The sequence below is a fragment of the Nonomuraea terrae genome, assembly GCF_044465245.1.
In the GTDB taxonomy this organism is placed as follows: domain Bacteria; phylum Actinomycetota; class Actinomycetes; order Streptosporangiales; family Streptosporangiaceae; genus Nonomuraea; species Nonomuraea terrae.
This window is the reverse complement of record NZ_JBITLL010000001.1, coordinates 1,127,324-1,241,072: the sequence shown is the minus strand read 5'-3', so window position 1 is coordinate 1,241,072 and position 113,749 is coordinate 1,127,324. Positions and strand designations below refer to the sequence as shown.

103 protein-coding genes and 1 pseudogene (2 of these 104 cut by a window edge) are annotated in these 113,749 nt (G+C 70.1%); 52 read left to right on the top strand and 52 right to left on the bottom strand.

What is annotated here, in order from left to right:
• The 3 genes in view from ACIBP6_RS05805 to ACIBP6_RS05795 are tightly spaced (at most 22 nt apart) and all read right to left on the bottom strand, a layout consistent with a single transcriptional unit that may run on beyond the window.
• Positions 1 to 807 carry the 5' portion of an MFS transporter gene (locus ACIBP6_RS05805; protein WP_397049124.1) on the bottom strand. It extends 357 nt beyond the left edge of the window, so 807 of the gene's 1,164 nt are visible here — the first part of the coding sequence; its start codon is at positions 805 to 807; the stop codon falls past the left edge of the window.
• 6 nt (positions 808 to 813) lie between these two features.
• A complete protein-coding gene (locus ACIBP6_RS05800) occupies positions 814 to 1,233 on the bottom strand; it encodes an acyl-CoA thioesterase (RefSeq protein ID WP_397049122.1) in 420 nt (139 codons plus the stop codon).
• A gap of 22 nt (positions 1,234 to 1,255) precedes the next feature.
• Positions 1,256 to 2,692 (bottom strand): MFS transporter, encoded by a 1,437-nt coding sequence (locus ACIBP6_RS05795; protein WP_397049120.1) that lies wholly within the window; start codon positions 2,690 to 2,692, stop codon positions 1,256 to 1,258.
• A 74-nt stretch (positions 2,693 to 2,766) separates the two neighbouring features.
• On the opposite strand from ACIBP6_RS05795, the gene ACIBP6_RS05790 reads away from it, so the two are divergent.
• Positions 2,767 to 3,666, top strand: a complete 900-nt coding sequence (locus tag ACIBP6_RS05790) for an SDR family oxidoreductase (RefSeq protein WP_397049118.1) — start codon at positions 2,767 to 2,769, stop codon at positions 3,664 to 3,666.
• A gap of 1 nt (position 3,667) precedes the next feature.
• Positions 3,668 to 4,486 carry a MaoC/PaaZ C-terminal domain-containing protein gene (locus ACIBP6_RS05785; RefSeq protein WP_397049116.1) on the top strand — a complete coding sequence of 273 codons (819 nt, stop codon included), beginning with the start codon at positions 3,668 to 3,670 and terminating at the stop codon, positions 4,484 to 4,486.
• Between the two features lie 34 nt (positions 4,487 to 4,520).
• Here the strand turns inward: ACIBP6_RS05785 and ACIBP6_RS05780 are convergent, their stop codons facing one another.
• Entirely contained in the window at positions 4,521 to 5,132 is a 612-nt protein-coding gene (locus ACIBP6_RS05780; protein WP_132614656.1) for a TetR/AcrR family transcriptional regulator, read from the bottom strand.
• 107 nt (positions 5,133 to 5,239) lie between these two features.
• On the opposite strand from ACIBP6_RS05780, the gene ACIBP6_RS05775 reads away from it, so the two are divergent.
• Genes ACIBP6_RS05775 through ACIBP6_RS05765 form a run of 3 tightly spaced genes read left to right on the top strand, consistent with a single transcriptional unit; the run spans position 5,240 to position 9,594 of the window.
• The gene (locus tag ACIBP6_RS05775; RefSeq protein WP_397049113.1) at positions 5,240 to 6,394 is read left to right on the top strand and encodes an acyl-CoA dehydrogenase family protein; all 1,155 of its coding nucleotides are present in this window, start codon (positions 5,240 to 5,242) and stop codon (positions 6,392 to 6,394) included.
• Between the two features lie 8 nt (positions 6,395 to 6,402).
• Positions 6,403 to 8,514: an acetate--CoA ligase family protein gene (locus tag ACIBP6_RS05770; protein ID WP_397049320.1), complete on the top strand. Its 2,112-nt coding sequence runs from the start codon at positions 6,403 to 6,405 to the stop codon at positions 8,512 to 8,514.
• A 33-nt stretch (positions 8,515 to 8,547) separates the two neighbouring features.
• Positions 8,548 to 9,594, top strand: coding sequence for an enolase C-terminal domain-like protein (locus ACIBP6_RS05765; RefSeq protein WP_397049111.1), 1,047 nt, complete (start codon positions 8,548 to 8,550; stop codon positions 9,592 to 9,594).
• A 22-nt stretch (positions 9,595 to 9,616) separates the two neighbouring features.
• Here ACIBP6_RS05765 and ACIBP6_RS05760 read toward each other — a convergent pair whose 3' ends face one another.
• From ACIBP6_RS05760 to ACIBP6_RS05750, 3 genes are all read right to left on the bottom strand, one after another.
• Entirely contained in the window at positions 9,617 to 10,744 is a 1,128-nt protein-coding gene (locus ACIBP6_RS05760; protein ID WP_397049110.1) for a thiolase C-terminal domain-containing protein, read from the bottom strand.
• A complete protein-coding gene (locus ACIBP6_RS05755) occupies positions 10,741 to 11,148 on the bottom strand; it encodes a Zn-ribbon domain-containing OB-fold protein (RefSeq protein WP_397049109.1) in 408 nt (135 codons plus the stop codon). Before ACIBP6_RS05755 ends, ACIBP6_RS05760 begins: the two co-directional genes overlap by 4 nt.
• A 235-nt stretch (positions 11,149 to 11,383) precedes the next feature.
• Positions 11,384 to 11,896, bottom strand: a complete 513-nt coding sequence (locus ACIBP6_RS05750; protein ID WP_397049107.1) for a VOC family protein — start codon at positions 11,894 to 11,896, stop codon at positions 11,384 to 11,386.
• 158 nt (positions 11,897 to 12,054) lie between these two features.
• Here ACIBP6_RS05750 and ACIBP6_RS05745 point away from each other — a divergent pair, with 158 nt between their 5' ends.
• From ACIBP6_RS05745 to ACIBP6_RS05735, 3 genes are read left to right on the top strand one after another with little or no spacing between them, the layout of a single operon-like run.
• Positions 12,055 to 13,371: an MFS transporter gene (locus ACIBP6_RS05745; protein WP_397049105.1), complete on the top strand. Its 1,317-nt coding sequence runs from the start codon at positions 12,055 to 12,057 to the stop codon at positions 13,369 to 13,371.
• Positions 13,368 to 14,315: a ribonucleotide-diphosphate reductase subunit beta gene (locus ACIBP6_RS05740; protein WP_397049103.1), complete on the top strand. Its 948-nt coding sequence runs from the start codon at positions 13,368 to 13,370 to the stop codon at positions 14,313 to 14,315. Before ACIBP6_RS05745 ends, ACIBP6_RS05740 begins: the two co-directional genes overlap by 4 nt.
• Positions 14,316 to 14,318: 3 nt before the next feature.
• Positions 14,319 to 14,726 (top strand): hypothetical protein, encoded by a 408-nt coding sequence (locus ACIBP6_RS05735; protein ID WP_397049101.1) that lies wholly within the window; start codon positions 14,319 to 14,321, stop codon positions 14,724 to 14,726.
• A gap of 405 nt (positions 14,727 to 15,131) precedes the next feature.
• On the opposite strand, the gene ACIBP6_RS05730 is transcribed toward ACIBP6_RS05735, so the two are convergent.
• From ACIBP6_RS05730 to ACIBP6_RS05700, 7 genes are all read right to left on the bottom strand, one after another.
• Positions 15,132 to 15,620, bottom strand: coding sequence for a hypothetical protein (locus tag ACIBP6_RS05730; RefSeq protein WP_397049099.1), 489 nt, complete (start codon positions 15,618 to 15,620; stop codon positions 15,132 to 15,134).
• Positions 15,621 to 15,673: 53 nt separating this feature from the next.
• Positions 15,674 to 16,255 carry a mycothiol transferase gene (locus tag ACIBP6_RS05725; protein WP_397049098.1) on the bottom strand — a complete coding sequence of 194 codons (582 nt, stop codon included), beginning with the start codon at positions 16,253 to 16,255 and terminating at the stop codon, positions 15,674 to 15,676.
• Between the two features lie 201 nt (positions 16,256 to 16,456).
• Positions 16,457 to 18,121: an energy-dependent translational throttle protein EttA gene (ettA, locus tag ACIBP6_RS05720; protein WP_132622943.1), complete on the bottom strand. Its 1,665-nt coding sequence runs from the start codon at positions 18,119 to 18,121 to the stop codon at positions 16,457 to 16,459.
• Positions 18,122 to 18,199: 78 nt separating this feature from the next.
• On the bottom strand, positions 18,200 to 19,402 hold the full coding sequence (locus tag ACIBP6_RS05715; protein WP_246075679.1) for a sensor domain-containing diguanylate cyclase: 1,203 nt from the start codon (positions 19,400 to 19,402) through the stop codon (positions 18,200 to 18,202).
• Between the two features lie 954 nt (positions 19,403 to 20,356).
• The gene (locus tag ACIBP6_RS05710) at positions 20,357 to 20,953 is read right to left on the bottom strand and encodes a single-stranded DNA-binding protein (protein ID WP_397049096.1); all 597 of its coding nucleotides are present in this window, start codon (positions 20,951 to 20,953) and stop codon (positions 20,357 to 20,359) included.
• Positions 20,954 to 21,436: 483 nt separating this feature from the next.
• Positions 21,437 to 23,059: a GTP-binding protein gene (locus tag ACIBP6_RS05705; RefSeq protein ID WP_397049094.1), complete on the bottom strand. Its 1,623-nt coding sequence runs from the start codon at positions 23,057 to 23,059 to the stop codon at positions 21,437 to 21,439.
• A complete protein-coding gene (locus ACIBP6_RS05700; protein ID WP_397049092.1) occupies positions 23,056 to 25,302 on the bottom strand; it encodes a dynamin family protein in 2,247 nt (748 codons plus the stop codon). The genes ACIBP6_RS05705 and ACIBP6_RS05700 overlap by 4 nt, the downstream gene beginning before the upstream one ends.
• A 606-nt stretch (positions 25,303 to 25,908) precedes the next feature.
• Here ACIBP6_RS05700 and ACIBP6_RS05695 point away from each other — a divergent pair.
• Positions 25,909 to 26,427, top strand: coding sequence for a hypothetical protein (locus tag ACIBP6_RS05695; protein WP_397049091.1), 519 nt, complete (start codon positions 25,909 to 25,911; stop codon positions 26,425 to 26,427).
• Positions 26,428 to 26,456: 29 nt separating this feature from the next.
• Here ACIBP6_RS05695 and cobA read toward each other — a convergent pair whose 3' ends face one another.
• From cobA to ACIBP6_RS05665, 6 genes are all read right to left on the bottom strand, one after another.
• On the bottom strand, positions 26,457 to 27,689 hold the full coding sequence (cobA, locus tag ACIBP6_RS05690) for a uroporphyrinogen-III C-methyltransferase (RefSeq protein WP_132615644.1): 1,233 nt from the start codon (positions 27,687 to 27,689) through the stop codon (positions 26,457 to 26,459).
• Between the two features lie 79 nt (positions 27,690 to 27,768).
• Complete coding sequence (gene speB / locus ACIBP6_RS05685) at positions 27,769 to 28,782, bottom strand: agmatinase (protein ID WP_132615643.1); 1,014 nt, start codon at positions 28,780 to 28,782, stop codon at positions 27,769 to 27,771.
• 10 nt (positions 28,783 to 28,792) lie between these two features.
• Positions 28,793 to 29,860, bottom strand: coding sequence for a nicotinate-nucleotide--dimethylbenzimidazole phosphoribosyltransferase (gene cobT, locus ACIBP6_RS05680; protein ID WP_397049090.1), 1,068 nt, complete (start codon positions 29,858 to 29,860; stop codon positions 28,793 to 28,795).
• Complete coding sequence (locus ACIBP6_RS05675) at positions 29,850 to 30,719, bottom strand: sirohydrochlorin chelatase (protein ID WP_397049089.1); 870 nt, start codon at positions 30,717 to 30,719, stop codon at positions 29,850 to 29,852. Before ACIBP6_RS05675 ends, cobT begins: the two co-directional genes overlap by 11 nt.
• A 70-nt stretch (positions 30,720 to 30,789) precedes the next feature.
• Entirely contained in the window at positions 30,790 to 31,965 is a 1,176-nt protein-coding gene (gene cbiE / locus ACIBP6_RS05670; RefSeq protein ID WP_397049088.1) for a precorrin-6y C5,15-methyltransferase (decarboxylating) subunit CbiE, read from the bottom strand.
• A gap of 81 nt (positions 31,966 to 32,046) precedes the next feature.
• On the bottom strand, positions 32,047 to 33,126 hold the full coding sequence (locus ACIBP6_RS05665) for a GNAT family N-acetyltransferase (protein ID WP_397049087.1): 1,080 nt from the start codon (positions 33,124 to 33,126) through the stop codon (positions 32,047 to 32,049).
• Between the two features lie 76 nt (positions 33,127 to 33,202).
• Here ACIBP6_RS05665 and ACIBP6_RS05660 point away from each other — a divergent pair, with 76 nt between their 5' ends.
• Both ACIBP6_RS05660 and ACIBP6_RS05655 read left to right on the top strand, forming a co-directional pair.
• Positions 33,203 to 33,610 carry a DUF2795 domain-containing protein gene (locus ACIBP6_RS05660; RefSeq protein WP_132615638.1) on the top strand — a complete coding sequence of 136 codons (408 nt, stop codon included), beginning with the start codon at positions 33,203 to 33,205 and terminating at the stop codon, positions 33,608 to 33,610.
• A gap of 3 nt (positions 33,611 to 33,613) precedes the next feature.
• Positions 33,614 to 34,633, top strand: a complete 1,020-nt coding sequence (locus ACIBP6_RS05655; protein WP_397049086.1) for a baeRF2 domain-containing protein — start codon at positions 33,614 to 33,616, stop codon at positions 34,631 to 34,633.
• Here ACIBP6_RS05655 and ACIBP6_RS05650 read toward each other — a convergent pair.
• Genes ACIBP6_RS05650 through ACIBP6_RS05640 form a run of 3 tightly spaced genes read right to left on the bottom strand, consistent with a single transcriptional unit; the run spans position 34,623 to position 37,380 of the window.
• On the bottom strand, positions 34,623 to 35,180 hold the full coding sequence (locus ACIBP6_RS05650) for a lactate utilization protein C (protein ID WP_397049084.1): 558 nt from the start codon (positions 35,178 to 35,180) through the stop codon (positions 34,623 to 34,625). The genes ACIBP6_RS05655 and ACIBP6_RS05650 overlap by 11 nt on opposite strands.
• A 23-nt stretch (positions 35,181 to 35,203) precedes the next feature.
• On the bottom strand, positions 35,204 to 36,652 hold the full coding sequence (locus ACIBP6_RS05645; RefSeq protein WP_397049082.1) for a lactate utilization protein B: 1,449 nt from the start codon (positions 36,650 to 36,652) through the stop codon (positions 35,204 to 35,206).
• Positions 36,649 to 37,380, bottom strand: coding sequence for a (Fe-S)-binding protein (locus ACIBP6_RS05640; RefSeq protein WP_397049080.1), 732 nt, complete (start codon positions 37,378 to 37,380; stop codon positions 36,649 to 36,651). The genes ACIBP6_RS05645 and ACIBP6_RS05640 overlap by 4 nt, the downstream gene beginning before the upstream one ends.
• Positions 37,381 to 37,467: 87 nt before the next feature.
• On the opposite strand from ACIBP6_RS05640, the gene ACIBP6_RS05635 reads away from it, so the two are divergent.
• Entirely contained in the window at positions 37,468 to 38,169 is a 702-nt protein-coding gene (locus ACIBP6_RS05635; RefSeq protein ID WP_397049078.1) for a FadR/GntR family transcriptional regulator, read from the top strand.
• A 4-nt stretch (positions 38,170 to 38,173) separates the two neighbouring features.
• Here the strand turns inward: ACIBP6_RS05635 and ACIBP6_RS05630 are convergent, their stop codons facing one another.
• On the bottom strand, positions 38,174 to 39,604 hold the full coding sequence (locus tag ACIBP6_RS05630; RefSeq protein ID WP_397049076.1) for a sulfatase: 1,431 nt from the start codon (positions 39,602 to 39,604) through the stop codon (positions 38,174 to 38,176).
• Between the two features lie 80 nt (positions 39,605 to 39,684).
• On the opposite strand from ACIBP6_RS05630, the gene ACIBP6_RS05625 reads away from it, so the two are divergent.
• Positions 39,685 to 40,686, top strand: coding sequence for an LLM class F420-dependent oxidoreductase (locus ACIBP6_RS05625; RefSeq protein ID WP_397049074.1), 1,002 nt, complete (start codon positions 39,685 to 39,687; stop codon positions 40,684 to 40,686).
• A gap of 57 nt (positions 40,687 to 40,743) precedes the next feature.
• On the opposite strand, the gene ACIBP6_RS05620 is transcribed toward ACIBP6_RS05625, so the two are convergent.
• Both ACIBP6_RS05620 and ACIBP6_RS05615 read right to left on the bottom strand, forming a co-directional pair.
• A complete protein-coding gene (locus ACIBP6_RS05620) occupies positions 40,744 to 42,687 on the bottom strand; it encodes an FtsX-like permease family protein (RefSeq protein ID WP_397049072.1) in 1,944 nt (647 codons plus the stop codon).
• Entirely contained in the window at positions 42,684 to 43,355 is a 672-nt protein-coding gene (locus ACIBP6_RS05615; RefSeq protein ID WP_397049070.1) for an ABC transporter ATP-binding protein, read from the bottom strand. The genes ACIBP6_RS05620 and ACIBP6_RS05615 overlap by 4 nt, the downstream gene beginning before the upstream one ends.
• A gap of 96 nt (positions 43,356 to 43,451) precedes the next feature.
• Between ACIBP6_RS05615 and ACIBP6_RS05610 the strand changes: the two genes are divergently transcribed.
• Both ACIBP6_RS05610 and ACIBP6_RS05605 read left to right on the top strand, forming a co-directional pair.
• The gene (locus tag ACIBP6_RS05610; protein ID WP_397049068.1) at positions 43,452 to 44,099 is read left to right on the top strand and encodes a response regulator; all 648 of its coding nucleotides are present in this window, start codon (positions 43,452 to 43,454) and stop codon (positions 44,097 to 44,099) included.
• Positions 44,100 to 44,145: 46 nt separating this feature from the next.
• Entirely contained in the window at positions 44,146 to 44,877 is a 732-nt protein-coding gene (locus tag ACIBP6_RS05605) for a DUF4328 domain-containing protein (protein ID WP_397049066.1), read from the top strand.
• 72 nt (positions 44,878 to 44,949) lie between these two features.
• Here ACIBP6_RS05605 and ACIBP6_RS05600 read toward each other — a convergent pair whose 3' ends face one another.
• From ACIBP6_RS05600 to ACIBP6_RS05590, 3 genes are all read right to left on the bottom strand, one after another.
• Entirely contained in the window at positions 44,950 to 48,606 is a 3,657-nt protein-coding gene (locus tag ACIBP6_RS05600; protein WP_397049318.1) for a DNA polymerase III subunit alpha, read from the bottom strand.
• On the bottom strand, positions 48,606 to 48,872 hold the full coding sequence (locus ACIBP6_RS05595; protein ID WP_165969877.1) for a DUF6504 family protein: 267 nt from the start codon (positions 48,870 to 48,872) through the stop codon (positions 48,606 to 48,608). The genes ACIBP6_RS05600 and ACIBP6_RS05595 overlap by 1 nt, the downstream gene beginning before the upstream one ends.
• A gap of 79 nt (positions 48,873 to 48,951) precedes the next feature.
• A complete protein-coding gene (locus ACIBP6_RS05590; protein ID WP_397049064.1) occupies positions 48,952 to 49,713 on the bottom strand; it encodes a GntR family transcriptional regulator in 762 nt (253 codons plus the stop codon).
• Between the two features lie 96 nt (positions 49,714 to 49,809).
• On the opposite strand from ACIBP6_RS05590, the gene ACIBP6_RS05585 reads away from it, so the two are divergent.
• From ACIBP6_RS05585 to ACIBP6_RS05560, 6 genes are read left to right on the top strand one after another with little or no spacing between them, the layout of a single operon-like run.
• The gene (locus ACIBP6_RS05585) at positions 49,810 to 50,961 is read left to right on the top strand and encodes an ABC transporter substrate-binding protein (RefSeq protein ID WP_397049062.1); all 1,152 of its coding nucleotides are present in this window, start codon (positions 49,810 to 49,812) and stop codon (positions 50,959 to 50,961) included.
• The gene (locus ACIBP6_RS05580; protein WP_132615625.1) at positions 50,958 to 51,782 is read left to right on the top strand and encodes an ABC transporter permease; all 825 of its coding nucleotides are present in this window, start codon (positions 50,958 to 50,960) and stop codon (positions 51,780 to 51,782) included. The genes ACIBP6_RS05585 and ACIBP6_RS05580 overlap by 4 nt, the downstream gene beginning before the upstream one ends.
• The gene (locus ACIBP6_RS05575; protein ID WP_397049060.1) at positions 51,770 to 52,624 is read left to right on the top strand and encodes an ABC transporter permease; all 855 of its coding nucleotides are present in this window, start codon (positions 51,770 to 51,772) and stop codon (positions 52,622 to 52,624) included. The genes ACIBP6_RS05580 and ACIBP6_RS05575 overlap by 13 nt, the downstream gene beginning before the upstream one ends.
• Positions 52,621 to 53,694 carry an ABC transporter ATP-binding protein gene (locus ACIBP6_RS05570; RefSeq protein WP_397049058.1) on the top strand — a complete coding sequence of 358 codons (1,074 nt, stop codon included), beginning with the start codon at positions 52,621 to 52,623 and terminating at the stop codon, positions 53,692 to 53,694. Before ACIBP6_RS05575 ends, ACIBP6_RS05570 begins: the two co-directional genes overlap by 4 nt.
• Positions 53,684 to 54,337, top strand: coding sequence for an HAD family hydrolase (locus ACIBP6_RS05565; protein WP_397049056.1), 654 nt, complete (start codon positions 53,684 to 53,686; stop codon positions 54,335 to 54,337). Before ACIBP6_RS05570 ends, ACIBP6_RS05565 begins: the two co-directional genes overlap by 11 nt.
• Positions 54,338 to 54,384: 47 nt before the next feature.
• On the top strand, positions 54,385 to 56,025 hold the full coding sequence (locus ACIBP6_RS05560) for a serine/threonine-protein kinase (protein ID WP_397049054.1): 1,641 nt from the start codon (positions 54,385 to 54,387) through the stop codon (positions 56,023 to 56,025).
• A gap of 272 nt (positions 56,026 to 56,297) precedes the next feature.
• Here ACIBP6_RS05560 and ACIBP6_RS05555 read toward each other — a convergent pair whose 3' ends face one another.
• Positions 56,298 to 56,885: a TetR/AcrR family transcriptional regulator gene (locus ACIBP6_RS05555; RefSeq protein ID WP_397049052.1), complete on the bottom strand. Its 588-nt coding sequence runs from the start codon at positions 56,883 to 56,885 to the stop codon at positions 56,298 to 56,300.
• 130 nt (positions 56,886 to 57,015) lie between these two features.
• Here ACIBP6_RS05555 and ACIBP6_RS05550 point away from each other — a divergent pair, with 130 nt between their 5' ends.
• Both ACIBP6_RS05550 and ACIBP6_RS05545 read left to right on the top strand, forming a co-directional pair.
• Complete coding sequence (locus ACIBP6_RS05550; protein ID WP_397049050.1) at positions 57,016 to 58,434, top strand: ATP-binding cassette domain-containing protein; 1,419 nt, start codon at positions 57,016 to 57,018, stop codon at positions 58,432 to 58,434.
• Between the two features lie 12 nt (positions 58,435 to 58,446).
• Positions 58,447 to 59,907 (top strand): recombinase family protein, encoded by a 1,461-nt coding sequence (locus ACIBP6_RS05545; protein WP_397049049.1) that lies wholly within the window; start codon positions 58,447 to 58,449, stop codon positions 59,905 to 59,907.
• Positions 59,908 to 59,969: 62 nt separating this feature from the next.
• Here the strand turns inward: ACIBP6_RS05545 and ACIBP6_RS05540 are convergent, their stop codons facing one another.
• A complete protein-coding gene (locus ACIBP6_RS05540; RefSeq protein ID WP_397049047.1) occupies positions 59,970 to 60,191 on the bottom strand; it encodes a hypothetical protein in 222 nt (73 codons plus the stop codon).
• A gap of 872 nt (positions 60,192 to 61,063) precedes the next feature.
• On the opposite strand from ACIBP6_RS05540, the gene ACIBP6_RS05535 reads away from it, so the two are divergent.
• Positions 61,064 to 62,233, top strand: coding sequence for a winged helix-turn-helix domain-containing protein (locus ACIBP6_RS05535; protein ID WP_397049045.1), 1,170 nt, complete (start codon positions 61,064 to 61,066; stop codon positions 62,231 to 62,233).
• Between the two features lie 39 nt (positions 62,234 to 62,272).
• Entirely contained in the window at positions 62,273 to 62,740 is a 468-nt protein-coding gene (locus tag ACIBP6_RS05530; RefSeq protein ID WP_397049043.1) for a hypothetical protein, read from the top strand.
• A gap of 385 nt (positions 62,741 to 63,125) precedes the next feature.
• Here ACIBP6_RS05530 and ACIBP6_RS05525 read toward each other — a convergent pair whose 3' ends face one another.
• Entirely contained in the window at positions 63,126 to 63,647 is a 522-nt protein-coding gene (locus ACIBP6_RS05525) for a hypothetical protein (protein WP_397049041.1), read from the bottom strand.
• Positions 63,648 to 63,859: 212 nt separating this feature from the next.
• Positions 63,860 to 64,177 (bottom strand): hypothetical protein, encoded by a 318-nt coding sequence (locus ACIBP6_RS05520; RefSeq protein WP_397049039.1) that lies wholly within the window; start codon positions 64,175 to 64,177, stop codon positions 63,860 to 63,862.
• Between the two features lie 94 nt (positions 64,178 to 64,271).
• Here ACIBP6_RS05520 and ACIBP6_RS05515 point away from each other — a divergent pair, with 94 nt between their 5' ends.
• Positions 64,272 to 64,523, top strand: coding sequence for a GntR family transcriptional regulator (locus tag ACIBP6_RS05515; RefSeq protein WP_397049037.1), 252 nt, complete (start codon positions 64,272 to 64,274; stop codon positions 64,521 to 64,523).
• A 111-nt stretch (positions 64,524 to 64,634) separates the two neighbouring features.
• Here ACIBP6_RS05515 and ACIBP6_RS05510 read toward each other — a convergent pair whose 3' ends face one another.
• On the bottom strand, positions 64,635 to 64,847 hold the full coding sequence (locus tag ACIBP6_RS05510) for a hypothetical protein (protein WP_397049035.1): 213 nt from the start codon (positions 64,845 to 64,847) through the stop codon (positions 64,635 to 64,637).
• 966 nt (positions 64,848 to 65,813) lie between these two features.
• Here ACIBP6_RS05510 and cas7g point away from each other — a divergent pair.
• The 5 genes from cas7g (at position 65,814) to ACIBP6_RS05485 (ending at position 72,626) form a co-directional block, all read left to right on the top strand.
• A complete protein-coding gene (cas7g, locus tag ACIBP6_RS05505; protein WP_397049033.1) occupies positions 65,814 to 67,067 on the top strand; it encodes a type I-G CRISPR-associated RAMP protein Csb1/Cas7g in 1,254 nt (417 codons plus the stop codon).
• Between the two features lie 5 nt (positions 67,068 to 67,072).
• Complete coding sequence (csb2, locus tag ACIBP6_RS05500) at positions 67,073 to 68,458, top strand: type I-G CRISPR-associated protein Csb2 (RefSeq protein WP_397049031.1); 1,386 nt, start codon at positions 67,073 to 67,075, stop codon at positions 68,456 to 68,458.
• Positions 68,455 to 71,325, top strand: a complete 2,871-nt coding sequence (gene cas3g, locus ACIBP6_RS05495; protein ID WP_397049029.1) for a type I-G CRISPR-associated helicase/endonuclease Cas3g — start codon at positions 68,455 to 68,457, stop codon at positions 71,323 to 71,325. The genes csb2 and cas3g overlap by 4 nt, the downstream gene beginning before the upstream one ends.
• Positions 71,322 to 72,299: a type I-G CRISPR-associated protein, Cas3-extension family gene (locus ACIBP6_RS05490; RefSeq protein ID WP_397049027.1), complete on the top strand. Its 978-nt coding sequence runs from the start codon at positions 71,322 to 71,324 to the stop codon at positions 72,297 to 72,299. The genes cas3g and ACIBP6_RS05490 overlap by 4 nt, the downstream gene beginning before the upstream one ends.
• A gap of 141 nt (positions 72,300 to 72,440) precedes the next feature.
• A complete protein-coding gene (locus ACIBP6_RS05485) occupies positions 72,441 to 72,626 on the top strand; it encodes a hypothetical protein (protein WP_397049025.1) in 186 nt (61 codons plus the stop codon).
• A gap of 1,569 nt (positions 72,627 to 74,195) precedes the next feature.
• Here ACIBP6_RS05485 and ACIBP6_RS05480 read toward each other — a convergent pair.
• Positions 74,196 to 75,043: pseudogene (locus ACIBP6_RS05480) on the bottom strand (IS5 family transposase).
• A gap of 2,338 nt (positions 75,044 to 77,381) precedes the next feature.
• Between ACIBP6_RS05480 and ACIBP6_RS05475 the strand changes: the two are divergent.
• On the top strand, positions 77,382 to 78,437 hold the full coding sequence (locus tag ACIBP6_RS05475) for a tyrosine-type recombinase/integrase (RefSeq protein WP_397049023.1): 1,056 nt from the start codon (positions 77,382 to 77,384) through the stop codon (positions 78,435 to 78,437).
• A 287-nt stretch (positions 78,438 to 78,724) separates the two neighbouring features.
• On the top strand, positions 78,725 to 79,207 hold the full coding sequence (locus tag ACIBP6_RS05470; RefSeq protein WP_397049021.1) for an HNH endonuclease: 483 nt from the start codon (positions 78,725 to 78,727) through the stop codon (positions 79,205 to 79,207).
• Positions 79,208 to 79,698: 491 nt separating this feature from the next.
• Here ACIBP6_RS05470 and ACIBP6_RS05465 read toward each other — a convergent pair whose 3' ends face one another.
• Positions 79,699 to 81,078, bottom strand: a complete 1,380-nt coding sequence (locus ACIBP6_RS05465) for a pentapeptide repeat-containing protein (RefSeq protein ID WP_397049019.1) — start codon at positions 81,076 to 81,078, stop codon at positions 79,699 to 79,701.
• 827 nt (positions 81,079 to 81,905) lie between these two features.
• Between ACIBP6_RS05465 and ACIBP6_RS05460 the strand changes: the two genes are divergently transcribed.
• From ACIBP6_RS05460 to ACIBP6_RS05450, 3 genes are all read left to right on the top strand, one after another.
• Entirely contained in the window at positions 81,906 to 82,595 is a 690-nt protein-coding gene (locus tag ACIBP6_RS05460) for a hypothetical protein (RefSeq protein ID WP_397049017.1), read from the top strand.
• Between the two features lie 149 nt (positions 82,596 to 82,744).
• Positions 82,745 to 83,020, top strand: coding sequence for a hypothetical protein (locus ACIBP6_RS05455; RefSeq protein ID WP_397049015.1), 276 nt, complete (start codon positions 82,745 to 82,747; stop codon positions 83,018 to 83,020).
• Between the two features lie 99 nt (positions 83,021 to 83,119).
• The gene (locus ACIBP6_RS05450; protein WP_397049013.1) at positions 83,120 to 83,539 is read left to right on the top strand and encodes a hypothetical protein; all 420 of its coding nucleotides are present in this window, start codon (positions 83,120 to 83,122) and stop codon (positions 83,537 to 83,539) included.
• Between the two features lie 147 nt (positions 83,540 to 83,686).
• Here the strand turns inward: ACIBP6_RS05450 and ACIBP6_RS05445 are convergent, their stop codons facing one another.
• From ACIBP6_RS05445 to ACIBP6_RS05420, 6 genes are all read right to left on the bottom strand, one after another.
• Entirely contained in the window at positions 83,687 to 84,223 is a 537-nt protein-coding gene (locus ACIBP6_RS05445) for a hypothetical protein (protein WP_397049012.1), read from the bottom strand.
• A 75-nt stretch (positions 84,224 to 84,298) separates the two neighbouring features.
• On the bottom strand, positions 84,299 to 84,478 hold the full coding sequence (locus ACIBP6_RS05440) for a hypothetical protein (protein WP_397049010.1): 180 nt from the start codon (positions 84,476 to 84,478) through the stop codon (positions 84,299 to 84,301).
• A 342-nt stretch (positions 84,479 to 84,820) separates the two neighbouring features.
• On the bottom strand, positions 84,821 to 85,324 hold the full coding sequence (locus tag ACIBP6_RS05435; RefSeq protein WP_397049008.1) for a PASTA domain-containing protein: 504 nt from the start codon (positions 85,322 to 85,324) through the stop codon (positions 84,821 to 84,823).
• 511 nt (positions 85,325 to 85,835) lie between these two features.
• On the bottom strand, positions 85,836 to 87,995 hold the full coding sequence (locus ACIBP6_RS05430; RefSeq protein WP_397049006.1) for a hypothetical protein: 2,160 nt from the start codon (positions 87,993 to 87,995) through the stop codon (positions 85,836 to 85,838).
• On the bottom strand, positions 87,992 to 88,954 hold the full coding sequence (locus ACIBP6_RS05425) for a hypothetical protein (RefSeq protein WP_397049004.1): 963 nt from the start codon (positions 88,952 to 88,954) through the stop codon (positions 87,992 to 87,994). Before ACIBP6_RS05425 ends, ACIBP6_RS05430 begins: the two co-directional genes overlap by 4 nt.
• 117 nt (positions 88,955 to 89,071) lie before the next feature.
• On the bottom strand, positions 89,072 to 90,088 hold the full coding sequence (locus ACIBP6_RS05420; RefSeq protein ID WP_397049002.1) for a hypothetical protein: 1,017 nt from the start codon (positions 90,086 to 90,088) through the stop codon (positions 89,072 to 89,074).
• Positions 90,089 to 90,187: 99 nt separating this feature from the next.
• Here ACIBP6_RS05420 and ACIBP6_RS05415 point away from each other — a divergent pair, with 99 nt between their 5' ends.
• Together ACIBP6_RS05415 and ACIBP6_RS05410 are read left to right on the top strand one after the other, a co-directional pair.
• Positions 90,188 to 90,622, top strand: coding sequence for an ATP-binding cassette domain-containing protein (locus tag ACIBP6_RS05415; protein WP_397049000.1), 435 nt, complete (start codon positions 90,188 to 90,190; stop codon positions 90,620 to 90,622).
• A complete protein-coding gene (locus ACIBP6_RS05410; protein WP_449593762.1) occupies positions 90,619 to 91,503 on the top strand; it encodes a Vgb family protein in 885 nt (294 codons plus the stop codon). The genes ACIBP6_RS05415 and ACIBP6_RS05410 overlap by 4 nt, the downstream gene beginning before the upstream one ends.
• Before the next feature lie 833 nt (positions 91,504 to 92,336).
• Here ACIBP6_RS05410 and ACIBP6_RS05405 read toward each other — a convergent pair.
• Positions 92,337 to 92,936: a TetR/AcrR family transcriptional regulator gene (locus ACIBP6_RS05405; RefSeq protein ID WP_397048998.1), complete on the bottom strand. Its 600-nt coding sequence runs from the start codon at positions 92,934 to 92,936 to the stop codon at positions 92,337 to 92,339.
• A gap of 124 nt (positions 92,937 to 93,060) precedes the next feature.
• On the opposite strand from ACIBP6_RS05405, the gene ACIBP6_RS05400 reads away from it, so the two are divergent.
• Positions 93,061 to 93,453 carry an ester cyclase gene (locus tag ACIBP6_RS05400; protein WP_397048996.1) on the top strand — a complete coding sequence of 131 codons (393 nt, stop codon included), beginning with the start codon at positions 93,061 to 93,063 and terminating at the stop codon, positions 93,451 to 93,453.
• Positions 93,454 to 93,777: 324 nt separating this feature from the next.
• Here the strand turns inward: ACIBP6_RS05400 and ACIBP6_RS05395 are convergent, their stop codons facing one another.
• On the bottom strand, positions 93,778 to 94,419 hold the full coding sequence (locus ACIBP6_RS05395; protein WP_397048994.1) for a TetR/AcrR family transcriptional regulator: 642 nt from the start codon (positions 94,417 to 94,419) through the stop codon (positions 93,778 to 93,780).
• A gap of 60 nt (positions 94,420 to 94,479) precedes the next feature.
• Between ACIBP6_RS05395 and ACIBP6_RS05390 the strand changes: the two genes are divergently transcribed.
• The 3 genes from ACIBP6_RS05390 (at position 94,480) to ACIBP6_RS05380 (ending at position 96,857) form a co-directional block, all read left to right on the top strand.
• Positions 94,480 to 95,163, top strand: coding sequence for a hemerythrin domain-containing protein (locus ACIBP6_RS05390; RefSeq protein ID WP_397048992.1), 684 nt, complete (start codon positions 94,480 to 94,482; stop codon positions 95,161 to 95,163).
• A 117-nt stretch (positions 95,164 to 95,280) separates the two neighbouring features.
• A complete protein-coding gene (locus ACIBP6_RS05385) occupies positions 95,281 to 96,228 on the top strand; it encodes a quinone oxidoreductase family protein (RefSeq protein ID WP_397048990.1) in 948 nt (315 codons plus the stop codon).
• 5 nt (positions 96,229 to 96,233) lie between these two features.
• Positions 96,234 to 96,857 (top strand): LysE family translocator, encoded by a 624-nt coding sequence (locus ACIBP6_RS05380; protein WP_397048989.1) that lies wholly within the window; start codon positions 96,234 to 96,236, stop codon positions 96,855 to 96,857.
• On the opposite strand, the gene ACIBP6_RS05375 is transcribed toward ACIBP6_RS05380, so the two are convergent.
• Genes ACIBP6_RS05375 through ACIBP6_RS05365 form a run of 3 tightly spaced genes read right to left on the bottom strand, consistent with a single transcriptional unit; the run spans position 96,844 to position 99,558 of the window.
• On the bottom strand, positions 96,844 to 97,878 hold the full coding sequence (locus ACIBP6_RS05375) for a PucR family transcriptional regulator (RefSeq protein ID WP_397048987.1): 1,035 nt from the start codon (positions 97,876 to 97,878) through the stop codon (positions 96,844 to 96,846). The two genes, ACIBP6_RS05380 and ACIBP6_RS05375, sit on opposite strands and share 14 nt — an antisense overlap.
• Positions 97,878 to 98,669: an ABC transporter permease subunit gene (locus ACIBP6_RS05370; RefSeq protein WP_397048985.1), complete on the bottom strand. Its 792-nt coding sequence runs from the start codon at positions 98,667 to 98,669 to the stop codon at positions 97,878 to 97,880. The genes ACIBP6_RS05375 and ACIBP6_RS05370 overlap by 1 nt, the downstream gene beginning before the upstream one ends.
• Positions 98,647 to 99,558, bottom strand: coding sequence for an ABC transporter ATP-binding protein (locus tag ACIBP6_RS05365; protein ID WP_397048983.1), 912 nt, complete (start codon positions 99,556 to 99,558; stop codon positions 98,647 to 98,649). Before ACIBP6_RS05365 ends, ACIBP6_RS05370 begins: the two co-directional genes overlap by 23 nt.
• A gap of 110 nt (positions 99,559 to 99,668) precedes the next feature.
• On the opposite strand from ACIBP6_RS05365, the gene ACIBP6_RS05360 reads away from it, so the two are divergent.
• Positions 99,669 to 100,385, top strand: a complete 717-nt coding sequence (locus ACIBP6_RS05360; RefSeq protein ID WP_397048981.1) for a hypothetical protein — start codon at positions 99,669 to 99,671, stop codon at positions 100,383 to 100,385.
• Here the strand turns inward: ACIBP6_RS05360 and ACIBP6_RS05355 are convergent.
• Positions 100,382 to 101,866 carry a cobyric acid synthase gene (locus ACIBP6_RS05355; protein ID WP_397048979.1) on the bottom strand — a complete coding sequence of 495 codons (1,485 nt, stop codon included), beginning with the start codon at positions 101,864 to 101,866 and terminating at the stop codon, positions 100,382 to 100,384. The two genes, ACIBP6_RS05360 and ACIBP6_RS05355, sit on opposite strands and share 4 nt — an antisense overlap.
• Positions 101,867 to 102,004: 138 nt before the next feature.
• On the opposite strand from ACIBP6_RS05355, the gene ACIBP6_RS05350 reads away from it, so the two are divergent.
• Positions 102,005 to 103,318, top strand: coding sequence for an MFS transporter (locus tag ACIBP6_RS05350; RefSeq protein WP_397048977.1), 1,314 nt, complete (start codon positions 102,005 to 102,007; stop codon positions 103,316 to 103,318).
• A 56-nt stretch (positions 103,319 to 103,374) separates the two neighbouring features.
• On the opposite strand, the gene ACIBP6_RS05345 is transcribed toward ACIBP6_RS05350, so the two are convergent.
• Together ACIBP6_RS05345 and ACIBP6_RS05340 are read right to left on the bottom strand one after the other, a co-directional pair.
• On the bottom strand, positions 103,375 to 103,677 hold the full coding sequence (locus ACIBP6_RS05345; RefSeq protein WP_397048975.1) for an antitoxin: 303 nt from the start codon (positions 103,675 to 103,677) through the stop codon (positions 103,375 to 103,377).
• A 148-nt stretch (positions 103,678 to 103,825) separates the two neighbouring features.
• Entirely contained in the window at positions 103,826 to 104,800 is a 975-nt protein-coding gene (locus ACIBP6_RS05340) for an aldo/keto reductase (RefSeq protein WP_397048973.1), read from the bottom strand.
• A 77-nt stretch (positions 104,801 to 104,877) separates the two neighbouring features.
• Here ACIBP6_RS05340 and ACIBP6_RS05335 point away from each other — a divergent pair, with 77 nt between their 5' ends.
• The 6 genes from ACIBP6_RS05335 (at position 104,878) to ACIBP6_RS05310 (ending at position 110,591) form a co-directional block, all read left to right on the top strand.
• Positions 104,878 to 105,498 carry a TetR/AcrR family transcriptional regulator gene (locus ACIBP6_RS05335; RefSeq protein ID WP_397048972.1) on the top strand — a complete coding sequence of 207 codons (621 nt, stop codon included), beginning with the start codon at positions 104,878 to 104,880 and terminating at the stop codon, positions 105,496 to 105,498.
• A 22-nt stretch (positions 105,499 to 105,520) separates the two neighbouring features.
• On the top strand, positions 105,521 to 106,402 hold the full coding sequence (locus ACIBP6_RS05330) for a DNA-3-methyladenine glycosylase family protein (protein WP_397048970.1): 882 nt from the start codon (positions 105,521 to 105,523) through the stop codon (positions 106,400 to 106,402).
• 106 nt (positions 106,403 to 106,508) lie between these two features.
• Positions 106,509 to 107,960 carry a hypothetical protein gene (locus tag ACIBP6_RS05325; RefSeq protein WP_397048968.1) on the top strand — a complete coding sequence of 484 codons (1,452 nt, stop codon included), beginning with the start codon at positions 106,509 to 106,511 and terminating at the stop codon, positions 107,958 to 107,960.
• Between the two features lie 90 nt (positions 107,961 to 108,050).
• On the top strand, positions 108,051 to 108,962 hold the full coding sequence (locus tag ACIBP6_RS05320) for an MEDS domain-containing protein (protein WP_397048966.1): 912 nt from the start codon (positions 108,051 to 108,053) through the stop codon (positions 108,960 to 108,962).
• Between the two features lie 49 nt (positions 108,963 to 109,011).
• Positions 109,012 to 109,692 carry an ATP-binding protein gene (locus ACIBP6_RS05315; protein WP_397048964.1) on the top strand — a complete coding sequence of 227 codons (681 nt, stop codon included), beginning with the start codon at positions 109,012 to 109,014 and terminating at the stop codon, positions 109,690 to 109,692.
• Positions 109,693 to 109,763: 71 nt separating this feature from the next.
• Positions 109,764 to 110,591, top strand: coding sequence for an SAM-dependent methyltransferase (locus ACIBP6_RS05310; protein WP_397048962.1), 828 nt, complete (start codon positions 109,764 to 109,766; stop codon positions 110,589 to 110,591).
• 36 nt (positions 110,592 to 110,627) lie between these two features.
• On the opposite strand, the gene ACIBP6_RS05305 is transcribed toward ACIBP6_RS05310, so the two are convergent.
• A complete protein-coding gene (locus ACIBP6_RS05305) occupies positions 110,628 to 111,050 on the bottom strand; it encodes a hypothetical protein (protein WP_397048960.1) in 423 nt (140 codons plus the stop codon).
• Positions 111,051 to 111,140: 90 nt separating this feature from the next.
• On the opposite strand from ACIBP6_RS05305, the gene argG reads away from it, so the two are divergent.
• Complete coding sequence (gene argG, locus ACIBP6_RS05300; RefSeq protein ID WP_397048958.1) at positions 111,141 to 112,589, top strand: argininosuccinate synthase; 1,449 nt, start codon at positions 111,141 to 111,143, stop codon at positions 112,587 to 112,589.
• A gap of 73 nt (positions 112,590 to 112,662) precedes the next feature.
• Here argG and ACIBP6_RS05295 read toward each other — a convergent pair whose 3' ends face one another.
• Complete coding sequence (locus ACIBP6_RS05295; protein WP_397048956.1) at positions 112,663 to 113,445, bottom strand: alpha/beta fold hydrolase; 783 nt, start codon at positions 113,443 to 113,445, stop codon at positions 112,663 to 112,665.
• 62 nt (positions 113,446 to 113,507) lie between these two features.
• On the opposite strand from ACIBP6_RS05295, the gene ACIBP6_RS05290 reads away from it, so the two are divergent.
• On the top strand, positions 113,508 to 113,749 hold the 5' portion of the coding sequence (locus ACIBP6_RS05290; protein WP_397048954.1) for an NUDIX hydrolase. 205 nt of this gene lie beyond the right edge of the window; only the first 242 of its 447 coding nucleotides appear in the window; its start codon is at positions 113,508 to 113,510; its stop codon lies beyond the right edge, outside the window.

Here is a 113,749-nt window from a genome sequence, read left to right as displayed (position 1 = left end):
CATGCGCAGGCCCGAGTGGTCGGACCAGCGGCCGGCGGCGATGCGCACCGCGGCCCCGCAGATGGCCGCGACGCCGAAGAGCTGACCGGCGGCCACGACGTCCCAGCCGTACAGGCGGACCAGGCAGGTCACGCCGTACGTGCTGACGATCACCTGCGGCACGGCGTGCAGGGCGCTGGTGGCGTGCACCCGCCACAGCGCCGGCTGCCGGTACGGCGAGCCGGCCGCCACCGGGCCGGACGCGGTGATCGCGCGCGGCGGCTCGGCCAGGAAGATCCCGGCCAGCACGGCGGCCACCAGGCTGACGCAGGCGCACACGAGCAGCACGCCGCCCAGCCCGTACGCGCGGGCGGCGGGCGGCAGGGCGAAGGCGCCGATCGCCATGCCGAGGGTGAAGGAGACCTGGCGCACGCCCATGGCGACGCCACGCTCGGGCGGCTCGAACCAGCGCAGCACGATCCGGCCGCCGCCGACCATCGCGGCCGAGCCCGCCGCTCCGGCCAGCGCGAGTAACGCGACCACCGCCCAGGTCTGCTCGACGAACGCGACGGCCGCCAGCAGCAGGCCAGCCAGCCCCACGCCGGTGCCGAGGATGAGACGCTCGCCGTGCCGGTCGGCCAGCGCGCCCCAGGCGACGAGGGCGGCCAGGATGCCGAGGGCCGGGGCGTTGGCGATCACGCCGGCCACCGCCAGCGGCACCCCGAAGTGCCGCTCGATCTCGGGCATGACCAGGGGCAGACCGAACAGGCCCAGGGTGACACCGGCATGCGCGTTGACACCCAGCGCCAGCATCCACCAGCGTTTCATGCGGGGTCAGGACTGGTAGCGCTTGAGGTAGGACAGCTCGCTCTCGGTCAGCCTGCGCGGGGCGGCCCGCTCGGCGTCGTAGGCCGCGATGACGGACATCGCCGTGACGTACACCGTGTCGTCGTCGCGGATCTCGTACCGCAGGGTGAAGCGCACCGGCCTGATCTCGGTCACCCAGGTCTCGACCAGGACGGGCTCGGCCCGGAAGCCGAGCGGGCGGCGGTAGTCGATCTCGTGCCGGGTCACGACGAGGCCCTTGAACGGTTCGTCGCCCGAGACGTACGGATCGATGCTGAACATGCCGAAGCGGGCGTCCTCCAGGTAGTCGAGGAAGCGCACGTTGTTCACGTGGCCCTGGGAGTCGACGTCGGCGAATCTCACCGTACGCGGATAGATGTGCCGTTCTGCTGGGGTGCGTTCAACCACGTCCGCCACCGTATCGTCTGCGTCAGACGGCTTTGCGCCGGGCCAGGCAGGCGAACACGGTGAGCACGGAGATGGCGGCCATGGAGCCGAGCGCCCATTGATAGCCGGTGACGAGCTGCTCGACGGCGCCTCCTGACAGCTGGGAGAGAGTGCCGGCGAAGACCTCCTCGTGCAGCTCGGCGGGCAGCGGCGCGGTGATGATCGACAGGACCAGGCCGGTGCCCACGACGTTGCCGGTGTTCTGCACCATCAGGCGCATGGCGTTGACGATGCCGAGCCGGTTGGACGGCAGCCCGTCGAGGATGGCGGTGGTGTTGGACGGCAGGAACACGCCCGACCCGAGGCCGATGAGCACGAGCCCGGTCGCCACCGCCGGATACGGGATGTCGGTGGACATCACCGACAGCATGACCACCAGCCCGCACGTGGTCGTCGCGGCCCCGGCCACGGCGAGGGTGCGCGCGCTCATCAGCCGCTGCAGGAAGCCGGAGACCACCGACGCGATCATGGCCGCGATCGCGAGCGGCAGCACCTTCACCCCGGCCTGGACGGGATCGTCTCCCTTGACGGCCTGGAAGTAGAGCGCGACCAGGAAGACCATGCCCATGCGGGCGACGGCGTTGAGGAACGACGCCAGCGTGCCGAAGGCGAAGGCCCGCTCGCGGAACAGGTTCATGTCCACGACCGGGTGAGCCGCCCGCGACTCCCTGATGACGAACAGCGGCAGGCCCACGACGAAGGCGGCCAGCCCTCCGAGCACGAGAGGGTGTTCCCAGCCGAGCCGGGTGAACTCCGACAGCGCGACCAGCAGCCCGCCGAGGGTGAGCAGGACGAGCGCGCTGCCGGCCGCGTCGAGCCCGCCCTCGCGCTGCGCCGGGGCCGGTCTGCGCAGCACGATGGCCCCCCACACGAAACAGACCACGCCGATCGGCACGTTGAACCAGAACACCCAGCGCCAGCCGAGGCTCTCGGCCAGCACGCCGCCGAGCGTCGGCCCGATCAGCCCCGCGATCGAGAACGAGGCGACGTACACGCCCATGCCCTCGCCGAGCCGTTCGCGCGGGAAGGCGTCGCTGACCAGGGCGGCGCTGTTGGTGAGCAGCATGGCGGCCCCTACCGCCTGCACCACGCGCATGGCGACGATCACCCACGCGTTCGGCGCGAGCCCCGCGAGCAGGGCGGCGACGGTGTACGTGGCCAGCCCGACGAGGTACATCCTGCGCCGGCCGAACAAATCCGCCAGCCGCCCGAATACCACCATGAGGACGGTCGTGGTCAACTGGAAGCCCAGAAGGATCCAGCCTGCGGCGGTGGCGTCGGCGCCGGTGTGCCGGGCGATCTCCGGCAGAGCGACGTTGATGGCGCTGCCGCCGAGCCCGGTCAGCACGCTGGCCAGGCTCACGACGGACAACGTGCGCCAGGCGTAGCCGATCGGGGTGGTCGTGGTCGTCGGCGCCAAGTGGGCCTGTCCTTTCTAGATTTTAATACTAGAATCCAATTCAAACGTCAGCCGGTCAAGGATCGAGGTGTCGGATGAGCGGGATCGTCGAAGGCCGCGTGGTGATCGTCACCGGTGCGGCCAGGGGCATCGGGCGGGGGCACGCGCTGGAGTTCGCGCGGCAGGGCGCGAAGGTGGTGGTGAACGACCTGGGCGCGGAGGTGGACGGCACCGGCTCGTCGGGGGCCGCGGCCGAGGTGGTGGCCGAGATCGAGGCCATGGGCGGCCAGGCCATCGTCAACGGCGAGGACGTCTCCGACTTCGACGGCGCCGAACGGCTGGTCAAGGCCGCCATCGAGCACTTCGGCACCCTCGACGTGCTGGTCAACAACGCGGGCATCCTGCGCGACCGGATGCTCGTCAACATGACGGCCGACGAGTGGGACGCCGTCATCAGGGTGCACCTGAGGGGGACGTTCGCACCGTTGCGCCATGCCGCGGCCTACTGGCGGGCCAAGGCGAAGGCGGGCGAGCAGGTGGATGCCAGGATCATCAACACGACCTCGTCCTCCGGCATCTACGGTAACCCGGGACAGGGCAACTACGGCGCCGCCAAGGCGGGCATCGCCGGCCTGACGGTCATCGCGGCCAGGGAGCTGGAGCGCTACGGCGTCACCGTGAACGCCGTCGCCCCCGCCGCGCTCACCCGCATGACGGAGAACCTCATGCCCAAGGGCGCCAAGGGCGCCGACCCCGACGACATCGCGCCGCTGGTCGTCTGGCTGGCCAGCGCCGAGGCCCGCGCGATCACCGGCCGGGTGTTCAACGCCCGCGGCGGCGTGATCAGCGTGGCCGAGGGCTGGCACGCCGGGCCGGGCGTCGACAAGGGCAGCCGGTGGGACCCGGCCGAGCTGGGCTCGGTCATCCCCGCCCTGGTCGAGAAGGCCGCGCCGAACGCGCTGACCAACGGCCGCATCCCCGGACGGGAGGACTGACATGCCGCTCGACCACTCCGTGATCGGCCTCGAGGGCGACCCGCAGGAGCGCTCCTGGACGGCCAAGGACACCATGCTGTACGCGCTCGGCGTCGGCGCCGGCACCTCCGAGCTGGAGTTCACGACGGAGAAGGGGCAGCGGGCGCTGCCGACGTTCGCCGTGCTGGCCGCGCAGGCTCGGGGGCGGCGCTTCGGCGACTTCGACCCGGCCATGCTGGTCCACGCCGAGCAGGGCTTCGAGCTGCACCGGGAGCTGCCGCCCGCGGGCTCGGTGCGGACGACCTCGAAGGTCACCGGCATCTACGACAAGGGCTCGGGCGCGCTGGTCACCACCGAGGCCACGGCGGTGGACCCGGAGACGGGCGAGCCGGTGATCTCCTCGCGCAGCTCGGTGTTCATCCGGGGCGAGGGCGGCTTCGGCGGCGAGCGCGGGCCGCGCGACGAGTGGGCGGCGCCCGACCGGGCTCCCGACCACAAGGTGACCTACTCGACGCGGCCGGAGCAGGCGCTGATCTACCGGCTGTCCGGCGACTACAACCCGCTGCACAGCGACCCGGACTTCGCCGCCAGGGCCGGCTTCCCCCGGCCGATCCTGCACGGCCTGTGCACGTACGGGGTGACCGGGCGGGCGTTGCTGCACGCGGTCGCCGGGTCGGATCCGGCGCGGTTCAAGGCGATGTCGGGGCGCTTCAGCAGCCCGGTGTTCCCCGGTGAGTCGCTGACGGTGTCGATCTGGGTGGACGGCACGGACGTGGTGTTCCGTACCGCCAAGGACGACGGGACGGTGGTGCTCGACCGCGGCCGTGCGGTCGTCGCCTGACCGGTGTCACGGGCGCCCGCCTGGCGGGCGCCCGTCAGGTCTCGTGCAGGGACTTGAGGGGATCGAGGCGGTGGATCAGCGTCACGGTCGCCTCGATGATCTCCCGGGCCTCCTCCTCGGTGTCGGAGGTGGCCACCTCGCGCGCCGCCTCGCCGATGATGCTGGTCAGCACCGCCACGGTGAACCGGTCGAGCGGATCTCCCCCGGCGCCCAGCAGCACGGCGTTCTGGCGCACCCACTCGCGGCCGCGCGTGCGGCGCAACAGCTCGAAGCCGGGCGGGCCGTCGCCGTCGATGAAGAGCCTGACCAGGTCGCGCCGCTCCCAGGCGCCGGCCAGGTAGGCGCGCGCCCCCGCGATCAGCAGCTCGACCGGGTCGCTGACGCCGTCCTTCTTGGCCTTGGCCACGCTGGAGGCCGCCGCCTGCTCGTGGGAGGCCTGGTGGTCCTCGTAGAGGGCGAGGAACAGCTCGGTCTTGCCGCCGAAGTGGTGGTAGAGGCTGCCGACGCTGGAGCCGGCGCGGGAGACCACCTCGGAGACGTTGGAGTCGGCGAAGCCGTGCTCGCTGAAGACCTCGCGCGCGGCCTGCAGCATGCTCTTGCGCGTCTGGGCCGTACGGCTCCACTCCCACGAGGACTTGCGTGCCATGCGGCCATCGTAGCGCGCCAAATTCTAGAATCTGATTCTTGACACAAGCCCGCAACAGTAAGACTGTCTTCCTAGAGGTCAATTCTAGAAATTCTCAGGAGGCGGCTGTGGACTTCTCGCTCACCCCCGAGGAACGGCAGATCCGCGACACCGTCCGGTCCTTCATCGAGAAGGAGGTCATGCCGCTGGAGCCGGAGGTGCTGCGCAACGAGCGCGAAGGCCGCCCGGGGCTGGCCCCGGACGTGCTGCAGGAGCTGCGCGCCAAGGCCAGGAAGTCGGGCTTCTGGGGCATCAACACCCCCGAGGAGTACGGCGGCGCGGCCCTCGGCCCGATCATGTCCGCGATCATCGCCATGGAGATCGGCCGGACGTTCGTGCCGTTCTCGTTCGGCGGCAGCGCCGACAACATCCTCTACGCCGGCACCGAGGAGCAGAAGCAGCGCTACCTGCTCCCGACCATCGAGGGCGAGCGGCGCTCCTGCTTCGCGATCACCGAGCCTGGCGCGGGCTCCGACGCCCGCAACATCCGCACCCGCGCCACCCGCGACGGCAACGAGTGGATCATCAACGGCGAGAAGACGTTCATCACGGGCGGCAACGAGGCCGACTTCGTCATGGTCTTCGCCCTGGCCGAGGAACACGGCGTGACGTGCTTCCTGGTGGACCGGGACATGGGCTGGAAGTCGGAGCCGATCCCGACCATGGGCCAGTGGGGCCCTGCCTCGCTGGTGTTCCAGGACGTCCGCGTGCCGGAGGAGAACATCCTGGGCGAGCTCGGCAAGGGCTTCGAGCTGGCCATGCAGTGGATCGGCCAGGGCCGCTACATGATCCCGGCGCGCGCGATCGGCTCGGCCGAGCGCATGCTCCAGATGGCCATCGACTACTCCAAGATCCGCAAGTCCATGGGCCAGACCATCTCCGAGTACCAGGCCATCCAGTGGATGATCGCCGACTCGCAGGTGGAGATCGAGGCCGCCAAGTGGCTGACGCTGTACGCCGCCTGGCGGGTCGGGCAGGGCATGGACGCGCGGCACGCCTCCTCCATCGCCAAGCTGAACGGCGCCGTCATGGCCAACCAGGTCGTCGACCGGGTCCTGCAGATCCACGGGGGTATGGGTTACACGAAGGAACTGCCCATCGAGCGCTGGTATCGCGAATTGCGCCTGCTGCGCATCTTCGAGGGCACCGACGAGATCCAGCGCCGCACCATCGCCCGCAACCTGATCAAGGGACACGCCAAACTCGGCCTCATCGGGGAGTAGTGAGCGCCATGTCCGTCGCCGAGCTGTTCAATCCGCGTTCCATCGCCCTGGTCGGAGCCACGGACAAGTCGGGATGGTCGGTCAGCACGCTGGCCAACCTGCGCGAGCACGGGTTCCCCGGCCCCGTCCACCTGGTGAACCCGCGCGGCGGCATGGTGCACGGCTCGCCCGCCTACCGGAGCCTGGCGGAGATCCCGGAGCCGGTGGACCTGGCGTACGTCATGGTGCCCACGGCGGCCGTGCTCGGCGTGCTGCGCGACGGGGCCAAGCTGGGCATCCGGTCGTACGTGGTGCTCACGGCCGGGTTCGGGGAGTCCGGCGAGGAGGGCGCCCGGTTGGAGGCCGAGATCGCCGCCTTCGCCGCCGAGCACGAGCTGACGATCCTCGGGCCGAACGGCAACGGCTACATCAACGCCGCCGCCGGCATCACCCCGTACGGGCTGCCCATCCAGAAGCCGCTGCTGCGCGGCGCGGTCGGCGTGGTGTTGCAGAGCGGCGCGCTGGCCAGCTCGGTGCTGGCCTTCGCGCAGGCCCGCAACCTGGGCGTCAGCCTGCTCACCTCGATGGGGAACGAGACCGTCGTCAGCGTCACCGACGTCGTCGACTACCTCGTGGGCGACCCCGCCACCAAGGTCATCGCGCTCTTCCTGGAGTCGATCAGGAACCCGGCCGAGTTCTCCCGCGTCGCCCGCCGCGCCCTGGAGGCGGGCAAGCCGATCGTGGCGCTCAAGATCGGGCGCAGCAAGCTGGCCTCGCACACCGCTCAGGCCCACACCGGGGCGCTCGTGGGCGACGACGACGTCATCGACGCCGCGCTGCGCCAGCTCGGCGTGATCAGGGTGCGCTCGCTGGAGGACCTCATCATCACGGCCGGGCTGCTGGCCTCGACCGGGCCGCTCCCGGGGCGGCGCATCGGCGTCGTCACGCCGTCCGGCGGGGCATCGGAGATCATCGCGGACCGGGCCGAGGACGAAGGGCTGGAGCTGCCGCCGTTCGCGCCGGAGACGGTGGCGCGGCTGAGGGAGATCGTCCCGGCGTTCGGGACGGTGCAGAACCCGCTCGACGTCACCGGGTACGTCCTCATCGACCGCACCCTGCTCGGCCGGGCGCTGGAGGTGGTCACCGCCGATCCGGGGATCGACATCGTCATGCTGCTGTCGGAGCCGCCTCGGGTGGAGCCGGCCGACCCAGCGCCGACCTTCGCCCTGTACTCGGCCAGCGCCCAGCGGATCGCCGCCTCGCCGGTGCCCGTCGTGGTGGTGAGCAACGTGCTGACGGACGTCACCGCGTTCGGGCGGCGGGTGCAGCAGGAGACCGGCTATCCGTACATCGCGGGCGGGATCGAGCACGGCCTGCACGCCATCGGGGCGGCGGTGCGATGGTCGGAGACGCGGGCGCGGTTGCTGTCCCGCTCCCCCGCCGTCTCTCCGGCCGTCTCTCCGGCCGTGCCCGCGGCGGTTCCCGGCGGGGCGCGGGGCGTGTGGGCCGAACATCGCGCCGCCGCGCTGCTCGCCTCGGCGGGCCTGCCGGTGGTGCCTTCCGATCTCGTACGCGACGAGGACGCGGCGGTGGCGGCGGCCGGGCGCTTCGGCTACCCGGTCGTGCTCAAGGTGGCCGCCGAGGGGCTGGGGCACAAGAGCGACATCGGCGGCGTACGGCTCGGGCTCGGCGGCGACGAGGACGTGCGGCAGGCGTACCGTTCGCTGGCCGAGGCGGTGCCCGCGATGGAAGGGGTGCTCGTCCAGCCGCAACGCGGCGGCGGGATCGAGCTGCTCGTCGGGATCGTACGGGATCCCGCCTGGGGCCTGACGCTGGCCGTGGGCCTGGGCGGGGTCTGGGTGGAGGTGCTGCGCGACGCGGCGCTGCGGGTGCTGCCGGTGGACGCCGCCGAGGTGCGTACGGCGCTGTCGGAACTGCGCGGCGCGGCCCTGCTGAAGGGGGTGCGCGGCGGCGAGCCGGCTGACCTGGACGCGGTGGCCGACGTCGTGGCCCGGGTGGCGGCCTTCGCCGAGACGCTGGGCGACGGCCTGGAGTCCCTGGAGATCAACCCCTTGCTCGTCACCGGCTCCCACGTCGAGGCCCTGGACGCCCTGGTGACCTGGACGCCTGATATATCTTGACCTCAAGATATTCCCGCTGATCGGGGGCATGGCGTGCGGTTGCGCTGGATCGAGATCGAGCTTCGGGTACGCGATCCCTGGCGGGTGGCCGCTCACGGTTTCCAGGCGATTCCCGCGCTGGTGGTGGCCGTCGAACACGATGGGATGACAGGGCTCGGTGAGGCCCCGGCGTTCCGGACCGCCCAGTACAACTCCGCGATTCCCGCCATGGGCGCGGCTCTGGAGAGCCTGCGCCCGTGGCTCGCACAGGCCGCTCCCGCGGCTCCGGACCGGTTGTGGCCGACGCTGCGGGAACGGCTCGACGGGCACCCGTTCGTCCTGCACGCCGTCGACGTGGCGCTGTGGGATCTGTGGGGCAAGGTGCGGGATCGGCCCGTGCGCGCCCTGCTCGGTGCCGACGGCGCGGTCGGCGCCGTCAGCGCGTACAGCATCGGGCTCGACGAGCCGCGGGCGATGGTGCGCAAGCTGCGCGACAAGCCGGGCTGGCCCATCTACAAGATCAAGATAGCCGGGCCCGAGCACCTCGACGTCCTCAGGCTGCTGCGCGCCGAGACGGACGCCCCCTTCTACGTGGACGGGAACGGCGCGTGGCGGCCCGACGATCTCCTGGCGAGCCTGGACGCCATGGCGGAGCTCGGCGTGGCGCTGCTGGAGCAGCCCCTGCCCGTCGCCCTCGGGAGCGAGATGCCCGGCGTCCGCCGGCGGGCGGCCTTCCCGGTCATCGCCGACGAGTCGGTGACCGCCGTCGAGGACGTGCCCGGCTGCCGGGACGGCTTCGACGGCGTCAACGTGAAACCCCTGAAGCTCGGCGGGCTCAGCCCGGCCGCGGAGGTGGCGCGGGCGGCCCGCGACCAGGGGCTGTCGGTCATGCTCGGGTGCATGCCCGAATCGACCGTGGGCATCTCGGCCACCGCCCAGCTGGCGGCCTGGGCCGACTACCTCGATCTCGACAGCGCGCTGCTGCTCGACGACGATCCCGCCACCGGAGTGTCGATCGACCCGCGCGGGCGCGTACGTTTCCCCGCGGACGCGGGGACCGGTGCGCGTCTGCGCGCCCAGGTGCCCCCGCTTCCGTTCTGAACGGCGTGCCCGGCCTCGGGTCTCACGGCAGCCGGTTGGCGAGGACCAGGGTGGCGGCGGAGGCGAACATGCCGCCGTTGCCGAGCACCACGCTGATCTCCACCTCGGGCACCTGCGCCGCCGCCTCGCCGCGCAGCTGCCGCACCGACTCCTGGATGGCGAACATGCCGTACATGCCGGTGTGGGTGTAGGACAGGCCGCCGCCGTTGGTGTTCAGCGGGAGGCGTCCGCCCGGGGACGTGTGCCCCTCGGCGATGAACGCCCCCGCCTCGCCGCGGCCGACGAAGCCCAGATCCTCCAGGCCGTAGATCGGCACGTGGGCGAAGGCGTCGTAGATCATGAGGTGGTCGACGTCCTCGTGGCCGATCTTGGCCTCCGCGAACGCCGCCTCGCCCGACAACCGGAACGCCTTCGAGGTGGTGAAGTCCTCCATCTGGGAGATCATCGGCGCCTCGGCCGACTCGCCGGAGCCGAGCAGGTAGACCGGTGAACGGCGGGCGCGGTCTTCCGTGGTGACGATGAGCGCGCCGCCGCCGTCCGTCACCAGGCAGCACTCCAGCAGGTGGAACGGGTAGGCGACCATGCGCGAGGCGAGCACGTCGTCCACCGTGATGAGGTCCTGGAACATGGCCCGGGGGTTGCGGTTGGCCCATCGCCGCTGCGCCACCGCCACCTCGGCGAGCTGCTCGTGCGTGAGGCCCGTCTCCTTCATGTAGCGCAGCGCCGTGATCGTGAACGACGTCGGCGGCCCCACCACGCCGTACGGCAGCTCGAACTGGCCGAGGATCGAGTCGGGGCTCATGCCGTAGCGGCCGGCGCCGACGCGGGAGCGTCCCGACTCGCCGTGGGTGATGAGCACCGTACGGCACAGCCCGGCGCGGATGGCGGCGGCGGCGTGCCGGACGTGGAACAGGAACGACGACCCTCCGACGCCCGTGCCGTCCAGCCAGGCCGGCGTGATGCCGAGGGCGTGGGCGATCTGGATGGGGCCGGGGGTGCCGACCGTCGCGACGCCGTCGATGTCGTGGATGGTCATGCCGGCGTCGGCCAGGGCGTTCCTCGCGGCTTCCAGGTGCAGTTGCAGCGTGGAGTGGTGGGGCAGCCTGCCGACCTCGTCGGTCTCTGCCGCCCCCGCGATCACTACGGTCATCGGGCGCCTCCCGCCGGCTCGAAGAGCGGCACATGAACGTCGCCGCGCTGCTCGAACACCACCTGCAGCTCCATGTCCAGCGGCAGCTTCTCGGGGACGTTCTCCACGCCCACGATGTTCGTCATCATGCGCACGCCCTCCTCCAGCTGCACGACCGCGATCGCGTACGGGGCCTCGTCCTCGAAACCGGGGGCGGGGCGGTGGTTGATGACGTAGGAGTACAGGGTCGCGCGGCCGCTGGCGCGGACCCACTCGACCTGGTCGCCGCCGCACCGGGGGCAGTTCGGCCGCGGGTAGAAGTAGTGCCGCTCACACGACAGGCAGCGCTGGATCCTCAGCTCTCCCGCGGCCGTGCCGTCCCAGAACGGCTGGGTCTCGGGCGTGGGCTTAGGTGCCGGCTTCATCGGCCTCCCCAATTCATAGTTTCTAGAATCACACTCTAGATCTAGCTTCTGTCCCCGCTCAAGAGCCCCGGCTGGTGCACGGATCACCACGATGTGACGACCGCGTTGTGGAGCGGGCCTCGGGAGGTGGACGCCATCACGACGGAGGCGGGCCGGCACGGGGACACGCACATCCGCTTGCCGGGCGGGCGCGGCATCGTGCGACGTGGGTCGGCATCCGGTCGGGCCGGAGGAGTCAGGGGCTGGGGATGCCGTTGCCGTTGCGGCCCTGGCCGGCGAGGACCTCGTCCAGGGACGGGCGGGGCTCGTCGCCCTCACGGAAGCCCGGCTGGGCCAGCTGGATCAGGACGCCGTGCGCCTCCTTAGGGTGCAGGAACACCTCCTGCCACCGCGGATCGGACCGGTTGAGCCCGTGCAGGCGGTAGCCGCGGGCGGTGAGGCGTGCCACGGCGGCGCCCAGGTCGTTGACGTGGAAGTTGAGGTGGTGGACGCCGCCCCGCCCCCTGCTGAGCTCGAAGAAGCTGTCGAAGAACGTCGATCCGGCCAGCGGCTCCATCAGCTCCACCTTGCCGCCGTTGGCGTAGCTCAGCTGGAGCGTGCGGTAACCGGCGACCCGGTTGTCGCCACCTCCGCCCAGGTGCCGGCCGCCGAGCAGGTCACGGTAGATCGGCAGCAGATCCCTGATTCGCGGCGCGGCCACGGCCGTGTGGTCGAAGGACACCTCGAGACCGTCCAGTTCCAGGTCCACGCGGGGGGCTCCTCACTTCTCGGAATCCTAGAATTTCATTCTAGCCGTAGACGTCTCGCTCACTCTTGACGGAGCCCCCTGTGGGGAGCAGCATCCAAGAAGGCAATTCTAGAGCTAGCTTCTAGAACGACTCCGGGAGGCGAGAAGAAAGGCTGGCCATGAGGCTGTCCTATGTCCGCGAGCTCGACGAATACCCGACCGGCGCACGCCGGATGAAGATCCTCACGATGGCCGTGCTGGCCATCCTCATCGGCTCCTACGAAGGGCAGATCGCGCCCGTCGTGCCCCTGCTGCTCGAAGACCTCGACATGTCGCTGGCCACGTACGGCACCGTGTCGGGCCTCGCGGCGGTGGCCGGCGCGATCGCCTCCATCCTGGGCGGGCGTCTGACCGACCGGCTCGGCCGCGTACGCCTGCTCATCCCGCTCATGGCGCTGACGGCGGTGCTCTGCTTCGTCATGACCCTCGTACATACACCGCGCGACCTGCTGATCGTCCGGATCGTGCTGGCGTTCGTGGACGGCGTCGCCATGGCCAGCACCGCACCGCTGATCCGCGACTTCTCCCCCCGTCTGGGACGCGCCCAGGCGTTCGGCTTCTGGACGTGGGGCCCGGTCGGCGCGAACTTCCTGGCCGCCGCCGTGGCCGGCTGGACCCTGCCGATCTTCGACAACTCCTGGCGCTCGCAGTTCGTCATCATGGGCTGCTTCTCGCTGGTCATCTCGATCGTCATCGCGCTCAACATCGCCGACCTGTCACCCGAGCTGCGCGCGAGAATCCAGCACACCGAACGCGCCGCCACCCGGGTCGTGGACCTGTCGGCGCCGCCACGCCTGCGCTCCCTGTTCAGCCGGCCGAACATCTGGGCGCACGTCGTCGGCATCTCCCTGTGGCTGGTCCTCTACGTGACGCTGTCCCTGTTCGGGCAGACCATGCTGGTCGGGGCGCTCGGGGTCAGCAGCGCGGAGGCATCGACGATCATGGCGGCGTTCTGGAGCCTCAACCTCATCACCCTGATCGTGAGGGGACGGCTGTCCGACCGTACGCGGCTGCGCAAGCCGTTCTCCCTCGGCGGCACCGTCGCGGCCGTCCTCGTCACCGCCTACCTCGCCGTCGAGCTCGGCCGGCAGGACGTCTCGACCGGCACGCTGATGGTGACCGGCGCGCTGCTCGGCGGCTCACTCGGCGTCGCGTACGCCCCCTGGATGGCCAACTACTCCGAGGACGCCGAGGACGCCGACCCGCGCCTGCAGGGCACCGCGTGGGGGCTGTTCGGGTTCCTCAGCAAGGGCATCGCCGTGATCGGCCTGCTCGTCATCCCGCACGTGGTCGAGGCCACCGGCTGGCAGACGTGGCTCTTCGTGGCCCTGGGGTGTCTCATCCTGTTCATCCCGGCGATCGTGATGTTCAATGGGCCCTGGCGGCGCTCCGCCCGCACCCCCGCGCCCGTCGCCCTCGGGGAGGCTGACTCATGACCGAGCTGACCAACGTCGCCGAATCCGACCTGCGCGGCATCCGTGACCTCGACATCGACGACGTGCTCGCGTACGTGCACCGCGACCTCAAGCGCCTGCCCGACTACACCGAGCTGTACAAGCGGTACCTGCGTCAGCGCTGGGACGTCTACGAGCTCGACTTCTCCCAGGACGTCGCCGACTGGCGCGAGCGCATGACGCAGGAGGAGCGCGACGCCTTCGTCGGCATCTCCGCCGGCTTCCACCACGGGGAGCGGCAGGTGGAGGTGGAGCTGCCGGTGTTCATGCTGGGCGGCTCGGAGGAGTCCAAGATCTACATGTCCAGCCAGATCGAGGACGAGGCCCGCCACACCGTCTTCTTCGACCGCTTCTACCGCGAGGTGGTCGGCATGCCGGGCGACTCCGTCCAGGAGGTGCTGGACGCGTCGTTCGAGCACGTGTCGGAGACGTTCGTCGGCCCGTTCGGGCTGCTCGCCTACCAGGCCGACGAGCTGCGCAAGGACCCGGAGGACCCGGCCGCCCGAGTACGGTACGGGACCACGTACTTCCTGTGGATCGAGGGCGTGCTGGCGCTGTCGGTCATGAAGATCACGCTGACGTACTGCCGGGAGCGGGGGTTCCTGCCCGGTTACTACACCGGGTTCACCGCCACGTGCCGCGACGAGGCCAGACACGTGCAGTTCGGGATGCGGTTCCTGCGCGACTCCGTGCAGGAGGATCCGCGTCTGCTGCTGCAGATCCACGAGACGCTGCGGACGATCCTCGCGATCAACGGCGCCGCCAGCCGCCGGCTCGCGCTGGAGTCGCTCGGCTGGACGCCTGAGGAGGTCAGGCGGCTCATGATCCGCCAGCTCCACATGAAGCTCACGGACGTCGGCATCGCGATCCCGCCCGACATCCGCGAGATGGTCTCCCGCATCGAGCCCGAGCTGGCCGGAGGCTGACACATGCGTTTCTTCACCTCGGAATGGGCCGAAGCCGCCCGGGCCGCCGTGGACGCCGGTCCCGAGCGGGCGGGCAAACTGCCGACGTACTGGAACTGGATCGACCGCGCTCGCACCGGCTACACCGCCACCTGGGCGCTCGGCGTGCGGGAAACGGGCGAATATCTGGTGCTGCGCTGGAAGGACGGCAAGTGCGCGGAGGCGGAGATCAGCTCCGACCCGAGCGCGGCCGACTACGTCCTGGCCGCCGGCGCGGACACCTGGCGCGAGCTGCGCGAGGGCGCCGATCCCGGTCGGGTGGTGATGTATCGGCAGTTGCGGCTGGAACGGGGGGATGTGCTGGCGTTCTTCCGCGTCATCTACTTCTTCGTCGAGTCCCTGGCCGCCCTCTCCCGCCTCAGAACCGATTGACCCACCCGGCCCGAACCCCGGAAGCCACCGAACGTCCGGCACATCATCTGCCCGACACCGCCGGGCAGATGACCTCACCAACACCGCCCGAACGTTCACCTCACCGGCACCGCCCGAATGTTCACCTCACCCGCGCTACCAGACACTCACCCACCCCGCGCCCACCTCACCGACGCCGCCGAACCATTCGAGCAACCAGCAGCACCGGACCCGAACCTGCCCGACACCGCGAGGCAGATGACCTCACCAGCACCACACGAATATGCACCTCACCCGCACTACCAGACACTCACCCACCCCCGCGCCCACCTCACCGACGCCGCCGAACCATTCGAGCAACGAGCAGTACCGGGTCCGTACCGGGCGCTGCCGGGCAGTTCCGCTCACGCACGCCCCGAGTTCACGTCACCGGCATCGCCGGGAAGTGCCGTGACGGCGGTCTCGGAGGATGATGTGTCCCGGCCCGTGCGCCGCGTCGCAGTACGGGCCGTGCACGTCGATGCCCTCCAGGTCCTGGCGGAAGCCCCGTCCGTCGCGCCACATCTCGACGGACGCCTTCTCACACAGCGCCGCCGCTGCCGCCGGCTGCCACCACTCGGGGCCAATCAGGGAGCCGAACCAGCCCAACGCCGGAGCGTCCTGCCAGGCGTGCGGCTGATCCACCGTCATCCTCAAGCAGAGATCGCCGACGATGTCGATCACGGCCGACAGGGAATGCACCTCTGCGACGCTCGCCGCCGGATGCGCGACATGCCCCGCGACCGCGGACAAGACCTGGGTCGGCAGCCGCGGATCATCGAGCGCCACACCGAAGTACATGCCAGGGCGCTTGCGCACGTGCTCGTCGAAATCGAGCACCATGATGTCGGCCGCGGTGTATTCCGGCCCAGCCACGAGCGCACCTCCCATCCGCCCCATCGGATTCCCAGCCGGCCCAAAGCCCGACGTCAGGTCAGGCGTGATCGGCTCCCCTTCGCCCGCCATCCAGCCGGCGGGTCCTCACCGACCCGTCCGTCCACCGCCTCGCGGAGCAGGTCGGCGTGCCCGGTGTGCCGTCCGTACTCCTCGATCAGGTCACAGAGCAGCCGGCGCAGGGCGGCATGGCGGCCATCGGGCGAGGAGAGGTGGACAAGCTGGCCGGGCCCGCCGTTGGCCAAAGCCGCGTCGAGCCTCGCGCGGGACCGTTCGACGGTGGTGTCCCAGAGCGCGTAAAGGGCGTCGGGAGTGTCATCGGCGGCCGAGTTGAAATCCCAGTCGGGGTCGGCGTCCCAGTCTGCGGCGGCCCACGGCGCGCCGATGGAGGTGCCGCTGAGCTTGGTGCTGAACATCTGCTCCTCGGCGCGCGCGAGGTGCTTGAGCAGACCGCCGAGGGTCAGCGAGGAGGCCCCGATACGGGTCCGCAGCCCGGCCGCGTCGAGGTCGTCGGTCTTCCAGCGGAACGTCGCGCGCAGACGCTCGAGCGCACCGACGAGGTGCTCGGCCTCGGTGCCGGCGAGCGGCGGTTCCCACGGACAGTTTTTGCCCGTCACGGCACCACCGTAGATGACCGCACCGACATTTCCCGGAGGCAGGGGGCCTCACCAATTCGGGCGGCTCGAGCGACCGCGCGGCACTGTCGACCGGCAGGAAAACCCCGGCAGCCGGCGGGGGTTCGTGTCATGGGTGTCGCGGCCACGTGCGCGGGTGGTGTGACGCCGTAACGGATGGAAATCCGTTACGGCGTCACACCGTCAGTCGCGGTGCAGCTTCCGGTACGTCACCCGGTGCGGGCGGGCGGCGTCGGCGCCGAGACGCTCGATCTTGTTCTTCTCGTAGTCGGCGAAGTTGCCCTCGAACCAGAACCAGTTCGAGCCTTCCTCCCACGCCAGGATGTGGGTGGCGATGCGGTCGAGGAACCACCGGTCGTGCGAGGTGATCACCGCGCAGCCGGGGAACTCGAGCAGCGCGTTCTCCAGCGACGACAGGGTCTCGGTGTCGAGGTCGTTGGTCGGCTCGTCGAGCAGGAGCACGTTGCCGCCCTGCTTGAGGGTGAGCGCCAGGTTGAGCCGGTTGCGCTCGCCGCCCGACAGGACTCCGGCCTTCTTCTGCTGGTCGGGGCCCTTGAAGCCGAACGCCGCGATGTAGGCCCGCGACGGCATCTCGACGTTGCCGACCTTGATGTGGTCGAGCCCGTCGGAGACGACCTCCCAGACGTTCTTGTTGGGGTCGATGCCGCCCCGGGTCTGGTCGGCGTAGGAGATCTTGACCGTGTCGCCGACGATGATCGACCCGGTGTCGGGCGTCTCGCTGCCGGTGATCATGCGGAACAGGGTGGTCTTGCCCACGCCGTTGGGGCCGATGACGCCGACGATGCCGTTACGCGGCAGGTCGAACGTCAGGCCCTCCATCAGCAGGCGGTCGCCGAAGCCCTTCGTGAGCTCGTCCGCCTTGATCACCGTCGTGCCCAGGCGCGGGCCCGGCGGGATCTGGATCTCCTCGAAGTCGAGCTTGCGGTGCTTGTCGGCTTCGGCCGCCATCTCCTCGTAGCGCTGGAGGCGGGCCTTGCTCTTGGTCTGGCGGGCCTTCGGGTTGGAGCGGACCCACTCCAGCTCGTCCTCCAGGCGCTTCTTGCGCTTGACGTCCTTCTGGCCCTCCACCTTGAGCCGCTGGGCCTTGGCCTCCAGGTAGGTGGAGTAGTTGCCCTCGTACACGAACGCCCGGCCGCGGTCGAGCTCGAGGATCCAGCCCGCGACGTTGTCGAGGAAGTAGCGGTCGTGGGTGACCGACAGGACCGTGCCGGCGTACTTCTCCAGGTGCTGCTCCAGCCACTGCACGCTCTCGGCGTCGAGGTGGTTGGTGGGCTCGTCGAGCAGCAGCAGGTCGGGCGCCTCCAGCAGCAGCTTGCACAGGGCGACCCGGCGACGCTCACCACCGGACAGCTTGGTCACGTCGGCGTCGGGCGGCGGGCAGCGCAGCGCGTCCATCGCCTGCTCGAGCTGGCTGTCGAGATCCCAAGCGTTGCGGTGCTCGAGCTGCTCCTGCAGCTTGCCCATCTCCTCCAGCAACTCGTCGCTGTAGTCGGTGGCCATCTGCTCGGCGATGTCGTTGTAGCGCTGGAGCATCGCCATCGTCTCGGCGACGCCTTCCTGCACGTTGCCGAGGACGGTCTTCTCCTCGTTGAGCGGCGGCTCCTGCTGGAGCATGCCCACCGTGAAGCCCGGCATGAGCTTGGCGTCGCCGTTGGACGGCTGCTCCAGACCGGCCATCATCCGGAGCAGCGTCGACTTTCCGGTGCCGTTCGGCCCCAGGACACCGATCTTGGCTCCGGGCAGGAACGACACAGTGACGTCGTTGAGCACGACCTTGTCGCCGTGCGCCTTGCGCACGCGCTGCAGCGTGTAGATGTACTCCGGCATGCCCCCTAGCTTAGGGGCTCTCCAGCCAGGCTTCCGCCGCTCCTCCCGACGCGCACCCGGCCCGCTCGTTCGCGCCGGTCAGGAGGCGGGCTCGTGAGGCAGCGAACGTGGCGGCGGGGACTGCACGGCCGGAACGCAGACGCGGTCGCGCCCCAGCTCCTTGGCCCGGTACAGCGCCAGGTCGGCGGCGGCCAGCAGGTCGATCAGGTCGTCGCCGTGCACGTTCATCAACGCGACCCCGGTCGAGACGGTCACCCTGACCAGGCTGTCGTCCACCGGGATGGCCATGAGACTGACGTGCGTGCGCAGCCGCTCGGCCACCTGGCGGGCCTCCACGTTGTCGGCGCCGGGCAGCAGCACGACGAACTCCTCGCCGCCGAAGCGCCCCACCACGTCGTAGTCGCGGAGCTGGCCGCGCAGTGTGCTCGCCACCCCGACCAGCACCTGGTCGCCGACCAGGTGGCCGTGGGCGTCGTTGACCCGCTTGAAGTGGTCGATGTCGATGATCAGCAGGGCCAGGCTGTCGCCCGTGCGGCGGGCGCGGACGATCTCGGTGTCCGCCTCACGCTGCCAGGCCGCCGCGTTGAGCAGCCCGGTCTTGGCGTCCGTACGGGCTGCGGCCTGGAGCTGGGCGTGCAGGAGGCTGCGCTGGAGCAGCACCACGGGTGGCAGCGCCAGGATGAGCAGGGCGAGGTTGAGGCCGCACAGGATGGCGACCGTGACGCCGAGGCAGAGCTCGACGACGTCCAGCAGCACGCTCTCCCGGTCCCACAGGACCTCCCGCCAGGTGATGTCAGGGTCGGCCGTGTGCGCCGCGACGGCAATGAGCCCGATGTTCAGCAGGGCGAACAACACGGCGGCCGCCACCGCGGACAGGATCGGCGGGCCGCTCCCCCGCGACAACGACCACGGGTCCTCGACGACCTGGTGGAAGGCGACGCTGGCCGTGCAGCCTGCCAGCCCGATCGCCGCCGAGCTGAACACCCGCCGGTGCAGCACCGTCGCCCGCACCCGCACCTGGAGCAAGACCTGCAGCACGATGGGGGCGAACAACGCGTAGAGCGGTGGCAGGAGCAACGCCACCGGCAGCCACCAGGCCGACAACAGGTCTCGCGAGACACCCGCCGGCATGCCGAGCCGCCTGCTCGCCTCGATGCACACTGCCCCGCACGCCATCAACGCGCCGAAGGTGAGCGCGTCCTGCCACCGGAAGGCGGTGGACGCCCCCAACACAGCGATCGCCCCGAGATCGAGAGCGACGATGGCGCACAGGTAGAGCACCAAGCTGCGACGTTGCCCGAGCAACGGCCAGCGACCAGCAAGCGTTGACACACCGCCGCGAGACTTGACCGAGGCGTGACCGGTAACCGCCATCCCGTCTCCTCCCTGACTAACGATGTGTAACACAATAATTGCGGAGGGTGCGTCGCGCGACGGGAACCGGTACGTTGACAGCCGACCCGCCCCAGCCAGGAGCGGGCGGCGATGGAGCGCAGCGCTGGAAAGGAGCGACCATGGTGCGGGGCGTAACCTGGACCGACCAGCTGCCCTAGCCAGATTGATACGGGGCAACACACCATCGGCCCACCTTCGGGGGTGTCACTGGGACTTGGCCGATGCCCCCCTCCTCCCCCCTCCATCCACCCCCGCCCGTCCTCCATCCGCTCACGAGATCCGGCCGCACGGGGTTCCTCACCCCCCCTCTCCGCACCTCCGCGCGATCGCTTCTGTCACAGGCCGTTGCCCAGCGCGGTCCTTCGCTGGAGCTCCTCGTACGCTCCCAGCCCAACCCCCGGACTTCCTTGATCAGCAGCCGGTGCGATGAACGGTCACATGCGACCCCAGCACTCAACACCGCTCTGGGCGTGACCACCTGGATCGGCGCGGCGCTCAGCCCCGTCGCCATGGCCACGTGCATGGACCGATCGGCACGCGGGCGTGATCCCGTGCTTGCGCTGATCGGCACGCGGACGTGAACACGTGCTGAGTACTGATCGGCACCCGGGCGTGAACCCGTGCTGAGTACTGATCGGCGCCCGGGCGTGAACCCGTGCTGGGTGTTGATCATGACGGAGCCACTCGGTGTTGTGCTCACGCTGTGTTCGTTGTCGTAGCAGCGTGCACGGCGTTCGGGGCCCGCCGGATCCGCTCGACATCCGTTGCGGAGGGACGCCCCTGGAGGGCCCGGCGTGCGGAGGCGCTGGGTTGGTGTGGCGCCCCCGCACGGGGCGGGCGTTACGCTGCCACTCGTTCCTCTGTCAGCTGGTCGGCGGTGTCAGCGGGCGTTTCGTCGGCATCGGCTCCGAGGGTGGGGGCGCCCAGGATGCGTACGTTCCCGTCGTCCGCGCTGAACGGGCTTGTCGTGGCGTGGTCGGAGGTGACGGGGCGGACGGCGCGGGTGCCCATGGCCCAGTCGCGGGTCTCCTCGTCCAGCCGGTCGCGCATCTCCTTGCTGATCGTGCCCACCCCGCCCCGCTCGGGCTTGGTGAAGGCGCCCGTGCCCCAGCGCAGGTCGTGGCCCACCGCGCTGGCCTCGATCTCCGGCACGAAGCGTCGCTCGTTCTCCGCGCCGAACTCGCGGATGCGCAGCTTGCCCGACACCACCACAGGGTGTCCCGCGCGGACGGAGGTGGCGACGTTCTCCCCCAGGGCACGCCAGCAGCGGACCGTGAAGCAGACCCGCTCGCCGTCGGTCCACTGGCCTGTCTTCTTGTCGAAATAGCGGTGTGAGGTGAACACCTTGAGCGAGGTGACCTTGGTGCCGTCGTCGAAGTTGTACTGCCTGGGCTCTGCCGCGACGTTTCCGGTGAGTGTGATGTAGATGTCGTTCATGTGATTCCTCCCATGCGGCGGGCCGACTGCCCGCGACCTGGGAACACGGTGCCGCAGGCGGGCACGGCCGCAGATCGCCGAACGGGGTTCTGTGGAAAGAGGGAGGCGCGTGCGCCTCGCCTGTGGATGACGGATCCGGCCACCCCTCCGGGCCGGACTCCCGTCCACCGCATGCGGAAGGGTTCGCCTGCTGACGGCCGACGCCGAACGACGCCCAGCCGCCGACGTCACCTGCGACCGGCGGCCGGCGTCGGAGACCGAGAGGTTGAGTGCCCGGGACCACAAAGGTTGGGTGACTGCCGCGATCGCCCATGACCGTCCGCCCAGCGCCACGAACCCGGTGGCGGCCACGGCGGACAGCGCGACGTACAGGTTGGGCATGGCCTGGCCGCCGTAGAACAGCGACAGCCAGCTTCGCCGGGACCACAAAGGTTGGGTGACCGGGACCGCGGGGTCGAACAGGGCGGTCCGGCCGTTCCAGTGTCAGGCGGACAGGTCGCGGAGGGCGGTGTAGAAGGAGTGGTGGCGGTTGAGTTCGGTTTCCACCGGCTCCACCACCATCGTCGCCGACACCGCCGCGACCTTGCGGCGCATCTCGCGCTCCAGCCGTTCGCGCTCCCGCGACGCCCCCAACTCCACGAAGTTGCGTGACGCGATGCCCGACAACGCCCCCAGCCCCAGAACGGCCGCCATGGCCAGCCCCACCCAGGGCAGTGTCGCGCTGTCGCCCAGCAACTCCAGCGACGGCGGCAGCTGCTCCGGCATGAACAGCCCCACGGCCAGCCAGGCCAGGCCGGCCACGAAGGCCAGCACCAGGAAGTACTGCCACAGCATGAGCGCCCGCCACCACGTCGGCACGCGGTCGAGCTGCGGCGCCACCTGGGCGAGGTCGTCCGTCAGGGCCTGCGGCAGCTGGCCCGACCTCGACCTGGCCGCCTTGTGCACGGCCGTGCGCCACACCGGGTGCATCCCCATGGACAGACCGTCGGCGAGCGCCTGCACCGCGTTGCCGACCTCGGCCGACTGCGCGCTCACCGAGGCCGTGGTGATGCCGCGGATCTCCTTGCTCACGTCGTCCAGCCGGAGGCTCTTCAGCGGGTCGGTACGGAACTTCCCGATCCACCGCGGGTACGGCCAGCCGACCCACTGGTTGGACCGTTCGGCGTAGACGTTCTCCATGGCGTCGCCCACCGCGGGCACGCCGACCGCGTCGCACAGCGCGTCCGTCAAGCCCAGCCGGCGGGCCTCGTCGACCGACGACGGCGACGACAGCGCCTCACCCAGCGGCATGGATTCGCTGATGCGGCGTTCGAGCCGGTGCAGGTCGGCTTCGAGCTTGTGGATCGCCGCGCGCCGGCGGGCGACCGCGGTGGCGATGACGCTCTTGAGGCTTTCTACGCCGCGCCCGGTGGCGGCCGAGGTCGGTACGACGCTCGGGTGTTCGACGCCCTCGCGGCGCAGCAGATCGTTGAGGTCGATGACCAGCTCGGCCAGCTCTTCGGCGGTCAGCCGGTCGGCCTGGTTGAGCGCGAACACCGTCACCGCCTCGTGTCCGGCGAGCTCCGTCACGTAGCGGCGGTGGGTGGAGGCGTCGGCGTACTTCTGCGGGTCGAGCACCCACACCACGAGGTCGGCCAGGCCGATGAGCCGGTCGGCCTCGGTGTCGGCGAGCGCCCGGATCGAGTCGTGGTCGGGCAGGTCGAGCAGGATCAGGCCGTGGAGCTGGCCGTCACCCCTGTCGAGGGCGCTGGCGCGGGAGAAACGGTGGCGCTCCTGGATCTGCAGCCAGTCGAGCAGCGGCCCGGCCCCTTCGACACCCCACACGCAGGCGTGGGTACGGGCGGTGGTCGGCCTGCGTACGCCCGTGGGCGACAGCTCGAGCCCGGAGATCGCGTTGAACAACGACGACTTGCCGCTGCCCGTGCCGCCCGCGAGGGCGACGACGGTGTGCTCGGACGACAGCTTGAGCCGGTCGCCGGCCTGCAGCAGCAGCATGGCGGCCTCGTCGAGCAGTTTCTTGTCGAGCCGCCCTCGGCCCAGCTCCACCACCTTGGCGAGCGCGGAAAGCCGAGCGGCGAGCCCCGGCTTGGTGGTCATGGTGGTCATCGAGCGACCTCAAAGTTGTACGTTGCCTGGTATAGGCGGGTTGCGGCGGATTCGTCAGGTATGCCGGCCGAGTCTAGAGCCTGCGCGTAACGCAGCGCCTCCTCGTCGAACAGCATGCCGACCCTCGCCCGCAGGTCGCTCAACGCCTTGGCGCCGATGCCGCGCAAGGACTCGGCGCCGAGCACGGCGTTGACGAGCCGGTGAGGCACCCCTTCGCCGTTGCCCCCGCTGAACATCGCGACCATGAAGATCAGCGCGAGCGAGTCGGGGTCGAACGAGACGACCTTCGACACCGAGCGCTTGGCCACCCCTTCGGTGCGTACGAGTTCCATCAGGTGGTCCTGCCAGGACGCGATGGCACGGCCGGTGTGGCGGACGAGGTCGTCTGACGGCCGGTCGAGGCTCTCCGCCAGCTTGGCGCCCAGCGGGGAACGGTGCCGCCAGCGCGCCGCCACCTCCTCGCACGCCCGGTTGGCCGCGGCGACGATGACCGACTCGAGCCCGGCGCGGATCGCCGCCTTGAACGCCAGCACCCGTTCGGGGGCCTGCCTGGCCGCCCGCCCGCGCCTGCGCAGCCGCAGCGAACGCATGAGGTCGCCGGAGCCGACGAAGTCCTGCCAGCGGGCGAGCACCTCGCCGTGGAGCAGCGAGCCGTTCTTCGAGGCCTTGTCGAGGTCGGCGAGCGCCCCGAGGAAGGCCGCCTCCACGTCGCCGCGCAGCTCGGCCCGGAACGCGACCTGCGCCTCCAGATGCTTGGCCAGCGCGGGGACGCGGGTGCGGAAGCTGTTGAGCACACCGTCGAGGGTCTCGCGTACGGCCCACGCCCGGCGCTTGTCGTCGACGGACAGCTCGGCCAGCCACAGCCGCAACTCGGTGACCTCGCTGTCGGGCAGCCTGCCGTCGGCGACCTTGGACTCGTGGATGACGAACCGGTCGATCTCTCCCAGGCCGTACTCGGTCAGCATGCGGACGAAGTGCTTGAGCACCACATCGGTGGACCTCTGCGGCACCCGCGACAGGACGATGGCCAACCGCGCGCCGCGCTCCTTGGCCAGCCGCAGCAGGCTCCACGCGGGGGCGTCGGCGTAGCGGGCGGCCGTGGTCACGAAAATCCACAGGTCGGCGGCGTCGAGCATGCGGTGGGCGATCTCGTGGTGCTCCTCGACCACCGAGTCGATGTCGGGGGTGTCGAGCAGCGCGACGCCCTGCGGGAGTTTCTCGGTCGGGACGATGACCAGACCGTGCTCGGCGGTGCCGGCTGCGGGCCTGTCGAGGCGCTGGAGAGTGCCGAGCAGCTCGCCCTCCGCGAACCACTTGTGGTCGTCGGGGTGGCAGGCCAGGACGGGGGTGCCCGTGGTGGGGCGGCGTACGCCGGTGCGTGAGACGTTCTTCTCGGCCAGGGTGTTGACCAGGGTGGACTTTCCCGCGCCGGTCGAGCCCGCGACCACGATGAGGGCGGGGGCGGTGCTCGTCCTGATCCGCGGCAGCACGTAGTCGTCGAGCTGGGCGAGCAGGGCCGCCCTGGCCTTCTTGGCCTCCTCGGCGCCGGGGAGGTCGAGGCCGAAGCGCAGGCCGGCGACGGTGTCGCGCAGGGTGGCCAGCGCCGTCGTGAGCGCCTCCGCCACCTCGGCGGGCAACTCCTCCTCGGCCACGCCCTCACCGACGGGCGTGGCCGCCGCCCATCCGGCTACCTCACCGCTCGGTGCCTCCCCGCCCCCCTCAGCGCTCTTGTCCTTCCGGGTACGCCCATCCGCCCCGCCCTCCTCGCCGTCCGCCACACGGCCGGCCACTGCGCCGTCCTCGCCGTCCGCCTCGCCGTCCGCCTCACCGTCTGCCGTACGGTCTGCCGCTTCGCGGGGCTCACCATCGCCGCCAGCGTTGGCAGCCTCGCGAGGCTCAGCCTCTGTCGCAGGGTTGGCTGATCTGCCATCGCCCGCACGGCCGGCGGCTTCGGCGGGCTCGCTGCCCGCCGCACGCCCGCCCGCATCGGTGGCGCCGTCGGCCACCGCCCTGGCGGCGTCGTCGTCACCCGTCTCGGCTGAGGCGTCGGAGGTGCCGGTGGTCTCAGTCGCAGCAGTCTCAGCGGCGCTCACCGCAGTGACGGCGGCCTCGGGGGTGTCGTCCTGCGTCGCCTCCCCGTCTTCGACGGCGTCGCCGGTGCTCCCCGCTTCCGCGGTCATGCCGGGCCGCCTTCCGGTGGCGTCGCCGCGGCCCACTTCGGCGGTGTCGCTGTCCACTGCCACGTCAATGGCTGCGTCTGCTTCCGCGTCACTGGCGCTACCGGAACGCCACGCGGAGGTGACCTTGTCCGCCGAGTCCCCGTCGGAGGCCGAGTCCCCGTCGGAAGCCGAGGGCAGCGCGAACGCGGACTCGGGCTCGGGTTCGGGCTCGCTCTCGGGCTTGAAGGTCAGGTGAGCCGAGGAGTGCTTCTCCTCGCTCGGCTCGGCCGTGAAGGACGGGGAGACCGATGACCGCTCATCGGACGGCCACTGTGCCGTGCCGGCCCCGGCATCCGGGTCAGGCCCGCCGAGAGACGCCCCGGCATCCGGGTCAGGCCCGCCGAGAGACGCCTCAGCGTCAGGGCCAGGACCGTCGAGCGACGCGGGCCGGACAAAGAGGGACGGACGCCCGGACAGCTCCTCCGGCTCAGCCGTGGGAGACGGGCTCGCCGATGACGACCGCTCATCGGACGGCCGTTGTGCCGTGCCCGCCCCGGCATCCGGGTCAGGCCCCCCGAGAGACGCCTCGGCGTCAGGGCCAGGACCGTCGAGCGACGCAGGCCGGACGAAGAGGGACGGACGCCCGGACGGCTCCTCCGGCTCAGCCGGAGGGAAGACCCGAGCGGCCGGTTGCCGCAGCGCGGCCGGTTTCTCGAAGAGGGACGGCCTGCGCGCAGGCGGCTCCTCCTCGCCCGCCACCGCACCGTCACGAGGCCCGCCCGACTCCCCGCCGTCACGCCGCTCACGCGCACCGGGCTCACGACGGTCGTCACGTACGGCCCCAGCACCGCCGCCGAACGCGGGCTCGTGCCGATCGCCGGACCGCAGCCCAGAACGGTCGTCAGACCCGAACTCACGCCGGCCCTCGGAAGCGCCCTCAGCACGCCCACCGAGCCCAGAATCACCCTGGTCGTCGAGATCGCGCCCAGAACGGTCGTCAGACCCGAACTCACGCCGACCCTCGGAAGCGGCCTCAGCACGCACGCCGAGCCCAGAATCACCCTGGTCGTCGAGATCGCGCCCAGAACGGTCGTCGGACTCGTCGGGTGTGGGGTGGGGTTGCTCGCCGTTGGGGCCGGCGTCGGGACGCGCCCCTTCGAGGTCATCGTCGGTCACCGGGCGGAACCGCAACGTCTGCTCCCCAGGTGACTCGTGTCGCCCGTCATCCATGGCCGTGTTCACGGCAAGCGCTCCGCTCGAACCATCTCGACCTCCTGGCCGACCCTCACGACGTCGCCGACGATGACGATCGCCGGCGGCCGTATCCCAGCCGCGGACACGCGGTCGGCCACGGTGGAAAGCGAAGCGGCAACCGCCCGCTGGGTCGGAAGGGTACCGTCCTGCACCACCATTACGGGAGTCTCCGGCGAACGTCCGTACTGGATGAGTGCTTCGGCCACTTTTGGCAGGCGTTCGACGGCCATCAGGAGCACCAGCGTGCCGTGGGAACGGGCCAGCGCCGGCCAGTCGACGGTCGACTTGGGGTCGTCGGGCGCCACGTGCACGGAGATGACGTGGAACTCCTGGCTGACGCCGCGGTGGGTCACCGGCACCCCGGCGGCGGCGGGCACCGCGACGGCGCTGGTGATGCCGGGCACCACGATCACGGGGATGCCGGCCTGGGCGCAGGCGATCATCTCCTCGCCGCCGCGCCCGAACACGAACGGGTCGCCGCCCTTGAGCCGCACCACGAACTTGCCCTGGCGGGCACGGTCGACGAGCAGCTCGTTGATCGTCTCCTGTGGCAGGGACCTGCCGTAGGGGACCTTGGCGGCGTCGACCAGCTCGACGTCGGGGGCGAGCTCGTCGAGCAGGGCGCGCGGCGCGAGCCGGTCGGCGACCACCACGTCGGCCTGGGCGAGGAGCTGTCGCCCGCGCACCGAGATGAGGCCGGGGTCGCCGGGGCCGCCGCCGACGAGGGCCACGCCCACGGGCTTGGTGCGGTTGCGCCGGGCGTCGACCGTGCCGTCGCGCAGCGCCTCGACGACCGCGTCGCGGATGCCGGCGGCCCGGCGCGGGTCGCCGCCCGCGGTGACGGCCACGCTGATCTCGCCGACCCGGCCGGAGGCGGGTGTCCAGGCGGCGGAGGCGTCCTTGTCGTCGGCGCGGACGCACCACACGCGCTTGGCCTCGGCCTCGGCGGCGATCGCGGTGTTGACGGAGCGGTCGTCGGTGCAGGCCTGCACGAGCCAGGCGCCGTCGCAGTCGCCGACTTCGTACGCCCGGGCGTGCCAGGTGACGCGGCCGGCGGCGATCAGGTCGTCGAGGGCCGGCGTGACGGACGGCGACACGACGGTGACCTCCGCACCTGCGTCGAGCAGGGCGGGGACCCGCCGCTGCGCGACGCGGCCGCCGCCCACCACGAGAACCCGGCGGCCGGAGAGCCGCAGGCCGAGGAGGTATGGGCCCATGGGGGGAATCTCCCGTTCGCGAAGCTTGTGTTAAGAGGTAAACCTACCGGCTTCGACCATGTCATTTGCTGCGCACGTGTTAACGGCCGTCAAGCAGAGGCTGTCGCGGATCCCAGCGCGGCCCGCCTTCGTCGTCTCTGCGGCGTCTGGCCATCGCTGACAGGGCCTCAAGGATAACCCGGTTCCCGAGGTACGCGGTGATGTCCGCGTGATCGTAGGGCGGCGCCACCTCGACCACCTCCATCCCGGCCACCGGCAGCTCGTAGCAGATCCGGCGCACGGCGTCGAGGAGCTGCCTGGCGGTGAGCCCGCCCGGCTCGGGCGTGCCGGTGCCGGGGGCGTGCCCGGGATCGCAGACGTCGATGTCCACCGACAGGAAGACCTGGTCGCACTCGTCGAGCGCGATCCCGAAGGACTCCGTCAGGCATTCCTCCAGCCCGCGGGCGACGATCTCGGTCATCTCGTACGAGCGCATGTTCTGGGCGGCCATCCAGCTCAGCGTCTCGGGCTCCGGCCAGTAGCCGCGCAGCCCGAGCTGCAGGAACCGGTCGCCCCTGATCGCCCCCGACTCGATGAGCCGGCGCATGGGCTGGCCGTGGCCGTACAGGTGGCCGAAGCTGATGTCGCCGGTGTCGGCGTGGGCGTCGAAGTGGATCATCGAGGTACGGCCCGGCGCGTACGCCCGCGCGGTGCCCCGCGCGTCGGGCAGCGCGACGGTGTGGTCACCGCCGAGCACCAGCGGGATCGCCCCGGAGGCGGCGATGCGGTGCACGGCCTCCTCGATCGCCGCCAGCGAGCCCTCCACGTCGCCGGAGTAGCACTCGACGTCGCCCGCGTCGAGCACCCGCAGGTCGCGCAGGGCGTCGACGCGCAGCGCCAGGCTGGGCCTGGAGCCGTCGTGCGGCAGGTAGCAGGCCTGGCGCAGCGCCATCGGGCCGAACCTGGCGCCCGGCCGGTTGGAGGTCCCGCCGTCGAACGGGGCGCCGATGATCACCACGTCGGCGCCCTCGTAACTGGCCGGATCGGCGACGTCGCAGCGGTCTATACCGAGAAAGGTGATGTCGGGGCCGTACATCGCTCCATAACGTGACACGGCCCCATCATCACACGGACTTTTCCGTCACTCCCGCCGAATCGAAGGTCGCGACCTCGTGCATCACGCGGACGGCCGCGCACAGCGTCGGGTACGCCAGCAGGCCGCCCGTGCCCTCGCCGAGCCGCAACTCCAGGTCGACCAGCGGGCGCAGGCCGAGGTGGGCGAGCGCGGTGGCGTGACCGGGCTCGGCGGAGCGGTGACCCGCCACGCAGTGGTCGGCCGAGGCGGGGGCGAGCGCGGCTGCCACGAGGGCGGCGGCGCCCGCGATCACGCCGTCGAGGACCACCGGCACGCGCGCCGCCGCGCCGCCCAGGATGAACCCGGTGATGGCCGCGTGCTCGAACCCGCCGACGGCGGCCAGCGCCCGCAACGCCTCGCCGGGCTCGAAGGCGCCGGACAGCGCGTTCACCCGCAGGGCCTCGCGGACGACATCGATCTTGCGTCCGTGTGTCTCGTCGTCGATGCCCGTGCCGCGCCCCGTCACCTCGGCCGGGTCCTTGCCGGTGAAGACGGAGACGAGCGCGGCGGAGGCGGTGGTGTTGGCGATGCCCATGTCGCCGGTGATCAGGCAGCGCGCGCCCTTCGCGACCAGCTCACGCGCCACGCTGATGCCCACCTCCAACGCCTGGAGCACCTGGTCGGCGGTCATCGCCGGGCTCTGGGTCATGTCGGCGGTGCCGTACGCGACTTTCCGGTCGACCAGGTCGGCCGCGCCGGGCAGGTCGGCGGCGACGCCCACGTCCACGACGGTCACCGACACCCCGGCCTGGGCCGCGAAGGCGTTGGCGACCGCGCCGCCGGCCAGGAAGTTGGCGACCATCTGCACCGTCACCTCCTGCGGCCACGGGGAGACGCCACGGGCGTAGACGCCGTGGTCGGCGGCGAAGATGGCCAGGGCCGCGGGCCCCGGCATCGGCGGCGGGCTGACGCCGGCGGCGCCCGCGAGGCGTACCGCGATCTCCTCGAGGACGCCGAGGGAGCCGCGCGGCTTGGTGAGGCGGTCCTGGTGGGCGCGGGCGTCGGCGACGGCCTGCGGGTCGGCGGAGCGGATGGCGGCGATGGTCTCAGCGAGCACGGACGGCCTCCTCCTGCGGGACGAGCCGCAGCGCTTCCTCGTAACGGTCGATCACGACGTCGGCCAGGGTCTCGCAGTCGCCGATCACCTCGGCGCACCGGATGTCGAGGTCGGGGTGCCCCGCGCCGTAGGCCAGGGCCTGCGCCCACACGCGCTCCAGCATGCCGCCCGCGAACAGCAGGTAGGGCACCACGATCACGCGCTTGGCCCCGAGGCGGCGGCAGCGTTCGAGCCCGCCGGGCACGCCGGGCGGGGTGAGCGACACGAACGCGGTCTCCACGGTCATGTAGTCGTAGGCGTGCGTCTCCCAGAACAGCCGGGAGACCCGGTGGATCTCGGCGTTGGCGGTGGCGTCGGTGGAGCCCTCGCCGACCAGGACGACCGCGGTCTCCCCCGGCTCGACGTGCGCGTGGGGGTCGTCGGTCGGCGTCGCGTCCACGGGACGCAGACGGGGCCGGGCGCCGACGAGTTCGAGCGCGCGGGGCCGGGAGATGTCGGCCGCGGCCTCCTTGAGCCGCTCGGCCAGCAGCGCCAGCACGCGCGGGTCGGGGCCGAGAGGGCGGCCGTAGTCGTACATGAGGGTCGGGTGCCGCCGCTGCTCCAGGGCCAGCGCGTCGGAGAGCTCCTCGTCCAGCCTGTTCAGGCTGAGCGGCAGCGCCACGAGCCGGTGGTGCCCTCGGGCCACCAGAGAGGCGACCGACTCGCTGAGCCGGGGCGTGGCCCGCTCCAGGTAGCCACCCGAAACGTCGGCGCCCGTCTGGTCGAGGCGGCAACGCAGGCGGTGGACGAACCTGCCGAACTCCGCGGCGTAGGCGTCGTCCTGGGAGCCCTGCCCGATCAGCAGGAGCGGCGGCTTCATGGTGAGGGATCTCCGGTGCGGTGAGACAAAGTCACGCGAGGATAACCGATCCGCACTGGTACGGGACAGGTCACGCTGAGTGCGCGGGTGTGGCATACACCACGAAAAAGGGCTCGGCGGCGGTCAGCCGGTGGGAGCCGTCGGGGTCGAGCTTCAGCCGGGAGGCCAGGATCTGGGTGCCCTCACCGCGGTAGCCGTGCTCGCGCAGCTGTTCCAGCACGGCGGTGACCTGCTCGACCTTGCGCAGCGCGCACACCAGCGCCCGCGGGCCGCGGGCGGCGCAGGCGGCCACCACGTCGGGGCCGCCGCCGCCCACGTAGACGGCGTCGGGGTCGGGCAGCGGCTCCAGCGCGGGCGGGGCCTGGCCCCTGGTCAACGCCACCTTGACGCCGTGCGCCAGCACGTTGGCGCGCAACCGGGCGCACAGCTCCTCGTCGCGTTCGACGGCCATGACGGCCGCACCGAGCCGGGCGCACTCGACGGCGATCTCGCCGGCGCCCGCGCCGACGTCCCACACCAGGTCGCCGAGCCGGGGGCCGAGCTTGGCCAGGATGTACGCCCTGACCTCGGCCGGGACCCGGCTCTCGAACGGCAGCGCCCACTCCTTCGGGCCCGGCTGCGCGCCGGCGACCCAGCTCGCCTCCTTCGGCCGCTGCAGCGGATCGATGACGAGGACCACGTCGGGGTCCTTCCACGGCCGGGTGGTGGCCTCACCCATGCGGCTGTGCGTGACGCGTTCGTCCGGACCGCCGAGGTCCTCGCAGACGATCAGCACGCGGGGCGTGGTGGGGGCGAGCTCCCTGGCGATCTCCGCGGGGCCGACGCCGGGCGCGACCAGCAGCGCGACCTTGGCGTGGGCGCGGCAGGCGTTGACGACCCGGCCGAGCTCGCCCGGGCCGGACGGGGCGACGACCAGCGCGTCCTCCCAGTTGAGCCCGGCGCGGGCGAAGGCGCGGGTGACCGGCGACATGGCGGGCAGGACGTCCGGCTTGAGGCCGTGGGCGCGCAGGGCGCGGACGACGCCGAAGAAGCCGGGATCGCCCTCGGCGAGGACGACCGCGGGGCCCTCGCCTTGTTCGAGGTGGTCGTCGAGGGTCTGCAACAGCGAGCCGTCGGGCACGGTCGCCGCGGTCAGGGCGAGCCGCCCGAGCAGGGCGTCGGGCCCCACGACGAGCGCGGCCTCCTGCAGTCTGGCCACCGCCGTGGCCGAGAGCTCGGATCCGTCCCACCCGACAACCGTGATCATCACTGCCTCACCGTCCTTCCCTCAAGGGTGACGGTTGCCGAGGGGTTTCACAAAGGGTGCGGAGGTCAGTCCGCTGTGCCCTCAGTCCAGGTCCGAGGGGACGAGGCTGTAGACGATCAGGTCGTCGCCGCCCAGGCAGGCGCGGGCGACGCCCTCGCGGACGAAGCCGGCCTTCTCCGCGACCCGCTGGGAGGCGGTGTTCGCCACCGAGGCGCGCAGCTGGAGCCGGCGGAAGGCGTGCCGGTGGAACAGCCAGCGCGCGATGGCCAGCACGGCCTCCCCCGCGTACCCCCTGCCGCGGGCCCACGGCGCTGTCATGTAGCCGACCTCTGCGGTCCTGTTGTTCCAGTCGAGATCGCGCAGGTCCACGTCGGCGGCGAAGCGGCCGCTCGCCAGCTCCTCGGCGGTCCAGGCGATGCCCTGGCCCCGCAGGCGCATGCGCTCGGTGTGCTCGATGAACGCCCGCGCGTGCGGCTCGGTGTAGCCGCGCGGGATGCCGGTCATGGCCTGGGTGAACGGGTCGGAGCCGGTGGCGGCCAGGTCGGGGACGTCCTGCTCGGACGGCGGCCGCAGCAGCAGCCGCGGGGTGCGCAGGCTGTTCCTGGGCAGCAGCGGAACGGGCGGGCCGCCGTCCTCGCGCAGCAGGCCGAGAACGACCAGATCGTGCGGCCCGTCCTCCTCCAGTACGGCGTCGCGCAGCACGCCCTCCCAGGTGAAGCCCGCTTTCCTGGCGACGCTGAGCGAGGCGAGGTTGTCCAGGTTGGCGGTCAGGTCGATCCTGCGCAGCCGGGTGGTGGCGAACACCCAGGCCGTCAGCGCGCGTACGGCCTCGGTGGCCAGGCCGCGGTTGCGGTGGAGGGGGTGGACGGCGTAGCCGACCTCGGTCGTGCCGGCCGTCCACGAGGTCTTGAACAGGCTGACGGCGCCCACGATGAGCCCGTCCGCCCCGGTCATCGCGAGGTGGATGCCCTGGCCGGCGCGGTGCGGCTGGTGCACGCCGTTCCTGAGCCACTGCTGGACGCCTGACAGATCGGAGGGGGCGCCCGGCGGGAGGAACCGTACGCCGGACTGCACGATCGAGCGGACCCGAGCCTCGTCCTGAGGGCCGAACGGCCGGAGCGTGAGCCGGGCGGTGGCGATGCTCACGTCGGGATCGAACACGCTCGGCAGGCTACACACCGGCGATGTTTGCCCACGAAAGCGGGGGTAGGGGCGCACTGAGAGGAGTGAGGGAACTATGCAACGTGGGAGCGACAAGCACGGGCCCCGCATGGACGACCAGCAGAAGCACGAAACCGAGGGCATGGTGCGCGGCGGTGGTTCGACGCACGCCGAGGAATGGAAGGAGCCCGAGGCCATGCGGTCGGCCGATGAGGAGTCCACGCAGTCGTACCCGCCCGGTCACGAGCCCGGTGTGCCCGAGGGCATGACGCAACAGGACGTGGACGTCCGCAGCGAACTGGCCAGATGGCTCAGCGACACCCACTGGCCGACCTCCAAGGAGGACCTGCTGCGGCGCGCCCAGCGGCAGGGCGCGCCCGATCGGGTGCTCGACATGGTCGAGGCCCTCCCCGATCGGAACTTCGAGAACATGGCCGACATCGCCCAGTCGCTCGGCATCGGCGTCGAGCAGGGGAGGTGGTGACCCGTGCGGCTCGACTTCATCCGCCCCCTGTACGAACGCCGCGGCCCCTACGCGTCGGTCTACGTGGGCGCCTTGACCGGGCCGGAGCGGGAGAGCCACTGGCGCGGCGTACGGGACCGGCTCGAACAGGACGGCCACGCCGACAAGGCGACCGTGGACGCGCTGCGGGAGGAGGCGATGCGGGCCGCCGCCGGGCGGGCGCTGTTCGCCACGCACGGTGACGTGGTGCTGGCCGAGTCGCTCGACCGGACGCCGCGCGAGCTCGCGATGTGGTCGCCGCTGCCGCACGTGACGCCCCTGCTCATGCAGCGCGGCGAGAACGTGCCGCATCTGCGGGTCATCATCGACCACGCGGGCGCCGAGCTCACCGCCTTCGGCGGCGGCTCGCCGCGCAAGGCGACCGTGGAGGCCGCCGCGTGGCCCCTGCAGAAGACCGCGCAGGGCGGCTGGTCGCAGAAACGCTACGAACGCGCCGTGGACGAGGCGTGGGAGAAGAACGCGGTGGCCGTCGCCCAGGAGATCGACGAGCAGGTACGCCGGCTCGGCACCGAGGTGATCCTGGTGGCGGGCGAGCCGAAGTCGCGCTCGTTCCTGCTGCACCACCTCGGCACGAAGTCCGCCGACCGGGTGACGATGGTGGAGCACGGCAGCCGCGACGACCACGGGCAGTTCGAGCAGGACGTGGAGCGCTCCCTCGACGAGTGGCTCGACCGCAGGCGCGCCGAGCTGCTGGAGCGGCACCAGGAGTCCGACGGCCCCGTCGGGATGGCGCGGGTCTGCCACGCGCTGCGCGAGGGACGGGTGCACGCGCTGCTGCTGCCCGGCGAGCTGCCGAAGCCGGTCTGGATCGGCGAGGGCGGCACGCAGGTGGCCACCGACCCGGCCGAGCTGCGCCGCTGGGGCGTGAACGAGCCGATCCAGGAACGTTCCGACTCCGCCCTGGCCAGGGCGGCCGCGATGACGGACGCCGAGCTGTGGTTCACCGACGCCGTCTCGGACGTGGCGGCCGTCCTCAGGTACTGATCACCACTTCCAGTGTCCGGGGGCCGTGCACGCCCTCGACCCGGTTCAGCTCGATGTCGCTGGTGGCCGATGGGCCGCTGATCCAGGTGAGCGGGCGGGACGGGTCGAGCCGCGCCACGGCCTCCGGGACGCCGGGCACGATCTGGTCGGCCCGCACCACGCACAGGTGGTAGTCGGGCACCAGCGTCTGCGCCCGCGTCCCCTGGCCCGGGCCGTGGTCGAGGACGATGGTGCCGGTCTCGGCGATGGCCACGGCGCAGTTCGTCAGCACGCCGTCGGCCGTCCTGAGGTCGTCCCAGCCGCCGTCGCGGCCGAACCCCTCCGGGATGACCATGCGCTTGTCCTTGACGCACGCGTCGATCACGGCCGGGACCTCGGCCGACGGGACGACGTGCACGATCGCCCGGTAGTCGTCCACCCGCTCGGCGAACAGGCCCACGAGGTCGTCCACCTGCCGCTCGGTGCGGTAACCGCGCGGGATCTCGACGTCCTCGGCGCCCCCGACGGCCTTACGGATCCGGGAAAGAATCTCCTCACGCGCGCTCATTCCGCTCCCTGCCCATGGGTCGCTCACCACTCCTCACTCGCTCCGCGGAGCCCCTCCTCCGTCGGGCCTCCGCTCCGCTCGCCGCGTCCGGTTCGCTCCCACCAGTCTCTGAACGACTCTTCCGGAATCTCCGGCACGTCCCGGGTGTCGGTCCACGCCGACAGCGGGCCGGGCAGCCGGCGCTTCGGTACGAGTCCGCGCAGCTTCGTGGCCGCGCGCTGGGCTTTGGCCAGGCGTTCGTGGTCGTTCAGGATCCAGCCCGCGACCTTCATGCCGGCCCGCTCCGCCGCCGCGTGCGGGGCCTTGGCCCGCAGGTCCACCAGCACCTCGGGGATGTCGATGGCCACCGGGCAGACGTCGTAGCAGGCGCCGCAGAGACTGGAGGCGAACGGCAGCGAGGCGTCCAGCTCCGAGCCCATGCCGCGCAGCTGCGGGGTCAGGATGGCGCCGATCGGGCCGGGATAGACCGAGCCGTAGGCGTGGCCGCCCGCCCGCTCGTACACGGGGCAGACGTTCAGGCACGCCGAGCAGCGGATGCAGCGCAGCGCCTGGCGGCCCACCTCGTCGGCGAGCACGTCGGTGCGGCCGTTGTCGAGCAGCACGAGGTGGAACTCCTGCCCCTCGACGGCGCCCGTCCACATGCTCGTGTACGGATTCATCCGCTCGCCTGTGGAGCTTCGCGGAAGAAGCTGGAGGAACACCTCCAGATCCCGCCAGGAAGGCAGCAGCTTCTCGATCCCCACGACGCTGATGAGGGTCTCGGGCAGCGACAGGCACATGCGGCCGTTGCCCTCGGACTCCAGCACCACCAGCGTGCCGGTCTCGGCGACCATGAAGTTCGCGCCGGAGATGGCGACCTTGCTGCGCAGGAAGCGTTCGCGCAGGTGGAGCCGGGCCGCCTCGGTGAGGGCGGGCGGGTCGTCGGTCAGGTCGGGCGACACCTCGGGCATCCGGTCGAGGAAGATCTCGCGGATCTCCGACCGGTTGCGGTGGATCGCGGGCACCAGGATGTGGCTGGGGAAGTCGTCACCGAGCTGCACGATCAGCTCGGCGAGGTCGGTCTCGTACGCGGCGATGCCGTGCTCGGCGAGCGCCTCGTTGAGGCCGATCTCCTGGGTGGCCATCGACTTGACCTTGACCACCTCGGTCTCGCCGGTGGCCTTGACCAGGTCCGTCACGATGCGGTTGGCCTCGGCGGCGTCGCGCGCCCAGTGGACGGTGCCGCCCGCCCGGGTGACGGCCTCCTCCATCCGCAGCAGGTAGCGCTCCAGGTTGCGCAGGGTGTGGTCCTTGATCGCCTTGCCGGCGGCGCGGAGCTCCTGCCAGTCGGGCAGCTCGCCGACGACGCTCGCCCGCCGGTCGCGAATGGTGTGCGTGGCCTTGCGAAGGTTGAACCGGAGTTGCGAGTTCTGCACGGCTTTTGCGGCATTTTCCGGGAAATTGCCTGGCATGCCGATGAAGGTCGCGCTCATGAATCGTCCTCCGTCGAGGCGAGGATCTCGGCGAGGTGCATGGTCCTCACACCGGTCTTCTGACGGCGCAGGGTGCCGCCGATGTGCATCAGGCAGGAGTTGTCGGCCGCGCAGAGCACCTCGGCGCCGGTGTCCTGGATGCTGCGGGTCTTGTCGGCGGCCATCGCGGCCGAGACGGCCGGGTTCTTCACCGCGAACGTGCCGCCGAACCCGCAGCACTCCTCGGCGCCGGGCAGCGGCACGAGTTCCAGGCCGCGGACGTTCTGGAGCAGGCGGGTGGGCCGGTCACCCAGGCGGAGCCCGCGGAGCGAGTGACACGTCGGGTGATATGTCACCCGGTGCGGGAAATATGCTCCAACGTCTTCTTTTTTCAGAACGTCGATCAGGAACTCGGACAGCTCGTACACCTTCGGCGCGACCTCCGCGATCGCCGCCGCCCCTCTGCTGCCCGGCTCGACCAGCTTCGGGTACTGCTCGCGCACCATGGCCGCGCACGACCCCGACGGCGCGACCACGGCGTCGTACCCTGCGAACACCTCGGTGAAGTGCCGCGCGAGGCGTGTGCCCTCCGCCCGGTAGCCGGTGTTGACGTGCATCTGCCCGCAGCAGGTCTGGGCGGCGGGGAAGTCGACGTCGCAACCCAGCCTGCGCAGGAGCGACACGACGGCCTTGCCGGTGCCGGGGAAGAGCGTGTCGTTCACGCACGTGATGAACAGGGCGACTCGCACGGCTCTCCTTCCAGGGTATGGTTCAACCACAGTATGGTCAGACCATACCGAATCAGGTGATTCTCGGCCAGCATCAGGGAGGCTTCGTTGGACGGCACCGGCTGGCGTCCCGTCAAGCGAACGCGGACGTTCGAGGACGTTCTCGCCCAGATCGAGCGGCGCATCGCCGAGGACGGCCTCACCGCGGGCGACCGCCTGCCCGCCGAGCGCCAGCTCGCCGAGCAGCTCGGCGTCAGCCGCTCCTCGGTACGCGAGGCCATGCGCGTGCTGGAGACCCTCGGTGTGGTCTCCTCGCAGGTGGGCCGCGGCCCCGACGCGGGCGCGGTGCTCACCTCGCGGCCCGACTCGGCGCTGTCCGACCTGCTCCGGCTCCACCTCGGCCTGGCCGGCCTGGAGATGCGCGAGGTCATCGACACCCGGCACATGATCGAGCAGTGGGCCGCCGCGCGCGCCGCCACCGCCCGCGCCGACATCTCCGGGCTCGCCGCGGCGCTGGCCGGGATGGACGCGGCCGGCTCGGCGGAGGAGTTCGTGGAGCACGACACGGCCTTCCACTGCGCGCTCGCCGACGCCTCGGGCAACCGGCTGGCCGCGGCCATCATGCGTTCACTGCGCGACTCGATGCGCCGCTACTCGGTCGAGGCCGTCCAGCGCCTCGGGGACACCTCGGTCCTGCGCGCCGACCACGTCCGCATCCTGGAGGCGGTCAGGACCGGCGACCCGGACGAGGCCGCGCGGGCGGTCTCGGAGCACCTGGCGCACGCCTACCCGTCGTTGTTCGCGGTTTGACGGGTCACTGCCGCGTGTCGGCCTGCCTGCAGTTCGCGCCCGAGCAGGCGACCATGCCGGCCAGGCGGGCGTCCAGGTTGGCGATCAGCGCCGGGTCGGCGTAGGCGGCGAGGTTGCGCAGCTGGTACGGATCGGTGTGCAGGTCGTAGAGCTGCTTCTCGCCCGTCTCGTACCGCACGTACGTGTACCGCTCGGTGCGCAGCGCCTGGTAGGCCGGGACCGGCGTCTGGGCGGCGGAGCTGCGGTTGGCCGGGCGGACGAACTCGATCAGCGCGTTCCTGCGCCACTGCGCCGGCTTCTTGCCCCGCAGCAGCGGCACCAGCGAGCGGCCCTCCGCGAACGCCGGCGCCGTGGCCCCGCCCAGCGCCGCGATCGTGGTCGGCAGGTCGATGGTGACGCCCATCTGCGAGGCCGTGGAGTTGGCCTTGATGCCGGGGCCGCGCACGACGAGCGGCACCCGGATCGCCTCCTCGAACGGCGTGGTCTTGCCCTGCTTGAGCCGGTGCGTGCCGAGGTGGAAGCCGTTGTCGGAGGTGAAGAAGATGTAGGTGTTGTCCAGCTGCCCCGCCTCGCGCAGCGCCCGCACGACCGTCCCGACCAGGTCGTCCACCCCCAGCATCGACCGCAGCCTGCGCCGGTGGCGCTCGTCGACCTCGACGACCTGCTCCGGCGTGAGCCTGGGCCGTGAGCGCAGCCAGAGCGGCTCGTCGGCGACGTCGTCCTGGTTGAACGACGGCGTGCGCGGCGCGGTGGCCAGCGGGAAGGCGCCCGCGTGACGGTAGGCCGGGTTGGCCGGGTTGTGCGGGCCGACCGGCGCCAGGAAGAGGAAGAACGGCTGCTCGGAGCGCCCGATGAAGTCGCGCGTCTTGCCGGCCAGCACGTCGGACAGGTAGTCCTGTTCGGCCCAGCCGTAGTCGCGCACGACGCCGTTCTCGTTGAGCCGGTAGCCGTACTCCTCGTAAAGGGCGCGCACGGGCACGGCCCACTCGTTCCAGCCGGGCGGCACGTGCGTCTCGGCGGCCGTGTCGCCCGGATAGTGGTTGAGGTATTTGCCCATCAACGCCGTGCGGTAGCCGGCCTGCTGCATCCAGGTGCCGATCGTGGAGCGTTCCAGACCCAGGGCGTGGAAGCGGTCGAACCCGCCCTCGGGCGCGGTGTTGGTCAGCACGCCGTGGCTGTGCACGTGCTGGGAGCGCAGGATCGACGCCCGCGACGGGCAGCACCAGGAGTTGGTCACGAAGAACCGGTCGAACGAGACACCCTGGTAGACGAGGTGCCGGGTGATGTTCGGGAAGTACGGCAGCGTCCCGAACTCCAGGTCGTCGGCCATCACGACGACGATGTTGGGGCGGGAGTCACCCTCGGCCATCGTCGGCTCGGCTGTCGGCAGCAGCAACAGCAGCAGGCAGACGAGACGGCAGAGACCCTTGAGCACAAGCTGTGACTTCCCCGGAAGATCCCATTGACACGTCGGGTGCTACGGACCGTAATGGAATTTAGTTCCGGAGGTGTCACGTGAAGCTCGGGCTGAACCTGGGTTACTGGCAGCGCCACGGCGACGACGCGACCGAATCCGTGCTGGCCGCCGAACGGCTCGGCTACGACTCCGTGTGGACCGCGGAGGCGTACGGCAGCGACGCGTTCACCCCGCTGGCCTGGTACGGCGCGCGCACCACCCGCATCAAGCTGGGCACCTCGATCGCCCAGATCTCGGCCAGGCCGCCGGTCACCACGGCCATGACCGCGATGACCCTCGACCACCTGACCGGCGGCCGGCTGCTGCTCGGCGTGGGCGCCTCCGGCCCGCAGGTCGTGGAGGGCTGGTACGGGCAGCCGTTCGCCAAGCCGCTGGCCCGTACGCGCGAGTACGTCGACATCATGCGCAAGGTGTGGCGCCGCGAGGAGCCGGTGATCGGCGAAGGGCCCCACTACCCGCTGCCGCTGCCCGGCGGCCTCGGCAAACCCCTCAAGCTCATCACGCATCCGCTCAGGGCCGACATCCCCGTCTATCTCGGGGCCGAAGGGCCGAAGAACGTCGCCCTGGCGGCCGAGATCGCCCAGGGCTGGCTGCCGCTGTTCGCGTTCCCCTCCAAGATCGAGGAGATGTACGGCGCGTCGCTCGCGGACACCCCCGACGGCTTCGACGTGGCCGCCATGGTGATGGTGGTGATCTCCGACGACGTGCGGGCCGCCCTGGACGGCGTGAAGATGATGCTCACGCTGTACATCGGCGGCATGGGCGCCCGCCACCGCAACTTCCACGCCGACATCATCGGCCGGATGGGCTACGCCGAGGCCGCCGAGCACATCCAGGCCCTCTACCTGGCCGGCCGCAGGGACGAGGCGTTCCGGGCGATCCCCGACGAGCTGGCCGACGGGATCTCCCTCGTCGGCCCGCCCGGACGGATCAGGGAACGCCTGGAGCCGTGGCGGCGCAGCCGGGTCACCAGCCTGCTCGTCATGGGGCCCCGCGACGAGCCGTCCCTGAAGATCGTCCGCGACCTCGTCCTGGGCTGAGCTCCCGGCGGGCCGGGGCGGGCCGCCGGAGCTCAGCCGGGCCGGGGAGCCGGCCGGTCAGTCGGGGCGGGGAGCCGGGTCGGCGGTGACCGCCTTCAGCAGCGGGCGGCTCAGCGCCCCCGCCCCGATCACGCCCGCGAACCCGGCGACGATGCACACGCCGAGCGTGATCGCCCCCGCCGAGCTCATCCCCACGCTGATGAACGGCAGCGCGCAGAACACACCCACCAGGATCGCCCCGCCGCCCATCACCGTCAGCGGGATCAGCGTCTCGGCCCGGCGGGCCTTGTCGAGCACCGACAGCGGCGTGCCCGCCAGGCGCAGCAGCCCGTACGTCTGCCGCCGGTCCAGCACCGACGACATGGCGGTGATCCCCGAGCTGGCGACGGCCACCAGGAACGACACCGCCAGCACGACGACCGTCCCCACGCGGATGTCGGCGAAGAGCTGGTCGCTGAACCGCGTGTCGTCGTCCTGCGTCGTGGGCGTGTGGCCCGGGGCCATGCCGGCCAGCGCGGTGCGGGCCCGGTCGACCGTGGCGACGTCGGCGGAGCTGCCGAGCGCCGCGACGACGACGCTCTTGTCCGGCTCGACGGTCGCGGTCACGCCGGCCTCCCGCAGGCGTTCGCGGGCCTGCCCGGCCATCTGCTCGACCTGCCCGGCAGGAGCGACGACGCGCAGCTCCGGCGGCCCGGCCGGCCCCTGGTCGAACGCCGCGGGGCTGAGCAGACCGACGAACCCGGCCACGAACCCGGTCAGCGCCACGCCGCTCACCGTCCGCCAGGCCGAGCGGGGGTCGTCCACGAGTCTGCGGCCGGCCAGCAGCCGGACCGGCCCGCGGGCGAGCCGGGCCGTGATCCGCCCGATCAGGCCGACCACCCAGGGGCCGACCAGGTTCACGCACAGGAACGCCAGCGCCAGCACCGCCGCGATGATCGCGACGCCCGCGTTCTCCCCCCGCGTCAGCACCGGGTACGCGACGAGCACGGCCAGCAGGGCGAGCACCCGGACGAACCGCATGCCGGGCGGCGTCTCGCGCTTGGCCACGCCGAGCGGGCTGACGACCACCCGCCGCAGGCCGGCCACCGCCGACAGGCCCACCACCAGCGGCACCCCGACCAGCACCGCCAGCATGACCAGCGGGTGGGGGAAGACGTCGGAGGTGAACCAGGGGCCGCCCTGCATCTCGATCCCGGCCAGCAGCGGCGCGGCCAGGATGTAGGCGACGGTCCCGGCCAGCGCGCCGGCCAGCGCCACGATCATCGCCTCCGCCACGGTCATCAGCACCACCTGGCCGGGCGTCGCGCCGACCAGCCGGAGCGCGGCCAGCCGCTGGTCACGTCTGGCCACCGTGAGCCGGGCCGCCGCGCCCCCGAAGACGAGCAGCGGCACGACCATGAGCACGCTCGCGATGACGGCGAGCGCCCCGTACGTGTCGGCGTCGTTGCTCGCCTGCCCCTCCAGGTCGGCGACCTTGACCGGCGTCCGGCCGACGACGGCGTCGCCGGGTGGGGCCTGCAGCTCCGGGGCGTCCGGGGCGTGGCCGACGACCGCGACCAGCTCGCCCGGGTACACCAGCGCCTCGTCGCCGAGCACGCCCGCCTGGCGCGGATAGCGCGCGGCCAGCTGGTCGGCGGGCAGTTCCCTGGCCAGCTCCGCCAGGGCGGGCGACAGCCACGCCTCGCCGGGACGCGGGAAACGGGGCAGGCCGGGCGGCGGCGCCGGGGCCTTCTCCCCCAGCGCGGCCAGGTCGACCACGGTGATCACCTGGTCGCGGACGAAGTCGTACCGGGACTTCTCGACCGCCACCGCGCCCGAGGAGGCCGGGACCGGATTGCGCCAGGCGCCGCGGTCGGCCCTGGCCTGGAAGGCGAAGTTGGCGGCGATGGCGAACAGCAGCAGCGCCGTCGACACGGCGACCGCCCCGAGCGTGAGCCAGGTGCCGAGCATCCCGCGGCGGCCGCCGCCCTTGAGCAGCCGCCACGTCAGTGCGAGGTTCACGCGCGCACCCCGGCCAGCTGCCCGTCGCGGACCTCGACGGTACGGTCGCACCAACCGGCCACGTTCGGGTCGTGGGTGACCACGATCAGGCCGGCGCCGTTGTGCTTGGTCGCCTCCACCAGCAGCCGCATGGTGTCGTGCCCGGTGCGCTGGTCGAGGGCGCCGGTGGGCTCGTCGGCGAACACCACGGCCGGCCTGCTCACCAGCGCCCTGGCGATGGCCACCCGCTGCGCCTGGCCGCCGGACAGCTCCCCCGGCCGCCGCGTCTCCATGGTCTGCAGGCCGAGAGGGCCGAACCACTCCCGGGCCTGCCGTACCGCCTGGCTCCTCGGCACGCCGCCCAGCATCAGCGGCAGCGCCACGTTCTCCTCGGCGGGCAGCTCGGGCAGCAACTGGCCGAACTGGAAGACGAAGCCGAATCTCGTCCGCCGCAGCTCGCTGCGCTTGCGCTCCCCCATCGTGTCGATGCGCTGCCCCTGCAGGTGCACCTCGCCCGCGTCCGGTTTCATGATCCCGGCCAGGCAGTGCAGCAAGGTCGACTTGCCGGACCCGCTCGGCCCCATGATCGCCACGGCCTCCCCGGCTCGTACCGCTATGTCCACGCCCCCGAGGGCGACCGTCTGCCCGAACCGCTTCACCAGGGCCCGTCCGACAAGCACGTCATTCATGCCGACCAGACTCGCGCGCGGCCCTCATGCGCCGGATCGGCCGTGCGTCCACACTCCCTCGGCCGAACGGCCGATCCGCTCCTTAGAGTTGGGGCCGTGACTATTCGGGTTCTCATCGCCGACGACCAGCACCTGGTGCGTACCGGCTTCCAGATGATTTTGGACGCGCAACCGGACATGGAGGTCGTGGCCGCGGTGTCCGACGGCGCCGAGGCGGTGGCGGAGGCCAGGCGACTGCGGCCCGACGTGTGCCTGCTCGACATCCGGATGCCCAAGCTCGACGGCCTGGAGGTGACCCGCGCCCTGGCCGGGCCGGGCGTGGAGAACCCGCTGCGGGTGGTCATCGTCACCACGTTCGACCTCGACGAGTACGTCTACGGAGCCCTGCGCTCCGGCGCGACCGGGTTCCTGCTCAAGGACAGCGGGCCCACCTTGCTGATCGAGGCCGTCAGGGCCGCCGCGGCGGGCGACGCGCTGGTGTCGCCGTCGGTGACCGTACGGCTGCTGCAGCACCTGTCCAAGCCCCGGCGCACGGCACCGCCCACGCGCGACCCGCTGACCGAGCGCGAGCTCGACGTCGTGCGCCTGGTCGCCAGGGGGCGGACGAACCAGGAGGTGGCCGCGGAGCTGTTCGTGTCACTGTCCACGGTGAAGACGCATCTGGGCAGCATCCAGGCCAAACTCGGCGTCCGTAATCGGGTGGAAATCGCTGCTTGGGCGTGGGAATCCGGCGTGGTGAGCTGATTAACCGAGGGGCTCCCGGGATACAAGTGAATGAGAACCTCAGCGCATGGCCCGGGGGGAGATCAAGGTGCGCTACACCCAGGCAGTGCCGGCGAGAGCAGCCTCGGCCGTATACGTGACACTCGCCGCTCAGGTGCTCTCCCTCGGCGCCCTCGTGACCTTCGAACAGTCCCGCGGCCGTGAGCTCGCCGCCCGGCTCGCCGCGTTCGGCGGGCGTCCCCAAGGGGCCGACGCCGAGGCGGTGGTGGGGGCGGTGACCGTGTTCGCGGTGCTGATGATGCTGGTGGCCGGCGCCTCGATCGCCGCCGGGGTGGCGTACGTGACGTGGCTGGTGCGGGCGCGGCAGGCCAACGACCGCTCGGCCGCCACGGGGCCGGTCGCCGTGGCGTGGCTGGTGCCCGGCGTCAACCTGTTCGCCCCCGCGGTGCTGGTCGACGCGGTGTGGCGGGGCACCCGGCCCCCGGCGGGCGGCCGCGGGCGGTGGCTGGCGCTGCTGCTGGGCTGGTGGCTGAGCTGGCTCGCCACGCTCGCGCTGATCACGATCCGGCTGCCGCTGGGCACCTCGGAGGGCGACCTGACCGGGGTGGGGGTGCCGGAGCTGGCCTGCGCGGCGCTGGCGGCGCTGCTGTGCGCGGCCACCGTGCGCGAGCTGACCCGCCTGCAGCGGGCCGCCCGCTCGGGCCGCCCGGCGGAGCCCGCCGGGGTCCGCGCGTTCGCCCCGCACCCGGCCCAGGGCTCCTCCCCGATCGGCCAGCCGAACGCCCTCCAGGAGGGCTAGACGCGCTCACCGCGCGGCCAGGCACGTGCGGAGCGTCAGACGCCCCGGGCCGGCCGCCGTCGGTGAGGAGCGTCAGGCGGCCGTGGGGCCGGAGCTGCCGGGGCTGGCGTGCCACAGCCGGCCGGGCGGGGTGGTGACGGCGGGGCCGAGGTCGGCGTAGGGCGACAGGCGGAAGCCGTTGGCGTATTCGATCGCGCGTCCGCCGACCGCCTCCGACTCCTCCGGCGTCCGGGCGACGAGCGCGCGGACCTCCTCGATGCCCCGGGAGCGCCACAGCGCGGCGAGGTCGGCCAGGTTCCAGCAGTCGACGGCCCGCAACGACACCGCGCGCGTGCCCGTGCGCCGGACCACCCCCTTGGCCAGCAGCAGCCACGAGCCGAACACGGTCGAGGCGCACCTGCCCTGCACCGACTCGAAGAACGTCAGGTCGACCGGCCCGGTCGAGTCGTCGAGCGTGGTGAAGATGACCCGCTGGCCCGAGCGCACGGCGGGCGTCTGGGTCGCCACCTTGACCCCCGCGACCAGGATCTCCTGCCCGTTGCGCCGGTGGAGAAGATCTTTGGAACGTACCACGCCGAGCTCGTCGAGCAGCTCGTCGTAGAAGCTGATGACGTGCCTGCTGACGTCGATGCCGAGGATCTCCAGCTCGGCCTCGACCATCTCCGTCTCGGTCATCTCGGGCAGCTCCCCCGGCGGCAGGTGCTCGCTGAAGCCGAGCGGGAGCTGCACGGCCTCGGTGCCGGGCGGCGGGCCGGCCGCGTGGGGGCCGTGACGCCGGGACTTGCGCGGGCCCGTCCGCACTCCTGCCGCCGAGAGCCGGTGGAGCTCGCCCACCCGGGCGACCAGGTCGCGGCGGGTCAGCTCGCCCGGCCGCCAGCGCGGCCCGCCCGGGTGCAGGTCGTGCAGCGCGTCGAGGCCGCCGACCTGGACGATCCGCTCGAGCGTCGGCCGCGAGGGCCGGGCGCGATCCCAGAAGTCGGCCATGGACGTGTACGGCTGCCCGGCGACCATGCGATCGACCTCCGCCTCGCTCACGCCCTTGATCGCCGAGAACGGCACCCGCAGCGCGTACCCCTTGCCGATCTCGCTGATCCGGAAGTCGTCGACCCGCCGGCGCGGGTCGGCGGCGGGGCCCAGCTCGGAGGGGCGCACGCGGACGCGGACGCGCGGGCCGAGGTGTTCGACCTGCCAGTGCCGGCCCGACTTGTTGATGTCGAGGGGCAGGATCTTCACCCCGCACTGCCGGGCCTCGTCGATGATGACGCGCGGCGGGTACATGCCGGGCTCGTGGGTGAGCACCCCGGCGAAGAACGCCGCCGCGTGGTGCCGCTTCAGCCACGCCGACTGGTAGGTGGGCATCGCGAACGCCGCCGCGTGCGCCTTGCAGAACCCGAACGCCCCGAACGCGTCCAGCACCTTCCAGGCCCGCTCCACGGCCGCGTCGTCGAAGCCGTTGGCCTGCGCCAGCGGGACGAACACCCGGCGCACCCGGTCGCGCCCCTCCGGCGTGTCGAGCGTGCGCCGCAACATCTCGGCGAACGACAGGTCGCGCCCGGTCATCACCGAGATGATCTTCAGTACCTGCTCGTGGAAGACCACGACGCCGTGGGTCTCCTTCAGCGCCTCACGCAGCCGCTCGTGCGGATAGTACGGCTTGCGCCAGCCGTGCCGGGCCTCCAGGTAGGGGGTGACCATGTCGGAGTTGACCGGTCCGGGCCGGAACAGCGAGATGTCCACGATCAGGTCGTGGATCTTGCGCGGCTCCAGCTTGGCCACCAGCTCGCGCTGGCCCGGCGACTCGATCTGGAAGCAGCCGAGGGTGCGGGAGGCGCAGATCATGTCGTAGGTGTCCTGGTCGTCGTGGGGGACGTACTGGACGCCGGGCCGGGAGTCGGAGTCGTCGCCGCTCTGGCGGTCGAGCTCGACCACGACGCCGTCCACGCGCTCGATCTCGCTCAGCGCGTACGCCATCGCCGACTGCATCCGCACGCCGAGCACGTCGAGCTTGAGCAGCCCGGCCTCCTCCACGTCGTCCTTGTCGAACTGCGACATCGGGAACTCCAGCAGGCTGCGCTCGACCGGCGTGCGGTCGCGCAGCCCGGCGTTGCCCACCAGCACGCCGCACGGGTGCAGCGCGATGTGCCGGGGCAGCCCGTCGAGCCGCTCCGCCAGCCGGAACACCCGGTCGAGCCCGGCCTCGCCGAGCCGGCTCTCGCGCAGCTCGGGCAGGTCGTGCAGGGACGCGGTGATCTGCCTGGCCCGGATGTGGGGGAACGCCTTGGCGATCGCGTCGATCTCGTGCGGCGGCAGGCCCATCGCCCCGGCGACGTCGCGGATGGCGCTGCGCGCCCGGTAGGTCTCCATCATGGACACGCAGGCCACCTGGCTCTCGCCGTAGCGGTCGAAGATGGCCTGGTAGCAGTCGAGGCGGCGGGCCGACTCGACGTCGACGTCGATGTCGGGCAGCCCGACGCGGCCCTCCGACAGGAAGCGCTCCATGAGCAGGCCGTGGTCGAGCGGGTTGACCTCGCCGATGCCGATCAGGTAGTTGACCAGGCTGCCGGCGCCCGAGCCGCGGATGGCGCAGCGGATGCCCATGCCGCGGATCATGTCGGTGATGCCGGCCACGGCGATGAAGTAGCCGGACAGGCGTTTGCGCTCGATGATCGCCATCTCGTCGGCCAGCCGCCGCCGGGCCTCGGCCGAGCGGCCGAGACCGCGCCTGGCCAGGCCGTCCTCGACGCGCCCGCGCAACATCGGCACCGGGTCGCCGCCGACCTCCGGCAGGTGCAGGGCGGGCGGGCTGTTGCGCAGCGCGAGCAGGTCGAGCGGGTCCATCGCGCACGCCTCGGCCAGCCGCCGGGTGGTGGCCAGCAGCCGCGTCACCCGTTCCCCGTCGCCCGCGCACACCTTGGCGGCCACCTGCGCCATCTCCTTGCCGCTCTTGAGGTAGGCGTGGGAGGTGGTGCGGTCGAGGTGGCGCGGATGCAGCGGCACGAGCTGGCGGGCGGCGTCGAGCACGTCGCCCACCTGGTGGTCGGCCGGGTCGAGGTAGCGCACGGCGTTGGTCAGCACGGCGGGAACGCCCATCGACTCGGCCAGGCCCAGCATGCGCACGGCCGTGTTGGCGTCGCGGAAGCCGTACTGGTCGACCAGCTCGACGACCACGCCGGGCACCGCGGCGCGCCACAGCCCGAGCAGCGTCCTGGCGTGCTCGTCGCGCCGCTCGGCGACCGCGCGGCCCACGTCGGAGCGCGGCCCGAGCAGCACCACGAGGCCGTCGTCGGCGCCGAACCCGCGCGGATCGGCCGCCCCGGCCCACTCGCCGACCAGCTCGCGGGTCACCTTGGGCGCGCCGCGCTCTCCCGCGTGGTGCGCGGCCGTGACCAGGCGGCACAGGCGGGACCAGCCCTTGCCGCGGGCCAGCACCGTGACGCGGTCTTCCTGCTGGGGGGCGGTGCGCGGGCGGGGCGGTCGCATCCCCGGCACCGGCGTGAACGCCGAGGCGGGCACGGCGAGCGCCAGGTCGACGCCGAGCACCGGGGCGATGCCGGCCTCGGCGCACGCATGGGCGTGCTTGACCGTGCCGTAGAGGCCGTCGCGGTCGGTCAGCGCCAGGATGTCCATCCCGTGCTCCAGCGCCCGGCCCACCAGCGCCCCCGGGAACGCGGTGCCGTAACGCATGGAGTAGGCGGAGCACACGTGCAGGTGCGGGAACGGGGCGGCCATCAGTCCCACGCCCTCATGAGCAGCCAGCCGTTGCCGGCGGTGTCGTAACGCAGCTCGTAGGAGCCGACCTCGCGGCCGGGGCTGGCCTCCACGCGCCAGAAGCGGCGCTCGCCGGGGTCGCCCTCGCCGGTCTTCCACCACTCGCGCGCGACCACCCAGCTGTCGAGGACACGGCGGACCAGGTAGAGCCGGTCACGCCAGACGAACTGGGCCGGCTCCCCGTCTCTGGTCCACACCTCGATCGGATCGCCATAGAGTCTGCTCAAGACGCTTCTCCCCGCGGCTTTGGTCCTTATTCCTGAACCACCCGGGGGAAGGCGGGTGCTATGTATCGAACATATGTTCTCAGCGCTCGAAACGCAAGTCGCCCGCCTGCCGCGCGAGGGGGTTGGCGCCGATCGAGTTGCGGATGCTGAAGGCGACGCTGCCCGCCCGGTAACGGTCGTCCGAGGTCTCGACGGGGCGGCCCTCGTGGGTGGTCGTGGTCCTGCGCTGACGCAGCAGCGGGCTGCCGCGGCGCACGCCCAGCAGCCGGGCGTCCACGGCCCCGGCGGCCACCGCGTCGATGAGGTGCTCGCCGTAGGCGAACACCAGGCCGATGGAGGCGTACAGCGCCTCGGTGACGGACTCGCAGTCGGCGGGGAGCTTCTCGACGGCGGCCGCCACCCACTCGGCGTAGACGGTGCGCTCCACGAGGACGGGCTCGCCCTCCAGCGAGCGCAGGCGCAGCACCTCCAGCACCTCCTCGCACCCGAGCTTGACCGACTCCGCGCCGCTCGCCGGGCGGCGGCACTGCTCGATCACCTGGCCGCCGAAGCGGTGGCCGTTGGCGCGGGCCCACTGGGCGAAGCTGTGCAGCTCGGCGAAGCTCTGGCTGCGCACTCTGCCGAGGACGATCCGCCGCGCCCCCTGCCGGGAGCCGACCAGCCCCTCGGCGGCCAGCACGGCCACCGCCTGACGCACGGTGCCGCGGGCGGCGCCGTAGCGCTCGGCGAGCTCCGCCTCGCTCGGGAGCTGGGAACCGACCGGATGGACGCCGGAGAGGATCTCCCTGCGCAGCTCATCGGCGATCCGTTCGTAGCGCGCCACCATTCCGCCCCTGTCCATTCACTGAAGAGCCACATTTATACGACTTACTAGGGCTCGCTTGTTTGTACAAGTTCCCCTAGATTCTTGCCACATCCCCCGGAAAATGGAGGCGTCGTGTTCACACCTCGCGCCCGCGCGGCCGGCGTTGTCGCCGCCCTCACCCTCGTCACCGCGGCGTGCGGCGCCGCCCCGAGCACCCAGACCACCCAGGCCTCGCAAGGAGGGGTGAACGCGGCCACCGCCACGTCCGCCGCCGACTTCGGCGGCTTCGACAAGCTGGTCGAGGCGGCGAAGAAGGAAGGCACGCTGCACGTCATCGCCCTGCCGCCCGACTGGGCCAACTACGGCGAGATCATCGAGAAGTTCCAGGCCACGTACGGGATCAAGATCGAGAGCGAGACGCCTGACGCGTCCAGCGCCGACGAGATCAACGCCGTCAAGACCCGCAAGGGCCAGGACCGCGCCCCCGACGTGCTCGACCTCGGCCAGTCGTTCGCGCTCAGCGGCGCCGCGGAGGGCCTGTTCGCCTCCTACAAGGTGCAGGCGTGGGACAAGATCCCCGAGGGCCAGAAGGAGGCGAACGGCCTCTGGATCAACGACTACGGCGGCTACGTCTCCATCGGTTGCGACGCCAAGAAGATCGCCACCTGCCCGACGAGCTTCGCCGACCTGCTCAAGCCCGAGTACAAGGGCAAGGTCGCGCTGAACGGCAACCCGACCAAGGCCGGCTCGGCCTTCGCCGGCGTGTTCGCCGCGGCGCTGGCCGACGGCGGCTCCTTCGACGACATCCAGCCCGGCATCGACTTCTTCAAGAAGCTCAAGGACGCCGGCAACTTCAACCCGGTCGAGACCACGCCCGCGACCATCGAGAAGGGCGAGACCCAGATCAGCATCGACTGGGACTACAACAACGCCGCCTACGCTCCCCAGATGACCGCCAAGGGCATCGACTGGCAGGTCAACATCCCGAGCGACGGCAAGTACTTCGAGATGTACGCCCAGGCCATCAACAAGGACGCCCCTCACCCGGCCGCCGCCCGCCTGTGGCAGGAGTTCCTCTACAGCCCCGAGGGCCAGAACCTCTACCTCAAGGGCTTCGCCCGCCCTGTCATGCTGCCCGCGATGACCGAGGACGGCACCGTGGACCAGGCGCTGGCCGACGCGCTGCCGCCGGTCGAGGGCACGCCGCAGTTCCCGACCACCGAGCAGGTCAACGCGGCCAAGGCCAAGGTCGCCGGCGGCTGGGACGCCGCGATCTCCGGATGAACCGGTCCCGTTCGAGGGGCTGGCTCGGCGCGCTGCCGCTGCTGGCGTTCTTCGCGCTCGTGTTCGGCGTGCCCGCCGTCGCGCTCGTCGTGGGGGCGTTCACCGTGCAGGGGCGGCCGAGCCTGACCAACGTGTCGCAGAGCCTGCAGGGCGGCTACCTCACCGCCATGATCGGCAGCGTGCGACTGTCGGCCGTGGTGGCGCTGCTCGGCGCCGTGCTCGGCACGTTCCTCGCCTACGCCATCGTGACCTCCCGCTTCGCGCTGCTGCGGGAGGCCGTGCTGACCGCCTCGGGGGTGCTGGCCAACTTCGGCGGGGTGCCGCTGGCGTTCTTCTGGATCGCCACGCTCGGCAACTCCGGCGTGGTCAGCGGGCTGATCGGGCTGCCTTCCGGCTCCCTGTACACCTTCTGGGGGTTGGTCATCGTCTACCTGTACTTCTCGGTCCCGCTGATGGTGCTGGCCATGGCGCCGGCGCTCGACGGGCTGCGGCCCCAGTGGCGGGAGGCGGCGGCCAACAACGGCGCCACGGCCTGGCACTACTGGCGCTTCGTCGCGCTGCCGGTGCTCACCCCGGCGATGCTCGGCGGGGTGGTGCTGCTGTTCGGCGGAGCCTTCTCCGCGTACGCCACCGCGAACGCCATGGTCGGCACCGTCGTCCCGCTCGTCACCCTGAAGATCGCCAGCGCGCTGACCGGCGACGTGCTGATCGGCTACGAGAACATCGCGCTCGCGCTCAGCCTCGACATGGTCGTGGTGGCCGGGATCGTGATGGCGATCTACCTGCCGCTGCAGAGGAGGACCTCCCGATGGCTGCACTGACCGGCCTGGAGCGCGTCCCCGCGCGCGCGGCCGACCCGGCGGCCCGGCCTCGGCCGTGGCGCGTCGTGGTGTTCGTGCTCGCGGCGGTGTACTTCCTGGTGCCGCTGGGCGCCTCGTTCTGGTACACGGTCTACACCCCGACCTCGGGGCTGTCGTTCTCGGCGTACGGGGAGCTGATCACGGCCGAGGGCTTCGCGCGGTCGCTGGCGCTCTCGCTCGGCCTGGCCGCCGCCACGATCGTGCTCGTCCTGCTGCTGGCGCTGCCCGCGATGCTGGCCGTACGGCTCTTCGCGCCGCGGCTGCGGCCGGTGATGGAGGTGCTGTGCACGCTGCCGCTGGTGGTGCCGCCGATCACGTTCGTCGCCGGGCTGAGCACGTCGCTGCGCGTCGGGGTCGACGTGCTGGCGCCGACGCCGTTCTGGGGCACGCTGATCGCGGTGCAGAATCCGGCGTTCCCCCTGGTGCTGGTGCTGGCGTACGTCGTGCTGGTGCTGCCGTTCGTGTACCGGTCGCTGGACGCCGGGCTGCGAACGATGGACGTGCGGACGCTGGTCGAGGCGGCCCGCAACCTCGGGGCGTCGTGGCCGTACGTGCTGTTCCGGGTGATCGTGCCCAACCTGCGCTCGGCCCTGGCCAGCGCGTCGTTCCTGACGCTCGCCCTGGTGCTGGGCGAGTACACCGTGGCCAGCCTGCTCGGCTACGAGCCGTTCGCGGTGTGGATCGTGACCGTCTCGGGCTCCAAGGGGCAGCTCTCGGTCGCGGTGTCGATCCTCAGCCTGCTGCTCATCTGGCTGCTGCTGCTCGCCGTGTCGAGCGTCTTCGGTAGGGAGAAGAGGAAATGACCGCATCGGTGGAGTTCCGCGGGTTGCGGCGGGCGTTCGGCAAGACCGTCGCGCTCGACGGCCTGGACCTCGTCATCGAGCCAGGGGAGTTCGTCGCGCTGCTGGGCCCGTCGGGCTGCGGCAAGACCACGGCGCTGCGCTGCGTGGCCGGCTTCGAGCGGCCCGACTCGGGGGCCGTGCTGGTCGACGGCAAGGACGTCACGAACGTCCCGGCCAACAAACGGGACGCGGGCATGGTCTTCCAGTCCTACTCCCTCTTCCCCAACCTGAACGCCCGCGACAACGTGGCCTTCGGCCTGCGCGTGCGCAAGGTGCCCGCCGACGCCCGGCGCAAGAAGGCCGACGAGCTGCTCGAACTGGTCGGCCTGCCCACCCACGCCGACCGCTACCCGCACCAGCTGTCCGGCGGTCAGCAGCAGCGCGTCGCCCTGGCCCGCGCGCTCGCCCTGGAGCCGAGCGTGCTGCTGCTGGACGAGCCGCTGTCGGCGCTGGACGCGAAGGTCCGCGTGAGCCTGCGCGAGGAGATCCGCCGCCTCCAGCTCGACCTCGGCATCACCACCATCTTCGTCACCCACGACCAGGAGGAGGCCCTGTCGGTCGCCGACCGCGTGGCGGTGCTGCGCGCCGGGCGGCTGGAGCAGGTCGGCGCGCCAGCCGAGGTGTACGACCGGCCCGCGACGCCGTTCGTGGCGGAGTTCGTCGGCACCATGAACCACCTGGCCGGGCAGCTGTCCGGCGACCACGTCACGGTGCTCGGCCAGCTGCTTCCGGTGGACGGGCCCGTGCCCGCCGACCCGTCCGTGGACGTGCTCGTCCGGCCGGAGGCCGTGCAGGTCGTGCCCGACCCCGGCGGCAGGGCCGAGGTGGTGGCGGCGTCGTTCCGCGGCGCGTCCGTACGGCTGCGGCTCGCCGTGGACGGCGGCGAGGTGCTCGCCGACGTGCCCGGCCACGAGGCGGCCCGGCTCGGCGCGGGCACCCGCGTCGGCGTGCGGCTGGTCGAGCGGCCGGTGCTCGTGGCGGCCCGCACGGTGATCGCGCACGCTCCCGTCGTGGCCGCCGATGCGGTCTGAGCCGGCCGCCCCCGACGCTGTCCTGCTGGACATGGACGGCACGCTCGTGGACACCGAGGGCCTGTGGTGGCAGGCGGCCGACGCCGTCGCCACGTCCCTCGGGCGTCCGCTCTCCCCCGCCGACACGCCGCACGTCCACGGCCGCACGATCGAGGACGTGGCGGCGTACCTGCTGCCCGACGACCTGCCCGACGACCTGCCCGACGACCCGCCTGACGGGGTCTGCGCGCTGACCGCGCGGCTCACCGACGCCTTCGCCGAGCGGCTGCGGCGGGAGCTGCCGGTGGTGCGGGGCGCGCCGGAACTGCTCGCCGGGCTAGCCGCCGCGTCGATCCCGACGGCCCTGGTCAGCGCCTCGCCCCGGAGCATCGTGGAGCTGGTGCTGCCGCGGCTCGGGCACGCGTTCGACCTGGTCATCGCGAACGAGGACACCGCGCGCGGCAAGCCGCACCCGGACCCGTACCTGGAGGCGGCCCGGCGGCTCGGCGCCGCGCCCGGGCGGTGCGTGGCCGTGGAGGACAGCCCGGCCGGGGTCGCGGCGGCCACGGCCGCGGGCTGCCGGGTGGTCGTCGTCTCGCCGCGCGAGGGTCTGCCGTCGCTGGAGCGGGTCTGCTCGGAACGGCGCGCCGACGAACGTACATAGTGCGCATTTCCGCATTGGCACGCTCCGTGTCGGTAAGCTAACGCGGCGTGAGCAGTGAACCCTCCCACATCGGGCGCTACAAGCTGCTTAGCGTGCTGGGACGAGGTGGGATGGGCACGGTCCACCTCGCCGAGGACCCCTCCGGGCAACACGTCGCCGTCAAGGTGATCAACGCGGAGCTCAGCCAGCACGAGCAGTTCCGCATGCGCTTTCGCAGGGAGGCGGACGCGGCGCAGCGGGTGCGCCGGTTCTGCACCGCCGCCGTGATCGAGGCGGCGCTCGACGGCGACCAGCTGTACGTGGTGACCGAGTACGTGCCGGGGCCGAACCTGGAGGACGCCGTCCAGGAGTCGGGGCCGATGGGCGGCTCCAGCCTCGACGCGCTGGCGGTGAGCGTGGCCACCGCGCTGACCGCCATCCACGCGGCCGGCGTCGTGCACCGGGACCTGAAGCCGTCCAACGTGCTGCTGTCACCGGTCGGGCCGCGCGTGATCGACTTCGGCATCGCGCGGGCGCTCGACACGCTCGGCGGCGTCACCGGCACCGGCGAGCTGGTCGGCACGCCCCGCTACATGGCGCCCGAGGTGCTGCGCGGCGATCCGGTCTCCCCCGCCTGCGACGTGTTCTCGTGGGGCTGTCTGGTGGCGTTCGCGGCCAGCGGGCGGGCGCCGTTCGGCGGCGAGGCGCTGCCCGCGATCGTCTACCAGGTGCTCAACACCGAGCCCGACCTGGAGGCCGTCGAGCCCGGGCTGCGAGAGCTGGTCAGTGCCGCGCTGCGGAAGGACCCGGCCCTGCGGCCCACCGCGCAGCAGTTGCTCGACGACCTCGTCGGGCGATCGGCGGCCCCGGAACATGCCGCGCACACCGCGCAGGTGACCTGGCAGGAGGACGGCACCGTGCCGTACTCCGCCCGGCCGGCCCCACGCCGGCGCCCCCTGTACGCGAGCCTCGCGGCCGGTGCCGCGCTCGTGCTCGCCGCGGGCGCGGGCGCCTGGGCGCTGCTGTCTGCGGACGCGCCGCCCAACCTGGGCGTCCTGTACGCCGAGGACTTCACCCAGACCTCCGGGGGCTGGGCCGGCATCTACGACCCCGAGGAGCCGGCCGGCTACGGCTACCGCACCGACGGCACCTACGGGCTCGACGTGGAGGAGGACGACGAGGAGCGCTGGGCGCAGGCGCCGGCGCCGTTCCTCGTCACCACGCCGCCCGTGTCGCCCCCGTCGCCCGCCTACCCCCGTCCACCCGGCGCGCCCGACGCACCCATGCCGATGCTGCCCGAGACCGTCGTCATCAGCGTCACCACCGAGGTCAGGAAGGCCAGCGGCATCGGCGAGTACGGCCTCTACTGCCACAGCACCAAGGAGGGGTCGTACTACGAGTTCGGCCTCGACACGACCGGCAAGGCCCGGATCCGGCGGGTCTTCGCCGGCGCGGGCGCCACGCTGGCGGAGCCCGTCCACGTGGCCGCCCTGCCCGGCAGGGTGCGGCTGACGGTGGCGTGCGAGCGGGTGGGGGCGTCCATGCGGCTGACGATGTGGGTGAACGGCGAGCGGGTGCAGCAGGTGGAGGACCCGAACGGGATCGGGAACGGCTACCTCGGGATCTTCGCCCGCACGACCAAGGACGGCGCCTCCCTGCTGAAGACGACGTTCGACGACTTCGAGCTCCGCGGCACCCTGGAACCATGACCTCTCGGGAGTGAGACCGTGCCGCCGGAGCGGGCCTTCCCCTCGGAGTGGCGAGAGCCGCCGCTCGGGACGCCCTCATGCGACCCGGCTCCTCCCCCCTTCACCGACGTCGACCGCGCCTCACCTCGAAGGACGCCACCGGGGCTCCCCTGCCGCCCCCGAGGACGCCGACTCCTCCCCGGACCCCCAAGGACCCCGACCGGCCGCACCTCTCGCCGGGCGAGCCCCGCCCCTCCCCGAGCCCCGCGGGCGAACCGTGCCGTACCCCCGAATCAGAGGACGCCGGCGCGGGCGGCGGCGAGGGCCGCGGCGACGGCGCGGTCGGCGTCGTGTTCGCTCACCGGCTCGTGGGCGACGAAGAGCCGGTAGTAGACGGGCGCCACCGCCACCCTGATCACCTCGCTCGGGTCGACGACGTCGGGCAGCTCGCCGCGTTCGATCGCGCGCCGCACCACCTCGGCCGACTGCTCGTGCCGGGCCGCGAAGAAATCGTGCAGCGCCCGGGCGGCGGCCGGATCCTGGATGGCGGCGGCCACGAACGCCGACGACACCGGGCCCAGCTCGGGATCGTCGAAGCCGTTGCGTACGAGCCGGACGATCCCTCGCAGGTCGCCCTCGATCGAGCCGGTGTCGGGGATCGGCCACGGCTCCTCCCCGGCCAGCTCCAGAGCGTCGGAGATCAGCCCTTCGACGCCACCCCACCTCCGGTAGACGGTCGTCTTGTGCACCCCTGACCGCTCCGCCACGTTCTCCACCGTCAAGCCCGTGTAGCCGTGCTCGGCCAGCTCGGCGAGCGTGGCCTGGCGTACGGCGTCGCGGACGCGCGCGCTGCGCCCCCCGGGACGTTTGCGAGGCTCCAAAAACAACTCCAGTTGCGTTATGTGTGAACGTGTGGCAGGCTAAAGCTACATCAGTTGCGATTGGAGTTCCATCCTGACCATCCTCCGGAGAGTTTCCAAGACCTACGGTGACCGCGCCGTCCTCATCGACGTGTCCCTGTCCGTCAGGCCGGGCGAGCGCGTCGGCATCGTCGGCGAGAACGGCTCGGGCAAGTCCACCCTGCTGCGGCTGCTGGCCGGGGTCGAGCCGCCCGACGACGGCGAAGTGCGGGTGGCCGACGACCTCGGCTACCTCGGGCAGACGCTCGACCTGCCGCCCGATCACACGGTCCAGCAGGCCGTCGACGCGGCGCTGGCCGGCCTGCGCGCCATGGAGCGCAGGATGCGCGAGCTGGAGTCGGCGCTGACCGACGACGCCATGGACGAATACGGCGAGCTGCTGACGGCGTACGAGCTGAAGGGCGGCTACGAGGCCGACGCCCGGGTCGACAAGGCGTTCCACGGTCTGGGGCTGGCTCAGGTGGCCCGCGACCGGCGATTGTCGAGCCTGTCGGGCGGCGAGCTGGCCAGGCTCGGGCTGGCCTGCGTGCTGGCCGCCGGGCCGCGCGTGCTGCTGCTCGACGAGCCGACCAACCACCTCGACGAGTCCGCGCTGACCTGGCTCGAAGACCGCCTGCGCGAGCACCGCGGCGCGGTGGCCGTGGTCTCGCACGACCGCGTCTTCCTCGACCGGGTCACCACGGCCGTCGTCGAGGTCGAGCACGGCTCGCTCACCCGCTTCGGCGGCGGCTACACCGGATTCCTGGCGGCCAAGGCGGCGGCCAGGGCCCGGTGGGAGCAGGCGTACGCGGAGTGGTGCGAGGAAGTGCGGCGGCTGCGCGAGCACGCGTCCACCACCGCACATCGGGTGGCCGTCGGGCGCGTGATGCGCGACAACAACAAGCTGGCCTACGACCGCAACGCGGGGCGGGTGCAGAGCTCGGTCTCCAGCCGCGTCCGTAACGCCCACGAACGCCTGCGCCGCCTCGAAGCCGCCCCGGTCCCCCGCCCACCGGCCCCTCTCCGCTTCCGCGGCACCTTCAACCCGGCCCTCGACCCCCCACTCCCGGCTGCCCCATCCCGCCCGACCGTCCCTACCGCGGGCACGTCTCCGGCCGAGACCTCACCGGCCGGCCGGCACCCGGCGCAGCGACAAGCCGGGGCGGCTGAGGACACACCGGCCCTTCGGCCGGCACCCCACAAGGATCCAGCACCACGGCAGCCGACGACGGCGCCGCCCGGCGCAAGCGACCCGGCCGGCTCCCGGCAACCCGACGCGGCCCCACACCGCCGGCCCTCGGCACAGGACTCCCGACCGCAGCAAGACGGGGCACCGCTCCGCGTGGCGTCACTTCATGGCCCAGTACCAGGGCGGGACGCGGCGGAAGGCGCGGGTGCTCGGGTGGTCGCGCAGTTGCGGGACGTCCGGGTGGGCGAGCGGCTCCACGTGCCCGCGCTGACGATCAGGGCCGGTGACCGGCTGCTGGTCAGGGGCGCCAACGGAGCGGGCAAGCCGAAGATTTGGTTATGACACCATTAAATCATGAGTGCGTACACCCCCCAGAGGGCCGTGATCTTGTGCCGGATCAGCGATGCCCGCGACGAGGACACGACCGGAGTCGACGACCAGGAAAAGCACTGCCGTCAGTGGGCCGAGGCCCACGGGTGGAACGTCTGGAAGGTCGTGGTGGAGAACGACGTGTCCGCCTACAAGCGGCGCAAGATCCAGCTCCCGGACGGAACCTACGGCCTGCGAACGATCCGGCCCGGCCTGCGCGACGCGATCACGTGGCTGTCGACCGGCGAGGCCGACGGGCTGATCGCCTATGACCTCGACCGAGCTGTCCGCGATCCCCGCGACCTAGAAGACCTGATTGACACGGTTGAGATGCGGAGGCCACGGCCGCCGGTGACGTCGGTTACTGGGTCGCTGAGCCTCGCGAACGATGGTGAAATCACCATGGCGCGGGTCCTGGTGGCTGTGGCCAACAAGGCATCCCGGGACACTGCCCGCCGCGTCTCGAACGCCCGCCTGCGCATGGCGACCAACGGCGAGTACGGCGGCGGGATCCGCCCGTTCGGCTTCCTGAAGGACGGCGTCACGGTGGAGCCGACCGAGGCGGCCGAGATCGTCAAGGCGACGGAGGCCCTTCTCGCGGGAGCTAGCCTCCGGTCCGTCGTCCGCTCGATCAACGATGCGGGTGTCAGGACCTCGCGCGGCAAGGTGTGGAGCACGACCGAGCTGAGGGACATGCTCAAGCGCGCCAGGAACGCCGGTCTAGCCGTCCACAAGGGCGAGGTGGTGGGCAAGGCCTCATGGCCCGCAATCGTCCCCGAAGAGTCCTGGCGGGCCGTCGTGGCGCTGCTGGCCGACCCCGCGCGCAGGACGTCGCCGGGCAACCGGGCTCGGTGGCTCGGGTCCGGCATCTACATCTGCGGGGGATGCGGGGATACCGTCATCTGCTCCCGTTCTGGCGGGCTCCGGAACCCGTGCTACCGGTGCCGCCCACCGCGCGCAGGAGCCCAGCGGCCGGGCAAGCACGTCACGCGGACGGCGGCGCCGCTGGACGAGTTCGTAGAGGAATTGATCATCGAACGGCTGTCCCGGCCCGACGCGGTTGAGCTGCCCCTGCAAGACCAAGGGGAGGACGTTGCTCCCCTGCACGGCGAAGCCGTCACTCTGCGGGCCCGGCTTGACGAACTGGCCATGCTGCACGCTGACGGAGCGATCGACGCCCGCCAGCTCATGACGGGGAGTACGCGGCTCCGCAGCCAGCTCAAGGAGATTGAGAACCGGATCACCGCAGCGAGTCAGGGGAGCGTCTTCGCCGGGGTCGTCGGCACGGAGGACACACGTGCCACGTGGAAGGGGCTGGACCTCGGTCGGAAGCGTGCCATCCTCGACGCGTTGATGACCGTGACCATCCTGCCCACCCGGTACGGGCGGGGCCCTGACGGCAGCTACTTCGACCCTGCCTCGGTGAGGATCGACTGGAAGCGGTGACCAGGAGGCGGGGAAGGGGGCTCGCGCCCCCGTCGGCCTCCACTCGCAGGTCCCTTCGGGGCTCAGGCGGCGTCGCTGGTGTTCGCCGGCTCATGGGCGGCGGCCGGAGTCGCGCCGCGCATGAGGACCGCGATTCGGGCCTTCTGCTCGGCCGTGAGCGGCGGGGCGCTGTCGACGATTTCGCGCACGAGGGCGGCGTACTTGTACTGGCTCACAGGCGCCTGGTCATTCATCGCACGCACGGGGGAGATATTCACCGCTTCCGCATTTGCCCGGTTGATCACGGGCATGAGGTTAGGGAGGGGCTAGTTCGGATGCGCAAGCCCTGCGAGCGTATGAAAATTCACAGCCTGCCTAGTTCGGATGTTGTTTGCCAGCCCACGGGGTCGTCTGATATTGGCCTGGAAGCCCCGCACCTCCCCGAAGCCGCTAGAGCGTCGCAGGGCTGCCCTGCAGCCGCTCGACGGGTAATTCCCAGGGCGGCATTGATGGGGCCGGAGGCTGGCTCTCAGGGCCGCGTAAGACCCAATACGGTCGGAGGTCGAGCACGCGGCCGGGGATTCCGCGTATCTCGCTGATAAATCGGCCGGAGGCCGTGTCATTGGCCGAGGATATCCATCCCCCTATTTCCTGCCCCCCGGTTCCTAGCTCTCCCGCATCCTCGGTCCTCCGGTGTCGGTGTGACCTCCGCGAGCGCGAAGCGCGTGGCGTACGAAGTACTCTGATTCAATCACTCCTGTTTAAGTGCTCTGCTTATAGCTGGAAGTCATTGACGGGATCCATCGGAAGTCATTGACGGCATCCATCGGAAGTCATTGACGGGATCGGCCTCGACCAGCGGCTTCCTCGACCAGGCTCCTGGCTCTCCACCCGGAGTCTCTGGGCAACCCCAAGCAGCCAGCGGCCCCCGTGTGGCGGGGCGAAATCCCCACGGCCACAACCTCCAAAATTCCCTGAGATATCCCAACTCGCGATTGTGCACACCTGCTAAACGCCCTAACTCTCGGCGCTGATTGGACTGGCTTTGCAGAGTTTCCCGGAATGTGTGAATACATTCCGGGATGGCATGCGCTGCTATCGTGGATCTTGACCATGAAAAAGGCCCGCGAGTGGTGCGAACACTCCGGGCCGGGAGACGAAGGATTGGGCTTCATCTATGAACAGCGTATCAGTTCGCACGGTTGTACGAGTCTTCGGCGAAGCGCATGAGCCGACCGTTTTCTCCGACCGCATGACCAGCTCCGGGTTCCGCACCGTCGCGCTCATTCTCGCCAGCAAGAGCGACCACAGCGCCTATGGCAAGGGAATCCGCTGGCCGATTTTCAAGACCTCGGATATCGCCGAGAAGCTCCGCATGTCGCCCAGCACGGTCGAGCGCACCATTCGCCAGCTCAAGCGGGACGGCTTCATCCAGACCACCAAGACGAAGCAGGGCAACCGGTACGAGTTCCTTGCTCCGGTCTTCGAGGGCGACACCTACCGGGGTAAGCCGAATATCAGCCACAAGGCGAAGTCCCTGATCGAGATGAGCGTGATCACCGCTGACATCTCCGACGAGGCGTTCCACCTGCTCTACATGATGGAGGCGACGGCCAAGAGCTGGCCGTCCGTCAGGCTCCCGCAGAGCAAGCTCAGGACGTACTTCAAGAGCCCTCGGCCCAGGCCGGATGCCGCAGACCCGTACATCAGCCTCCGGCAGCTCAACACGTGGCTCCGCGAGCTTGAAGGAATCGGCCTCCTGGAGCGCCACCGGCCCGGCCAGATGGAGCAGAACGAGTACATCCTCAACAAGGAGCGGTTCGTCGTGAACGGCGTGGATTACGGCAACATGGTGGTCGTACCGGCTCAGCTCGCCAGCGCCCAGAACGCGGCCGTCGTCGAACCCGTTGAGGACCGCCAGGGCACGCAGAGCCTCTCCGGGATGGACCTGGCCAAGGAGTTCCGCCAGGAGGTCAGGAGGATGCACCGTGATCCGGAGTGGGGCAACGCGCTTAGTCGTGAGGACGCCTTCAACCTTCCTGCGCTGGCCAAGACGATCAACCACTGGCTCAGCGATGGTCTGACCGTTGAGGAAGTCCGCGAGATGATCGGCTGCTACACGTACACCTCGAATATCAACACCCCCCCGGAGTACCTGCTGGGCGATGAGGCCCGTAAGTACGTCGCCACGACTCCGATTTGGATCGACTTCATCAGCATCAAGGACCGTCTGTTGGAGAGGGTCTTGAAGCGCGCGGATCGCCTCCGCGATGAGGCCGAGGCCGACGATGACCCGTTCAGTCCGGAGAACCGTCTCGCCACGTACCTCAGCCGGATGGCCAGCTAAGGAGCCGTGACCACACGGCGCGGCCGAGAGGAGCCAGAAGTGACCCGCGACATGCCAGCCTTCCCGGCCGCGCCGTACTCGGCGGTCGTGTTCCCCGATGACGACTACCTGATCGTGCCCATGCGCATGGTGGACGCCGTCGTACCTCCCGGCGCCATCTGCCTCTGGCTGCTGCTGGCCCGGCTCAGCGAGGGGCACCCGGAGGTAGAGGTGTCCACGGCGCAACTGGAGCGGCACACCGGCTGGACCGCCGCAGAAATCGGGGAGCACGTGCGGGCCCTGTCCGCCGACGACTGGTTGACGATCAGGAAGGGACGCATGCCCGGGTCGTATGCCTATCGGCTCCTGCGAATGCCGACCGTCGAGCAGGTCAAAGAGTGGGCCGAGGACCTCGACGAGCCGAGGCGACCGCCGACCGCCCCCCGCCCCACCGAACGACCCGCAAGCCCGAAGCATCACGCGTCGTTCTGGTTCGGGCGGGTGGCCGACCCGCAATCCCCGAAATAATCGGGTGGGGTGAGGCGGAAATCGGGCGAGCGACGGGTCCCCGATGCTCTCGACCTCCCCATCGGACCCCGTACCGCGAGGCCTTGCCCAGCTCCCTGTGTCGTCTGGGCGGTCCCAGCGCCGTCACGGGCTCGGATTTTCTGGCGCCGGTGACCTCGACCAGCACCGCATTTGCCCCCTGAGCACCGTTTCCCCAGGTCAAAAATGGTGGCCGGATTTTCTGAACCATGAGCCGGCGAAAATCGGCGAGGGCCTGGGGCGGATCCTCCACCCCCCTACAGCGACACCATGACGTCATGTGCTGCCTGCTGCCCACCGTGGCCGTCGACCTCATGCCGTCAGCTCCCGGCCGAGCGCCAGCAGCTCCCCGCCGTCGACCAACCAACTAGGCCAAGACCCCGCCCCCCGGTTTGTCAGGCCTTGGGCGCAGACGTGCCCCGGCGCTCGTGCACAGTGGCCGCGTCCGGCCGACGTCGGCCCGCCCGCCGTCCGCTCCCCCGATCTCCTCGGCCGCCACGGCACGCGGCTCCCTCGTCGGCAACGTGGGGTGAGGAATGACGACGTCGTCGGACTGTTCCGGCCTGGCCTCTTGAGCGGGCGCCTCGATGGTGTCCGCCGACTTGCGGTTCAGCTTCGATTTGAGGTCGTTGAACCTGTTCTTGACGTGCGGCGTGCCTTTCACGGCAACGATGCCCATCGCGACGCCTACCGCGACGCCTACGGCTGCAACCGCCTTGATCACGTAGTCAGCCGGGAAGAGCACGGCCTGTGTGACGAGCGCGTTGTCATCATCCCGTACGAGGGCGCTGCTCCCCCCGGGAGTGCTCGACTCCGAGAGATGCGTCCTTGCCGGATACTCAACCCACATCAGTTTCCGGTTCGTCCCGGCCAGGTCATCAGATGCCATGGGGCAACTGTAAAGACCAGCACCAACGCCACAGAGGGAAATGACACGGATGCTCCTCAGACCCCGCAACCCTCGGCGTCGGGCCCGGCCGGGAAGCCGGCGGCATCGCGTACGTCACCCGTACGTGAATCGGATGACGTACAGCCCCCTGTGTGCGGTGTGGTCCCCGCCCTGGGAAATCGGCCCTCCGAGGCAGAGGCGGGGACCAGCACCTACCCCGGTAGTGACGTACCGAGGATCCTTGGCCTGGCCCTCGTCGGCGGTGGGTTGTGAGCTGCAGCAACGAGGGCCAGGTGTCCCGGTGGGAGTACACGGCCTTCCAAGGCGGCGCTCTCCTGCTCGGCCAGCTTGTCGCCCAGCTCGTCGAGGTCGCCCGCGGCCAGGACGTTGACTCCGGTCCGCCCGAGGCGGTTTGCCGGTAGGTTCACGCGTCGCCAGGCGGCAACGCCGATTGCCAGGTCAGTCCTGATGACCCACGTGCGGCCGTACTGGGCTTCAAGCTCTTCGACACCACGGCGGTGATCGGCCATGCGCAGACTGTACGTCCTACTCGTACAGCCTGTACAGCCTGTCTAATCCGGACCATCCGCAAGGACCCAAGCGGACGTCCTTAACGTGTTGTACGTGACCGTTGACCAGCTCGACCCCACGCCGCTCTGGGCGCAACTCGCCGCGATCATCCGCGAGCGGATCAAGGCTGGGGATTTCGCGCCGCGCCAGGTCCTTCCTAGCGAGGCCCAGCTTCAGCAGGAGCACGGCGTTGCACGCGGCACCGTGCGGCGCGCGATGCGGGCGCTCAGCGAAGAGGGCTGGACCGTGACCGTGCAGGGCCGTGGCACTTTCGTAGCGCCTGAGGAGTCCTGGCCGACGTCATGATCGCGGCGGTCGGAAAATCGGACTGCGGGAAGCCTCTTGGCGCTCTCCAGCTCATGACATGCGAAAGCCTCCGCCTGGGTGTTCAGGCAGAGGCTTCGTCAAGCTCGGTCGTTAGTACTTGTACTTCGTGACTTCCTTCCGGCGAACCACGAGCCGGAACAGCCACAGCGGAAGCCACACGAACCATCCCCAAATGGTGCAGGTGCAGATCGTCATCATCAGGTGGAACATGTGGCTCTTGCCCGCCAGACCGCGATGTTTGGTCACGCTCTTGCGCGGTGGCGGCGGTGGCGGATATCCGGGCTGCTGCGGCGGATAGCTCACGGGGGGTTCCCTTCGTAACGTTCCAACTGTGGTGTGGTGCTCAGGCTAGGGGAGCAGGCCGACCTTCCGCGATGCCCTGTGACCGGCTGAAAATCGGGCCGAGGCAGGCCCGGACGCCAGACAGACACGTGTAGAGAAAGGGGCAGGGCCGGGTCTCGGCCGTGAGCCCACCAGCCGGCGGATCCTCGCCAGACACGCCCTCGGATTTTTGACCTGCGGAAATGTCCCTCCGCCCGGGTGAGTATTTCTCCAGTCTTTTTCCCGTAGGGACGCGCTCGGGTCTCCGAGACTTGGAAAACCGAGACTCGGAACGACCTGCGGCAACGCGTCCGGTTGGAAATCGGCGCCGCCACGAGGCCTCCTGTGGATCTCCTGTGAATATCTGCAGGAGGAGGTGCGCACGTACAGCTCCGCTCCTGGTCAAAAATCGGGTCCGCAAACAGATGACGTCTCCACCAGAGGAGGAGAGAAGAGACACGAGGACACTGCCAGTGCTCCATGTCGACCGTGCTGCCGCCGGATTTTCGTGAGCAGCTCCGGCCGACCAGTCCGCGCCGTAGCGTCGGCCGTCGTGGCCGACAGCTCCTCTCGACCACACCAACTACGTCGCAGGCGTCGACATTCGGATACCGGGGCGTGAGCGGAGATGTGTCGGAGGCCGGCGACGACAGTGGCCTTTCCAACATGGCGGCCGGGCCCTCGCCGAGCTGGGCCCATTCGACCTGGCTCGTGCGGAAAATCGGAGGGCTTAGCCGCGCCTACTGCCCACACCACCAACGCGGCAGGGCTGAGACCTTGGCCCTCATGTGGTGGGTCAGGACCACGGCCGCCGAACTTATGCCAGGGCTGCTGCTCTTGGCTTTGGTGGTGCTGATTTTCTACTCGGAGTGATATTTCGCCTACCTGAGACGTTGGATGTCTTCGGACATCGGATGGAAATGTCGGTGGGTGCGAATAGGTTCTCCAATGCTCGCCCTGGCCGATGACATCGCCGAGCGCATTGCATGGATGCAAGCGTGCGAGCTGCTGTTACGTCGGCGCATCACCCAAGATCGCACCCTGGAGGTCGGGATCGTGACTGAGCACATCATCAAGCGGCTCGTGGAGGCTGTCGGCGAGGACCGCGTGGATGCGGGGATCGCTGTGGAGGCGGCATATCGACCGGCGGCGGGGGACAAGGTCATGCCCCCGTCATTTCCTCAGGGACCGTATCTCCTGGAGACGCGGTGGATGGACGGCGAGGCGCGCAAGGTCGTGGTGTTAGACCAGGTGCCTTCGCAGGCTAACCGCGTAGAGGAAGCGCTGTTGATCGCCCGGGACGCGGGACGTATCGAGCTTCCGCTGTTCGAGCTGGTAACCGAGACCGGTCGAGGGCCGCTGCGGCTGACCTCGCTGGAGTTTCCGCACCGCTATGCCGACGCCTACCTGCGCGACAGCCTGGTGGAAGGGGTGCGCTTCGACCGCAGCGATGTGGGTCGGCGGCTGAGGGAGGTCAGTGCGCTGGATGTGCGGCCTCTGTATGAGCGGGATCCGGGCTCTTTGCTGTTCGGAGCGTGGGACTCTCACCGGAAGGGGCGCTGGCCGAAGTTCGCCAGGATTTATTCCTCCTCGATCGTGGGTCTGGATCCACAGGAAGGCGCGCGCAAGGCTACCCGGGTGGATCCGTTCAACCTCAGTGGGGCGATCGACGACAAGGCCAAGGCCGAAGGCGACTGGCAGTACATGGCGGTCGGGGACAAGAAGGAGAAGAAGCAGGGGCAGCGGCTAAGCGAGATCGGGCATGGCAATATCGCGCCCGGCGATGCGCATGGCGGTGTATCGATCACGGCGGCACGCAGGTCGGGATGGATCTCGCTGGCGGCGATTGAGCGTCTGCGTTTCGGCGACGCCCCGGTACAAGCCGCACGCCTGGCTAGGGCCACGCTGGTCGCCTTGGCGTTGGCGGGAGATCGCCTGGCGTTCGGTCGCCCGTCGGTGTGGCTGCGCTCGGGATGCGATCTGATCCGCTCAGACGAGGTCGTAGCGTTCGAACAGGATGGCGGCGTCCGGGAGGAATTCAGCCTGTCGGCAGGAGAGGCCATCGCGGTCTTTCACGAGCTGCGGGACCGCGCGGCTGCAGCCGGGGTGGCGATGGCCTCGGACGCGATCCGGTTGGCGCCGACCCCGTCGTTGGCCAAGGCGATCGAGGTCTCCACGACCCAGGCTGCAGCGGAGGAGTAGCCCCGATGCCGATCGCGATCACGGTCCGTCTGCGGGCGGGCCGCTATGAGGCGGCTGGGATGCGGCCGTCACAGGTGGAATGGCCGCCGCACCCTGCTCGGCTGTTCTGTGCGCTGGTGGCCTCCGCGGTGGATGACGAGGACTGGGCGGTGCTGCGTTGGCTGGAGGCGGCGGGTGTTCCAGAGGTGTGGGCATGCGAAGCAGCCAGCCAGGAGACCGTCGAAAACTATGTGGTGACCAACACGATCGAGCAGAAGAGCGGCAGCCAGTCCTGGCCCGGGCGGACCAACGGGTCACGGTCGCGCGTCTCGGCCATTCCCCAGGTTCCGGTGTTCGCGGTGGTGTGGGCGCACGCTGTGCCCGACGGAGACATGCTGGTTCGGCTGCGCAGGCTTGCCCGACGTGTGCCATACATCGGTCGTGCGACCTCAACAGCAATCCTCGGTGTGGAAGCCGAGATCGACGTGCCTGGGCCAGAATGGACGCGCTACGTTCCTTCCCGCATTGGCGAAGGCGCCCTCGCTGAGCTGCGGATTCCCTACTCGGGCTACACCGATCAGCTCCAACATGCCTACGCCGACGGCCAGCGGGCATGGGCGGTGGCCCGCAGCATTCCCTACACCGTTGCCGGGCGCACGGTAGAGCCGGCGGTTGCGAATGGGCCTTTCTCTGACCTGCTCGTCTTCCGCTTCGAACCTCGCACGGTACCGCCGGCCGGGGATTCGCTCCTGACGTTGACCGCGAGGCTTCGTCAGGCGGTCATCCAGCGCATCGGCAGGGATATTCCAGCCGAGGTGTCAGGCCACGGGGCCGATGACCGGACCCACCTGGGTTACCTCGCCCTCCTCAACGCCGGACACGACAACGCGGATGGCCATGTGCTCGGCGTAGCGCTTGCCGTGCCTCGCACGATGGCTCCTGACAGTCTCGATCGGCTACTAGCACGGACTGTCGATGACCCGATCCGTCGGTTGACGCTTCGCCGAGACCAGGCGATCTCCGTGGATCACGACCCTTATCTGACGTCTCCGCTGCGGCTGACACCCGAGTGGTGGATGGCGGCGCCCCGAGGCAGCCGCAGCTGGGTGAGTGCCGCACCGCTGATGCTCGACCGCTATCCCTCCCGTAAGGAAGACGCCCGTTCCCTGGTGTTTCGGAGTTTGACCACCGCTGGATACCCCGAGCCGGAGGAGGTCGAGATCTCCTCAGCGACCATGACACGAGGAGCCGTACACAGGCCGCGCAAGGACACGATCCCGCAAGGGCGGCCGGTCCGTCCGATGGTGCATGCGCGAGTGACATTCCCCGAGCCGGTCATCGGTCCCGTGCTGGCAGGCTCGATGCGCTATCTCGGGCTGGGGCTGTTTGTGCCGGACAGGAGCAGCCGATGAGCGAGTTGACCGCGGCGGACTTCTCCGCGTTCCTGTGGGAGACCCATGGCCGTAGGCCCTTCCCCTGGCAGCAGCGCCTGGTCGAGCGCGTGCTGACCGACGGGCGTTGGCCGGACGTCCTGGACGTCCCGACTGGTCTGGGCAAGACCACGATGATCGACATTGCCGTCTTCGCGGCTGCGGCAGGTGTCGAGTGCGCACGCCGCCGGTTGTTCTTCGTGGTGGATCGCCGCCTAGTCGTCGATGAGGCGTATGAGCACGCCACCGCGCTGGCCGAGGCTCTGACCGAGCCGAGAGGGCCGATCAGCGCCTCTGTCGCGCAGGCACTTCGTCAAAAAGACGACGACGGACCGGCGCTCCAGGTCACCCGGATGCGCGGTGGCGTCACCTGGTCGTGGCGGTGGCTGGAGCGCCCCGATCGGTATGCGGTGGTGGTCGGCACCGTCGATCAGATCGGCAGTCGCCTGCTCTTTCGCGGCTACCAGGTCGGCCAGCATCTTCGTCCCATCGATGCCGCGCTGACCGGTACCGACAGCCTGATCGTGATCGATGAGGCGCACCTGGCCGAGCCGCTGATCCAAACGATCCGATCTGCGTTCGCTACAGACCGCCCGCAGATTGTGGTAGGCCCACAGCCCACTGTCATCACCATGTCGGCGACCACGTCTGCGGTCCAGGGACAGAAGGTGCATCGCGCCGACACCGACGAACAAGATCAGACAGCCCGCGAACGGCTGGCCGCTGCCCGACGTCTGCACCTCATACAGCCGGAGATGACCAAGAAGAACGCCGACACGGTGATTGCCACGACGATGGCCGCATGGGCACAGACGCTGGCCGGCGGCGCCCAGTCCGGACGCGTTATCGCGGTCATCTGCAACACGGTCGGTCGAGCGCGCGCTGTGCACACCCTTCTACAAGGCGGCGACGCCGATGTAGAACTGCTGATCGGCCGCAGTCGGCCGATCGACCGGGAGTACCTGCTCAGGCGCTGCTACCCCCGGATGAAGGTCGGCCGCAGCCGCACGGCCGGGAGGCCATTGATCGTGTGCGCCACGCAGACGGTCGAAGTCGGCGCCAACATCGACGCCGATCATCTCGTTACTGAGTCGGCTTCGCTGGCGGCATTGATCCAGCGGCTCGGACGGCTCAACCGGCTCGGTAAGCTCACCCGAGCGGATGCGGTGGTGGTCCATGACGAAAGCGCCGGGGTGGACGATCCGGTGTACGGTCCGGCACGTCAGGCTACCTGGCAGTGGCTCAGCACGCTGACCGCACCGCTTGAGTCCAACGAGTTGGGCGAAGGACTCGACGTCTCGCCGCTGTCCCTGCGCGCCCTTCTGGACGCTTTGGACCCCTCCGTATGGCAGAACATGCGCGAGCCGCTGCCCTACATGCCCATACTGTTCGGCCAGGTGCTGGACGCCTGGGTACGGACATCTCCTATCCCATACCCCGACCCGCCGGTAGCCCCCTACCTGCACGGCATCGACCGGGGAAGCCCCGACGTTGCGGTGGTCTGGCGATCCGGGCTGGTGGAAAAAGACCCGCAGTCATGGCCGTCGGCGATCATAGCGATGCCGCCCTCTACAGAGGAGAGCATCGAGGTCTCGGTGCATGCGGTACGTCGCTGGCTCGCTGGAGAGGAAACCACCGCGCCTGTGGCTGACGTGGAAGGCATGCCGCAGGTGGATACCCCGTCGCCGGACCTGTCTTCCCGCCGCCGCCAGGTGGTGCGCTGCCGAGGCAAGGACAACGCCGAGCTGGTCGATTCTGGAGATATCAGGCCGGGCGATCTGATCGTGGTGCCCTGCGAATGGGGCGGCTGTGACGAGTACGGCTGGAATCCCACATCCACGTCCCCTGTGCTTGATGTGGCCGATCTCGCCTATCGCGGTGGACGCCCTGTCGTGCGGCTTGGCCCGGCGATCATCGACGCTGCCCGCCGCGAGTCTCCCGTGATCGGACGAGCACTGCGGGACCTGATCGAACGGACCCGCGCCGATCTCGCCGACGACACTCCACCCGGTGTCAGTGTCTACCGCAAGGAAGTGCAGCGCATCATCGACCTCCTATCCACGGAAGATCTGGAGAATCCGCTACCGCTGACCCGCAACTTGCACGCTCTGACCCGCTGCACGGTCACGTTCACAAATGAGCCTGCTTGCGCAGTGCTGTTGACCGTCAAAGGTGGGGCTTGGGTCGGAGACGCCGACGCCTGGGGCTCGTCGGTGACCGCTCCAGGCAAAACGATGACCCTGCTTACCCACGAGCGCGCTGTCGCCAACCGGGCTGAGGAATTCGCTGTCAATCTTGGCCTGGGACCGGTGCTGGTCAACAGCGTGCGGGCCGCGGCACTCTGGCATGACGAAGGTAAACGCGATCCTCGCTTCCAGGCGATGTTGCACGGCCGTCCTCCTCGCGTCCTACGCGGCGGAACCCGCCGGGAACTGCTCGCCAAGTCCGGGCTCGATCCCGCCGACCGCGCCGCCTACCGGCGCGCCAGGCTCATCTCGGGCTACCCCGACGGCATGCGGCACGAGGCCCTGTCCGCCCGCATCGCCCACCTCCACCTTGAGGCCGAATCCCACGATGTCGATCCCGACCTCGTGATCCATCTGGTCGCGGCCCACCACGGCCGTAGCCGCCCCCTACTGCCGCCCATCACCGATTCCGCTCCAGAAACCGTCCATATCTACGAGTTGTCGGCCGCCCTCGACACCAGCGAAACTCTCGACTGGGACGCTCCCCGCAGATTCGCCACGCTCAACCAGCGCTACGGCCGCTGGGGGCTTGCCCTTCTGGAGTCCATCGTGCGCCTGGCCGACATCTGGTGCTCCGAGCGCTTAGAAGAGGGCACGACGTGAACACCGTTGAACTACCGGCCCTGGATGGCCGTGACCCACTGGGGTTCCTTGCGGCGCTGGGCCTGCTACGGGTCCTGCGAGAAGACGCGCGGCTCAGCTTCTCCGACACCACCGGCTGCGCCCAGATCCACAGCGCCTTCACGAACACGGATGGCATCGCAGGCGCGTTGACAGACATCGTCGCGGACATCGAAGAGGATGCGGCCCTGCCCGGAGTGGGACCGAAGTTTCCGCTCCGCCCGGTTCCCGCGAGTCGAGCGCGTGGCGCGGAGAAGGCCGACGAGAGCGATCCCATGCGCGTGCCCCGTCCCGCCTATGGCGAACATCTCTACGACCGGGTCGAGGCGCTCGGCGACGGGGCCGTTGAATGGCTGTCGTACCTCGTGACAGACCTGGCGGTGGATCGCGCCGGACGTGCCGCGCTCACGCCGTATATGGCTCCGGCCGGCAAGCAAACCGTCTGGACATTCTTCCGCAAATCCCTGGAGGTAGTGCGACAGGAGCCGTCCAGGCTCACTGAAGCCTTGATTGGATGGCGCCGGGTAGACGGTTTCACCGGCGAGTACCTCGACCATCGAGTCCTCCGCAGCGCCGCTGACCACCCGTCCGGAAAGTCCATCCCCGCCGGGGTTCCCGGCGCCACCTGGCTGGCCACCCAAGCCTTGCCCTTGCTCCGAGTCACTGGTGACGGCCGAAACGTCTCCGCCGCTCTATGGCACCGCCACAACCGGCGCGCAGTGATGATCTGGCCCTTGTGGAAACCCGCCCTCGACATCCACGCCGTCCAAGCACTACTCGACCACCCATCCCTGCGGCCCGCCCCCACGAGCCAGGGCCATGCCATCGCCGTCGAACGCGAGCGCCTTGTCCCCTTGGGCGTCTTCGGCATCTATGGAGCGGAACGTCAGGCAGTCGAAGGGGGCAAGAGCGCCGGCGTCCTCGTTCCTGTCCGCGTTGCCAGTGGGCTGGACTGATCTGTGGTCCCGCTCACTCAACGCAAACGCTCCTTGACAACTCCACAGTGATACCTCTTCGCGTAAGCCAACAATCGGCGTTCGGAACCCCAAGTTCACGCCACTTCTCAGGAAGGTTCCCAACCCCAACAAAGCCGCTTCATGGACAAGTCGGACAGCTCAGATGTGCTCTCCCTGGCACAGTCAGTTATCTTCCGAGCTCGTGAACCGGTCCATCCCGGTTTCGCCGCCGGGCTTCATTGCGGGATCAATCCTGTAGACATTCCGATCGGCATCTGGGCGGTCCATCCCGGTTTCGTCGCCGGGCTGTATTGCGGGGGGAAGTGAATCCACACCATCGATCCGAGCGGCATAGCTCCATCCCGGCTTCGCCGCCGGGCCTCATTGCGGGTTCCCCATGCCGTGTCTGGACGTCGGCGCGATGACCTCCATCCCGGTTTTGCGACCGGGCCTCATTACGGGCCCGAGCTGGTCACCTGGTACCAGCGCAACGTCATGGCTCCATCCCGTCTTCACCGCCGGGCCTCATTGCGGGTGCGTCTGGTAAGGGTCAAATCCGAAGACTCGCCGGCTCCATCCCGGCTTCGCTGCCGGTCTTCATTGCGGTCAGGCCATGCCGATGCTGCGGTTCGAGCAGTTTGCGAGGGCCATCCCGGCCTCACCGCCGGGCCTCATTGCGGGCAAGACCCAATCTTCGCGGCGCACATCAACCAGGTTCAACTCCATCCCGGTTTTGCGACCGGGCCTCATTGCGGGCATTCGATTTGGCCGGCCCGCGCGATCTGGTCGCCAGCTCCATCCTGGCTTCGCCGCCGGGCCTCATTGCGGTACCGCGAGGGTGCCCGGCATGTAGCCCAGGTTCAGGTTGGTCCATCCCGGTTTCGCCGCCGGGCCTCATTGCGGGTGCGCCACGGTCATGGCGACGGTCCGCGTGGTGGCCAGCGCTCCATCCCGGCTTCACCGCCGGGCCTCATTGCGGGTATCGCGAGCAGCTCGGCGGGCAGGGCACCCGCGAGCTCCATCCCGGTTTCGCCGCCGGGCCTCATTGCGGGCACTACACCGAAGAGGCCGCGAGAAAGGGTAAGCTCACGCTCCATCCCGGCTCCGCTGCCGGGCCTCATTGCGGTAACGGGTGCATCGCCGGGATGAAGATCTGGCAGGCGGCTCTGTCTCGGCTTCGTCGCCGGGCCTCATTGCGGGTACGAGCCGGAGCAGGCGCCCGCGCTCTACGACACGGGCTCCATCCCGGCTTCGCCGCTGGGCCTCATTGCGGGAGGTTGTTGAGCTTGATCTGGCGGCTGCCAGCGGATCCATCCCGGCTTCGCTGCCGGACCTCATTGCGGGAGCTCCGGAACCTCGACGTCAGCATCCTTCAGATGCGCTCCATCCCGGCTTCACTGCCGGGCTTCATTGCGGGCCTGCCGAGGCCACCACAGCGAACGTGCTGTACGGGTTCTATCCCGGCTTCATCGCCGGGCCTCATTGCGGCTCGTGCTGCGCCCTCTGGAAGGAGCCCCAGATACAGGTCCTCCCCGGCTTCGCCGCCGGGCCTCATTGCGGTTGCACGCTGCTTGACGAGCTGGGCGTCGGGACGTAGCTCCATCCCGGCTTCGCCGCCGGGCCTCATTGCGGGACCGCGTGGGAGACCAACCGACCCATCGTCAAGTCGTTCCATCCCGGCTTCGCCGTCGGGCTTCATTGCGGTTGGAAGGTGGCAGGCGCCAGCGAGCCAGCCAACTACGGCTCCATCCCGGCTTCGCCGTCGGGCCTCATTGCGGTGACCACCTGGCCCGCCAGATCATCCTGGAGGACTCTCGGTCCATCACGGCTTCACGGCTTCACGGCTGGGCTTCATTGCGGTACGGGCACTCCGACCTAGGCCGTGTCTTCAAATGATCACAGCCAGAGCATCAGGCACGCGATAGTGACGACCGCGGTGTAGGACGTCGCGGTCTTGTCGTAGCGGGTGGCCAGAGCGCGGAACTGCTTGAGCCGGTTGAAGCAGCGCTCGACGACGTTGCGGCGCCGGTAGAGGGCTCGGTCGAAGCGTGGTGGCCGGCCACCACGGCGCCCGCGCCGCTTCCGGGCTGCGATCTGGTCGCTGCGCTCAGGGATGGTGTGCCCGATACCCCGCCGGCGCAGGTACGCCCTGATCTTCCGGGTGCTGTAACCCTTGTCCGCCACCACCTGATCAGGGCGGGTGCGGGGACGGCCACCGGCGGGGCGGGCGACACGGATGCCGGCCATGACCTGCTCCAGCTGGGTACAGTCATTGACGTTGCCGCCGGTCAGGCAGAACGCCAGCGGTCGTCCGGCGCCCTCGCAGGCCAGGTGGATCTTGCTGGTCAGGCCGCCGCGGGATCGGCCGAGGGCGTGATCCTCCTGCGAGCCGAGACTGAGCCCCCTTTTCGGGCGCCGGCCGCGTGCTGGTGCGCACGCACGATGGTCGAATCCACCGCCACCAGCCAATCGATGTCGCCACGGGCATCGGTCTCGGCCTGCACCGCCTGCAGCATCGCGGTGAACGTGCCGTCCTTGGCCCAGCGCCGAAACCGCGTGTACAGGCTCTGCCAGGGCCCGTACCGGGGCGGCACATCCCGCCATGCCACACCGGTACGAATCTTCCACACAATGCCGTTCAATACCCGCCGGTCATCCTCACGTGGACGACCTAACCGCGAGACAGGCAGAAACGGCCGCAGCCTGTCCCACTCCTCATCAGTGAGCTCATGACGCCGGATCACCACACCATGATCCACCACCTAGATCAATTTGAAAACACGGCCTAGGCCAAGGGCGTCTTTTAGGTCCATCCCGGCTTCACCACCGGGCCTCATTGCGGGCTGTCCTGTGAGCCGCTGCTTGGCCCAGTCGACCTGGCTCCATCCCGGCTTCGCCGCCGGGCCTCATTGCGGGTATCTAGGTCACCACCACGCTTATCGCCGGGAGCCTGGCTCGATCCCGGCTACTGCCGGGCTTCATTGCGGCGGCTTGTCCGGAGAGGTCGCGATCACCGCCACCGAAGGCTCCATCCCGGCTTCACCGTCGGGCCTCATTGCGGGATGGCGACGCCGAACCAGTACCAGGTGCCGAGGGTCAGGCTCCATCCCGGCCTCGCCGCCGGGCTTCATTGCGGGCCGACGCCAGCGCACCCTCAGGGCTGGGAGTCGCTAGCTCCATCCCGGCTTCCCAGTCGGGCTTCATTGCGGGCACCCGAGCGACCGGAACGTGGTCACGTCCTTGTCCTCGCTCCATCCCGGCCTCGCCGTCGGGCCTCATTGCGGTTATCGGTTCGAGGGGCCGTCCACCACCGACGACTCGTTCCATCCGGCTTCGTCGCTGGGCCTCATTGCGGTGTGCCGGTCACCTCGGGGTGCGCCGCGGTGTTCGGCGCTCCATCCCGGCTTCGCTGCCGGGCCTCATTGCGGTACCGGGCGCATCGTAGTAGTGGATACCGCCAAGACGAGTTCATCCCAGATTCGCCGCTGGGCCTCATTGCGGGGGCAAGGTTATCGACTGGACCGGCGTCATGGATCGGCTCCATCCCGGCTTCACCGCTGGGCCTCATTGCGGGTTGAAGTGATGGGCCTCATCGATCATCAGGTAGTCAATCCATCCTGGTTTCACCGCTGGGCCTCATTGCGGGACGCCAGACGAGACCACGCTGCGCGGCCAGGTGCCGCTCTATCCCGGCTTCGCGGCCGGGCCTCATTGCGAGTGGTACGACCACCGGCTCGACGACCTGGCGCGAGGCGGCTCCATCCCGGCTTCGCCGCCGGGCCTCATTGCGGTGGGAGTCTCGTGCTGAGCGAGTATCCGATCACACTGGGTCCATCCCGGCTTTGCCGGCCGGGCTTCATTGCGGGCAGGCCATGCCGATGCTGCGGTTCGAGCAGTTCGCGGGCTCCATCCCGGTTTCGCGCCGGGCTTCATTGCGGGTTGACGGTCTTGATCTTGATGACCTGTCCGACGCGGGGCTCCATCCCGGCTTCTCTGCCGGGCTTCATTGCGGTTGAGGGGGTCGGGATCGGGCCGACACCAAACCCCTCGGTCAATCCCAGCTCGCCGCTGGGCCTCATTGCAGGGGGATGTACGCCTCATCGTCGCGACCCTCTTCGTGCAGTTCCATCCCGGCCTCGCCGCCGGGCCTCATTGCGGTAAGCAGGCCGGCATTGACATGCCGCGGGTGAGCATGGGTCCAACCCGGCGTCGCCGCCGGGCCTCATTGCGGGCCCGCGCTCGGTTCCAAACCGCCGCTCGCGACGCAGCTCCATCCCGGCTTCGCCGCCGGGCTTCATTGCGGGAGCCACCAGGTGACCGTCCACGCGTTTTGGGTGCCGGTCCCATCCCGGGTTCGCCGCCGCCGGGCCTCATTGCGGGTTTGTGGTCGTCAGCTTGATGACCTGTCCGACGCGTTGGCTCCATCCCGGCTTTGCTGCCGGGCCTCATTGCGGGGTTCCGGACCCCGGCCACGAATTCTTGCGCCAGGCGGACTCCATCCCGGCTTCTCTGCCGGGCCTCATTGCGGGAAGACCGCGGCCGAGGCGTTCATCCGGATCAAGGGGCTCCATCCCGGCTTCGCCGCCGGGCCTCATTGCGGGGGGATGTACGCCTCGGCATCAGCGCCTTCGCCGTACAGCTCCATCTCGGGCTTCACCCTGGGCCTCACGCTCACGTTGAGCCCACTCCTCATAGTGGAGGTCCATCCCGGTGTTCGTGCCGGGCCTCATTGCGGCTCCGACCTTCAGGCGTATACCCAGCGCCGTGTGCGCGCCCATCCTGGCTTCGCTGCCGGGCCTCATTGTGGGAAGGCCGGGCACGAGCTGCCCACCGATGGCGTGTGGGGGCTCTATCCCGGCTTCGTGGCCGGGCCTCATTGCGGGGACACTCCGCACGCTGTCTGTCAGCATGAAGAGCAGAATCTCCGACCCGGGTTCATCGCCAGGTGCTACGGCCGAATTGCATTGGGAAGCTACGCCGCGACGACGCCATCTCTCCGGCATCTGGCGAATAGACCTGGACGGTTCTGACTCCTGATAATGTTTCTTCTCAAGAGCCAGAATCGTCCCCCAAGGAGCCCCCGTGACCGAGCTTGTCCCCGTCGCTCCGGCCGTCCCCGCCGTGCCCGTTCACTCGGCTGCCGATATCGCCCTGAGCGACGACGCACGGGCGGCCATCCTCGCGGGCATCCCCGAGTCGACCCGCCGCGCGTACGCCTCCGACTGGAGCGTGTTCACCGCGTGGTGCACCGACCGTGGCCGCGTGGCGCTCCCGGCAACGGCACAGACCGTGACCGAGTACGTCACGCACCTGACGCTGACTCCCTCGGCGCGCACCGGCCGCCCGCTCTCGCCGTCGAGCATTGAGCGCGCCCTGGCCGCGATCCGCACGGCGCACAACTCGGCGGACGTGCAGCCCCCGCAGACCAAGGCATGCCGCAAGGTCCTGGCTGGCTACCGTGAGCGCCTGGCCCTGGCGAAGGACCCGGCCGCCCGCCCGCGTAAGGCTGACGCGGCCGTGCCTAATGCCCTGCGCGCGATGCTGGCCACCCTGGACCGGTCGACACTGGCGGGGAAGCGCGACGCCGTGCTGCTGCTGCTCGGCTACGCCTGTGCTGCTCGCGTCTCCGAGCTGGTGGCGCTCGACCTGGCCGACGTCCGGGAGACCCCTGACGGCCTGCTGGTCAACGTCTACCGGCGCAAGATCAAGGCGTTCACGGAGACCGCCATCCCCTACGGCCGCGTGCCTGCCACGTGCCCCGTGCGCGCGGTCAAGGACCTGCTCGCCGCGATGGCCGAGGCTGGCCGTACCTCCGGGCCGCTCCTGGTCAGGATCGACCGACACGGCCGCGTGGCGCCGCCCATGCTGCGCAAGGGCCAGCCGATCGGCGACCCGTCCGGGCGCATGACCTCCGACGCTGCCGCCGACGTGGTCACGAGGATCGCTCAGGCTGCTGGCCTGGAAGGTCGCTGGACCGGTCACAGCCTGCGGCGCGGCTTCGCCACGGCCGCCCGGCGCTCCGGCGCGGCCCTGGAAAGGATCGGCCGTCATGGTGGCTGGGCCGACGGCTCCAAGGCCCTGCTCGGCTACCTGGAAGAGGGTGACCGCTGGGAAGACAACCCGGTCACCGGCCTGTAGTCCGGCCTCGTCGACCAAGAGCGTCCGCCCTGCCGTGGGTGCGTGCTCTCGTCATGTCGGGGCCGGCCATCATCGACCACCCGCCGTCGTCGAGCCGCTGGCGCACGCGCGCCTCCGGCCGACGGCTTGCCATTGACTGCAGCGACCCTCCCACCCTTAAACCGGCCTCGCCATGGGATCCCCGCCTGGTGTCCCGAGTAGATGCGCGAGCCATGACGTAAACAGTGGCCTCCTGCCCGGGGCAACGGCATTACCGAATAGCGGAAGAAGTTCGCCAAAGTTGTTTTATGGCAGAGCTTGAAACGAATAGACCGGGCATCGTAGTAATCGTCGATGACGACATTGCCGAGATGCTGAAGGACTCCAGAATAACCGTACGGTCCAGCACCCCCGGGGCATGGTACGCGTGGGCACGGACCGACACGGGAACCAAGCCCGTGGCTCGGCTGGTGATCGATATACCCGAGGGTATGCAGGTAGACCACATCAACAGGAACCCTCTGGACAACCGCCGAGAGAACCTCCGGCCTGCCACGCGTAGCCAGAACGCCCAGAACCGCCGGGGCTGGTCGGCCGTGGGGTACAAGGGTGTCCGGCGCCGGAAATGCGGCAAGGATCGGCTAACCGGATGGTCGTATGACGCCTATATCAACGTCGACGGGAAGAGTATTCGTCTGGGCAGGAGGAAAACGGCCGAGGAGGCGGCGCGTCTGTACGACGATGCAGCCAAGGAGCATTTCGGGGAACTCGCTGCGCTCAACTTTGAGTAGGTCCAGAAATTGCGAGGGGGCACCTTTAAACGGTCCTGAGACAGGAGGCGCCGCCTGATTTTCCGTACAGAGAATTGGCCCATCCTCATAGCAGTGGCCTGGTAGATCACTCACGTAGAGACTCTCTCCAGGCCATAAGTATGTCTGGCCCTGTTCGGCGGGTCTCTGGGCCCAACGGGAGGCGATGTAGTAGGTATGTTGGCCAATCAGCCACGCGACAAAACACGGAATTCTGTGCCGTCGTAGTTGGGCCCCAACTGTGCTGCACACGGAACAGCCTCGTAACTCTAGCCCACCGGTGTGGCCCGACTCTTAGAAGTCCCGCAGCTTAGGCATCACCACTCTGGACTGGGCAAACGCTATGGTTCTGGTCCGTGCAGCATTGGGCGGCGGAGGTATGGACGTCCGGCATGTACTTACTACTTCTGCGGCCTTCGAAGCGCGAGCGTATCTCGTCCTTGCGCATCTGAGGCGGCTCTTCGACGATCATGTCAGGCAGAGGGCGCAGAATCGGGCGACTCGTCGGATGTAGCTTTCATCCGCTTCGGGAGTTTCAATTCCACCACGGTCGGGCTCGGTAGGTCCGGAGGAACCGACCAGTCGCGCACCTCGCTGAAATCAAGCACTCCTGCATTGCTCATACTCGTGAGGTTGAACTGGCACCCTGTGAAAGTTGTTCGGAAGAAGTCTAGTACTCCTTCGTCAAGCTCGGAGCTGCGGAAGTCTACGCGGCCACCAGAGAATACTGTGCCGTGGAAAGTCATGACAGTTCCTACGAACTTCGCGGCCGTAAAGTCTAGTACTCCGTCGGATACTTTCGAGACCTCCAGGCTTACCTTTCCCTGAAGGAAGGTTGCGCTGAGGAAAAGAACTTGCGATCCGGAGAATTGCGATCCTCCAAAGTGCATCCTCGTTCCGGAGAAGGTGGCGAGAACAAAATTGACTTCCCCTCCAGAGAACTTACAGCCGGTGAACCCGATATCTATAGCAGAGAAAGCGGCGCTATAGAAAATGACCTCGGCGCCCGAGAAGTGAGCGCCTGAGAAGTTGGTAAGTCCGCTGTCGAAAACTGCGCTGGAGAAATCGATTTTGCCGCTGGAGAAGATGGCATTCGAGAAGTCCGCACCATCGAATACGACGGCGGTGAAATCGAAGTCGTGCCCCTGCCAAGAGACGGCTGCATTCTCGCGCAAGTGTGCGGTGATCAGCCGAATGATAGTGTGCCGAACTTCCCGCAATCCAGCAAACTCCAGCTGATCAGACTCAGCCGCGTTGTCGGCAGGTCGGGGACTGTACGGAATTCGGAGATAGGCGCACAATACGTCAATGCATGTCTGGCGTAGCTCTCGGGTGGGGGCATCATCTGCCAAGCCTGCGAGCGCGTGCGCACCGGCAAGTCTTACTGCTGGCGAGTCATGCCCGAGATGCTCAGCAGCGGTAGTGAACCGCTCGTTGTGCAGTTTGGTCGCCTCTCGCAGCGCGGCATCATGCGCCCTGTCGTCTGCGAGTTCCGCCAACCGCTGGGCAGATTCGGCTACCTTCTGTCTCCGGTAAGCCACCACCAAGGCAACCAGACCCCCGAGGCCAGCGAGTACGGCGAATGCGATCTTCAATAGATCGAACAGCGCGGTTGAGGTGAGTCGCTTCTCCGGCTTGAGACCTTCCACACCCATGAGCATGAGGCCGCCACCGATTACCACCGACAGCAGTACGCCCGCGATCAAGACGGTTACGAAAATCGCTGCGCCAATATGGACGAGTCGTAGCCTGTCTGGAGGAGGCTGTGGCTGGGCCCTTTGAGCCTCACCCCGTTCGTTGATGCGATCAAGCAGAGGCTTGGGCTTGTGCAGCTCCTCGGGAAGTTCCGTCACACAAGCTTCATCTGGTTACTGGCCATCCCTCGTTACTTTCAGATCCAGGCGTCTGTGGAGGACCCCGGACGTCATTCTCCGGCCGGAGGAGGCCGCTTTCCAGGCTTGGAGGATGCTGATCTCTCGGCCGACGTGTTCTTGGACAGGTAAGGGGAATGACGAAGCCCCTCCGCTTACCGCGAAGGGGCTTGCTCGGGTTAGGGCACGAGATCCGTCGTGGGCTCCTACTCCTGCTGTCTGACCGATGCCTACGTCTTCGTCGGCGGGGAGGTTGCTTCACCGCTGGGGGATCCGGGCTGGTCTTCCGCCTTGGGCGGATCTAACGCCGGTCTCTCTGAATCTGGCTGCTGCTGTGGATCTTGACCCAGTTGAATTGAGGCTCCCCACAAAATAAGACGAGCGTCGCTCACCTTCTGCTTTTGATCGCGGGGAGAGGCCAAAATTTGGCGTGTCCATAGGACGGCGATCAATCGGCAGAAGAAGAGCGCGATCATCCCCCATGGACCCACATCCAAGAGCCAAGCTCCCAATGTGGTCCATGGCATGGTGAGTGAGCCTAGTCCAGGCCCTGATCGATCTTGGCGAGCGACATCGGTTGCCCTCTCCCAGAGTCGTTATGGACAGTTTGAGAGGAATGTCAGGCTTTGCGACGAGGTTGGTCATCTCTGTGGGTCGGCGAGGCGGCCTCGGTGGGTTTCGTCTGGCATCCACGAGGTCCTCCCCTCCGCCCACTGTCCCGGCCTGGCACCCCATGACCTATTGGGACCGTCCTATGTATCCCGCAGGTGCCTCTTGCGCCCGACAGAACGCTAATACAGTGTCTAACCATGCGACGGGCCAACCGTTGGGAGACCGTGACCGTGCCTCGAAAGCCTCGAAAGCCTCCGCCCGCCAAGGCTGGCGGGTTAGCACGCCTTCTACAGCGTGTACGAGCAGCGATACGTCCGCGCCACGACGAAGCTCCCCACGTAAAGTTCTACCGGCGAGGGAAGGTCGAGAACGGGCAGGCGGTAGACAACAGTAAGCCGGTCACTAGGGGAGCGGTCGGCTGGTTCTGGGTTGGAGATCAAATTTTCACGATCGCCAATCGGGTCGGCCACATAGGCCAGGGAGAAGACTCCCTCCCCATAAATTCCCGGAGATACCGCGTCAGCGAGTACGAGCGTGCTCTACATGACCTGCATGAACAGGCCGAACGCCTTGAGAAACGTGCTGAGCGCCTGGCCGGGCAGGCCGATTCAGGAAGCGATCGCCATGAGCTGCAACAGCGCAAGCTAATTGCTCTAAAAGCGGAGATAGCAGAAGCGATTAGAGACCTGCAAGAAAAGCCGCCCGTACGGTCCGTGGTCGATGGCGCCGATGAGGGTGGCTCCGACCCGGAAGACGTATCAGAGGCGACGCTGACGATCACGCAGGGGCTCGATGCGCTGTTTAGAAGGCTAGGGCCACCACCAGACCACCTTCTCTCTGAGCAGCGTGTTCCGGTAACGACCGGAGGCGGTGGAGCGGCACAATGAGAACGCGCCCACGCAGCACCCCTCCAGGGCAACTGCCCGAGCCATCCGGGTTCGAGATCGCCTCTCTCTGGAGTCAGATCCCTGCCGAGCACCTCCAGGTAGCGCTCAAGGCGCTAGAACCCCAGCTCAAGCGGGAACACGAATACCGCATGAGGCGGCTCGACAAGCAGGAACGGGAAGTAGCTGCTCGCAGGACTCACGCGATCAACATGGCCGGCATCGTCGCGGGTGTTGCCATCGCCGCCGGCATGCTCGTCGCCGCCGTGTTCCTTGGCATCAACAACCAGCCGTGGCTGGCAGCTCTGCTGTCTGGCCCCAGCATCCTCGCCTTGATCAAGGTGTTCGTGCTGCGGAAGTCCGGTAACGGCGACATGGCTGCGACCGCCACGGCGAATAAGACGGCCACGCAGAACCTTGTCCCTTGACGCAACAGACGACCCTCGGCATCGCGCCGAGGGCCGTTCTCGTGTCACCAGAAGCGCGCCAGCCGGAACCCCCGAGCGTCTCAAATCCGTTGATCGGGCATGGTGGTCCCAGAAGCGTTCTACGCGACGGCCGCGCAGGTCCTGCCGACGATCCTGATCGCCTTGTCGATCGAGATCGGTTTCCTTCTGGCAGCGACTCGTCGGGATATCAACGTGCTTGCTCCCTTTCTCCGCGAGTTTTCCCAGTCCGTTGAGGACCTTGCGGAGGAGGGATACATACCAGCCTTGAAGCTTTTGGAACTCCAGAGCTACCATCCACGGCTCGAGCAATGGGCGCTGGTCCTCGGTGCCACGTTCGCCATAGGCGAGTCGCTGGCGTTCACGGCGCTGGCTTTCAGCTGGTTCAACCTCTGGACCTTCATGCCGCTCAGTGTCTGCGTGCTGGTGCTGGTCGCTGCGGCGTTCGTGATCCCGCTGAAGCGTCTACGGGCGGAGACCCCCTCCGTGCGGGTGGAGTAGCGAAGGCGCGCATTGCTCGATCATGAGAGAGGAATACACCCCCGCCCGCGCGTCACACACTCCCAGCTAGTCGACCAGCCCCAGGAGTCGCGTCATCAGCACGGTTGCAGGTTCAGCTTGCCGGGCGACACTCTCGCGTAGCTGAAATCAACTGGCGAGCAAATCGAAATGGAAGCCGACTAGGACCAGCAGCGCCCCAACCGATCTCAATGGCGCCGCTCGTGGGTGTGCTAGCCCTTTGGCCAGATAGGCAAGGGCAACGGCGCTGGATCGCAAAGTTCCGATTACGACTGGCTTCACGCCGGCAAGTACGATCCACATCACCACGAAGAACACGACCACGGCAGGGATACCCACAAGAGGACCGTGGTTGTCAATCACGGGCTGTAGATACTCGTGGTTGACGTGGTTGATGACCAGCAGCGCAAGCACAAAGCTGCCTAGCTGAGCGAAGCATCCGACTGCCACGGCCGCGTGACCGATCTTCTCCTTCACTCGCTTACTTAATTCGGTGATGGGTTCGGGGCCGACGATGTCCAGAATTACGGTCAGTCCGCCCACAAAGGCAACGATCTTTCCTAGACGCCCTACCCAAATCATCGGCATGCCGTGAAGGGACAGGCCGGATAACGACTTACCGGAGAACCATATCTGCCACGCCTCGAAGTAACCAACGTCCACCACAGTTCGAATCGTACGTATACCCGATTCACCGGAACCAGCCCGGGATCGCGAATTTGCGAGGCATTCACACGACCGTCAGTGCTGCTCGACCTCCCACACGATCCGCCACACGTCGCACGGCTTCACCGACGAGCGGCGCATCTCCCACCGCACCAACCGCACACGAGCGCGCCGCGCCGCCAGCTCGTCGAGCTGCTCGCGCACCGCACGCACGACCGCGCTGGCCGGCACCTCCCGCTCGGCGTGCGCGTCCACCGCCCACCCCTTTTACGTGAGCCTTTACTCGCGTTCACAAGGCGAAAGAGGTCTTCCCCGAGCCCCGAAATGATTCGTGAGCGATAGCCCTACCGCGCGCCTCTCCCCGGGACGCGCGGTCTCGCTGACCCAAAGCTTGCCATGCCATTACTCGCGCTCGCAGGTCGCGACACTTCAGTGTTTCTGGGACCTGCGGCAATCCGCCGGCGAATCTGTTCCAAGAGTCAGCACTACTACGTTGGGCGGTACGCCAGGCGGCGTCATGACTTCATGACATCGTGACGTCTCCGGCCATGAGGAAGCCCCGCAGGACGGATCCCACGGGGCTCTCTGGCCAGGCGATCAGCACCACCAGCGACCGCTACAGAAACGGCTCTCGCCACGGTTACGGTTGCTGTCCCGATCAGGCACGTTGACATCGGGCCGAGCGGTGACACCCGCGGGAGTAGGCCGCTTGGTCCCGTACCGAATCCAGATCTTGACCTGCTGCCCAGCGGCCAGCTTCGCACCAGCCTTGGGGAGCTGCTTCGTGACCTTCTCCGTCCCGACGGGCATCGTGTTGTCCGCAGTCCTGGCCACCAGCACTGTGTCTCTGACCGGTCGCAGCAGCTTGGTGAGCTGCGCCAGCGTCCGCCCGGACACGTTCGGCATGGTCTTGTGCTTGGCGTAGAACCGCGCAGCATCCGGTGGGAGAGCAGGCGCCGAGCTGGCGGCCGTCGTCGGTGTGGCCGTCACGGCCGAGTCCCCTTGCCAACGCCTTCCCCATGGATCGTCGCAGGCGTCGACCAGGGCGCCGACGGCGATCAGACCAACGATCGCTCCCGCCGCAACCTTGAGCTTGCTCATGTTCCTCTTCTCGGGTCTCCGGAGAGTCTCTCTGGTGGGAAAGTCGGCCTGCAATCACCAGGTGCTGATCTCGCCTTTCCTGCCACACCGAGGACAGGGCCGGTACCGCTTGGACCACACGCTCGAAGGAAGCACGCCACTCCCCTTGCACGTCGGGCACTTCATGAGGGGATTCCGTCTGCGGGAGATGTAGGCGATCACCAGGGCGACGACCACGAGCGTGAAGAGCAGCTCCATGAAGAGTCCTTTCCAGGGGTTGACGGGACCACCGCGTGATCACAGAGCGCAACGAATACGGTGTGCCTTGCGGCTGGCAGGTGGTGGAGGAGTCGCTGATCGTTTTCGCAGGTCAAGGGCTTGGACTACCCCCTGGCGAAATTTGTTCTGCGGCTTTACCTTCGAGGCCGTTTTGGCTGGATATGTGGTCTGCACCGGAGGTCTGCACGGGGTCTGCATCGGTCACCACGGTGTAGACCCCGTGCAGACCCTTCGGTCGTCACGCTGCGTACGGCTACGCCGTGGCGTCCAGCCCCCGTCGAGCGGCGGCCAGGAGCGCAGCGCGAGGCCGAACCATGCCCGTCGACCGGCGCCGCGACGGGATCCCAGCAGCGTCGAGCAGCGCGGCCGTACGCATCTCGGCCGTCTTGCCCGGCGCCCAGCCCATGCGGGTCGCAGCCATGGCGGCCAGCTCGGCGGCGGGCACCCATTCCGTGCCCCAGGACTGGACGTCAGCGGCGATGGCCTCCAGCAGCGCCAGGGCCTCGTCAGGAACCGACTCCTCCTCGACCGGCGCCAGCGTGACCACAGGAGACATTCCCGCGCCCTCGCCGTCGGTGCGCACGTACACACCCGCCGCGTCCAGGTCTGCGGCCGTCAGCGTCTCGGTGTCCAGCAGAGGGCACCGGCCGAGGGCCGCGTACCGCTCGGCGCGGGCCTGCGCCACGGCGCCCGCCATGTAACCGACCTTCATGGGCAGGGCCATGTCCTCCCCGGCACCGGCCACGTAGAACGTCCCGGCGTCGTTCGGGGAGTCGGCCGACGTGGCGGGCTGGTACCTGCCCGGATCCCAGCCACGCGCCCTGGCGCCCGCACCGAACAGGAGATCGGCCTGCCAGTCCTGCAGACCGGGCCCGGCCGCGCGGAACGCCACCTGGCCCGCGATGGAGTCGCCGAGGGTGTCCTTCTTGGCGTCCTGGCTGGCGAAGATGAGGAACACGGCCGCCTTCCGGCCGATCCGCAGCAGGGAGACCGCCGCGTCACGACCGGCCGGAGTCAGGCGCGGGTACTCGTCCACGATGACGGCCAGGGCCGGGCGCTCCGGCGTCGCCTGCCACGAGTCGCCCATGCCCAGCTTGCGCAGCAGCCGCGTACGCGCCACGGCGATGGCCACGGCGTCCGTCAGCGCGTTCTCACAGTCCTTCGGGTCCAGGGCCACCCTGCCCATGACGGCCGCCTGTGGCGCCTGGCCGACGCCCGAGGGATCCAGGTCCCACAGGTGCACGTCGGAGGCCGCGCCGAGGCCGTCAACGATTGCCCGCAGCAGGATCGACTTACCGCCGCCGGACGCGGCCAGGATGAGGCTGTGCTTGCTGGCGAACGCGGTACTGACCTGGGCGCCGTCGAGCCGCTGGCCGAGCCAAATCGGGTCCAGCACGGTCCTGCTCTGGCCCGCGTAGTCGGCCGCCGACGGCATGTCCGCCCACGGGTCGGACTCGATCACCCGCAGAGTCACCCTGGCCCGCCGGTCCCGGTGCGGGGTGACCAGGACTCCAGCCTCGCGCACGTCCAGGAGCGTTTCCAGGTCGGCCGCCCCGCGGGTGATGTCGCCCGGCTGGCCCTTGCGCATCTGCACGACGACTTCCCACCCCCACGGCGTAGCGGTGGCCGTGAGCGGCCGGACGTTGATCCGCTCGATGGCCAGAGCCCGGCGCACGGCCTCCATGGCGGCGTTCGGGTGTGAGCAGTCCGCGATCGGGATGGGCGCGAGCAACTCCCCGTCCTCGCGCAGGCCGACCTCGGCCCCGGCCCTGGTACGGAGCTGCGCGCGGCGCCGGTCGTGCTCGCGCCGGATGCTCCCGCCGACCGCAGCGAGCCCAGCCAGGCCAGCAGCAGGCAGAGCGGCAGGGCTGGCCAGGTGGACAACGGCGGTGACCGCGTCGACCAGCAGGCTGTTGAACCCGCCGAGGATGGTGGCCAGGAGCGGGTTCGCCGGCTCAGCCGCATACACCCCCTCGCCTGCGGTGACGGCCCAGGTCACGAGCGCCACGGGCACCTTCCCGACCTTGGCGCGGGTCGTCCACGGCCAGGCGGCCACCTTGGCCACGGCCCCGGCACGGCGGGCCCGGTCCTGCTGCAGCTTCGCGTACGTCGCAGCGTGTCGCTCGGCGACCGGGCCCCGGTGGGTGCCGCCCTCACGCAGGTGGGCGAGCTTGGCCCAGTCCCACACACGCTCCCAGGTGTTCAGCGGCGTCCGAAGGGCCCCGCGCCCGACGATGCTCACGGCGTACCGCAGGGCCCCCGCGTCGTCCGGGGACAGCGGCCGACCGGCGCTGATGTGGCTCTGAGCGGCCTTGTCCGCCTCGGAGGTGTCCTTGATCGACTTGGCCACGGAAGCGGGCCGAGGAGCGCCCTCAGGGCCGCTCAGGGGCATCTCTACGGCATCGGCGCTCATCGGGTGCCTCCCTCGACGTCGGCGGAGCAGAAGGTGTGCAGGGGGTCACGACCGCAGCGGGGACAAACGGTGCCGTCGGCAACATCGGCGTCCAGCTTCCGGAGCACGTCGGCGAACCGGCGCAGGTGTTCGTAGTCGCCGAAGTTCGGGTCGGAGGCGAACTTGTGGGCGTAGGCGACGAGGGCCAGGGGCTCGTGCACAGCAAGGGCCTCGGAGATCCGCTTGAGCATCCGGGAGCGCAGCCAGGCCGGGGCCGTCCGGTAGTGGTCCGGCATCTGACCGAGCACGTCGCCAGCCAGCCGAGAAAGATCTTCCTGAGTCGCCGAAGGCGTCTGCGCGGCGCCTCGCGCGGTACGGACCGTGCGCTCGCCTACGGCGAGAAGGTGATCATTGGTCTTCTTGGTGTTCTTCTGGTTGTTGTTCTTCTTAAAGAGGGTGGAAAATCCGTCGTTGGTGCTGACCTGCGGGGATGCCTCGTTCCCACCGGTCACGTCCTGCGACGGGATATCCGTCGCAGGTGCGGCCTGGGTGGCGACCTCGTTTCCGCTGGTCATGACCTGCGACGGAATTTCCGGCATAGGCGCGGGGGTAGAGGTACCGCCAGGGACGGAAAATCCGTCGTTGGCGCTGACCTGCTGGTTTCCGGCCGTCCAGGGGTCGCACAGGATGTAGTCGGTGCCGCCGAGCTTGCCGCTGGCCGCACGCTGGCGCTCCCGGATGAGGTAGCCGTGCCGCTCCAACTCCTTGAGAGCGCCGCGTACGGCGTCACGCCCGTCCGGCGCGGCAGCGATCAGGGCCTTCTCCGAGATGCGGAAGCCAATCTTGTGGGAGGCCAGCCAGGCGAGGACGCCGCGCGCCTTCCAGGTGAGCCGCTTGTCACGGACCCACCTGTTACTGATCGTCGTGAAGTGATCCGTGGGGAGTTCGGCCCGGCGGATCCCCGGGGTACGGTTGGGCAAGGTTCGCTCCTGGTAGTGCAGGGGTGGCCCTAGACCCCGGGCCGGTGTTGGCGCACCGACCGGGGTCGTACTGTCTCTGTGGCTTCGTCAGGCCCTTGTGGGGCCGGGGCGTGAGGCTTAGCGCTCGTCGCGGAGGATCTTGGCGGCATCACGGCTGCAGCCGAGTGCCTTCCGGATGGCCTCCGCCGACGGCTTCGCCGGAAGGGCGCCGTTCGCGATCAGGAGCGTCAGCTCCGTCCGGTGATCGCCCAGGGAGCGGCCACGCGGAGGGGTAGCCGTCCGGGTCTTCGGACGCCTATCCGACTGCTGGTCAGACGCCTTGAGAGAGGTGGAGGGGGAGACCGTCCGGGAGACCTTGGGGGAGGGGGTCCGGTGGGTCGCCGGGGAGGGGGCAGGGGCAGCCTTGGGGGCGCCGTGGTCCAGGCCGGTGAACGCGGCGAGGATGATCGGCAGGGCGGTCACGATGGCCACGGCCACGATGGGCCCGAGGATGTGGAGGACCAGAGCCGACAGGGAGAAGTCGGCGGCCACACCGGGCAGGTGGCGCCAGGCGTTCATGCCCAGGGTGAGGCCCAGGAACAGGCACTCGATCCGCGTGAGCGTCTTGCTCGTGATGGGCTGGCCGTGGGTGGCCATGTAGGCGCGGGCGCCGACGACGACGAGCAGGGCCATGCTCATGAACGGCTCGACCAGCCAGGCGAAGACCCACGACGGCGACCAGGCCGGAGCACCCTCGGCGGCGAACACCTGGACACCGGCCGTCGACCAGGCCAGCGCGAGCGTCAGCGACACCATGGCCACGGTGACCAGGAGCTTGCGCATCCGGGAGGCCTGCCAGGCGCGCATCATCGGGTCCTGGGCCAACTCGTGAAGCCGCGCCGCCTCGTAGGCGGCCCGGCGGCGCTTGCGCACCTTGGGCGTGTCCAGGTGCAGCGGGGTGTCGTCGTCCTGCAGCTCGGCCAGCAGCTTGGCCTCGGCAACCTCGGCCCGGAGCTGGCGCACGCGCTTGGTCTCGCCGGTGACGGCAGCTGACGGGGTGGGCTGCTCGACCGGCGCATTGGCCGCCAGGAGCGCCTCGGCCCCGCTGATCAGCGCGGATACGTCTTCCGGCTCCGGGATGCTACTAATGGTCATGGGTCCTCTCCTGGTGTCGCAGGCGGGGGTCAAGGCCCTGAGCAGGTGTTCCAGCACCCGGCTTGGGGCCGATTGTGTTAGGTGTGTCTTTTGGGCAGTATGGGCAAGACCACGCTCCTGCGCGCCATCGCGGAGCACGCCCGCGACACCGAGGTCGGCTACCTGGCCCAGGAGGTCACGTTCGATCCCGGCCTGACGGTCCTGCAGGCGTACGGCGGCCACGGTCACCCCGACGAGCGCCGCGCCGCGCTGCTGCGCACCGGCCTGTTCCGTGCCTCCGCGCTCGACCAGCGGGTGGGCACGCTCTCGGTCGGGCAGCGACGCCGGCTGGCGCTGGCCCGCCTGCTGGCGGGGGCGCACGACCTGCTGCTGCTCGACGAGCCCACCAACCACCTTTCGCCCGTGCTGGCCGAGGAGCTGGAGCGGGCGCTCGACGACTACCGGGGCGCGCTCGTCGTCGTGTCGCACGACCGCGCCCTCGTCCGCCGCTTCCGCGGCACCGTGATCACGCTGACAGGGGGACGCATCTCTTGACCGCTCTGACCATGATCGAGGCGGGCGCGCCGTACGGCATCGCCGCGGGGCCCGACGGGGCGCTCTGGTTCACGCTCGTCCACGAGGGGCGCGTCGGCCGGTTGGTGCCCGGCGGCGACCCGGTCATCCACCAGCTCGATCCGGCCGACGGGCAGCCGACGGTGATCGCGCCGGGGCCTGACGGGGCGATGTGGTTCACCGAGGGGAAGGGTGACCGGGTCTGCCGCATCACCGCCGACGGGCAGGTGACGTCCTATGCGGCCGCCAGTCCGTACGGGATCACGGCGGGCCCCGACGGCGCCATGTGGTTCGCCGAGATGCGGCCCGGGAGGATCGGACGCATCGGGGACGACGGGGCCCTGACCGAGTTCGCGGTGCCGGTGGAGGGTGGCATGCCCGCCTTCGTCACGTCCGGTCCCGACGGCGCGCTCTGGTTCACGATCAACCAGGGCGACGCCATCGGGCGGGTGTCGCCGGCGGGCCAGGTGACCGTTCATCCGCTGCCCACGGTGGGGGCCGCTCCGGTGGGCATCACGCTGGGTCCCGACGACGCGCTGTGGTTCGTCGAGATCGGCGCGGGGCAGGTCGGGCGGATCGACGTGTCAGGCAGGATCACCGAGTTTCCGCTCCCCGACCGGGCCGCCCGTCCCCACGCCATCATCACCGGCCCCGACGACGCCCTCTGGTTCACGGAGTGGGGCACCGGCCGCCTGGGCCGCATCACGCCCTCCGGCACGATCGACGAACACCCCATCCCCTGGCCACCCCAGGAGAACGACACCACCGCGCCACGCAACCCCGAGCCGCACGGCCTCACCGTCGGCCCCGACGGAGCAATCTGGGTAGCCCTCGAAGCCGGTGCCCTCGCCCGCATCTCCTGACCGCCCGTCCAGGCCATCCGCGACGATCACTCAGCCCCCGCGAAGACACCACACCGTCCCCCGGCCACCCACGCCGTCTCCACCGACACCCGCCCCTCCCGCGCAATCGCGCAAGCCGTCGCCTGACAGCGGACCATCCCACGCGATCAAACCATCCGTTCCGCCTGACAGCGGACCATCCCACGCGATCACGTCCATGACCCGCAGACGGCCGCGTAACCGCAAGCCGTTCGGGCAGACCACGCCGGGACCCCCGCAGGAAGAACCCCTGCACCGCCTCGTGTGGAGGAAAGCCGACCGGCGGAGCCCGCCACTCGATACCTGGTCACGCAGTTGATCGCGTCCAGCACCGCCGCAGGTCATGGGCTATCGGCCTGCCCATGGCCGCGACCAGCCCGGCCATCACCACCGGGCCTCACCTTCCAACACCGCCCACTCGGCACGGAAATGACGGCCCGCGGCCATGACGTCGGCACTCCGGTGAAGCACAACCACAGGCGCCCACGGACGCGAACGTGTAAACAGACAACCACGGGCTCCTGCCCGCCGAGAGATGCGTAGACAACACCCCACCCACCAGGAGCCCGCTCCTGGTGGGTGGCGCATCACTCAACGACACCCTCGACCAGGACCTCCCTGGTCCCGGCGGCGACCACATCCACGGCCAGCAGGCTCCCAGAAGCGTCTCGCACAATGCTGGAGTTCTGAGAGACGTTTTACGAGCCTTGCCAGTGGAAATGCGCCGGTCTCCGGGCTTTCGCAGAACTCTCTCGACTGAACAGTTACGCGAGAGCCGAGCCGCGCGGGCAGGCTCATGCCAAGGGTCCGCGTCGTCAGGCCGGTGGCCAGTTCTGCAAGGCTGCGTCGGCCACCTCTTGCAGGTCCTCACATGTCGCGCCGCCGGCTGCCTGTACGGCCACGCCGTTCGCGATCGTCATGACGTAGCGGGCGATCTTTTCCGGGTCAGCGTCGGCGGGCAGGTCGCCCACCTGGACGGCCTGCCGGAACCGGTCGCGGAGCAGCGCCTGGCCGTGGGCACGCCACTCGGCCAGGGTGTCGCGGGCGACTCGTCCGGTCTCGCCGGCGGCCAGTGCGCCCTGGACACCGAGGCAGCCGGCGGGGAATCCGGGCAGCGTGTTGGCGCGGGCCGAGCCGGCGAGGAAGGCCATGGCGACCTCGCGGGCGGTGGGTGCCCGCAGCGCCTCGGTGACGTAGGCCCCGGGCCCTTCCGCGTAGCGCTGCAACGCCTTGCGGAACAGATCTTCCTTGTTGCCGTAGGCCGCGTACAGGCTCTTGCGGGAGATACCCATGGCCTCGGTCAGGTCGGTGAGGCTGGCACCTTCGTAACCCTGCGCCCAGAAGACCATCATCGCCTTCTCGAGCGCCGCCTCGGCGTCGAATGCCCGTGGGCGGCCGATCTGTGACGTGTGCACCGCAACATCCTACAACTTTGACACCGATCGGTGCCGAACTGCTACTGTCGCATTCTGCATCGATCGGTGCAGAAGTTTCACCATTTCAGAGCCGCTCTTACGGCACAGGAGAAAGAGGAACACCATGACCGGGAGTGATCTGCGTGACTGGTACATGCGCTACGCCGAGGCGCTCAACGCCCACGAGTTCGACCGCATGAACGAGTTCATCGACGACCAGGTGCTGCTCGGCGGCCGGCCCGGCACCCGCGACGACGTCGTCACGGTCCTGAAGGGGATCGCCGACGCCGTTCCGGACATTCACTGGGAGGTCGACGAGCTGGTGTTCGACCGGGACGGCATCGCCGTGCGCGCCATCAACACCGGCACCCCGGTGAAGGAGTGGCTCGGCGTCCCAGCCTCCGGCGCCTCGTTCAAGATCGTCGAGTACGCCATCTACAAGGTCCGTGACGGCCGATTCGTCCAGATGACGAACCTGCACGACTCGGTCGAGATGCTCCGGCAGCTGGCCGCATGACCACCGAGAGGCTCTGCCCGATCCACCGACCAGCAGAGCCTCTCCGGGCGGTCAGTAATCGTCGTAGGCCGTCCTGGTCGGCCAGCTGTTCATCGGTTCCTGCGGCGGCCGGTTTTGTCTGGGTGACTTTGTAGCCGGCCATCTGTGGCAAGTAGGAGCCTGCTGACAAGAGATTGGGGCGCCGATGCCGGGCCCAGGGAGGCACTGGTCGAGGGCGGGGCGATCACACCTTTTCCGCCGAGATCGGGCCGTACTGGACGGTTGGTTACGCCGGCGCTGGGACGGCAGGCGATGGCGGTCGGGGTGGTGGGCCCTCGTCCGTGTCTACGAAGGGGACGGGGGTCGGTGCGGCGGTGGTTCGAGCAGGGCGGAGGAGGATTGGGTGGTGAGCCAGTCGGCGGCGGTCTCCCATGACCAGCCCAGTTCACGTACGGCGTTCCAGGCGGACGTGCCGAAGTAGAACCAGAGGATCTCCTCGGCGCGGGCGCGGTCGATGTCGTCGCGGAGGACGGCGAGGTCGGCCAGCCGGGCGGCGATGCGGCCGAGGCTCGCGCGGTAGCGGTGGACGGCCAGTGCGGCGGCGTCGTCGACCGCCGGGTCGGACGTGCGGTTGTCGAGCAGCACCTTCAGGGTGGTGGCCTGGCGGCGGGTCACCTCGCCCGTGCCGTGTGCGGTGACGCGCAGGATCTCGCGGCCGTCGGTGAGCCGGGACACCTGGTCGAGCACCTCGCGGGTGACCTCGTCGGCGGCACCGTCCTCGCCGAGGGCGCGGATCAGCGCGGGCTTGCCGCCGACGCTGGTGTACACGGTGTTGACGGCCACGCCGGCCCGCCCGGCGACGGCGGCGACGCTCGTGCGGGCGTAGCCCTGCTCGGCGAAGAGGGTGCGGGCCGCGTCGAGGATGGCCGCGCGGGTCTCCTGCGCGGCCTGGACCCTGACTCTTGAGACGTACGGACGGCGTGCCACACTTTCAGATTAACATCCCTCCATTGAAAGTAAGCTCATTCCTACGGATAGGGGTTCAGCGTGCTGATCGATCCCGCCGCACCTCCGGACAAGCCTGAGACCGCCCAGATGAAGGTCATCCACAAGGCGCTGCGCCGGGAGTTCCGGCTGTTGCCCGTGCTGGTGTCCCAGGTGGCCGGGCATGACACGAAGCGCGCTGGCGAGCTCGCCCGCCACGCGACGCTCGTGCTCGGCATGCTCCACGAGCACCACGAGAGCGAGGACACGTTGGTGTGGCCGTTGCTGCGTCAGCGGGTGCCTCTGGAGAAGCCGCTGGTGGAGACGATGGAGGCGCAGCACCACGTCGTCGCCGAGCTGATCGCCGCGCTCCAGGAGGACCTCCCGGCCTGGTCGCGCGGCGCCGACACGCAGACCCGTGACCGCTTGGCCGACTGCCTGCGCCGGTTGCGGGTGGCGCTGGAGGAGCATCTCGACCTTGAGGAACGCGCCGTCCTGCCGCTCGTCCACGAGCACCTGACCGTGCCCGAGTGGCTCGCGCCCCAGCACGCCGCCCTGGCGAACGGGCCCGCCGGCCTGACGGCGAAGCTGCTGCTCGCCGGGGTGGTCCTGGAGGACGCCACCGAACGCGAGCAGGCGTGGTTCCTGCACTCGATGCCGCCGCCGGCCCGCGTGCTGTGGCGCCTGTTCGGCAAGCGCGTGTACGCCGCCCGCACGGCCGCCGTCCGCCGAGCCGTCGCCGCTTAGCCGGGCGGCGAACACCGGCGCTGGAGGCGGGTTGTAGCCGGGTGACCGCGTGGGCGGGGCCGTCAGGTGGTGGGTTGGGTGTGGTGGGTGGCGGGTTGGGCGGGGTTGACTGTAGGTATGCGTGCCATCATTCTTTCCGCCCAGGGCGGGCCAGAGGTTCTTGAATACGTTGAGCGTCCCGATCCGGTGCCGGGGGACGGGGAGGTCGTGATCGACGTCGCCGCCAGCGGGGTGAACTTCATCGACATCTACCATCGCTCCGGCGCGTACGCGCTCGACCTGCCCTCCTCCATCGGGTCCGAGGGCGCGGGGACGGTGTCCGCCGTCGGTCCCGGGGTCGAGGGCGTCGCCGTGGGCGACACCGTCGCGTGGGCCAACGTGATCGGCAGTTACGCCGAGAAGGCGGTGGCGCCCGCCGATCGGGTGGTGCCGGTGCCGGAGGGCGTGTCCGCCGAGGTGGCGGCGGCGGCGATGCTGCAGGGCATGACCGCCCACTACCTCACCCACTCCACCCACGAGGTACGCGAGGGCGACCGGGTGCTGATCCACGCCGGCGCCGGCGGCATGGGCCAGCTGCTCATCCAGCTCGCCAAGCTCAAGGGCGCCAAGGTGTACACCACGGTCTCCACGAGCGAGAAGGAGAAGCTCGCCCGTGCGGCCGGCGCCGACGAGGTGCTGCGTTACGACGACTTCGTCGAGCCGCTGCGCCGCTCGATCGACGTGGTCTACGACGGCGTCGGCAAGACCACGTTCGACGGCGGTCTGGAGGTGCTGCGCCCGCGCGGCCTCATGGCCCTGTACGGCGCCGCCAGCGGCCCCGTCCCGCCGGTGGACCCGCAGATCCTCAACCGGCAGGGCTCGCTCTTCCTGACCAGGCCCACGCTGATCCACCACATCGCCGACCGCGAGGAGCTGCTCCGGCGGGCCTCCGACCTGTTCGGCTGGATCGCCGCGGGCCGGCTGCGGATCTCCGTCTCCCACCGCTACCCGCTGGCCGAGGCCGGGCGGGCGCACGAAGACCTGGCGGGCCGCCGGACGACAGGGAAACTCCTCCTCATACCCTGACGTCCATGGACATAGCAGGATCAATATGGTCGTTCGCCGCCGTGGTGGCGCTGCTGACGGTGACGCCCGGCCTCGACACGGCCCTGGTCCTGCGGACGTCGCTGCTGGCCGGCCGGCGTCCGGCCTGGGGAGTGACGCTGGGCATCCAGCTCGGCACGCTCACCTGGGGCCTGCTCACCGCGGCCGGCCTGTCGGCGTTGCTGGCCGCCTCCGCGACGGCGTACGACGTGCTGCGCTGGGCGGGGGCGGCGTACCTGGTGTGGATGGGGCTGCGCATGCTGGCCGTACGGCCCCGGCCCGGCCACGACGAGCCGGAGCACGAGGAGCTGCGCTTCGGCGCGGGGCTGCGGCGCGGGCTGCTGACGAACCTGCTCAACCCCAAGGTGGGGGCGTTCTATGTGGCGATGTTGCCGCAGTTCATCCCCGAGGGGGCGCCGCACGCGCTGATGGGGCTGGCGCTGGCGGGGGTGCACGCGGCCGAGGGGGTGCTGTGGAGCGCGCTGCTGATCCTGTTCGCGTCGTGGATGAGCGGGTTCCTGCGCTCGCCGCGCGTGCGGCGGTTCCTCGACCGGCTCACCGGCGTGGTGATCGTGGGCTTCGGCGTCCGCCTCGCCGTCAGTGAGACGTGAAGCCCTTGGGCCAGCCCAGCAGGCGGGCGCCGAGGACGGCGGTCTCCAGGGTGAAGCGCTGCGTCGGGTCGTCCGGGGAGAAGCCGGTCAGGCGCCGGATCCGTTCCAGCCGGTACGTCACCGCCCGCACGCTCAGCCCCAGCCGCCGGGCCGCGGCCGCCTGGTTGCCGTGCGAGGCGAAGATGGCCTCCAGGGTCTCCAGCAGCGGCTCGTGCCCGCCGCGGGCGCCGAGCAACGGGTTCAGCACGCTGGTCACGAGGTCTTCGATGGCGCCCCTGTCCCGCAGCAGCACGGGGAAGACGAGCAGGTCGGCGGCCTTGACCACGTCCAGCGTGAGCCCGAGCCCGTCGGCCAGCTCCAGGGCCTGCGCCGCCTCCCGGTAGGAGGCCACCACGCCGCCCGGCCCCCGGTGCGCCCGCCCCACGCCGACCCGCCAGCCGGGCGCGAAGCGGGCGCGTACGTGATGGGTGAACTCCCCCACGGCGGCGGACAGCGTCGCGGGGGCGACGCACACCAGCAGCCGGTCGCGCACGGCGACCAGGACGTTGTGGGAGCCGAACCGGGCGATCAGGTCCCGCTCGATCCGGTCCTGCTCGCCGTCGCGCGACCCGCGCGCCACGGCCACCACGTACGACTCGGCCAGGCGCAGCCCGAAGTGCTCGGCCCGTTCGGCGAGGCGTTCGGCCCGGCCCTGGAGCAGGTCGTCCACGAACTCCCTGCGGGCGCTCTCCTCCTGGCGGATGGCGGCGAGCTGGGCCCGCTCGTAGCCGTCCATCAGCGCGGAGACGAGCCTGCGCAGCGCCGGGAGCACGGACGGCAGGCCCTCCCCGGCGGCGAGGGCCGCGTCGACCAGGGCCCGCAGCGGGACGCCGAGCTCGGCGGCGCGGGTGCCGGCCGTACGGTAGGCCTCCACCGTCGCGCGGTCGGGTAAGCGGCCGGTCGCGGCGCAACCGGCCAGCACCTGCCGATGCCCCCCGAGCAGGTCGGAGGGCACATCGGAGGGCACATCGGAGATCGCCATCAGACTCCTACGTCACGCCTGTCGAAGGCGAGCACCGCGGTGAGCGCGAGCACGGCCGTCGCCCCCAGCAGGACAAGGTAGTTCCCGACGGGCAGCCCCTCGTACAGCGGCCTGCCCTCGGCGTAGTAGTGGAACGGGGAGACCCACTTCAGCCACGCGATGGCGTCGACACTGCGGCCGATGGTGACGACCACGTAGCCGGCCACGACCCAGACGCCGACGACGGCCGAGGCGAGCATCCTCCGCCCGGTGGCGGCGCCGACGGTCAGCGCGACGGTGCCGTACAGCAGGGCGAGCAGGAACGCCCCCATGTGCGCGGCCGCGAGCCGGTCGAACGGCACGCCCATGTCGACGGCGACGCTGATCGCCCACGCGGCGGCCAGCGTCACGCAGGCCACGGCGAGCAGCGACAGCGCCAGCGCCGCCCACCGCTCCATGACGAGCCGCCGCCGGTCCACCGGCAGCGTGACGACCAGCTCCAGCGTGCCCGACTCCTCCGGCTGGGCGATGGCCCGGTTGGCCAGCAGTGTGGCGCAGACGATGAAGAGCATCGGCACGAACAGCTGGTAGACGACCGTCTGCAGATAGCCGGCGCCGCTCAGGAAGTCCTCGAACCCGCCCATGAGGTCCTTGAGCGGGCCGGGGAACTTGTTCATCGCCATGGGGCCGTACGTCTCGGGGTTCTGCTGCACGGAGCCGTACACGCTCATGTAGATCGCCAGGAAGGCGCAGAGGCCGACGGTCCACCAGGCGACCGCCCGGCGATTGTCACGCAGACTCTTGGCGATCATCGTGCTGCTCCTCGTCGCTGTAGTAGGTCAGGAAGATCTCCTCGAGGTCCGGCTCCGCGCTCACGATGTGCACCACGGTGTGGCGGGCCGCCGCCTTGACGAGCGCGTCCGGGCGGCCGTCGATCGTGCACCGCACGCTGCCGCCCTCCACCCGCAGGTCGCGTACGCCGGGCAGGTCCTGGAAGTCGGCGGCCGGGACGGGCGCGTCGAAGTGCAGCTCGATGCGGCGCACGGCCTTCTCGCGCAGCGCCGCCACGTCCTCGACGGCGACCAGGCGGCCGTCGCGGACGATGCCGACGCGGTCGGAGACGTTCTCGACCTCGGCGAGCACGTGGGAGGACATGAGCACGGTGCGGCCGGACTTGCGCACCTCGCGCAGCAGCGCCAGGAACTCCTGCTGCACCAGCGGGTCGAGCCCGCCGGTCGGCTCGTCCAGGATGAGGAACTCCGGCTCGTGCATGAACGCCTGGATCAGCCCGATCTTCTGCTTGTTGCCCTTGGAGAGCTTGCGCATCTGCACCGACAGGTCCGCCTCGAACCGCTCGGCCAGCTCGTCGATACGGGAGGCGGGCACGCCGCCGCGGATGCGGCCGAGGAAACGCAGGTACTCCCCGGCCCGTTCGCGCCCCTCCAGCGCCAGTTCGCCCGGCAGGTAGCCGATCCGGGAGCGCACGGCGGGCTCGCGCGGGTCGCCGCCCAGGACGCGGACGAGGCCCCGGGTGGGCCTGATCACGTCGAGCAGCAACCGGAGCGTGGTGGTCTTGCCGGCGCCGTTCGGGCCGAGGTAGCCGAAGATCTCGCCCGGCTGGATGTCGAGCGTGAGGTCCTCAAGGCCCCGGCGCCTGCCGTAATACTTGGTCAGCCCTTCGGCCTGCACCACTGCTGTCATGGCGGCATCGTCCCGCCCCGCCGGGCTCACGTCACCAGGTGAATCCGGCAATCGACCGTTCCCTTCGCTTCCGGGACACGGCAATGCGTGAGGCCCTACGATCGCCGACCATGAAGAAAATGATCACGATGCTGGCCGCCGCAGGCGCGCTCACGCTGGGCGCCGCACCCGCGCAGGCGGCCCCGAAGGACCCCGTCCGCGCCCTGGAGTCGATGCTCAAGCCCGGCCGCGGCGTGCACGTCACCGACACGGTGACCGGGTCGGACGGCACCAGCACGCGCGAGGCCGGCAGCGGCAAGGGCGTCTACCAGTTCGGTGAGAAAGGCTTATCGGGCTTCGACCTGACGATGGAGGACGACTACGGCACCCAGCGGGTCATCGCCACCGGCAAGACCGTCTACCGCACCGGCGGGTTGCTGAAGAACGTGCTGTCCGAGGACAAGCCGTGGTTGAAGGGCAAGGGAGGCGGATACCCCGGCGGCAACGCGCAGATCATCAACCCGGCGGAGCCCAGGACCGTGGCCACGCTGCTCAAGAAGGGCACGTCGAGCAAGGGCTCCGTCACGGGGACGATCACCGTGAAGGATCTCAAGAAGGTCTCGTCCTGGGCGTCGGGGCTCAACGGCGAGCAGGACGACGTGAAGATCTCCTACGCCCTCACGCTCGGCTCCTCCGGCCTGGTGAGCAGGGTGCGCAGCACCTGGGAGCTGACCGAGCTCGGAGAGAGCAGCATCGTCACCATCGACAGCCGCTACACCAAGTGGGGCTCGAAGGTGACGATCAAGGCGCCCGATCCCAAGAAGATCACCACGGAGCTGTTCGGCTAGACCGGCGCGCCCGGCGGCAGGACCGGCAGTTCGGGCGTTCCGTGCTCGATGAGGCGGAGCAGGGCCTCCGTGTCGAGGTGCTGTTCGACCAGGTCGCCGAGGGCGTCCAGCCGTTCCTCCCGGAGCCGGGCGAAGTCCGTGCCCGGCGCGGGGACGAACGCCCGCCCCGCCCGCTCGGCCACGTCGGCCAGGAACGCGCGCCGGAAGCCGTCGTTCTCCAGGGCGCCGTGCCAGGTGGTGCCCCAGACGTCGCCCACCCGGCAGCCGTCGAGGAACGGCTCCCCGCCCTCCACCGTCGCCACCCCGTGGTGGATCTCGTACGCCCGCACCGGCTCCCCGTACGCGCTGCCCTCCGGTCTGGCCAGGTGCTTCTCGCGTCCGAACGTGACGTGGACGGGCAGCATGCCGAGCCCTTCGACGCGCCCGGCCCCCGACTCGACCTCGTCGACGATCTCCCGCCCGAGCATCTGGAACCCGCCGCAGATCCCGAGAACGGGCCCGCCGCGGGCGCGGATCGCCGCCGCGAGGCCGGTCTCGCGCAGCCAGGCCAGGTCCGTGACCGTGGCGCGGGAGCCGGGCAGCACGACCAGGTCGGCGTCCTCCAGCTCCGCCGGGCCGGTGACGAACCGGACGACCACCCCCGGCTCGGCGGCCAGCGCGTCGACGTCGGTGAAGTTCGAGATCCTGGGCAGCCGGACGACCGCCACCCGCAGGGTCTGCGGGCCGTGCGGCGGACCGGCGACGACCCGGCGGGTGTCGAGGGCGAGGGAGTCCTCGACGTCCATCCAGAGCCCGTCGAGCCAGGGCAGCACGCCGTACACCTCGCGGCCGGTCAGCCGCCTGAGCATGTCGAGGCCGGGCTCCAGCAGCTCCTTCGCGCCGCGGAACTTGTTGACCACGAACCCGGCGACGTGGGCCTGGTCGGCGGCGTCGAGCAGGCCGACCGTGCCGTAGAACGCGGCGAACACCCCTCCCCTGTCGATGTCGCCGACCACGATCACCGGCAGGTCCGCGGCCCTGGCCAGGCCCATGTTGGCGATGTCGCCGCGGCGCAGGTTGATCTCGGCGGGGCTGCCCGCGCCCTCGCACACCACCACGTCGTACTGCTTCCTGAGCCGGCCGAGCGCTTCCAAGGCCGACGTGCGCAGCAGGTCCTTCAGCGCGCCGTACTCCATGGCGTCCACGTCGGCGACCGGGCGGCCCATGAGCACGACCTGGCTGCGGCGGTCGCTGCCGGGCTTGAGCAGGACGGGGTTCATGTCGGCGACCGGTTCGAGCCCCGCCGCCTGCGCCTGCACGACCTGCGCCCGGCCGATCTCGGCGCCGTCGGCGGTGACGTACGAGTTGAGCGACATGTTCTGCGCCTTGAACGGCGCGACGCGGACGCCCTGGCGGGCCAGCCAGCGGCAGATTCCGGCGGTGACGACGCTCTTGCCCGCGTCCGACGTGGTGCCCGCGACGAGCAGTGCCCCGTTGACCATGGGGCCACCGTACCGGAGCGGACGAGTCTCGAAATTTCTCAGTAATCACCCATTTACGAACCCTGTGACTTCTGCCACTCTGTCTAGAACAATGCCCTAGAACGCAATTCTAGATTTTCAGCGAGCGAAAGGGTGGGCATGATCGGGTTGGGTTCGCCGCGCACAGGCGTCATCGACGCGCAGTCCCGCGCGCCATTCGGGTGGGCACCACTGGTCGTGCTCTTCATCGTCGGGCTGGTCGACCGCATCGAGCACAACCTGCTGTCAGGAGTGCTCCCTCTCATCCAGGCGGAGTGGGGTTTCAGCGACACCGCCGCCGGCTCCATCCCCACGGCCGCCGCCCTGGCCGCGGCCATCGTGGCTCTGCCCGCCGGATTCCTGGCGGACCGCTTCAGCCGTACGCGCATCATCGCCGTCGTCGTCTTCGTGTGGGCCATCGCCACGCTGGGCTCCGGCCTGGCCACCGGCTTCGCGATGTTCTACATGATGCGCGTGGTCCTCGCCGCGGCCGAGAACATCGACAACCCGGCCTCGGGCAGCCTGCTCGCCGACTACTACCCGCCGACCAGCCGGGCCAAGGCGTACGGGCTCACGCGCGTCACCACGTACCTGGGCGGCGTCGGCACGCTGCTCGGCGGCGTGCTGGCTGATGCGTTCGGGTGGCGTACGGCGTTCCTCGTCATGGTCGTTCCGGGCGTGCTCACCGCCCTGCTCGTCTGGATGCTGCGCGAGCCGCGCCGCGGCGAGCTGGACCGGCTGGTCGCCAGCGGCGAGCCGGCCGCGCCCCAGCAGGCCAAGGAGGACAAGCCGCCGTTCTGGTCGCAGTTCGGCCAGGTGATCCGGATCCCGACGCTGGTCTTCGTCTGCATCGGCCTGTCGTTCCTCACCCTGGGCCTGGCCGGCATCTTCTACTGGATGCCGACGCTCATGGTCCGCGACTACGGCGTCAGCGTGGGCACCGCCGGCTCGCTGAGCGGCCTGATCACCATCGTCGGCACGCTGACCGGCACCCTGGTCGGCTCGTGGCTGGGCAGGAAGTGGCACGGCACCCGCAAGGGCGGCCGGCTGCTGGCGGGCGGCAGCGGCATCACCGCCGGCTCGCTCGTCCTGGCCGGCGCGCTGTCCACGGACTCGATCGGCGCCCTGACGGGCCTGATCATGCTGTCGTCGTCGCTGATGTCGATCGCGATCCCCAACATGACGGCGTGCCTGGCGGACGTCGTCTCGGCCTCGGCCCGCGGCCTCGGCTTCGCCGTCCTGCAGCTGCTCATCACGGCCGGCGGCGCGTTCGGCTCACTGGTCGTCGGCATCGCCTCCGACCAGCTCGGCTCGCTGGTGGGCGGCATGTACATCCTGGTGGTCCCGATGGTCATCGGTGGCCTGGTGACGCTCGGGGCCAGGGCGTCGTTCGAACGCGACGCGCGCAAGGTCATGGACGACGCGCGCTCCTGACGTTCACACACACGCGGGCGTGGCGGGGTACTCCGCCACGCCCGTTCGCGTTCCGGTCAGCCCTGCGGCGGTGTGCGCCGCTCCCGCTCCTGCTGTGAAGGCTGCTGCTGTGAAGGCTGTTGCTGCGACGGCTGCTGCGACGGCTGTTGCCCGCCCGCTTGCTGATCGGCCTGCTGTTCGGCCCCGCCGCCGTAACGCTGCTGCACGGCGTCCGCGCCCTTGCTGATCTGCTCGTCGTACTTGTGCCCCGTCCGCTCCTTCGCGTACTGCTCGGCGCGGTCCAGGACCTGGTCGGCCTGCTTGGAGTGCCCCCTGGCCAGGTTCTCGGCTTTTTTCAGCCACTCTGCGATGCGGCTCATGACCGTCCCCCCTGTTCCCCCTGTTTCTTCCGGCTGTGGAAGCCCCTACCCGTCCCGCACCGGGCGATGCACCCATGGTGATCCGCCTCACACCCCTTGCCGGCGCCGCCGGCGCACGACCCGCGGCTGTTCCACGCCTCGTGCAGGGTCACTCCCAGGACGGCAGCATGCCCTCCGGGTAGCGGGCGCCGAAGCCGCCGTGGGGCAGGATCTCGGCGATGCGCGCCAGGTCGGAGGCGTCGAGCGTGAGGTCGGCCGCCGCGACGTTCTCCTCCAGCCGCCGCACGTTGCGGGTGCCGGGGATCGGCACGATGTCGTCGCCCTGGGCGAGCAGCCACGCCAGGGCGAGCTGCGCCACGGTGGCTCCCTTGGCGGCGGCCAGCTCGGCCAGCCGCTCGGTGGCCTCCAGGTTCTTCTCGTAGTTGCCGGGCTGGAAGCGCGCGTCCCAGCTGCGCATGTCGGTCTTGTCGTACTCGGCGCCCGGCTTGGCCTGGCCGGTCAGGAACCCGCGGCCGAGCGGCGAGTACGCCACGAACCCGATCCCGAGCTCGCGCAGCACCGGGAGGAGCACCTCCACGTCCCGCTCGAACAGGGAGTACTCGGTCTGCAGCACCGAGACGGGCTGCACGGCGTGCGCCCGCCGGATGGTGTTGGCGCCGGCCTCGCTCAGGCCGAAGTAGCGCACCTTCCCGTTCTCCACGAACTCCTTGACCGTGCCTGCGACGTCCTCGATCGGCACGGAGGGGTCGACGCGGTGCTGGTAGAGGACGTCGATGACGTCCACGCCCAGGTAGCGCAGGCTGTTGTCCACCACCTCGCGGATGTGCTCGGGACGGCTGTCGACGCCGCCCTCGCGGGTGCCGGTGAAGTCGAAGCCGAACTTGGTGGCGATGACGACCTCGTCGCGGACGGGGGCCAGCGCCGCGCCGACGATCCGCTCGTTCTCGCCCTGGCCGTAGAGCTCGGCCGTGTCGAAGAACGTCACGCCCAGCTCGTGGGCGCGGCGGATGGTGGCGATGCCGTCCTTCTCGTCGGACGGCCCGTAGGCCAGGGAGATGCCCATCGCGCCGTAGCCCAGCGCCGACACCGTCAGGCCCTGCTGTCCGAGGCTTCTCTTGCGCATGTTCGCTACTCTCAATGTTAGAGGTCTCTTACATCAACGAGACTACTCTACGCCCGCCGAGAGGAGAATCGTTCCCCGTGAGCAGACCTACGCCGCGGCGCGGCTACCACCACGGCGACCTGCCGGCCGTGCTCGTCCGCGAGGGCGTCGCGCTGCTGGCCGAGACGGGCGTCGCCGGGTTCTCGGTGGCCAAGGTCGCCGCCCGCGCGGGCGTGTCGTCGGCGGCGCCGTACCGCCACTTCGCCGACCGCGACGCGCTGCTGGCGGCGTGCGCGGCGGCGATCCTCGCCGACCTCACCGGCGTGCTCGCGGGCGCCGCCGAGCAGGCCGGTCCCGATCCGGTCGAGCGGCTCGCCGCCACCGCCGGGGCCTACGCCAGGTACGTCCTCGGCCACCGTGCCGGCATCGACCTCATCTACTCCCACGACTTCGGCGCCCCCTACCGCGAGACCGTCCACGAGCGGAGCCGCCGGTTCATGGACGTGCTGATGGCGCTGGCCGCCGACGCCCTGCCCGCCGGCACCCCGTGGGCCGACGTCGCGGAGTTCGTCTACGTCCACGTGTCCGCGGCGCACGGCTACGCCATGCTGCTGGTCAACGGCACCCGCCCGCCGCAGGACGTCGAGGCGCACGCGGCCCGCGCCGCGGCCGCCGCCCGCGACCACCTCACCGGCCACCTCGCGCGCCTGCGCGGCTGAACGGGCCGCCTACCATACGCCCATGACCACGCACGGGTTCACGATCACCGCCGAGGGGCCGTTCGACTTCGGCGCCTCGCTGCGTTTCCTCGAGGACTGGCCGGCCACCAGCGCGCTGCCCTCCGACGGGCGGGCGCTGCGCTTCGCGTACTGCGCGGAGAGCGACTGGCTGCCGATCGGCGTGCGCGTGACGGCCGCTCCCGGCGGGGTCGAGGTCGCCACGACGCGCGCCCCCGGGCCGGGCATCCGCGCCGAGGTGGCGCGCATCCTCTCCCTCGACGTCGACGGCGCCGGCTTCGCCAAGCTCGGCCAGACCGACCCGGTGCTCGGCGACCTGCAGCGGCGCCGTCCGGGGCTGCGGCCGGTGTGCTTCTGGAGCCCGTGGGAGGCGGCCTGCTGGGCGGTGATCGTGCAGCGGTCCTCCATGCTGGTCGCCTCCCGGATCAAGCAGCGCATCGCCGAGCGGTACGGCGCCACGGTCACCCTGGACGACCGCGAGTACACCGCCTTCCCGCCGCCGGTGAGCCTGCTGGAGGCGGACGGGCTCGGCCTGCCCGTGCAGAAGGAGGAGTGGCTGCGCGGGCTGGCCAGGGCCGCGCTCGACGGCCTGCTCACCACCGAGCATCTGCGCTCGCTCGCCCCCGAGGAGGCCCTGGCGCAGCTGCGCGCGCTGCCGGGCGTGGGGCCGTTCTCGGCGGGGCTCATCCTCATCCGCGGCGCGGGCGCGCCCGACGCGTTCCCCGGCGACGAGCCGCGGCTGTTCGCCCTGCTGCGCGAGGCGTACGGGCTGCCGGAGGACGCGCCGCCGTCGGCGTACCGGAAGGCGGCCGAGGCGTGGCGGCCGTACCGGTCCTGGGCGTCGTTCCTGTTCCGCGCGGTCTCCTACGGCGTCATGGCCGACTGACACGCCTGTCCGCCGGGAATGCGCAGGTCAGGAACGTCCCTGTGTTCCGGCAGGTCCCGCCGCCGCAGCCGGTCCCGTCCCCGGGGCCGCTGTTAGTAAGGGACTGATGGTAGCAATTCGCACATGGCGGCCCGCCGACCCGTGGCGGGCGTTCCTGCTGGTGGTGGCGGTCTGCTACGGGCTCGTCCAGCTCGCCGTGGTGACCCCGCAGATGGGGCTGGGCTGGGACGAGGTCGTCTACGTCAGCCAGGTCGATCCGCGGGTGCCGGAGACGGAGTTCATCGCGCCGCGCGCCCGCGGCATCACCCTGCTCGTCGCCCCGGTGGTGCTGTTCACCTCCTCGACGGAGGTGCTGCGCGCCTATCTGTGCCTGCTGTCCGTCCTGGCGCTGTACGCGTCGTTCGGGACGTGGCTGCGGGTGCGTTCCGGGCCGGTGGTGCCGGTCGCCGCCGCGTTGTTCGCCTCGACGTGGCCGGCGCTGTTCTACGGCAACGAGGCGATGCCGAACTTCTGGGTGGCCTGCGGCTCGTTGGCCGCCGCCGGCTGCTTCCTGCGCTGCGTGCGGGAGGGCGGCGGGGGCCCGCTGCTCCGGCTCGCCGTAAGCGTGACGGCCGTGGCGCTGCTGCGCCCGCCGGACAGCGTCTGGCTCGTCCTCGCGCTCGCCGCGGCCCTGGCCGTGCCAGGGTGGCGGCGGCCCCGGGTGGCGGCGGCCCTCGCGGCGGGCCTGGCCGCCGGCTGGGCGGACTGGATCGTCGAGGCGTACGTACGCTTCGGCGGCCTGGCCGCCCGCTGGCACGCCGCCGGCGCGGCGAACGAGACCGGCCTGCACGTCACGCTGGTCGAGCACGCCCGCGCGCTCGACGGACCGCTGCTGTGCCGCCCGCCGGCCGACTGCGGCCCTGTGGTGCCGTCCTGGGCGCTGTGGTGGGCCGCCATTCCCGTCCTCGTGCTGCTCGGCCTGTACGCCGCCCGCCGCCGCGACCGCCTGGCCGAGTGCCTGCTGCCGGCCGCCGCCGGTCTCGCCATGGCGGCGCCGTACGTCTTCCTGGTGGGCTACGCGGCGCCGCGGTTCCTGCTGCCCGCGTACGCGCTGCTGGCCCTGCCCGTCGCGCACGCCGCCGTGTTCGCGGTGACCGGGCCGCGGCGGCGCGGGCTGCGGCGGGCCGGCGCGGGCCTGGTCGCGGCCGGTCTGCTCGGCCAGTTCGCGCTGCAGGGAATCACCCTCGGCGAGGTGGCCGCCCTGCGGCTGCAGCGGCGCGCCGCCGACACCGAGGTCGCCGCGGCGCTGCGCGCCCTCGGCGTGCGCCCGCCCTGCCTGGTGTACGGCGAGCACGCGGTGATGATCGCCTACCGGGCGGGCTGCCAGTCGCACATGGTGCTGAGCTGGCCGCGCGACACCGCCGTCCCTGCCGCGGTGCGCGCCGCGCGGGCCGCGGGCAAGCAGGTCGTCGCCGTGGACCAGGGCCGGCGCATCCCGGCGGCGTTCCTGCACGGCTGGCGCAGGGGGCCGCTGTGGGACGTGCGGCCGGGCCGCTGGCACGTGTACCTGCCGCGTTAGTGCCCGCACGCCTATCCGCCCGCCGGCTGGGCAGCAGGAAGAACTCCAAGGGGCGGGCGCCTCTTGATCGCTACGGTAGAGTCCGCAGCCATGCGGGCCCGGGAGGTGACCGCGATCGGGAAGGTGACGTGGGTGACGGTCGGCGCGGAAACGCAGATCACGGATCTGACCATCAGAGATCACGCCTGTCTCACATTCGGAGAGCCCGAGGAGCTGCTCGACCTGACCGCGGCGTTCGTCCGCGACGGGCTGGCCGAGGGACAGCGGGTCGTCTGGCTGGCCGAGGAGCCGCAGCGCAGGCTCGCGGAGCTGGCGCGGCGGGGCGTCGCCCCGCATGAGACCGTCTCGGCGGGCCGGATGGTCGTCATGGCGTGCCAGGGCGCCCTGCTGGACGGGCAGGCGTTCGCGGTGGAGCGCGCCATGCGCTGGTTCCGCGACCAGATGGCGCACACGTCCGGCGAGGGTTACCCGGGATTGCGGGTGGCGCTCGACATGAGCTGGGCGTTACAGCCGCTGGCCGGCATCGAGCAGCTGCCGGCGTTCGAGGAGGAGATCGCCGCCACGCTCGCGGGCACCAGCACCGCGGTGCTGTGCCAGTACGACCGCGTCCGGTTCGACCCCGTCACGCTCGCCTCGGTCTCGGGCTATCACACGCGCTCGGTCGCGGCGGCCACCTACCACCACGACGCGCTGCTGCGGATCTGCCGCCAGTACGCGCCGCCCGGCATCCGGCTGGCCGGGCAGCTCGACCGCGGCGCAGAGGCCGCGCTGGGGCTCGCGTTGAGCGAAGCCATCCGCCTCGACGGCGACATCACGGTTACCATGGGCGAACTGTCGTTCGTCGACCTGTATTGCGCACGCATGATCATGGATGCCGCTCGTAGCCTGTCCCCTCCCCGTACGGTGACCCTCCACTGCAACCCGTCCATCAGTTCGCGATTCCTCCTGCTCGGCGCCGGCGCCGCACCCGGAATCAGTCTGGTGACCGTCGATGACAGATGACCCGCCACCGGCACCTTGCCAGGAGACCAAGCGCGCCTCTGGGACGCCGGTGCTTCTAGAGCAGCCGTTCGAGCACCGCTCCCTCTACGCGCTGAGGGCCGCGCTGGAGGCGCACGCGGTCAGGGCCGGGCTGTCCGAGGGCCGCGCCGCCGACCTCGTGCTCATCGTCCACGAGTTGGCCACCAACGTGATCCTGCACGGCTCCGGCGCCGGACATGTGATCATGACGGCGGACGGCGACATGCTCTCGTGCGACGTGATCGACCCCGACGCCGCGGCGCCGGACGAGGGCACTCCGGCGTGGCGGGTGGAGCCGGGCCACGGGCTGTGGATCGCCCATTCGCTCAGCGACCGGTACACCGCCGTCCAGGGCCCCGGCGGCACCACCGTCACCGTCGGCTTCTCGCTCCCGCTGCCCGGCCCGCCGCCCTTCCTGCTCGCCCGCTACGACGAGGACGGCCGCACCACGCTGCGCCTGTCCGGCCCGCTCGACCAGGAGTCGGCCGCGGAGGTCGCGGCGGCCGTGCGCACGGCGCTCGCCCCCGAGCGCAGGCTCGTACTCGACTTAAGCGGCATGACGGGCTGGGACTCCAGCGGGATCGTCGTCCTGGTCATGGCGCAGCTGCGGGTCGAGAAGACGCCGGGCGCCACCATGACGCTGACGGGGTTGCCGACGGAGTTCCGGCGGCGCCTCGACTCCCTCAGCACCGTCTTCCTCCACTACGACTGACACCGCCTGTCAAGAATGATCAAAATCCCGATATTTCCTCGTATGATCGGCGGGACGAGGAAGGTGGGCATATGACGGACGAGCAGGCTCCTCAGGGCATCGACCCGACGATCCCCAGCGTCGCCCGGATGTACGACTACTACCTCGGCGGGAAGGACAACTTCCGCGCCGACCGGGAAGCGGCCGAGAAGATCATCGAGCTGGCCCGCGAGACCGGGACGGACGTACGCGAGGTGGCGCTGGCCAACCGCGGCTTCCTCGTCAGGGCCGTCCGGCACATCGCCGAGTCCGGTGTGCGGCAGTTCCTCGACATCGGCGCGGGCCTGCCCACGCAGGACAACGTGCACCAGGTGGTGCAGCGCGTCGCGCCCGGCTCCACGGTCGTGTACGCCGACAACGACCCCATCGTGCTGGTCCACGCCCAGGCGCTGCTGGCCGAGAACCGCGACACCGTCGCGATCGAGGGCGACCTGCACGACCCCGCCGCCATCCTCAAGGCGGCGGCCGCGCACCTCGACTTCAGCCGGCCGGTGGCCATCGTCGTGGCCGCCGTCTTCCACTTCTTCCCGGACGACGACGAGGTGACCTCGGTCGTCTCGACCCTGCGCGACGCCCTGGCGCCCGGCGGCTACCTGGTGGTCTCCCACGGCTACATCGAGCCCGAGGCCGGCGAGCCGGACAAGATGGACGAGGCCAAGGGCGTCTACCGCGGGTCCGCCACGGGGTCGGCCGCCTGGCGCGACAGGGAGACCGTGCGCGGCTACTTCGCGGGGCTGGAGCTGCTGGAGCCGGGGCTCGTGCCTGCCCAGGAGTGGCGCAACGACGACCCGTACCCGGTGCCGGGCCTGGCCAAGGGCGGCGTGCTCGCCGGCGTCGGCCGCAAGCCAGAGACCACCTGAGCCGCCGCGCCCCCTGCCCGCGCGCCCGCTGAGCGCTCAGTCCCCGGCGGCCGGGTTCTCCCGCAGTCTTCCCGCGGCGATGAAGTGCACGGCGACGCGGTAGAAGCTCGCGATCGACTCGCCCGACTCCACGCCGTCGCGCAGCTGCTTGCGCACCTTCACGAACGGGAACGCCGTGCTGCCGTCGGGAAGGAGCACACCCCAGCCGTCGCCGGTCTTCCGCCAATCGCCGCCCGTGGCGGCGACCAGGCACGCGCCCAGGAACGAGCCCAGCACCCCGACCAGGCCGTCGATCCCCTCAGGATCGAAGTCCGGCCGGCAACGCCGGCGCTCGATGAACCCCTCGACCCATTCGACGGACTCCTCGTTGAGGCCGAAGTCCACCTCGCTCAGCGGCCCGAGCTGCTCGACGGCGAGCCGTACGTTGGCCTCGATGGCCTCGAGCTCCTGATCGTTCATCGGAGCATGGTCGCACAAACCCGTCCAAGACCAACGATCTACCCGAGCCGCGTTGCATGATCATGCATTCGTGTGTATATACTTCTACTCGTGTCCAAGGTGCTGAATTCCCTTCCTGTCGGTGAACGTGTCGGCATCGCCTTCTCCGGCGGCCTCGACACCTCGGTTGCGGTCGCGTGGATGCGCGAGAAGGGTGCAGTGCCCTGCACCTACACCGCCAACATCGGCCAGTACGACGAGCCCGACATCGACTCCGTGCCCGGCCGCGCCACCGCGTACGGCGCGGAGGTGGCCCGCCTGGTCGACTGCCGGGCGGCGCTCGTGGAAGAGGGGCTCGCGGCGCTGTCCTGCGGAGCGTTCCACATCCGCTCCGGCGGCCGCGCCTACTTCAACACCACGCCGCTCGGCCGCGCCGTCACGGGCACCCTGCTCGTGCGCGCCATGCTCGAGGACGGCGTGCAGATCTGGGGCGACGGCTCCACCTTCAAGGGCAACGACATCGAGCGGTTCTACCGCTACGGCCTGCTGGCCAACCCGTCCCTGCGCATCTACAAGCCGTGGCTCGACGCCGACTTCGTCAGCGAGCTGGGCGGGCGCAGGGAGATGTCGGAGTGGCTGCTCGCCCACGACCTGCCCTACCGCGACAGCACGGAGAAGGCCTACTCGACCGACGCCAACATCTGGGGCGCCACCCACGAGGCCAAGGCGCTCGAGCACCTCGACGCCGGCATCGAGACCGTCGACCCGATCATGGGTGTGAAGTTCTGGGACCCGACGATCGAGATCCCGGCCGAGGACGTCACGATCCGCTTCGAGCAGGGCCGGCCGGTGACGATCAACGGCAAGGAGTTCCCGACCCCGGTCGACCTGGTGCTGGAGGCCAACGCCATCGGCGGCCGACACGGCCTCGGCATGTCCGACCAGATCGAGAACCGCGTCATCGAGGCCAAGAGCCGCGGCATCTACGAGGCGCCCGGCATGGCGCTGCTGCACGCCGCGTACGAGCGGCTGGTCAACGCCATCCACAACGAGGACACCCTGGCCGCCTACCACATCGAGGGCCGCCGCCTGGGCCGGCTGCTCTACGAGGGCCGCTGGCTCGACCCCCAGTCGCTGATGTTGCGCGAGTCGTTGCAGCGCTGGGTCGGCCTGGCGGTGACCGGCGAGGTGACCCTGCGGCTGCGCCGCGGAGACGACTACTCCATCCTCGACACCTCGGGGCCGGCGTTCAGCTACCACCCCGACAAGCTGTCCATGGAGCGTACGGAAGACTCGGCGTTCGGGCCGGTCGACCGCATCGGCCAGCTGACGATGCGCAACCTCGACATCGCCGACTCCCGCGCCAAGCTGGAGCAGTACGCCGCGCTCGGCATGGTGGGCAGCCCGCACCCGTCGCTGCTCGGCACCCCGCAGACGGCCGCGACCGAGCTGATCGGCGACATGCCGGAGGGCGGCGCCGAGGCCATCGCCTCCCGCGGCGAGGCCCCCGACGAAGAGGCGCTGCTCGACCAGGCCGCCATGGAGGCCGGCACCGACTGACCGGCTGACCGCCGCGCCACGCCGACGCCGCCCGGGCTCGCACCGGGCGGCGTCGGCGTGCCCGGAAACGCGCTCAGCGCAGAAAATCGGCGACCATCGGCGCGAGCCACTCGGCGCGGTGCACGAGCGTCACGTGGGTGGTGCCGGGCAGCACGGCGAGCCGCGAGGCGGGCAGGCCCGCCCGGTCGCCGGCCACACCGCCGCCGAGCAGGCGGAAGGTCTCCACGGCGTGCTCCGGCCGGACGATGTCGGAGTCGCCGATGACGACCAGCGCGGGCGCGGCGAGCGAGCGCACGTCGTCGGCCGTGAAGTCGCGCGCGTCGCGCGCGAAGGCGCTCACCTTCTCGACCAGCTCGGCGAAGTCGCCGGGCCGGGGCGCCAGGCGCAGGTACTCCTCGTGGAAGGGCGAGCCGGCGAGATGCTCGGGCCGCAGGCTCTCGAACCCGTCCCACAGGCCGGGGTGCAGCCCGTGGGCGGCGTACGAGAACGCGGCGAGGACGAGTTTGCGGACGAGCTCCGGCCGCTTGAGCGCCAGGTGGAAGGCGACGTCGGCGCCGAGGCTGTGGCCGAAGACGTCCGCCTTCGGGATGCCGAGGTGCTCCAGCAGGCCCGCGACGTCGTCGGCGAGCAGCGCGGACGACAGCGGGCGGTGGATGTCGGCCGTGCGACCGTGTCCCTGGAACTCCAGCGCGATGACCTGCCGGCTCCCGGCCAGGTGCGGCAGCAGCGCGCCGAACGAGGTGCCGATCGCCGAGAAGCTGCCGTGCAGCAGGACCAGCGGGTCGCCGCTGCCGTGCACCTCGTAGTACATCCGCATGCCGTTGACGGGGGCGTAGCCGCTCGTGTGGTCTGTCATGCGTTCATGATGGGCGGGCGGGCTTACGATCTCCTTCAGGTGCGCTGACGCGAGGAGGCCTCATGACGGAAGACAGGCCCGCGGCGCGCGTGGTGTGCCTCGACGGCGACGGCCGCGTGCTGCTGATGCGCTGGAAGGACACCGTCAGCGGTCAGGTTGTGTGGGAGCCGCCGGGCGGCGGCATCGATCCCGGCGAGACGCCGCTGGAGGCGGCCCGCCGGGAGCTGACCGAGGAGACCGGGCTGCCCGGCGACGCGGTGACCGACCGCTGGGTGCCGGTCGAGCGTGACTTCACCTGGCTCGG

Coding starts and splice junctions, on each gene's coding strand:
- csb2 (WP_397049031.1), top strand. CDS start 67,073: ATGCCGATCGCGATCACGGTCCGTCTGCGGGCGGGCCGCTATGAGGCG.
- ACIBP6_RS05360 (WP_397048981.1), top strand. CDS start 99,669: ATGAAGAAAATGATCACGATGCTGGCCGCCGCAGGCGCGCTCACGCTG.
- ACIBP6_RS05380 (WP_397048989.1), top strand. CDS start 96,234: ATGGACATAGCAGGATCAATATGGTCGTTCGCCGCCGTGGTGGCGCTG.
- ACIBP6_RS05580 (WP_132615625.1), top strand. CDS start 50,958: ATGAACCGGTCCCGTTCGAGGGGCTGGCTCGGCGCGCTGCCGCTGCTG.
- ACIBP6_RS05705 (WP_397049094.1), bottom strand. CDS start 23,059: ATGACCACCATGACCACCAAGCCGGGGCTCGCCGCTCGGCTTTCCGCG.
- ACIBP6_RS05785 (WP_397049116.1), top strand. CDS start 3,668: ATGCCGCTCGACCACTCCGTGATCGGCCTCGAGGGCGACCCGCAGGAG.
- ACIBP6_RS05430 (WP_397049006.1), bottom strand. CDS start 87,995: ATGAGCGCCGATGCCGTAGAGATGCCCCTGAGCGGCCCTGAGGGCGCT.
- ACIBP6_RS05735 (WP_397049101.1), top strand. CDS start 14,319: ATGCGTTTCTTCACCTCGGAATGGGCCGAAGCCGCCCGGGCCGCCGTG.
- ACIBP6_RS05450 (WP_397049013.1), top strand. CDS start 83,120: ATGGTGGTCCCAGAAGCGTTCTACGCGACGGCCGCGCAGGTCCTGCCG.
- ACIBP6_RS05350 (WP_397048977.1), top strand. CDS start 102,005: ATGATCGGGTTGGGTTCGCCGCGCACAGGCGTCATCGACGCGCAGTCC.
- ACIBP6_RS05590 (WP_397049064.1), bottom strand. CDS start 49,713: ATGGACAGGGGCGGAATGGTGGCGCGCTACGAACGGATCGCCGATGAG.
- ACIBP6_RS05375 (WP_397048987.1), bottom strand. CDS start 97,878: ATGGCGATCTCCGATGTGCCCTCCGATGTGCCCTCCGACCTGCTCGGG.
- ACIBP6_RS05520 (WP_397049039.1), bottom strand. CDS start 64,177: ATGGCCGATCACCGCCGTGGTGTCGAAGAGCTTGAAGCCCAGTACGGC.
- ACIBP6_RS05650 (WP_397049084.1), bottom strand. CDS start 35,180: ATGAGCGCGCGTGAGGAGATTCTTTCCCGGATCCGTAAGGCCGTCGGG.
- ACIBP6_RS05305 (WP_397048960.1), bottom strand. CDS start 111,050: ATGAACGATCAGGAGCTCGAGGCCATCGAGGCCAACGTACGGCTCGCC.
- ACIBP6_RS05710 (WP_397049096.1), bottom strand. CDS start 20,953: ATGAACGACATCTACATCACACTCACCGGAAACGTCGCGGCAGAGCCC.
- ACIBP6_RS05485 (WP_397049025.1), top strand. CDS start 72,441: ATGGACAAGTCGGACAGCTCAGATGTGCTCTCCCTGGCACAGTCAGTT.
- ACIBP6_RS05745 (WP_397049105.1), top strand. CDS start 12,055: ATGAGGCTGTCCTATGTCCGCGAGCTCGACGAATACCCGACCGGCGCA.
- ACIBP6_RS05420 (WP_397049002.1), bottom strand. CDS start 90,088: ATGACCATTAGTAGCATCCCGGAGCCGGAAGACGTATCCGCGCTGATC.
- ACIBP6_RS05340 (WP_397048973.1), bottom strand. CDS start 104,800: ATGCGCAAGAGAAGCCTCGGACAGCAGGGCCTGACGGTGTCGGCGCTG.
- ACIBP6_RS05415 (WP_397049000.1), top strand. CDS start 90,188: ATGGGCAAGACCACGCTCCTGCGCGCCATCGCGGAGCACGCCCGCGAC.
- ACIBP6_RS05310 (WP_397048962.1), top strand. CDS start 109,764: ATGACGGACGAGCAGGCTCCTCAGGGCATCGACCCGACGATCCCCAGC.
- ACIBP6_RS05370 (WP_397048985.1), bottom strand. CDS start 98,669: ATGATCGCCAAGAGTCTGCGTGACAATCGCCGGGCGGTCGCCTGGTGG.
- ACIBP6_RS05385 (WP_397048990.1), top strand. CDS start 95,281: ATGCGTGCCATCATTCTTTCCGCCCAGGGCGGGCCAGAGGTTCTTGAA.
- ACIBP6_RS05565 (WP_397049056.1), top strand. CDS start 53,684: ATGCGGTCTGAGCCGGCCGCCCCCGACGCTGTCCTGCTGGACATGGAC.
- ACIBP6_RS05740 (WP_397049103.1), top strand. CDS start 13,368: ATGACCGAGCTGACCAACGTCGCCGAATCCGACCTGCGCGGCATCCGT.
- cobA (WP_132615644.1), bottom strand. CDS start 27,689: ATGGGCCCATACCTCCTCGGCCTGCGGCTCTCCGGCCGCCGGGTTCTC.
- ACIBP6_RS05570 (WP_397049058.1), top strand. CDS start 52,621: ATGACCGCATCGGTGGAGTTCCGCGGGTTGCGGCGGGCGTTCGGCAAG.
- ACIBP6_RS05295 (WP_397048956.1), bottom strand. CDS start 113,445: ATGACAGACCACACGAGCGGCTACGCCCCCGTCAACGGCATGCGGATG.
- ACIBP6_RS05400 (WP_397048996.1), top strand. CDS start 93,061: ATGACCGGGAGTGATCTGCGTGACTGGTACATGCGCTACGCCGAGGCG.
- ACIBP6_RS05460 (WP_397049017.1), top strand. CDS start 81,906: ATGCGACGGGCCAACCGTTGGGAGACCGTGACCGTGCCTCGAAAGCCT.
- ettA (WP_132622943.1), bottom strand. CDS start 18,121: ATGCCGGAGTACATCTACACGCTGCAGCGCGTGCGCAAGGCGCACGGC.
- ACIBP6_RS05615 (WP_397049070.1), bottom strand. CDS start 43,355: ATGAATGACGTGCTTGTCGGACGGGCCCTGGTGAAGCGGTTCGGGCAG.
- ACIBP6_RS05770 (WP_397049320.1), top strand. CDS start 6,403: ATGTCCGTCGCCGAGCTGTTCAATCCGCGTTCCATCGCCCTGGTCGGA.
- ACIBP6_RS05535 (WP_397049045.1), top strand. CDS start 61,064: ATGAACAGCGTATCAGTTCGCACGGTTGTACGAGTCTTCGGCGAAGCG.
- cas3g (WP_397049029.1), top strand. CDS start 68,455: ATGAGCGAGTTGACCGCGGCGGACTTCTCCGCGTTCCTGTGGGAGACC.
- ACIBP6_RS05365 (WP_397048983.1), bottom strand. CDS start 99,558: ATGACAGCAGTGGTGCAGGCCGAAGGGCTGACCAAGTATTACGGCAGG.
- ACIBP6_RS05545 (WP_397049049.1), top strand. CDS start 58,447: ATGAGTGCGTACACCCCCCAGAGGGCCGTGATCTTGTGCCGGATCAGC.
- cbiE (WP_397049088.1), bottom strand. CDS start 31,965: ATGATCACGGTTGTCGGGTGGGACGGATCCGAGCTCTCGGCCACGGCG.
- cas7g (WP_397049033.1), top strand. CDS start 65,814: ATGCTCGCCCTGGCCGATGACATCGCCGAGCGCATTGCATGGATGCAA.
- ACIBP6_RS05345 (WP_397048975.1), bottom strand. CDS start 103,677: ATGAGCCGCATCGCAGAGTGGCTGAAAAAAGCCGAGAACCTGGCCAGG.
- ACIBP6_RS05470 (WP_397049021.1), top strand. CDS start 78,725: ATGGCAGAGCTTGAAACGAATAGACCGGGCATCGTAGTAATCGTCGAT.
- ACIBP6_RS05780 (WP_132614656.1), bottom strand. CDS start 5,132: ATGGCACGCAAGTCCTCGTGGGAGTGGAGCCGTACGGCCCAGACGCGC.
- ACIBP6_RS05760 (WP_397049110.1), bottom strand. CDS start 10,744: ATGACCGTAGTGATCGCGGGGGCGGCAGAGACCGACGAGGTCGGCAGG.
- ACIBP6_RS05355 (WP_397048979.1), bottom strand. CDS start 101,866: ATGGTCAACGGGGCACTGCTCGTCGCGGGCACCACGTCGGACGCGGGC.
- ACIBP6_RS05790 (WP_397049118.1), top strand. CDS start 2,767: ATGAGCGGGATCGTCGAAGGCCGCGTGGTGATCGTCACCGGTGCGGCC.
- ACIBP6_RS05435 (WP_397049008.1), bottom strand. CDS start 85,324: ATGAGCAAGCTCAAGGTTGCGGCGGGAGCGATCGTTGGTCTGATCGCC.
- ACIBP6_RS05575 (WP_397049060.1), top strand. CDS start 51,770: ATGGCTGCACTGACCGGCCTGGAGCGCGTCCCCGCGCGCGCGGCCGAC.
- ACIBP6_RS05605 (WP_397049066.1), top strand. CDS start 44,146: ATGGCCCGGGGGGAGATCAAGGTGCGCTACACCCAGGCAGTGCCGGCG.
- ACIBP6_RS05525 (WP_397049041.1), bottom strand. CDS start 63,647: ATGGCATCTGATGACCTGGCCGGGACGAACCGGAAACTGATGTGGGTT.
- ACIBP6_RS05675 (WP_397049089.1), bottom strand. CDS start 30,719: ATGAAGCCGCCGCTCCTGCTGATCGGGCAGGGCTCCCAGGACGACGCC.
- ACIBP6_RS05600 (WP_397049318.1), bottom strand. CDS start 48,606: ATGGCCGCCCCGTTCCCGCACCTGCACGTGTGCTCCGCCTACTCCATG.
- ACIBP6_RS05660 (WP_132615638.1), top strand. CDS start 33,203: ATGCAACGTGGGAGCGACAAGCACGGGCCCCGCATGGACGACCAGCAG.
- ACIBP6_RS05645 (WP_397049082.1), bottom strand. CDS start 36,652: ATGAGCGCGACCTTCATCGGCATGCCAGGCAATTTCCCGGAAAATGCC.
- ACIBP6_RS05755 (WP_397049109.1), bottom strand. CDS start 11,148: ATGAAGCCGGCACCTAAGCCCACGCCCGAGACCCAGCCGTTCTGGGAC.
- ACIBP6_RS05330 (WP_397048970.1), top strand. CDS start 105,521: ATGACCACGCACGGGTTCACGATCACCGCCGAGGGGCCGTTCGACTTC.
- ACIBP6_RS05455 (WP_397049015.1), top strand. CDS start 82,745: ATGAGGCGGCTCGACAAGCAGGAACGGGAAGTAGCTGCTCGCAGGACT.
- ACIBP6_RS05325 (WP_397048968.1), top strand. CDS start 106,509: ATGGTAGCAATTCGCACATGGCGGCCCGCCGACCCGTGGCGGGCGTTC.
- ACIBP6_RS05320 (WP_397048966.1), top strand. CDS start 108,051: ATGCGGGCCCGGGAGGTGACCGCGATCGGGAAGGTGACGTGGGTGACG.